Raw genomic sequence first — 115,343 nt, 5'->3', positions numbered from 1 at the left:
GTCGACCAGCCGTCCGACGAGGCCGCGCTTGCTCTGGTCGTGGACCGTCGGCGCGAGCCGCACGATGGACGAGCGCACGCCGCGCTCCGCGAGGGCGAGCGCTGCCAGGGCGCCGGCGTTCCGGGGGCTCGCCGACGCGGGCGGCGCGTCCTGCTCGGTCCCCACGGGCCCCCCGGTGGCGATGACCAGCGGCCGGTCCGATCCCTCAAGCGCATCGCCGAACGTTTCGATGGCGCGCAGTTCGGCGCGCGCCGCGGCCTCGTGCTGCGTGAAGTCGTGGTTGAACGCCAGGTGGATGACTCCCTCGGACTCGGCGGCCCCGGCGCGCAGGCTGTCGAGGTCCTCCACCGTGCCGCGGCGCACCTCGGCGCCGACGGCGGTCAGGGCAGCCGCCGAGGCATCCGAGCGGGCGAGACCGACGACCTGATGACCCGCGGCGATGAGATCGGGCACGAGGGCGGAACCGATGAACCCGGACGCGCCGGTGACGAAGACACGCATGGCGGTGCACTCCTTGGACAGAGGGATCAAGAACCAGCCCGATGGGGCGCTCGGACGGCGCCCGGCCGGTGATCCCACTCTGCGGCGACAGGGCACGGCAGGTCCATTGAATGTTTCGTAAGGGGCCATACGCCGCGTGTATCGCCATGCTCACGGCGGTCACGGCGGCGTTGACGGGCCGCGTGAGGGCTACGCTGGAACGGTGCCCGACTCGCCACCGCCTCCGACGATCTTCGATCTGCGGCTTGTGTGGTGCTTCACCGTCGTGGCCGAGTATCTGCACTTCGGCCGCGCCGCCGAAGCCCTCCACACCACCCAGCCGTCCCTGAGCCGGCAGATCCACCGCCTCGAAGAGCAACTGGGCGCCCGCCTGTTCGAGCGCACGCCCCAGGGCAACCACCTCACGCCGGCCGGCGAGGTCTTCCTGCCGCTGGCCACCGCGTTGCTGCGATCCGCCGACCAGGCCGCGGCACGCACCCGGGCAGCCGCCCGGCCCAGCCGTATCAACATCGGCTACACGCCGGGCATCATCGTCACTCCGGCCGTGCGCGAGCTACGCCACCGGCACCCCGACGCCGACGTGCGAACCCTGCACCTGGCCGGGGACGAACCCCGCCCGGCGCTGCTGGACCACCGCGTGGACGCTGTGGTCGCCCGGCTGCCGTTCCCGGACGACGGCCTGGACGTGACAAAGCTCTACGACGAGCCACGGGTACTGGTGGTGTCTCTGGACCACCGGCTGGCCGGCAAGGAATCGGTCACCCTGGACGACATCGCCGACGAGCCCCTGCCCCAAGTGCGGGGGGCCGACCCGCTCGTGAGCGCGTTCTGGCGCATCGACCCCCGGCCCGACGGACGCCCGGCACCCGACGGCCCCGTCGCCGAGACCGTCGAGGACAAGTTCGAACTCATCGCCGCCGGGCAGGCCGTCACCATCTCCACCCACGTCCACACCCACACCCTGCGCCCAGACCTCACCACGGTCCCCCTTGAGGGCGTCGAGCCCAGCCACGTCGTCCTGGCCACCCGCACCCACGAGCGCAACGGCCTCGTGACGGCGTTCCGCACCTACGCCCGAGCCCACCTCACGGGCGGCGACCCGGCCGACCCGGAGAGCGCCCCGCCATCATGGTCCGCGGAGTCACCGCACCCGTGACCCCATAAGTATCGATGTGGCGCATAGCCCCAATCCCGAGGACCGTTGGGCGGACATGCCCGCGGCACCGGCATCGAGCTTGGCGTCGATGCCGGTGGCGCGGGTGGGGAGTTTCACCAGGACGTGGTGAGACGCCCGGTTACGAGGCCCAGATGTCGTAGATCGGGATGGCGTTCGTGTCGTTGGCGGTCATGCGGGTCAGGCCGAGCGCATCCTCGACCGTCCGGGTCACGTTGTAGTGGTTGTAGTAGGTGTTCGACGTCGATCCCGCCGCCTTCAGCAGGTTCGGGGAGCCGACGAGGATCGTGGGAATGGGGTTGGCGGACGTCCAGTACCTGTCCTCGTCCCAGGTGATGATGAGCAGCGACTTCTGCGTTTTGAACGCCGGGGAGTTCAGGAGCGTCGGCAGGTTGTTCTTCATCCAGTTGTCACCGGCGCTCACGCACGTCTGGATGTTGGGGCTGCAGTTGTTGTGCATGGTGTTGTTGCTGTTGGGCACGAACCACACGTAATTGGGTGTGGTCGACGTGGACCTGAGGTCCGTCCAGAACTGCGAGATCGGCTTCAGATGGTTCTGGCAGTACGTGGTGTCGTTCCCCACGCCCTTGAAGTAGAGGAACGGCAGGTTGTCGGGGTCGTACGGGCCGTTGGGCGTGAGGTCGCAGCTGCTGCTCGTGCCCTCGATGTAGCCCTTCCACGTCTTGCCCGCATCCTCGGTGATCGAGCCGAGGTGCTTCGTGTTGGTGCCTCCGACGCTGTGCACGTAGGAGAGGTTGTTGCCTTGAATGCCCAGTTGGGCGGAGGCCAGTGCGACGTAGTTGGGGTCGCTCGGGTGCATGAGGCCGTGCGAGTTCGTGAGCGAGACGTTGGCGCAGGCGAGCTGGGACAGGTAGGGCGCGGGCGCCGTGCTGGGAGAGGCGCAGTTGGGCTTGTTGTTGCTTGTGCCGAAGATGTCGCTGGGCGCCTTGTTCTCCATCATGACCATGAAGACGTGGTCCAGCGCCGGAACCTTGCCTGCCGTCGCGGGGGGCGAACCGACGTAGAAGTGCACCGGCACGCTGTACAGATCGCCGAGCTTGGGGTCAGTGGCCAGGTCCGTGCTGTATCCGTCGTTGTACAGGTAGTAGGCCACATAGCCCCCGGACGCCAGGCCGCTCGTCGAGAGGGTCACCGCCCCCGAGGCGCCGGTCGCGTACTTCCACACGACGGAGCTACCTGATCCGGGCGTGTCATTCTCTTTGTAGATGCCGATCCAGTTGTTCTTGGGTCCCCACTGGTCCGGCACGCTGTACTTGGCTGTGACGGTTTCCCCGGCCGCGTAGCTGGACTTGTCCAGGCTCAGCGTAGGCCCCACCCAGAAGTGGCGGTTGGCCAGTTGGGAGTAGCCGTTGTTCCACAGGAGGTAGGCCACATACTCCCCCGGAACCAGGGTGGTGCCTGCTGCCTGATTGCTGTCCCCCTCGGTCGTGCCCGGGGCACCGCTGCCTGCGAAGGTCAGCGTCCCCGAGGAACTATTGGCATACGCCCACTTGACCGCGGTGGCCGATCCGGGAGCGTCACCCGCCTTGTAGATGCCCACCCAGTTGTTGTTGTTGGCTGTGGTGGTGTACGTGACGTTGATCGTGTTCCCTTGCATGTACGTCGTCTTGTCAAGGGTGATCGTGTCCGTAGCGGCCGAAGCCGAAGGTACAGCGACGAACGCTACGAGCAACGCCATCGGCGTGATCAACCAGCACAGAAGCCTGAACGGTCTGCGTCTACGGGAGCCAGCCATGTCTCCACTCCTCGTGGGGGGCCGCGTGCATGACGATAGGGGGATGTTGGCCCCAGGGTGGTTGGCTCACCAGGGCCTTGGGGGGCGCGGCCGGCCCTCGATTGCGGGCACGTCGCGCGTCTGTCACCGGTGCAAGGGGTGGAGCCAGTACGCGAATGTGGCGGTTTCCGCCGCCACGCCACTGCCGGCCTGGGTATCGGTCGGCCGTACTTTATTCCCCTGCCCAGACTGTTTCAATAGGTGCCCTCGAATTCGCATAGCGCAACGAAGTGTTAGGCGTGTCTTTACCCAGGTGATCTGGTTCGACGGCAGCCGCGCACCCCAACACGGCGCACGGCTTTGATCGTTCTGCCCGAAAGGGCGGCCGTGCGGGCGGTGGCCTCCTCGGGCGCTGGTCTCCTCGGGCGGTGGGTGCCGCCAGGATCGCTCTTGTGGCGCAGGCCCGCCGAACGCGCCTGCTCCCGCCGACGCCTGACGTCGCCTCAGAAGCGTTCGTCGCAGTCGACTGGCAGCCGGAGCGGGGGCTGTGATCCCGCCCCCCAGGGACCTCGCGGCATGAGTTACCTGTCCCCGCTTGGTCGGACAGCGCCCGTTCGTCGGACAGTTCGAGGCTCAGGATCGGATCGTTCTTCAGGATCCGCCGGCTCGTTCCACGCGTTCCGTTCCATCCATTGTCTTTCCGTTCAATTTCCGTTCCATTCAATGGCGTCGCAGGCAGGCACCCTGCGTCCGGGGCCCTCCATTGCATACGCCTACGCCACCCGTGAGGCTTTCCCGGCGTGCTGCATGAGAGGTGATGCCATCGTGTTCGCCCCGGCCCGGCTGGTCGGAACCCGCGGCAGTCTCCTGACTCCAGGGGCTCGACACAGCGGTTCCCGCACATCACGCTGATTGACCCACGGACGGCCCGCGCCAGGAAGTGACGCCGTTGTACCTCGCTGACAGTCGGAGTACTCCTCCACCGCCCAACCGCACCGGCTTTGGACGGCGGTCCGCCGTGCCCGGCACCGTGCTGGCGCTCGGGACCGTCAGCCTGGTCACCGATGTGTCGTCGGAGATGGTCACCGCCATCATGCCGCTGTACCTGGTGACCGGGCTCGGCCTGTCCCCGCTCGGCTTCGGCTTCCTGGACGGGATCTACAACGGGGCCAGCGCGCTGGTACGGCTGCTCGGCGGACGCCTCGGCGACCAGGGCGGAAACCGCCACAAGACCGTGGCCGCCGCGGGATACGGGCTGTCCGCCCTGTGCAAGCCACTGCTCCTGCTCGTCCATACCGGGCCGCTCATCGGTGCCGTGTTGGCGGTGGACCGCACCGGTAAGGGGCTGCGCACCGCCCCCAGGGACGCCATGATCTCGCTGGCAACCGAGCCCGCACAGCGGGGCCGGGCATTCGGTGCGCACAGGGCCATGGACACCACCGGGGCGCTGCTCGGACCCCTGGTCGCTTTCGCCCTGCTGTACCTGACGGTTGACGGCTACGACGCGGTGTTCGCGGTGAGCGGGTGCATTGCCGCACTGGGTGTGCTGATCCTGCTGCTCTTCGTCCCCGGGCACCGGGGGACAGTGCCCGGTGCTGCCCGGCCGTCCGGGCAAGAGCGCGGATGGCGGGCCGCGTTGGGGCTGCTGCGGTTGCGTGGACTGCGGCGTCTGACCGGCTGCGCGGCACTGCTGGGGCTGACCACAGTCAGCGACTCCTTCCTGTACTTGCTGATCCAGCGCCAACTCGGTCTTCCCGGGCATCTCCTGCCCCTGCTTCCGCTGGGCACTGCCGCAGCATTTCTGGTGCTCGCCGTGCCGCTGGGCGCGGCCGCCGACCGGATCGGCCGACGCCGGCTCTTTCTCATGGGCCATCTCCTGCTGCTCGTTGGGTACGGATTGCTGCTGGTGCCTCTCTCAGCCGGTTGGACGGGGGTCCTGCCGGTGCTCGTGTTGCACGGGGCGTTTTATGCCGCCACCGACGGCGTGCTGGCTGCGGCCGCGGCCGACATCCTCCCTCCGGCCCAGCGCGGCACGGGACTCGCCCTGGTCGGTACGGGCCAGGCGCTGGCCCGCTTCACCGGCTCACTCGTCTTCGGTGCTCTCTGGTCCGCCTGGGGCACCGGCATCGCACTTGCCACCGCCACGGGTGCGCTCGCTGTGTGCACAGCGGCCGCGATGGTCGTACTGCGCCTCAGCGGCAGCCGGGTGACGACGGAGAGCGCTTCGTGACGCCATTGCCGAGCCGCCCTGGCTTCTCCCGCACCCGACACCCCTGGGTGGGCCAACCCTGCGAATGGCCGGCTCGGCCCCATCGGAAAGGCAGTGCCTGATGACCCGCAAGAGCCGCCTTCTCACTTTGCTCACCGCCGTTCTCGTACTGGGTTCGGTCGCCGCCTTCGCCGTGCACCACGCCGCCGAACGGGCCGACCGCCGCAGTCGTCCGCAGCCGGGCGGACCGGCAGTCGCGGACGGCCGGGTGTCGCTGGCCGCGCCTGCAGGCGCGGGGCGGCGCATGATCTTCCGCAGTACGGCCTACGGCCCACACCGCGACGAACTCGCCTCGGTGCCTGCCGAACGGCCCGCCGCACAGCGCGCTACGTCGGGGGTGAAGTGCCTGCGCTTCTTCGCCGCGGGCGGCACCGGGATCTGTCTGCGGGGCGCCCAAGGGCCGCTGCAGAACAGCTACCGAGCGGTGGTCCTCGACGAGGGGCTGAACGAACGTCGCAGCTACCCACTGGCAGGGGTCCCCAGCCGGGCCCGGGTCTCGCCGTCAGGGCACCTGGTCGCATGGACGGTCTTCGTCAAGGGGCACTCGTACGGCGACACAGCCTTCTCCACGCGCACATCCATCCTGGACACCCGCACATGGAAGCTGCAGGACAACCTGGAGGAGTACGACCTGAAGGTGGACGGCCATGGGTACCGATCCCTCGATGTGAACGTCTGGGGCGTGACCTTCGCCGACGATGACCACTTCTACGCCACGGTGTCCACCCGCGGGCAGACCTATCTGGCGGCAGGCGACATCGCGGCGAAAACGCTGACCACTGTGCACAGCAATGTGGAATGCCCCTCGCTCTCTCCGGACGGCACCCGGATCGCCTACAAGAAGCGGGTGCCCGGCCTGCCGGCCGACTCGCCCTGGCGACTGTATGTGCTGGACCTGCGGACCATGGCCGAGACGGCAACGGCCGAACACAGCAACATCGACGACCAGGCGGTGTGGGCCGCCGACACAACCCTCGTCTATGCCAGGCCCGGGAAATTCGGGACGGACCTGTGGACCGTGCCCGCCGATGGCAGCGGGGCACCAAAACAGCTGGCGAGCGGGGCCTTGGCACCGGCTTTCATCGGTTGACCGCCGGAAGCCACCTGTTCACCGCCCGGCATCCGGGCCCGCCCCGATTCACCGGACCCACTACGGGTCGAGCTGATGGTAGGTGCCGGCCGAGGGTGCGTTCGAGCATCCCTTCAGTGAGCGGGCGGCAGGCGCAGCTCCGCCCACATCTGCTTTCCGGGGGCACCCGCGCGGGGTGCGACGCCAGTGGTGGGCGAGTTGGGAGACGAGGTAGAGGCCCCGACCCGATTCTGCGTCGGCGGGTGGGGTGGTGAGGTCTTCGGTAGCGGGGAGTCGCTCAGTTCGGGTGTCGGCGACCTCGACGCGCAGAGCGGTGGCGGTTGCGGTTGCGGTGAGGCGGAGGTGGAAGTCCCGGCCGGGGACGTGTCCGTGGCGCACGGCGTTCGCGATGAGCTCCGCGGCGATGAGGGTGAGCGTTTCGTTCGAGGTGGAGTCGTACGGATAGCCCCAGTCGTCGAGCCGGTGCGAGACGAGCCGACGGGCGAGGCGGGCACCGCGCGGGGTGGAGGTGAACTGCATCGAGAACTCGTCGCTGGGGGTGGGCTGTTGCTGGGGTGCCTCGTGAGGGGTAACTGCTCGGTTCATGCGGCAAACGCTCGCGGTGCGTGCGTACCGTTGACCAGGAGGGACGCGCTGACGGGCAGGGGCTGTACGCGTCCCGGGGCGGGATGTACGCGGCTGGGAGCGTGACCCGCTCGCGGCTGATGCGTTGGCCGCGAGGGGGTGCGATGGCGGGACGGTATTGGAGGTGCGGGCATGGAGGATCAGCGTTCGGGTCCCAAGCACCGAACTCACCCTCTCGTGCCATCAGCTGCCGTCAACCGCAACACAATCGCCGCCGTTCAGTGCCCGTCAGGCGGGGGCGACGGCCGGGCCCTGCCTCCGGAGCGTCGTCGTCCTTACGCCTGGGGCCAGAACCGGACGAGGTAGCGCTCGATGCCGTCGGCGGTGCCGGTCTCCGCGGACAGCCGCTCGGCTTCGTCCCGTCCCGCGCAGCACACCTGGACCTGCCAGGTGCCGCCCTTGTCGGACAGCGTGACGGTCTGGTCCGTACGCCCGAGGCTCATGGAGCAGACCGCCACTTCGCCGCTGGTCGACACGAACTCGGCCTCACCGTGCTCGTCCCACCGCGCCCAGTCCTCTTCGGGCGGGCGGCCGTCCCACACCTCGGCGGTCACGGCGGCGGTGTGCGTGTGCGCGGCGCTGAAGATGTCGACACGTCCGGGAAACGAGGTGAGAAACTGTCCGAACACGCTGTCGTCGGGATACGGCACAGGAAGATCGGCATCATCCGACTCCTGGAGACAGAAACTGTGATAGCCGACGTCGGCCCCGAATCGCAGCCGTCGGATCAGTTCCGCCACGCCAACTCCTCACCATGAGTGGCCATCTGGTCATCCGAGGAGATGGTAGCCGCGCCCCAGAGGTCGATGCCCGAGCCCTGCTCCGTGACGCAGCTCGCATGGCCGGCGTGACGCGAGGGCGGCGGTGTGCCTCGGGGTGTGGCCCGAGGGGACTGCCCGCACTACACCCCGAGAACGGGCCCGAAAGCCCGTGAGCCATCGGCTACGGACAGGACCAAAAGGGCCGTTCGTTCACGGCCCGCTCTCCACCCCGGTCCGCACACGAAACAGGCGCCCAGGCGGACTTCGTGCTCGCTCCTGGCGCCCGCTCGGAGGGAGGGTGTCGGGACTGGGCCGAGGGGTTCCGCAGCCTTTCACGACGGCCGACTCCACAGGAGACGACGCCTCGGCCTTGCTCCGTCACAAACGATCGGTCGAGTCGATGTGCTGCTGGAGCGTCTGAGCGATCTCAGCGACGCTTCCGTGTGGCGGGAGAACCCAATAGGCGTCGTCGCCGTTGTTCAGCGCCAATTCGCTCGTGAAATGGACCAGGTAGGGAGAGGGGACAATCGAGTCCCGCAACCAGGCAGCAAATTGTGCGGCCTCGGCTGCCGATGCTTGCATCACCATGACCGAGCCGATTTCCGGATAGGGGGTTGTCGCCAGCCCTTCCAGCCACACTCCGTCGCCCAGTGGTACTTCGAAGGACAGGGCGTCGGCCGACCGTGGTCCCAGGTCTCCACCCAAGGAGGTAGACGCTCCGGGGAAGGCTTCGGTGATCTTGGCTGCGAGGTCGTCGAGCTGCAGATGCCAGGCCGCAGCGTCGTTGACCGGCGGTGCGAAGCTGAACGTTGTCCTCAGCGCGTCTTGGTCCGTCATCGTGTCTCCGTACTTCTACGGCACGTAGCGTGCGGTGCCTGTTACTCCGCTCATGGCCATCATGCTCTGCCAGTAGGGAGCGGATCGCTGGTCGTTCGTGATGATCTCGAAGCCGCGTATCTCGTCGTTGCGTGGATCGGAGAGCGCTGCACGGTAGCGCGCCATTTCGTTCCCGTCCTTTACGTACATGCCGTCACGGTGCGGGTCGAACTTTACTTTTCCGTTCTCGTCGATCTTGGGCGGGGTCCCGAGGGTCTTGTCGACCTGGTCCAGGTCCCGGAAGGTCTTCTTGCAATCGGGTTCACGCACGTGTTTGGCCTCGATCGCGTATCCGTCCATGGGACGCATGCCGTCGACCATGAGGCCCCTGCCACTCGCTCCGGTTGCCGCGGCGGGCAGTGGCACCTCACGTTCCGGGTAGCCGGCCACACGCATCTGATAGGCGTTGTCCGGGTGGCTCGGGCCGCCGCCGCCGGCAAAGCCTCCGGGCGGCAGGGAGTTGACCCAGGTACGGAATGTGCTCTGTTCGCCAGGGGTAAGGATGCGGGTGGTGCCAGGGGCCGGTGGCAAGGGGTCGCGGTTGAGCGTCGGGTCGTACCCACTGCCCATAGGCACAATGCCAGGTGGCTGGCCAGTGTAGGCGGCAAGTCTCAGTGGCACGGGGATCGGTACACGAATCAGCGGGGGCAGGAAGGGTATGCCGGGCCCGCGAGGGTCGTCCGAGCCGTCGGGCAACTTGACGCGATTCTCCGACACGTCGAGGGCGTGAGCGATATCGCCGAGTTGGTGAATCCATGGATCTTCCAGCACGGCGGCATGGAGACCGCCGTCGTCTCCGTTCCCACCGAACCTCGGGGCATCCCACGGCATTTCGACGTGGAACAGGTCCAGCTTGTTCTGCTGGATCTGCTTCTTGGCGGCTTCGACGTGGTCGGCATACCGGTCGCACGCCTTGGCGAGCTGGTTGCATGCCGCTACCAGATTTGTCACGAGAGGCTCGTCCGGCTGGGCACGCTCGAGCGGGCATGTCCTACCCACGCACATGGTGAAGTAGGTACGGAAGGCATCCGCTGCCTCACCGGAGTGCGCCTTGTCGGCCGTCGATGCGAAGGCCTGGGCATCCTCGAGGAAGCGCAGCATCAGTTTTCCGGCGTGGCGCCACGAGCCGGCCACGTCCCGAATTTTCTCCGGCGACCCACGGAAGCGATCATTCGTTCCGTACTGTTCGAGACCGGATGTCTCACCGACCACCTCGGGCAATTCCCGGCCGAGCCCCAGGTAGTTCTCAGGACAGTCCGCCCCCGGATCCCCCATACCTGCCGTCAAGTCGATCTGTTTGCCCAGGATCGCTGACGCGATGCTGCTCTCTGTGGCCATGAACTCGCGTGCCGTGCGCATCAACCCTCTGCCGGACTCGCCCAACAGATAGGAACTGAAGCCCATCTGGTCGAGTGTGGTTGAGGCGGCGGACTTGTAGACCTTTGCGAAGTCGCGGCCCGCGTCGTCGTCTCCGGCCATCCCCTTCTGCCGATCCAGCTCGTGAGACAGCCCGATCGCGCGGCGGCCCGCTACACCGCCTGACAGTCAGCGCGTCACTGCTGGTCAACGCAGTGAACTACGCGGAAATGTTGGACGCATGAACCCGGCAACCACCCCGCCCGCGAGGCTTGTTAACGATCCCGCCACCACTCACGAGTTCACGATGCGGTTCACCTCGACGGCCCGCGGCGCACGGCTCGCCCGCCGGCTCGTCTCTCCGTCTCCACGAGTGGGGTCACCCGTACGACTCCACCGCCAACGAGACGGTCACGCTGATCGCAGCCGAGCTCGTCGCGAACGCCGTGCGTCACGGGCACGTACCCGGGCGGGACTTCCACCTCTGCCTCGCCGCGAGCCCGGCCGCTCTGCGCATCGACATCACCGAGACTCGCGCCGAGCAGCGGCCCTGTCGCGATCAGGCTCTCCCACTCAGGTCGCTGGAGCAGGAGTCGGGTCGCGGACTGCTCCTGGTCGACGCGCTCGCCGCCGACTGGGGCGTCACCCCGCGTACCGGCGCTCCCGGCGCTCCCGGCGCTCCCGGCAAGACGGGCTGGGCCGTGGTCGCCATCAGGAACTGAGCTACGCCTGATGCGTCAGTCCCGGAGTTCCGCGCGGCAGGACGCCCGCGCCGCATGCGTGTCGGCGGGCGTGGTCCGGACCTGCTCCACCGGCACGAGCAACTTCCGGTCGTGGTCCGCGTCCCAGACCACGACCGCGTCCTGTGTCGTGCCGAACGTGACGTAGGGGCGTCGCGGCTTCAGAATCCCGCCCTGTGTGTTCAGCTCTGTCTCAGGAACCGTCGGTGTCAAGCAGATCCACTCGGGCTCGACGCCAAAATATGATGGTGGCGTGCCTCCGCCCTGACGGGCGACAGCCTTGACCGCGTCTGCGGCGCGCTGAGGAGATTCCAGGCCCAGACTTCCCGCGTTGAGTGCCAACAGGAGGGCCACCACGGCGAAAACCACGGCGCTGAATCGTCCGCCGTGGCGTACCAGATGCCAATGCCGTGCGATGGCCCACGCCGAAGGAACGAGGAGCAGCGCACTCATCGGCGTCAGCAGCTTCAGCGCGGACGCCGCCTGCCAGATCCCCGACACATCCATTTCGCTCGTGCTCAGTCCGAGCTCGTCGCCGTACATCCAGTGCAACAGCCTGCCGGTAACAGCGAGAACCGGCACCAGCACGGCGACCACGGCCGGCCCCACCCAGGCGATGTGCGTGCTGCTCGTCCAGCTCCGGACAAGCAGACTCATACCGACAGCCACGGCCACGAACACGGGCAGCAACAGAGCCTGCGCGCGGGACAGGCCCGAAGCCTCGTCCAGCGACCAGCCAAGGAAGACGCCGACGACATACACGCCGAGCAGGGCGACGAGCAGCCGTCCGATCGTCTCGCCGCCTACCTGCTCCAGCCTTCCGCCGAGCCACCAGGCGATGCAGAAGGACGTCGCCGCACTGACGACCCAGAGCCAGAACACAGGGCCCTGCGTGCCCTTCGCGACCGCCGCCCCGCAGCCGGTGAGGACCACAAGACCCAGAATCTGCGTCAGTCGCCTGTCAAGATCTGCAGTTCTCCGTGCGACAGTCGGCCGTCCGTCCCGGCCGTCCAGTGGGCGTACAGCGACATCGGTACGCGGTGCGTCACGGTGCGGCCAGCCCGTACGTGCCAGGGCCAGGGCCTCTTCAGCCGACCCGAGGACCGTCTCACCGGTGTCGTACCGGCCTGTCCACTCGGTGAGACGCACGGCTCGGCGCCGCCATTGCCGCTGCCGTCGAGCCAGCCAGGTAGACGGCTCTTCGTCGGCTTCGGGCGGACGGTGATCGGTGGTGAGTACGCGCCACCGGGGCAACAGCTCCCTGTCTCTGTCCCATCGCACCGGCATCCGGGGATACATCTCGATCGCCGACACGTCCGCAAGGCGGGCCACCGCCCACTCGGCTTCTCTCTCGGCTCGCGGCGCCGCTCCCCCCACTCGAACCTCGACGGCATAGATTCGGGACAACGGGTCCTCGGTCAGGACTCCGGCCGTCCATCCCGCACCGCGCAGCCCTTCGTCGGTGAAGTCCCATTCTTCCCGGTTCCAAGCCTCCTCTGCGCCTCGCCATTCACCAGGACCGCCCCGCACCTCGACGAGCGTCCAGACCCGCTGCCCACTGCGCACAGGAACCTCCTTCCAGACAGTCGCTTTCGGGTGAGCAGAGGGCACCATACGTATGCCCGGCCACGTCTCGCCCGGCAATTCACTGCGAGCGTCGAACGACGGCCTGAAATCGGTGGGCGCGGTGCTGGGCCCCTTCCCCTCGTACGAGGTGACGCCCATGTCGTCGGCGGCGCGCCCCCAGGACAGGGGCCGCCGCGCGACTCCCCTCGGCCCGGCCGCTCAGCTTCACGGGACGCCAGAGCGCCTTGTGGTCCTCCGGCGTGGGGGCCGGGGTGGTGACGGGCACGGCGGCACTGGGCGCGGAGAGGTCCCCGGCGGAGTCGCTTGCGCGGACGGTGAAGATGTAGGCCGTCGACGGGGACAGCCGGTCGATGTCGACCATGTGCTTGCCGCCCGGCAGCGACGTGACCTTGGCGCCCTGGTGGAACACCTCATACCCAGTAACCGCCTTGTTGTCGGTTGCCTGCTCCCACATGACACGCAGGCCAACGCGGGGAGTGTGGGGGGACGTTGCACGATCAGACCTCCGCGACGGACAGCAATGGTCCAGACCTATACGCCACAGGCTGCGCCTGCCCACAAGCGGGGTGGACCGGACACGTCGCCCCGCGGCCTGCCCGGCGTACCTGGTGGGAGTCTGATGGCTTTCTTATGGCTTCTTGAAGAAGCCCTTTCTCGGGGTCTTTCGACGTTCGGACCGGCTTACGCTCTCGTCAACCCCCCACCGTGATCCCGGTGGGCGCGGCTGCGTCCGCCGGGATCTCGCCTGCTCAGCCGTCTTCCTTCCGAGGTGTTGCACGTATGGGTTCCCGACGAGCCGATGGCCCGAACTCCCGTTCTCACGCCCGCCCCAAGGGCGGGAAGCGGGCACGCAGCGTTGTGCTGGCCCTGGGCGTGATCACCGTCACCGCGGGTGTCGGCGTCACCCTCGCCACAGGCGGCGGGAACGACGGCAAGGCGGCCGGCCAGGTGGAGACGAACGCCGCCGGTGACGTCGCCGGGCAGGGCGAGGACAATGCAGCGGCGGGCAGCGCGTCGCCGATCGCATCGCCTTCGGGGAGCCCGAAGACGGTCGCCTCGACGAGCCCGTCCGCCTCCCTCCCGGCCTCCGCCAAGCCGAAGCGGACGGCGAGTCCCAAGACCGCGCCGAAGCCCACGGTCCAGGCCAGGAGCGGGAGCGGAACGGGTGGGTCCGGAGGTGCTGGCGGTTCAGCCTCGTCCTCCGGCGGTTCCGGTTCCGGCGCGGGGTCGGGGTCCTCGAACGGCGCCGAGGCTCAAGTCCTCACGCTCGTCAACAAAGAGCGCGCGTCCGCCGGTTGTTCGCCGCTCACGTCGAACGCGAAGCTGACCGAGGCCGCGGACGACTACAGCGACGTCATGGCCCGCAGTGGCGTGATGTCCCACACCGGACCCGACGGGTCCACGATGTCCGGCCGCGTCGACGCCGCCGGGTATCTCTGGTCCACGCTGGGCGAGAACATAGCCCGCGGGCAGTCCGATGCGGCCGCCGTCATGGACGCCTGGATGAACAGTCCCGGCCACCGCGCCAACATACTCAACTGCTCGTTCAAGGAGATAGGCATCGGCGTGCACTTCGGGGACGGCGGCCCCTGGTGGACGCAGAACTTCGGCGCAAGCCGGTAGGAGCTGGGAGGACCCGCTACCGCTCCTCGCCCGCCAGCCCGAACGACACCCGCACCCGAGCCCCGCCCATCGGCGCGCGGGTGATCTCCAGCTCCCCGCCCGCCACGCGGGCCGCCCGCGCCACGATGTCCAGGCCGAGGCCCGTGGAGCCGCCGACGCTGACGCCCCGGGTGAGCGCGGCGTCCGGGTCGGCAACGCCGGGACCCGCGTCCTCCACCATCAGCAGCACATGGCGGTCGGTGCGCTCCACGCGTACGGCGAAGGCGGTGCCCTGCGGAGTGTGCCGGAAGACGTTCCCGATCAGCGCGTCCACGACCGCGGCGAGGTCGTCCTCCGGGAACCGTACGGGCGTCGGGCGCGGCGTGAAAGAGCGTTCGTACAGCCGGTCCTGCTGGGTGGCGAGCACCGACCAGAAGTCGAGCCGCATCGCCACCACTTCGGTCACCTCGCTCGGACGGGCGGGCTTTGCCCCGTTAGCCGGGCCGGCGGCCAGCGGGGTGCGGGCGGCGGTGATGATCGAGTCCAGTTCGCCCTCCAGCTGCGTGACGGCCTCCGTGATCCGCCGGGCGCCCGGTGAACCGCCCAGCAGGTCCGCCTCCAGGTACAGCGCGGTCAGCGGGGTCCTGAGCCGGTGCGAGAGGTCGGCGACCATCTCCCGTTCGATGGCGAGCAGTTCCACGACCCGGTCGGCCATGGTGTTGAATGCAGCCCCTGCTTCCTGCAATTCCGGCGGACCGTCCGGTTCCACCCGTATGTCGAGGTTCCCCGATCCCAGGGCCAGCGAGGCACGCTTCAGGCTCCTGGTGGAGCGGACGACCCGGGCGCCCATTCGGTCGGCGACCAGCACCGAGCCACCCACCAGGCCGAGCGCGAGCAGCGACATGACGCCCCAGGAGGCCCCGACGCCCCGGGTCAGATCCCCGGCGGGTACGTAGGCCTCGACGACCGCCACCCGGTTCCGGTCCAGGACGACGGGCTGGAGATAGATCCATCCCTCGTCGGTGTCGAGCGCCAGCGTCTCCCGTTTGCCCACCGCGCGGTCCAGCGCCTCCGGCGGCGCATGCGGAGTGCCGACGAGCCGGCCGTCCGGGAGCCGTACGGCGAGCCGGTCGTCCGAGCCCACGCCCGCGACGGCCTGCTGTACATCGGCCGGCCTGGTGGTCAGGGCGAGTACCGGGGCGAGGGCGGCCGCACGCTGTTCGGCGGCGGTGGTCACCCGGTCCCGGGCCTGTTCGCGTACGAGCAGGGCGAGCGGGATGAGGAAGGACAGCGCGATCATCAGCGTCGCGGCGAGGGAGATCCCGGCGAGGGCACGTCTCATGACGGCGACGCGACCAGCTTGATCCCGATACCGCGCACCGTGTGCAGATAGCGCGGATGAGCGGCCTTTTCCCCCAGCTTCCTGCGCAGTGCCGAGAGGTGGACGTCGACCGTCTGGTCCTCGAGATACGGCTGCTGCCAGACCTCGGCGAGTATGCGCTGCCGGGATATGACCTGGTCGGCGTTGCGCGCGAGGTAGGCGAGCAGGTCGAACTCCCGCCGGGTCAGGGAGAGTTCGCCGCCGTCCAGGTGCACGGTTCGGGCCAGCGGGTCGATCCTGAGACCGGCGACCTGGAGGACCGGCTGCCGGTCGCCGTCGTCCGCGCCAGGCCCGGACCGCCGCAGTACGGCCGCGATCCGGGCGGCGAGCTGGCCGCCCGAGAAGGGCTTGACCATGTAGTCGTCGGCTCCGGCATTGAGGAGCCTGATGATCTCCGTGTCGTCGTCACGGGCCGTAGCGACGAGTACGGGTACGCGTGAGATGCCGCGGATCATCCGCAGCACGTCGAGACCATCCAGGTCGGGGAGTCCGAGGTCGAGTACGACGATGTCGGGCGGGCCCTGGGTGATCTGCCGCAGCGCCTCGAAACCCTGGTGAGCGGTCCTTACCGCGTACCCGTGTCCGGTGAGGACCTCGATCAGCGCGGCCCGGATGACTGGGTCGTCCTCGACGACAAGTACGGAGGCCATGAGCAGGCACGTTAGCGGGTCCGCCAAGATGGTGTCGTGTCCCGGTACCTGCGCTACGTGCTCATCTGGCTGTCCTGCACGGCGGCCAGCGTGACGGCCGTCATGATCACGGTCCATTTCGTGGTGGGCTCGACCAGGCCGACGGCGCCGGTCGCGCAGTCGGCGCCGAAGGATTTCGCCGCCGCCTCGCCGCGGGCCCCGGCGACTCCCAGCGCCTCCCCGAGCCCCGAGCCCACCCCGAGCCGGTCGACGCCCAGGCCGAAGCCGCCCAGGAAGACCGAGAGACCCCCCACAGCGTCGCCCGTGGCCCGCACGACTCCCCCGCCTTCACAGGAGCAGTCCGGGGCGAACTCGGGCGGCGAGGGCTGCGAGGAGGGCGGCTCGGGCGTGCACACCATCACGTCCCAGGGAGGGAAGGCCACCGTGCGCTACGGAAGCGGCGGGGTGTGCCTCATCTCGGCGGTGCCGAACCAGGGCTTCACGGCGAGCACCACACAGAGTGCGCCGGACACTCTGACGGTGACGTTCGCGGGCGACCGGCATCGCTCGGAAATCACGGCATCGACCGTTCCCTCGGACCGGGCCAGCGTGCGGGAGACGTCTTTCTGAGGGCGTCCCGATCTCACGCCGGAGCGCTTCCTCGGGCATCCGGGGAGCTGCCCGCCGGGCGGGTGGGTGCCATCGGCCAGATGCTGGAGACATGCGGCATCCACTGAAGGACAGGAAGTCCGCACACCACCGCGCACCTGGAACGGTCGGGGTGCACATGGACCCCACTCAGGCAGGGGGTCTCGTCTACGAGACGCTGTGCGCGATCTTCACCCCGGCCCTGCTCGGGGCCGGCCGGATCGTCTCGGACGACGGCCCCGCGGTGTCCACCCTGTCCTTCGACGTACGGAAGCAGCGCCTTCTCAGCGAGCCGGTGCTGCTCTCCGAAGCCGTCCCCGCGCTCGCCTACGGTCGCCCGAAGGACGTCGAGCGCCTCGTCCTCGGCCTCCGGGAGCACTTCACCGTGGAGGACAAGGGCTTCCGCAAGCTCGGCCACGGGGACCAGGAGCACCAGCTGGTGATCGGCCCGAAGCGGGGCAGCTGACAGCGGGCGATGAGTTTCGGCGGCGGGTCCGGTCTGCCTCTGTATGGACAACACACAAAACCCCTCCCCAGACCTCCACCCCGCCGCCCGCGCGGTGGCGCAGCTGATCGACGGCGTCGGCGACGAGCGGCTCGGGGATCCGACGCCGTGTCCCAAGTACGCCCTACGGGAGCTGCTGGGCCATCTCGTCGGGCTGTCCACCGCCTTCCGGGACGCCGCGCGGAAGGATCTCGGGCCGACGACCGGGACGGACCCGGGGTCCGTGCTGCCGGTCCTCGATGACGACTGGCGCACCGTGCTTCCGCAGCGGCTGGACGAGCTGGCGGAGGCCTGGCAGACACCGGGCGCGTGGGACGGCGACACGCAGGCGGGGGGTGTCACCTTCCCGGCGGCGATCGCCGGACGGGTCGCCATCAACGAACTCGTCGTCCACGGCTGGGATCTGGCCCGCGCCACCGGGCAGGAGTACGCGCCCGGCGAGGCGAGCCTTCAGGTCTCGTACGAGCTGATGAAGCCGGCCGGGGACGACCCGAGCGGGGACGGGATGTTCGGCCCTGTCGTGGAGGTGCCGGACAGTGCGGCTCTGCTCGACCAGGTCGTCGGGTTCAGCGGGCGTAGGCCCGACTGGCGGCCGGGGGACTGACCTGCCCTAGGCCTGGCCGGCGGACGGCGGACGGCGGCGACTCCGCGATACGACGTGGGGTCCAACACACTCAGTTACATTGTGCACAATTTAATTGCAGGCTACCTTTCTCGTGGGACGTACGCACCGGACAGGCGCGCACGACGCGGCAAAGGAGATCCCGCCATGGAATTCGTCAGGTACGAGACGTACACCCCCGTCGAACGACCCACCTATCAGCAGGAGCTGGACGAGGTGGTGCGCAATGTCGGCCGTCGCACCCGCGATTCCGTCGAGCGGCAGGGGGTCGGCCGCGCGGTCAGGACGGCGCACGGCAAGACGTACGGGCTGATGAAGGCCACGGTCACAGTGGGTGAGCTGCCGGAGTCCTACGCCCAGGGGATCTTCGCCCGGACCGGCGCGTACGACGCGGTCGTCCGCTACTCCAACGGGCTCGGGCATCTGCGGGCCGACTCTCTGCTGGGCGCGGCCTGCGGCATGGGCATAAAGATGTTCGGGGTGCCCGGAGAATCGCTGCTCTCCGACGAGGCCGAGGCGACGACCTTCGACCTCAACCTGATCAACAACAAGGTCTTCTTCGCCAATACCGCGTACGACTACATGGTCATCGAGGAGCTGTTCGGCGAGCTGCCGGACGCGCTGGTGAACCCCGCGCGGCGCAAGTCCTGGATGGGAGAGTTCCTCACCAGGCGCGGGACGCTCAGGACGTCGGACGAGTGGCTGTGGGACGAGCTGTTCGCCATGCTGTCGTTCACCCAGGTTCCTCGGCAGAACCTGCTCTCGTACGCGTACAACAGCATGGGCGCCTTCCGGTACGGCGACCACATCGCCAAGGTGCGGACGGTGCCCGTCTCGCCCGTCGCTCATCTCGCGGTCGATGTGCGCGCGGACGGCGAGGCCTTCCGCAACACGCTGGTGGCGGAGGCCGGTGAGCGGGACCACGGGTTCGAGTTGCAGGTGCAGCTCAACACCGATCTGACGCGGATGCCGGTGGACAACACATCGGTGGAGTGGCCCGAGCAGCTCTCGCCGTGGGTGACCGTCGCACATATCGCCATTCCGCGGCAGGACATCGGGGGCGAGGAAAACCTCGCCGCCGCGGACGGTACGTCGATCACCCCTTGGCGTACGCGCGAGGACCACCGGCCGATCGGCGAGATCCAGCGGGTGCGCGAGGAGGTCTACCGCCGCTCGTCCATCGAACGGCACCGCCTCAACGGACAGCCGCGCGTGGAGCCGGCGAGCAGCTCCGAGCTGCTGGACTGACGTCCTCGCTCAGCCGTCGCGGGGCCGTCCCAGGGCCGTCGCGGGGCTGCCGCAGGACTGTCCCAGGGCTCAACTTCCGCACGCGGAAGGGGTGTACGTCACTCCGGCACTCTGATAGGAAAGCTTCCTAACAGAACACCGGAACGACGAACACCCTATGGAGGCCAGGTGCCAGCCCCCCACATACGTTCGGCTCGACCGCTCAGATTCCTCCCCCGTGTGCTGCTCGGCCTGACGCTGGTCGCCGTACCGGCCACCGCCGTGGCAGCCTCGGCCTCCGAGCCCGCCGGACCGGAGACGGCCGCCGCCGCCCCCGCTCCGGCGGCCGTCGGGCTCGACGATCCGGCGAAGAAGGAAATCGCCATGAAGATCGTGTCCAGCGCGGAGAACTCCTCGCTGGACTGGAAGGCCCAGTACAAGTACATCGAGGACATCGGCGACGGTCGCGGCTACACCGCCGGGATCATCGGCTTCTGTTCCGGCACGCACGACATGCTGGAGCTGGTCGAGCTCTACACCGACCGCAAGCCCGGCAACGTACTCGCCAAGTACCTGCCCGCGCTGCGCGAGGTCGACGGCAGCGACTCGCACGCCGGTCTCGACCCGAACTACACCAAGGACTGGGTGAAGGCGGCCCAGGACTCCGAGTTCAAGAAGGCTCAGAACGACGAGCGCGACCGCGTCTACTTCAACCCGGCCGTCAAGCGGGGCAAGAGCGACGGCATCGGCGTGCTCGGCCAGTTCATCTACTACGACGCCATCGTGATGCACGGCGACGGCGGCGACAGCACCAGCTTCAGCAACATCCGCAAGAGGGCCCTCGCCAAGGCCAAGCCGCCGGCCCAGGGCGGCAACGAGAAGACCTATCTGAACGCCTTCCTCGACGCCCGGGTCTGGGCGATGAAGCAGGAGGAGGCGCACGAGGACACCAGCCGGGTCGACACGGCCCAGCGGGTCTTCGTCAAGAAGAACAACTTCAACCTGAACACGCCGCTGGACTGGAAGGTGTACGGCGACAGCTTCCACATCGACTGACGCCGCACACCCCGTAGTACGACCGAGGCGCGCACGGCACTGGCGGGTGCCGTACGCGCCTCGGTTGCTGCCTTCGCTCCTCGGTTGCTGCCTTCGCGCCCCGGTTGCTGCTCACGCGCCTCGGTTGCTGCCAGGCGGCCATGTCACACAGACGGCATCAGTGCACTGCGGCCTGGGCCGGAATCCCAGTCCCGTCCAGCAGTTGCTCCTCCTCCGAACCCGCCTTCTTCCCAAGGTGGTTGAAGGCCAGGTTGAGGACGATCGCCACGATGCAGCCCGTGGAGATGCCCGAGTCGAGCACGACCAGCGCGTCCTTCGGGAAGGCGTGGTAGAACTCCGGCGCGGCGATCGGGATCAGTCCGATGCCGACGGAGGCCGCGACGATCAGGGCGTTCTCGCCCTTCTCCAGGGCCGCCGAGGCCAGCGTCTGGATGCCGCTGGCTGCGACCGAGCCGAAGAGCACGATGCCCGCGCCGCCGAGTACCGGCAGCGGGACGAGCGCGATCACGGAGGCGGCGACCGGGCACAGGCCCAGCAGGATCAGGATGCCGCCGCCCGCTGCGACGACGAACCGGCTCCGTACCTTCGTCATCGCCACCAGGCCGATGTTCTGCGCGAAGGCGCTGCACATGAAGCCGTTGAAGAGCGGGCTGATGGCGCTGCCGAGGGTGTCGGCGCGCAGTCCGCCCTCGATGGTCCGCTCGTCCGCCGGCCGGTCGACGATCTTGCCGAGTGCGAGCATGTCGGCGGTGGACTCGGTCATGCAGACCAGCATCACGATGCACATCGAGACGATCGCGGCGATCTCGAACTGCGGGGCGCCGAAGTGGAACGGCGTGGGGAAGCCGACCAGATCGGCGTTCTTCATGGCGTCGAAACTGGTCATCCCCAGCGGTACGGCGATGACCGTGCCCGCGACAAGTCCGAGCAGGATGGCGATCTGCTGCAGGAAGCCGCGCAGAATCTTGCGCAGGGCGAGCACGATCACCAGGGTGAGGGCCGCCATGCCGATGTTCTTCATCGAACCGTAGTCGGAGGCCGTGGAGTTGCCGCCCTGCGACCAGTTGAAGGCCACCGGGAGCAGCGAGACACCGATCAAGGTGATGACGGTGCCGGTGACGACGGGCGGGAAGAAGCGGACCAGCTTCGAGAAGTACGGCGTGAGGACGAAGCCCAGCACGCTGGCGACGATGATCGCGCCGAAGATGACGGTGATGCCGTCCGCTCCCCGGTCCTTGCCGATGGCGATCATCGGAGTGACACCGGCGAACGAGACTCCGTTGACGAACGGGAGCCTGGCGCCGACCTTCCAGAAGCCGAGGGTCTGAAGGAGGGTGGCTATGCCGGCCGTGAAGAGGCTCGCGCCCATCAGGAAGGCGGTTTCCTTGGCGCTGAGGCCCACGGCGGGCCCCACGATCATGGGCGGGGCCACCACGCCGGCGTACATCGCGGCCACATGCTGAAGGCCGCTGGTGAACATCTTCAGAGGAGGCAGGGTCTCATCGACCGGGTGCGTCCCCTCCGGTACTTCGACTTCCGGTACTGCGACTGCATCTTTCGGAAACCTGGGCTGTGCGGCCACGGGTAGTTCCTCCGGTCGGGTACACGTCGGCGGTGACGTGGGTATCAGGGAGGTGGTGCGAATCGTGCAGCGGTGAGCCCGGCTTCTGGGGTGTGAAGACACGAGTCACCGTCCCGGGGGGTGCGGCACCGATTGCGGTGCCGCACCTCCCGGTGACGGCTGCCATGGACCCCGCTCGGGTCCATGGCCGCCGGTCGAGGGCCGTCCCCCTCGACCGGACTTCTTCTGGTCAGCCCTGGGCGGCGATCCGCGCCAGGCGCTGTGCCTCGTCCCGCGCGGAGCGGGCGATGGCGTCCTCGTCCACCGTGGTCAGGTGGTTGTCCTCGACGACGGTCTTGCCGTTGACGAGGGAGAGCGTGACGGGAGCTGCCGCGCCGAAGACGAGCGCGATCACCGGGTCGGCGATCGAGGAGTGTGCGAGCGTGTCCAGCTTCCACAGCACCAGGTCGGCGAGCTTGCCGGCCTCGATGGAGCCGATCTGGTCGGCACGGCCGAGGACCTGGGCGCCGCCGTACGTACCGAGGCGCAGCGCCTGGCGCGCATTGAGAGCGGCTTCGCGGTGGGGGCCGAGCCGGTTGATGAGGAGCGCGTTGCGCAGCTCGGTGTGCAGCTCGCCCGACTCGTTGGAGGCGGTGCCGTCGACGCCGAGGCCGACCGGCACGCCGGCCTTCAGCATGTCCGGGACGCGGGCGATACCGGCGGCCAGGCGGGCGTTGGACGACGGGCAGTGCGCGACGCCCGTGCCCGTACGGGCGAAGGCGGCGATGTCCGAGTCGTTCATATGGACGCAGTGGGCCATCCATACGTCCGAACCGAGCCAGCCGGTCGACTCGAAGTAGTCGGTCGGGCCCATCCCGAAGAGCTCCTTGCAGAACTCCTCCTCCTCGACGGTCTCCGAACCGTGGGTGTGCAGCCGCACGCCCTTGCGGCGGGCCAGCTCGGCGCCCTGACTGAGCAGGTCGGTGGAGACGGAGAAGGGGGAGCACGGCGCGACGGCGATCTGGGTCATCGCGTCGAAGGAGGCGTCGTGGTGCTTGTCGATGGTCGCCTCGGTGGCGGCGAGCGCGCCTTCGAGGGACTCGACGGCGAAGTCCGGCGGCAGGCCGCCGTCCGAGGTGCCACGGTCCATGGAGCCGCGGGCGAGGGTGAAGCGGACACCCATCTCGCTCGCCGCGCCGATGATCGCGCCGGACAGGTCGCCTGAGCCCTGCGGGTAGACGTAGTGGTGGTCCATCGCGGTGGTGACACCGCCGCGGGCCATCATGGCGAGGGAGCCCTGCGCGGCGGCGCGGGCCATCGGCTCGTCGAGACGCGCCCACGTCGGGTAGAGCGCCACCAGCCAGTTGAAGAGGTTGTGGTCGGTGGCCAGACCGCGGGTGATCCACTGGTAGAAGTGGTGGTGCGTGTTGACCAGGCCGGGGGTGACGAGGTGGCCGGTGCCGTCGATGCGGCGGACGACGTTCTCCAGGCCTGCGGGTGCGGTGCCCGCTCCCACGGACTCGATCCGGTTGTCCGCGACGACGACATAACCCGATGCGTACTCGGTGTCGTTAGCGTCCACGGTCGCGATGGCACAGTTCTCGATGACGATGCGCGAAGCCGCCATGGCGGTTCCTCGTTCTTCCACTCGGATGTACGGACCCGGGGGCCGAGCGGGGTGACGACCGAGTCCGTGCTGCACGTACGACCGCATCATCGCGGACCTTCGCGATCATCGCGGACCTGCGCGCAGGTGTTGCGCAGATGCCCCCGCTCACCTCCGGGCTCTCCGGAACGGGACTGCCGTCCCGGAGGGTGACGCCGGCGCGCGCGTCAGAGGTTGTCGAGGCTGTCGCCCTCGGGGGGCGACGGTCAGAGGTTGGTCATGTCGACCGGGATCTTCGGCTCGATGCCGTCCCGCAGGACGGTCGCCTCGATCAGGCCGTACGGCCGGTCGGCCGCGAAGTAGACCTCGTTGTCGTTCTTGAGCCCGAACGGCTCGAGGTCGACCAGGAAGTGGTGGTTGTTCGGCAGCGAGAAGCGGATCTCGTCGATCTCGCTCCGGCTGTTGATCACCCGCGAACCCATTTGGTACAGGGTCTGCTGCAGCGAGAGGGAGTACGTCTCGGCGAAGGCCTGCAGGATGTGCTTCCTGGCCTGATCGTACGACTTCTCCCAGTTGGGCATCCGGTTTCCGTCGCTGGTCCAGTTGTAACGCCAGGCGGCGGCGACGTCGGTGCACAGGATGCGGTCGTACGCCTCCTTCAGCGTCGTGTACTTGTCCTTGACGTAACCCCAGAACTCCGAGTTGGTGGAGTTCATGACGGTGAGGTCCTTGAGACCGGAGATGACCTCCCACGTCTCACCGTCGAAGGTGATCTGGGTGGTGCGCAGCTCCTGGCCCTTGCGGGCGAAGGAGTGGTTGACCTCGTCCGAGCCGATGAACTTGGAATTGGCGTCGGAGGTGGCGATCCGCTCCCAGGAGTACTCCTGGATGCGGATGCGCGCCCGGTGGATCGGCTCCTGCGTGGTCACGAAGTGACGGGCGAGGTGGATGCCGAACTGCTCGGCCGACTCGATGCCGTACTCCTTGGCGAACGCGTACACCGTGTTCTTGGTGGTGTCGGTCGGCAGGACGTTGGCGTTGGAGCCGGAGTAGTGGACGTCGTCCATGTCGCCGGAGAGGGCGACGGAGACGTTGAGGTCCTTGATGTGGTGGGTGTCGCCGTCCCGCGTGATCTTGACGACGCGGTTCTCTGCTTTGCCGTACTGGTTCTGGCCGAGAATCGTGGGCATGTCTGCTAGCTCCCTCGGTAAACGGAGTAGCCGAACGGGTTGAGCAGCAGCGGTACGTGAAAGTGCTCGCCCGGCCGGACGGCGAAAGTGATCGCCACCTCCGGGAAGAACGCACCGCTGTCCCTTACGCGGGGGGCGTCCTGCTGCGCCTCGGCTTGCTTCTTCGAACTGTGCTCATTCAAGAAGTACGTCTCGGTCTCGAAGTCGAGGCGTACGTGGGTGGTGCCCTCCGGCAGCGCCGGCAGGTCCTTGCAGCGCCCGTCCGCGTCGGTCGCGGAGCCGCCGAGCGCCACCCAGTCGCCGTCGAAGCCGCTACGGGCCGACAGCGAGATGGCGACACCCCCGGCGGGGCGTCCGACGCTGGTGTCCAGAATGTGCGTGGACACCGACGCGGTGGTCTCGGTACTCATCAGTCCTGGTCCTCTTCTGCGAGACGGGTCAGCCGGATGCGGTTGATCTTCCCGAGTTCGGTGCGCACGATCTCGCGCTCCTGCTCGGGCGAGTTCCCGATCCGGGTCCTCATCGCGTCGCGCATCTGCTCACCTGTGGAGCCGGTGGCGCAGATCAGAAAGACATGTCCGAACCGGTCCTGGTATGCCAGGTTCAGTTCGAGCATCTCGGCCTTGAGCTCCTCCGAGGCACCGGCCATGCCCCGCTGTTCGCGGGACGAGGTCGGGTCACCCGGCTTCGGCCGGCCGATCGGCGGGTGCCCCGCCATCGCCTCGGCCAGATCCTCGTCGCTCAGCTCGGCCATGGCGGCGTCGCTTGCGTCGAAGAGGGCTTCCACGGTGGCGTACGGGCGCTGGGCGAGAAGCTTGCTCCCCCACGCCGAACTGGCACACACCTCGTGCAGGGCGGCCAGCGCCGCACTGTCCTGTGAGGTGTTGAACCGGGCGAGGCCCGGTGTCGTCGGACTCGAAGTCACGGGAGCCTCCGTGGCTGTTTTTCGCTGTGCGTTGGACGGGCTGCGGACAGCTAACGCCCTCCGGCAACATTGCGTCAACACTTTGTTGAAAACTCGGCAACACGAAAGCCGTCGCCCGGACACCGGACGACGGCTCGCGACTGCGCGTGCTCAGCTGTCCTTGGCGGCGTTTTCCCTGTTCAGATAGTTGTAGACGGTGAAGCGGCTGACCCCCAGGGCGCCGGCCACCGTCTCCACGCCGTGCCGTACGGAGAAGGCGCCCCGCGCCTCCAGGGTCCGTACGACCAACTGCTTCGTCTTGCGGTCCAGCTCCGCCAGGGGCATGCCGTGCCGCCGCTCCATCGCGGCCAGAATGTGGTCCAGCGAGTCCGAGAGCTGCGGGAGCCGTACGGCGAGTACGTCCTCGCCCTCCCAGGCGAGCACCACATCGTCGGGGTCGGCCTGGTCCGGCCTGAGTATCTCCGCGCCCATCGCGTCGACCAGCGGCTTCACGGCGCTGACCAGGGGGTGGTCTCCGGGCTCGGTCACTTCTCCCCCTCCCCGATCACATTCACCTGCAACGAGACCCGCGTGGCACCGGCCTCCAGGGACCGGCGCAGCAGCGCGTCCACGGCTGTGAGCACCGCGTCCGCGCTGCCTTCCGCGGTGTTGCCGAACGGGCCTACGTCCACGGCGTCCAGCTCGGCCGCCTGGATGACCTCGCGGGCGACCACCGCGTGGGCGGGCGCCTCGTCAAGGTCGAAGGGTTCGGTGGTGAACTCCACCCGCAATCGCTCCATGCCCCCACGTTAGCCGCGCGCTCGCGCGCCGTCGTCGGCCCTCCCGGCACGGAAAAGGTACGACTCCCTGCGACGGACCTGCGCCGGTGCCGCGTAGAGCAGGTGAAGAAACGCCGCGCAACAGCCGCACTGGGAGGGGTCTGCATCATGACAGGACGCAAGCGCGGAGGTGTCAAGGCGACAGCGGTCGTTACGGCGGCCATGGCGGCACTGACCGCCTCGCAGGCCCCGGGACCGACGGCACGCGCCTCGGCTCCGGCGAAGACTCACCCGGCCCCGCCGGGTCCGAGCGTCTCCGGCGACACCCCTTACCGCACCGAGTTTCCGCCGCTGAGGACGCGCGGAGCGGCAGGCGGCACCGAAAGCGCGGAGGGCTCCGGCGGACCGGTCGGCGGCGCGTTGCCGGCCACCGTCCTGGCCGCGTACCTGCACGCCGAGGAGGGACTCGCGGACAGCAGGCCAGACTGCTGGCTGCGCTGGCAGCTGCTTGCCGCGATCGGCCAGGTCGAGTCCGGGCAGGCGCACGGCGGCCGGGTGACCGCGGACGGCACGACGCTCACACCGATCCTCGGCCCGCGGCTCGACGGCAACGGGTTCGCCGCCATCAGGGACACCGACAGCGGGGTGTACGACGGGGACGTCGCGTACGACCGTGCCGTCGGCCCGATGCAGTTCATCCCGTCAACCTGGGCCGCCTGGGGCTCCGACGGCAACGGCGACGGACACCGCGATCCGGGCAACATCTACGACGCGTCCCTCGCAGCGGGGCGCTATCTGTGCGCGGGCGGGCGGGATCTGTCCGACGCGGCGGACCTGGACCGCGCGATCCTCGGCTACAACCACTCCACTGCGTATGTGCGCACGGTCAGGGCATGGTTCGCGTACTACCTGGAAGGTCACCGGGTCGTGCCGGACAACGGTTCCGGACCGGCCGTCCGCCCGAAGCCGAAGCCGTCGGACACGTCTCGGCATCCGGTCTCCTCCGCAGCTCCTGCCCGCCCGGGCGACCGGGACGGCGGACCCAAGTCCTCCCCGACGCCCACCTCTTCACCCTCGCCTTCCAAGAGTGCGGGCGGCGGCGCGGAACCGGAAGCGCCGCTGCTTCCGGTCCCGAGCCCCATTGCCGGGCTGCCCGGCGTCGGTGCGTTGACCAGCAACGGAAAGGACTCGATGCGCGCCTCCCCCTCCACAACCCCCGCTACCGGGCGGTAATCTCCCCCGCGCCGGGCAAGCACCGTGTCCGGCCGGGGTGAGAGCGAAGGGGCCCTCATGACGACGGACACGCAAGGGGCGCACGAGCGGTGGCAGCGCGCGTGGGCCCACCGCGAGCAGCTTCTCAAGGTGGCCCGCCGCAGGTCCATGAGCCTGGAGGACGCCGAGGACGCCGTGCACGAGGCGATGCTGCGTGCTGCCGAGAACCCTCATCTGGACGAGGAACGGCTGGGCGCCTGGCTGACGACGGTGACGATGCGGCTGTGCGTGGACCGCTACCGGCAGGTCAACCGTGAGACCGAGGTGCGCAGCAGCCCCAGGCTGCTCGCACCGGTCCCGGTGCCGGTGGAGGAGGCGGTCTGCGACCGGGCCGAGGCGAAATGGCTGGCGCGCCGGAGCGGGGAGCTGCCGGCCCGCCAGGCCGAGGCGCTGTGGCTCAAGGCCGAGGATCTGGACGTGGACCAGGTCGCCACGAAGATGGGGCTGAGCTACCGGACGGTCGAGTCACTGCTGGCGCGGGCTCGCCGGACGCTGCGCAATTCGCTGGCCGGAACGCTGGGGCTGGCGCTGTGGCTGATCGGACGTGGCCGCCCGCGGGGCGGGAACGCGCAGGCGGTGGCGGTGGCTTCGACCGCGGCGACGCTGGCGGTCGCGGGCCTGATCCTGCCGTACGCCCATGACGGGGACGGGCCGCACCGATCGCGCCCGGCGGTCCCTGCCGTCTCGGAGTTCACGGACGTGCAATCGCCGACGGCGGGTGGCGTGGCGCCGGCCCCCGGCAGCAGCACGGATGCCGGTCAGGGTGCCGGCACGGCCGGGACGCAGCGGTACGGCGGCCCGGGGCTCATCGTGCCCCCGCTGCCTGCGCTGCCGGACCTGCCGCTACCCGCGCCCGACATGCCGGACATTCCCAATGTAACGGCTGTGCCGGCGGTCCCTGTCCCGGACCTGACCGCCGTGCCCGACCTCACGTCCGCACCGGACCTGCCCGCCGTACCGGATCTGCCCGCCGTACCCGACCTCACGTCCGCACCGGACCTGCCCGCCGTACCGGATCTGCCCGCCGTACCCGACCTGCCTGCGGCGTCGGAGCTGCCGTCCGTGCCCCTGCTGCGGCAGCCGCTCCCCACGGAGCCGGAGGCGAACGCATCCGTGCCGCAGGTGCTCCCGAACCGCTAAGCGGTGTCGGGGAAGTCCGGGTGGGTGAAGGTGGGGGCACCCCCGTGCCCGCAGGGCTACGGGGGAGGGTCGAGGGCCGAGTCTGGCAAGGCGGAGGAAGGAGTCCACGCGGAGCGTCGGCGACTGACGACAACGCAGCCAGGCGACAGCCATCGGCCCGCGACGCCGCCCGGACTTCCCCGGGGCCGCTTAGGCCCTGTTCCACCCTGATTCCGCCCTGATTCCGGGCTCGTAAAAAAATCTTCGCCTCGTCGCGACGGACGGGCCGCCCTTCCCCGTAGAGCAGATGTCAGAGCTGCTTTCACGGCGGAAGGGTGAACCGGATGGGTGTCGAGATCTGCGTGGAGGGGCTGACCAAGTCCTTCGGCCACCAGGTCATCTGGCAGGACGTCTCGCTGACGCTGCCGGCCGGGGAGGTCTCGGTGATGCTCGGCCCTTCGGGCACGGGCAAGTCGGTGTTCCTCAAGACGCTCGTCGGGCTGCTCAAGCCGGAACGCGGCTCGATCCGGATCGCGGGCACCGACATCACCCGGCTCCGCGAACACGACCTGTACGAGATACGGAAGCTGTTCGGCGTGCTGTTCCAGGACGGCGCGCTGTTCGGGTCGATGAATCTGTACGACAACATCGCCTTCCCGCTGCGTGAGCACACCCGTAAGCCCGAGAGCGGGATCAGACGGATCGTGCTCGAGAAGATGGACATGGTCGGGCTGATCGGCGCCGAGGAGAAGCTGCCCGGCGAGATATCCGGTGGTATGCGTAAACGGGCCGGGCTGGCGCGGGCCCTGGTGCTGGATCCGGAGATCATTCTGTTCGACGAACCCGACTCGGGTCTCGACCCCGTGCGGGTGGCGTACCTCAACCAGCTGATCGTCGATCTCAACGCGCAGATCGACGCGACCTTTCTCATCGTCACGCACGACATCGCCTCCGCCCGGCAGGTCCCGGACAACATCGGGCTGCTGTTCCGGCGCGAGCTGGTGCTGTTCGGCCCCCGCGAACAGCTGCTGACCAGCGACCAGCCGGTCGTACGGCAGTTCCTGAACGGCCGCATGCAGGGGCCGATCGGCATGGCGGAGGAGAAGGACGCCGCCCAGGTCGAGCAGGAGCTGGCGGGTCTCGACGACACAGCCGGTGCCGTCGTCACCCCGCGCCTGCTGCCGAGCCCGGGGATCGTCCGCCCGCCCCGCTGGGAGTCCATCGCCGAGCGGGAGGGGGCGCACGCATGAGCCTTTCTCCGACTGCGGGTCTGCGGCACACCGGGAGCCTCTTCGCGATGGCGCTGGACGTGCTGCGAACGCTGCCGCGACGACCCTTCCAGATGCGGGAGTTCATCCAGCAGGCCTGGTTCATCGCCAGCGTCACGATCCTCCCCACCGCGCTGGTCTCCATCCCCTTCGGCGCGGTCATCGCGCTGCAGATCGGCAGCCTGACCCGGCAGCTCGGCGCCCAGTCGTTCTCGGGCGCGGCCTCGGTGCTCGCGGTACTGCGGGAGGCCTCCCCAATCGTCACCGCACTGCTGATCGCCGGAGCGGGAGGCACGGCGATCTGCGCGGACCTCGGGGCGCGCAAGATCCGCGAGGAGATCGACGCGATGCAGGTGCTGGGCATCGACCCGATCCACCGGCTGGTCGTGCCGAGAGTGCTGGCCACGATGGTGGTGGCGGTGCTGCTCAACGGACTGGTGTCGGTCGTCGGTGTGGCCGGTGGCTACTTCTTCAACGTGATCCTGCAGAACGGCACGCCGGGCGCGTATCTCGCCTCCTTCACCACCCTCGCGCAGCTGTCGGATCTGTGGGCGGCCGAGCTGAAGGCCCTGGTGTTCGGCGCCATCGCCGCCATCGTCGCCTCGTACAAGGGCCTGACCGCCAAGGGCGGCCCGAAGGGCGTCGGCGACGCGGTGAACCAGTCGGTGGTGATCACCTTCATGTTGCTCTTCGTGACGAACTTCGTGATGACCGCGGTGTACTTCCAAATCGTTCCGCAGAGGGGCTGACCGTGGCGCTCATCAGTCGTTTCATGGGGCTTCCACTCCGCTCCCTGGAGGAGCTCGGCGCCCAGCTGTCCTTCTACGGGCGCTCGCTGGCCTGGACCGGCCGGACTCTGCGCCGCTACAAGAAGGAGATCCTGCGCCTGCTGGCCGAAGTGAGCTTCGGCCGCGGCGCGCTGGCGGTCGTCGGCGGCACCGTCGGCGTCATCGCCTTCCTGTCCTTCTTCACCGGCACCGAGGTCGGCCTGCAGGGGTACGCGGCCCTCAACCAGCTCGGCACGTCCAACTTCGTGGCGTTCCTCTCGGCGTACTTCAACACCCGTGAGATCGCCCCGCTGGTGGCCGGCCTCGCCCTGTCCGCGACGGTCGGGGCCGGGTTCACCGCCCAGCTCGGCGCGATGCGGATCAGCGAGGAGACCGACGCCCTTGAAGTGATGGGCGTTCCCTCGCTGCCGTTCCTGGTGACCACCCGGATGATCGCCGGTTTCGTCGCAGTGATCCCGCTGTACGTGGTCGGGCTGCTGTCCTCGTACTTCGCGGCGCGCACCATCACCACCGGCTACTACGGCCAGTCCGCGGGCACCTACGACCACTACTTCCAGCAGTATCTGCCGCCGGTCGACGTGCTGTGGTCCTTCGGCAAGGTGATCGTCTTCGCCGTCGTGATCATCCTGGTGCACTGCTACTACGGCTACTACGCGAGCGGCGGCCCGGCCGGCGTCGGGGTCGCGGTCGGCCGTGCCGTGCGAACGTCCATCGTCGCCATCAACCTTCTCGACTTCTTCCTCAGCCTGGCGATCTGGGGCGCCAGCACGACCGTACGGATTGCGGGGTAGCGCCGATGCGAATACCAGGACTCCTCCCGACGCGCGGCGCACAACTGCGGCTCTACGGAATCGTCTTCATCGCCTTCATCGCGCTCCTGCTGTCGCTGTCCGTCGCCGTGTACCGGCAGGCGTTCACCACCGTCGTACGGATCACGCTGGAGGCCGACACCCTGGGCAATCAGCTGGATCCGCGGGCCGACGTCAAACTGCGCGGTCTGCTGGTCGGCGAGGTGCGCGAGGTGCGGGCCGACGGCGAGAAGGCGACGCTCGGCATCGCGCTCAAGCCGGAGCACGTCTCCCGGATCCCGGCGGATGTGCATGCCCGGCTGCTGCCCAAGACGCTGTTCGGCGAGAAGTACGTCGACCTGGTGGCACCCCGCGAGCCGTCCGCCCGGCACATCCGCGCCGGGGACGTCATCACCCAGGACCGCACCAGCGTCGGCATCGAGGTGCAGCAGCTGATGAACGATCTGCTGCCGCTGCTGCGGACCGTGCGGCCGGCGGATCTCAACGCCACGCTGTCCGCGTTCTCCACCGCTCTCGAAGGCCGGGGTGACCGGATCGGCGCCAACCTCACGCGCCTGGAGCGCTATCTGAGGGAGCTCAATCCGCATCTGCCGTCCCTCAAGGAGGACATTTCACGGTTCGCCGACGTCGCCGAGGTGTACGGCGACGCGGCCCCCGATCTGATGCGCATCCTGCGGAACTCCGTCACCACGAGCCGCACCCTCGTCGAGCAGCAGGACCAGCTGGCCGCCGCGCTCACGACGACCGCCACCGCCGCCGGAACCGCCGACGCGTTCCTCGACGAGAACGGCGACCGGCTCATCACGCTCGGGCGGGTCTCCCGCCCCACGCTGGCGCTGTTCGCCCGCTACGCACCGGAGTACCCCTGTCTCCTCGACGGCCTGGTGAAGCAGGAGGCGGCGTCCGAAAAGGCCTTCAGAGGCGGGGAGATGCACATCACGCTCGAATTCGTCCGCCCACGATCCGCATACCGACCCGGCGAGGAACCGCGCTATGCAGAGCGCTCAGGACCCGACTGCAGAGGTCTGCCCCACCCCCATGTGCCCGCGCCGGACGTCAAGCTCGATGACGGTACGTCGCGGACGGGCCCGGGCGGTGCCCTGCCCGGCGGGACCCATGTGTCCTCCACGCGGGACGAGCAGCGCGCCATCGGCTCGCTGGTGGCCCCGGTCATGGGAGTCCCCGCCGACCAGGTGCCGGCCGTCGCCACACTGCTGTTCGGCCCGATGGCACGCGGAACGGCGGTGAGTGTCGCATGAGGGTGGGCCGAGCCACAGAGACCGCGGCGCCGCTGGTCAAGTTCCTTCTCTTCGCGGTGGTGACGGTGCTGGCGACGACGTTGCTCGCGGCGACGATCGTCAACATCTCCTTCACCTCGGAGCACACCTACCGCGCGGTGTTCAGCGATGTCACCAGCCTGGAGGAGGGCGACGACATCAGGGTGGCCGGCGTACGGGTCGGGGAGGTCCAGGAGGTCGGCATCAAGGACCGGACGCTGGCCGAGGTCACGTTCAGCGTCAGCGACGATCGCCCGCTGTTCACCACGACCGGCGCCGTCATCCGCTACCGGAGCCTGGTGGGGCAGCGGTACGTCGCGCTGACGGAAGGCGCCGGCAGCGGTGCGCGGCTGAAGCCCGGCGGCAGGATCCCCCTGTCCAGGACCCAGCCCGCACTCGATCTCAACGCGCTGCTCGGCGGGTTCAAGCCGCTGTTCGCGGCGCTGAGCCCGAAGGACGTCAACCAGCTCGCCACCGAGATCATCAAGACCCTGCAGGGCGAGGGCGGGACGGTCAACAGCCTGCTCGCCCACACGGCGTCGCTGACCACCACACTCGCCGGCCGCGACAAGCTGATCGGGTCCGTGATCGACAACCTCAACGAGGTGCTGACGACCGTGGACAAGCGCGGCGCCCGCTTCTCCGCCCTGCTCAAGCAGTTGCAGCGGGTGATATCCGGGCTGTCCGCGGACCGCAAGCCCATCGGCGCGTCGCTGGTGAACATCGGCGCCCTGACCGAGGCCACCTCGGGTCTGCTCGAGGACGCCCGTCCGCCGCTGCGGGACGACATCGCCGAGCTGACCGACCTCACCGGAACGCTGAACGACAACGAGAAGACGGTGGAGGGCGTGCTGAAGCGGCTGCCGAGCAAGCTCAACAAGCTGACGGGGACCGCCTCGTACGGCTCCTGGTTCAACTTCTATCTCTGTGACTTCGACGGCCGGATCGTGCTGCCGAAGACCGAACAGGTCATCACTCCCGAGCTCCATGTCGCCCGGGCGAGGTGCGCATGACTGCCTTCCGTGACCGTAATCCCGCGGTGATCGGGGCCGTCGGCATCGCCACGCTCGCGCTGCTGGCCGCAGCCGCGTTCAATGCCGACAGCCTCCCGGTGATCGGCAGCGGTGACACCTACAGCGCGGCCTTCTCCGAAGCGGGCGGACTGAAGCCCGGCGACGAGGTGAGAATCGCCGGGGTCAAGGTCGGCAAGGTCGACGAGGTCGATCTGGACGGGGACCACGTCAAGGTGACCTTCCGGGTCAAGGGCGACCCGGAGTTCGGCACCAGGACCGGCGCGGCCATCAGGATCAAAACGATCCTGGGCGCGAAGTACCTCGCGCTGCAGCCGAAGGGACGGGGACAGCTACGGCCGGGCAGCGAGATCCCGCTGAACCGGACGGTGGCCGCGTACGACGTCGTGGCGGCGTTCAGCGATCTGACCACGACCACCGAGAAGGTCGACACGGCGCGGCTGGCGACCGCCCTGGACACGATCTCCACCACCTTCGAGGACTCACCCTCCGAGGTCCGGGCGTCGATCAAGGGTCTCTCGAAGATCTCCCGGACGGTGGCCTCCCGCGACCAGGCTCTGCGGGAACTCCTCGACCACGCCAACGGAGTCACCGGGGTGCTCTCCGAGCGCTCCGCCGACTTCGGCGTACTGGTCAAGGACGGCGACAAGCTGTTCAAGGAGATCTACGGGCGGCGGGCGGCGATCCACGCGCTGCTCAAGAGCTCCGCCGCGCTCGGCATCCAGCTCTCCGGCCTGGTCGCGGACAACCGCAAGGAGATCGGCCCGGCGCTCAAGGGCCTGAACGCGGTGGTCACCATGCTCGAACGCAATCAGGCGAGCCTGGACCGGAGCGTCAAGCTGCTCGCGCCCTATGTGCGCGTCTTCACCAACACCCTCGGCAACGGCCGTTGGTTCGACAGCTACATCCAGAACATGGTCGCGCCCACTCCGGTGGCTCCGCGGACTGGAGGCTCACGATGAACGGCCGCTTCGCGCTGAAGGAGCGCCTGGTGCCGAAGGTGCGCTTCCTGCCGACGGGGCGCCTGGTGCCGATGGGGCGCTTCCTGCCGAAGCGACGACTCACGCGTCGCCTGGCGCTGGTCGTCGTGCTGGCGCTCGTCGCCGGAGCGACGGTCGTGTTCTGGCCGCCATCGTCCCCGGTCCGCGTCACGGCGTACTTCCCGCGCACCGTCGGCATCTACCCCGGCTCGGACGTACGGGTCCTCGGTGTCCGTGTCGGCGAGGTCAGGAAGATCACCCCGGAGGGGAAGCGGGTGCGGGTGGAGCTGGAGTACGAGTCCGGCCGCAGGATCCCGGCGGATGCCCGGGCCGCCATCATCAACTCCTCGGTCGTCAGCGACCGTTACGTCCAGCTGCTGCCGGTGTACCGGAGCGGCCCGGCCATGCGGGACGGCGCTGTCATCCCCGAGAGCCGCACGGCCGTACCGGTCGAACTGGACCGCGTCTTCGACAGTCTCCATACGACGGCCGAAGCGCTCGGGCCGCGCGGCGCCAACGCGGACGGTTCGCTGTCCCGGCTGCTCGGCGTGAGCGCGGACAACCTCCAGGGCCAGGGCGGGCAGTTGAACCAGGCGGTCGAGGACCTGTCGCTGGCGGTCACCACACTGTCCGACGGCCGGAAGGACCTGTTCGGCACCGTCCGTAATCTGCAGGTGTTCACCGCTGTGCTGGCGTCCGACGACAGCACGGTCCGGTCGTTCAACAACAGCCTCGCCAAGGTGGCCGGCCAGCTTGCCGGGGAGCGGGGGGACCTCGCGGCGGCGCTGCGGCATCTGGGCCTGGCGCTCCGTGACGTGGCCGACTTCGTGAAGAAGAACAAGAAGGCGCTGACAGCGGACGTCAAGGGCCTCAGCAAGGTCACCAAGGTGCTGGTCACCCAGCGCGCCGCACTCGCGGAGCTGCTCGAGGTCGCCCCCGCCGGGCTGTCGAATCTGCAGAACGCCTACAACCCGTCCTCCGGCACCCTGGACACCCGCAACAACCCGGACCTTTCACAGGATCCGGCCGCGCTGCTGTGCTCCCTGCTCAGGACGACCGGGGACGCCGGAGGAGAGAACCCCGACTGCGGCGAACTCACCAAGCTGTTCGACTCCCTGCCTGAACTGCCGTCGGCCAAGCCCGTGTCGGGCACGGGCTCTCTCGACAGGACACTCGGCGGAATCCTGGAGGCCCGAGCATGAGCGTACGGCGCACGGCCGGGGTGGCGGTGTGGACGGCTGTCGGTTCAGTGCTGCTCACCGGCTGCGAGTTCAACGGCCTGTACGACGTCCGGCTGCCCGGCGGCGCGGCCGCCGACGGCAACGCCTACCGGGTCACCGTCGAGTTCAGGGACGTCCTCGATCTGGTGCCGCAGTCGGCAGTGAAGGTCAACAACGTCACCGTGGGCGCGGTCGAGAAGGTGGAGCTGGTCGGCTGGCACGCCCGGGTACGGCTGCGGGTCGCCGACTCCGTGAAGCTGCCCGGCAACGCGATAGCCGATCTGCGGCAGACCAGCATGCTCGGCGAGAAGTACGTGGCGCTGGCGGCCCCCGCGGACACCGCGCCCGTCGGCAGGCTCTCCGACGGCGCCCGGATCCCGCTGTCCCGCAGCGGACGCAATCCGGAGATCGAGGAGGTGCTGTCCGCACTCTCGGCGCTGCTCAACGGCGGCGGAGTGGCCCAGCTCAAGACGATCACCACGGAGTTGAACAAGGCCCTGGAGGGCCGGGAGAACCGCGTCAAATCCCTGCTCGGCGAGCTGGACACCTTCCTCGGCGGCCTGGACGGCCAGCGCAAGGAGATCATCCGCGCGCTCCAGGGCATCAACCGGCTGGCCGCCCGGCTCGGCGCCGAGAAGAAGACGATCGCCCTGGCCGTCGACACCATGCCGCCGGCTCTGAAAGTGCTGGCCGACCAGCGCCGCAATCTGACCCGGATGCTCACCTCGCTCTCGAAGCTGGGAGTGACGGGCAGCAAGGTGGTCAATGCCTCACGGGACGACCTCGTCGCCAACCTGCGGAGTCTGCGGCCGATCCTGGAACAGCTGAACAAGGCGGGCAGCGATCTGCCCAACGCCCTGGAACTCCTGACGACGTATCCGTTCCCGCGCAATGTCTCGGACGCCATCAAGGGCGACTACGTCAATCTCAAGATCACCGCCGATCTCGATCTGGCGAGCGTCTACGGCAATCTCGCCGACAAGCCCCCAAAGCCCGGCGCCCCCGGAAAGCCCGGGCTCCCGGAGGTCCCCGGGGTTCCCGGCCTCCCGCTGCCCACGTCGCTGCCCAGCACGCCGGGGCTGCCGAAAAAGCCCGGCGCCCCCGCGGTGCCTTCGGACCCGTCGAAGCCTTCGGACGACGACGAGGTGCTGTGCCCGCCGGTGTGCACCAGCAGTTACGCCGTGTACGGGGGCGAGGACGGCGACCGCTACCCGCCCGGGGTCGATCTCGCCCTCGCCGAACTGATGCTGAAGGGGATGCAACCGTGATCACACGTACGGTCAAGGCCCAGTTGCTCGCCTTCGCCACTCTCACCGCCGTCGGCGTCTCGTACGTCGGCGCGCGGTACACCGGGCTGGGCGACAGCCTCTTCGACCGCTCCTACACCGTACGGGCCGACTTCGCCGCTTCCGGGGGCGTGTTCCCGGGCGCCGAAGTCACCTATCGCGGGGTGCCGGTGGGCCGCGTCGGCGAACTGCGGCTGACCGGTTCCGGCGGAGTGTCCGTCGCGCTGGACATCGAGAACGCGTCACGGATCCCGCAGGACAGCCTGGCGGTGGTGGCGAACCGCTCGGCGGTCGGCGAGCAGTACGTCGATCTGCAGCCGCGAGCCGCCGGCGGCCCCTATCTGCGGGACGGCAGCACGATCGCCCGCGGCGACACCCGGGTGCCGTTGCCCACCACGGATCTCATCCTCAGCCTGGACCGGCTGGTCAACTCCGTCGGCAAGGAGGACCTGCGGATCACGGTCGACGAGCTGGGCAAGGCCTTCGCCGGCACCGGTCCGCACCTGAGCCGGCTGGTGGATTCGGGCAACGAGCTCGTCGAGTCGGCGTCGGGCTCGCTGCCGCAGACGATCGCGCTGATCGAGGACTCACGGAGAGTCCTCAGGACACAGGCCGATCAGGGCTCGGCCATCACGTCGTTCTCCCGCGACCTGGCCGACCTCACCGCCGAACTGAAATCGAGCGACGGTGACATCCGCCGAGTCATCGGCTCCGGCGCCCCCGCGGCACAGGAGGTGAACTCGCTGCTGAAGGCCAACAGGCCCCATCTGCCGGTCCTCCTGGGCAATTTGATCAGCGGCGGCCAGATCACGGTGGCGCGGCTGCCCGGCGTCGAGCAGGCCCTGGTCACCTTTCCGGTGGTGGTCGCGGGCAGCTTCACCGTACTCCCGGGCGACGGCACCACCCACTTCGGCATGGTCGCGGGCGCCGACGATCCACCGCCGTGCCGACAGGGCTACGCGACGCAGCGGCGCGACCCCTCGGACACCAGCACACGGCCGGCGAACACCGGGGCGCACTGCGCGGCCCCGCGCGGCGGCGGCACCTCGGTCCGCGGCGCCCAGAACGTCCCTGGCGCCCCGGGATCCGCCGGTTCCGGCGGGGCGGACCCGGTCGCGTACGTCACCCCGTACGACCCGGAGACCGGCACCGCCACCGGCCCGGACGGAACGCCTGTCGAGATCGGCTCGACGGGCGGCGAACAGAGCGTGTTCGGAAAGGACTCGTGGCAATGGATGCTCGTCGGACCTCTGGCATGAGCGGGGGCCTCGTCGCGGGCGCGATACGCCCGCTGCGCCGCCTCGGCGTCAGGCTCATGGACGCTGCCCGCCGCGGCAGGGCGCTGCCCGCGTCACTCGCCGTGGCAACCGCCGTGACAACGGCCCTGTCCGTGTGGCTCAGCCTCCAGGTGTACGAACAGCGCGCGGAGGAACAGCGGCACCAGGACATCCTGGCCGCGGCCCGCCGGTCGGCGCTGAACTTCACCTCGCTCGACCACCGGCACTACGAGCGGGACAGCAAGAACGTCCTGAAGGGTGCCACCGGCGACTTCAAGCAACAGTTCGCGGCGCAGACCGCGGAACTGACGAAGCTGGTCGCCGCGAACAAGTCGGTGTCCGAGGGGCAGGTGCTCGAAGCGGGCATCACCCGTGCCGACGCACGCACCGCCCGCGTCCTGGTGGTGGCCGACAGCAAGGTGACCAACACCGCGGCCCCCCAGGGGCAGGCCCGCACCTACCGGTTGCAGCTCGATCTCGTGTACGAGCGCGGCCGCTGGATGACGTCCGATGTCGAGTTCGTCGGCTGACCGCGCGCCCGAGCACACACCAGTATCACCAGCACTGAGGAGCAAGACCGTGGCGAATCTGACTGGACGAGGCCCCGGCGTCACATCTCCCGGCCGCCGCTCGATGGCCGCGGCGGCCCGCGCGGCCGCCAAGCGCACGGCGACGGGCGTGGTGGAGCCTGAGAAGCCGCGACTGGAGGCACCGGACGACGCGAGCCAGGGGCGGCAGCCGGACGATCAGCAGGCCGGCCCTGTCCTGTACGCCGACGGCGCGGCGGGCGGCGCGGCGGGCGGCGCAGTGGGCGGCGCAGTGGGCGGCGCAGTGGGCGGCGCAGTGGGCGGCGCAGTGGGCGGACGGAGGCGAGGGGCGGTCAGTGCCGTGCTTGCCGTACTGGTCGCGGCCGGGCTGGTCGCGGTCGCGGTGTTCGGGTCGGCGTACCTGGACGGCCGGCAGGCGGACACGGCGCGGGTGCGGGCGCTCGCCGCCGCGCGGAAGGCGGCCCCGGTCGTCCTGAGTTACGACTACCGCCGTCTCGAGAAGGACTTCGCCGCGGCGCGCGGCCATCTCACCGGGTCCTTCCGGGACGAGTACCGCAGGACGACCACGGCGGTGGTGGCGCCGACCGCGAAGAAGTACCAGGGGGTGGTCAGGGCGACGGTGGTGAAGCCGCCGGGCGGCGGTCTGCCGGCGGCCTCGGTGGTGTCGGCCTCGCCGGACAGGGCAGTCGTGCTGCTCTTCGTCAACCAGGTCACCAGGAGCACCCAGATCACGGGAGACCGCGTCGACCTGAACCGGGTGCGGATGACCCTCGCGCTCACGTCCCAGGGCTGGAAGGTGAGCGCCGTCGACGCGCTGTAGCCCGCAGGAGCCCGCACCGCCCGCCGGACACCTCTGAGTGCCTCCCGAGCTGGGACGACAGAAGCCTGGACAGGTCTTCCGTCTCCCCGCCCGGGAGGCCGCTTTTTTGTTTCGGCACTTGACAGTCCTTCCCCACCCCAGGCAGTCTTCCATCAAGCAGAAACTGACTTCCGCAATACGGAAGGAGCGCATACTCCTCATGGCCTCCCTTTTTCGGGACAAGCGCGGCACGGACCAGCGCTTCGATGTAAACCTTTCGATCCTCTTCACGGAACTCCCGCTCCTTGAGCGCCCCGCGGCCGCGGCCGCGGCGGGCTTCACGGCGGTCGAGCTGTGGTGGCCCTGGGTCGAGACCCCCACCCCGCCGCAGGCCGAGCTCGACGCCCTCAAGCAGGCGCTCGACGAGGCCGGCACCCAGCTGGTGGGACTGAACTTCTACGCCGGGCAGCTGCCGGGCCCCGACCGCGGCGCACTCTCCGTGCCCGGCGAGGAGTCCGACCGCTTCCGCGCCAACATCGACGTGGCCGCGGACTTCGCCGCATCGGTGGGCTGCAAGGCGCTCAACGCGCTGTACGGCAACCGCGTCGAGGGCGTCGACCCGCAGGTCCAGGACACCCTCGCCCTGGAGAACCTGGTGCTGGCCGCCCGCGCGGCCGACCGGGTCGGCGCGATCCTGCTGATCGAGACCCTCAACAAGCCGGAGTCCCCGCTCTACCCGCTGGTGAGCGCCCCGTCGGCGATCGAGGTCGTCGACAAGGTCAACGCGGCGACGGGCGTTGGCAACGCCAAGTTCCTCCTCGACCTCTACCACCTGTCGATGAACGGCGAGGACCTCAACGAGGTCATCGCCGCCTACGCCGACAGGACCGGCCACGTCCAGATCGCGGACAACCCGGGCCGTGGCGCGCCGGGCACCGGCGACCTCGACTTCGTCGACCTGCTCGGCCGCCTGAGGAAGGCCGGTTACGACGGCTGGACCGGCCTCGAGTACAAGGCCGGCGACCGCCCGAGCGCGGGCAGCTTCGAGTGGCTCCCCCAGCCGCTGCGTGCGGCCAACTGACTTTACGTACAAGAGTTTTGAGAGAGGCACCCTCATGAGCACCCTCCCCAAGATCGCGTGGATCGGCCTCGGCATCATGGGTTCCCCCATGTCCGAGAACCTGCTGAAGGCGGGCTACGACGTCACGGGCTTCACGCTGGAGCAGGACAAGCTGGACCGCCTGGCCGCGGCCGGCGGCAAGGCCGCCTCCTCGATCGCCGCGGCCGTCGCGGACGCCGATGTCGTCATCACGATGGTGCCCGCCTCCCCGCAGGTCGAGGCGATCGCGTACGGCGCCGACGGCATCCTGGAGAACGCCAAGTCCGGCGCCCTGCTGATCGACATGTCCTCGATCACCCCGCAGACCTCGGTCGACCTCGCCAAGAGGGCCAAGGACAAGGGCATCCGCGTGCTGGACGCCCCGGTGTCCGGCGGCGAGGCCGGCGCCATCGAGGCCGTGCTGTCCATCATGGTCGGCGGCGAGCAGGCCGACTTCGACAGCGCCAAGCCGATCCTCGATGCCCTGGGCAGGACCATCGTGCTGTGCGGCCCGCACGGCTCGGGCCAGACGGTGAAGGCCGCCAACCAGCTGATCGTCGCGGTCAACATCCAGGCCTGTGCCGAGGCCGTGGTCTTCCTGGAGAAGTCCGGCGTGGACCTGGCCGCCGCGCTCGACGTCCTGGGCGGCGGTCTGGCCGGCTCGACCGTGCTGACCCGCAAGAAGGACAACTTCCTCAACCGCGACTTCGCTCCGGGCTTCCGGATCGACCTGCACCACAAGGACATGGGCATCGTCACCGACGCCGCCCGCAATGTCGGCGCCGCGCTGCCCGTCGGCGCGGTCGTCGCCCAGCTGATCGCCTCCCTGCGCGCGCAGGGCGACGGCGGCCTGGACCACTCCGCCCTGCTGCGCTCCGTCGAGCGCCTCTCCGGCCAGCAGGTCTGAGTACCCGAGGCTCACCGCCTCACCCCCTGAACTCCGGGCCGCGGCAGCGCTGACACCTGTCCTGTCGCGCCCAGGCGCTGCCGCTGCCCGGAACCATACACTTCGATTTCAACAAACTGTTGACGATACGTTCCCTGCGAAATTACGCTCCAGGAGCCGTCAGCAGCTCCAGTACGGAAGGTCAACCCGCCACCATGACGCAGCGTGTGCTTACGACCGAGTCAGGCGCCCCGGTCGCCGACAACCAGAACTCCGCCACCGCCGGCGTCGGTGGCCCGATCCTTCTCCAGGACCAGCACCTGCTGGAGAAGCTCGCGCGCTTCAACCGCGAGCGCATCCCGGAGCGCGTCGTGCACGCCCGCGGCAGCGGCGCGTACGGCTACTTCGAGGTGACCGACGACGTCACCGGCTTCACCAAGGCGGACTTCCTCGGCGAGGTCGGCAAGCGCACGGAGACGTTCATCCGCTTCTCGACCGTCGCCGACTCGCTCGGCGGCGCGGACGCGGTCCGCGACCCGCGCGGCTTCGCGCTGAAGTTCTACACCGAAGAGGGCAACTACGACCTCGTCGGCAACAACACCCCGGTGTTCTTCATCAAGGACCCGGTCAAGTTCCCCGACTTCATCCACTCCCAGAAGCGCGACCCGTTCACGGGCAAGCAGGAGCCGGACAACGTCTGGGACTTCTGGGCGCACGCCCCCGAGGCGACGCACCAGGTGACCTGGCTGATGGGCGACCGCGGCATCCCCGCCTCGTACCGCCACATGAACGGCTACGGCTCGCACACCTACCAGTGGACGAACGCCGCCGGCGAGGCCTTCTTCGTCAAGTACCACTTCAAGACGAACCAGGGTGTCCGCTCGCTGTCGAGCGAGCAGGCCGCCGAGCTCGCGGGCAAGGACGGCAACAGCCACCAGACGGACCTGCTGCAGGCCATCGAGCGCGGCGTGAACCCGTCCTGGACCCTGTACGTCCAGGTCATGCCGGCCGCCGAGGCCGCGGAGTACCGCTTCAACCCGTTCGACCTCACCAAGGTGTGGCCGCACAGCGACTACCCGCTGCAGCGCGTCGGCCGTCTGGTCCTGGACCGGAACCCCGACAACGTCTTCGCCGAGGTCGAGCAGGCCGCGTTCTCGCCGAACAACTTCGTTCCGGGTATCGGTCCTTCGCCGGACAAGATGCTCCAGGGCCGGCTGTTCGCCTACGCGGACGCGCACCGCTACCGCCTGGGTGTCAACCACACACAGCTCGCGGTGAACGCGCCGAAGGCGACGGTCGCGGACAACTACGGCCGCGACGGCCTGATGGCGACGCGCAACGGCCGCCGCGCCGACAAGAACTACGAGCCCAACTCGTACGCGGGTCCCGCACAGACGGACGCGGCGCTGTCGGCTCCGCTGGCCGTCCAGGGCTGGACCGGCACCCACGAGGCGCCGGCGCACGTCAAGGACGACGACTTCTTCCAGGCGGGCGAGCTCTACCGGCTGATGTCGGACGAGGAGAAGTCCCGCCTCATCGCCAACATCGCCGGCGGCCTCTCGCAGGTCAACCGCGACGATGTGATCGAGAAGAACCTGGCCCACTTCCACGCCGCGGACGCCGACTACGGCAAGCGCGTCGAGGAAGCGGTCCGCGCGCTGCGCGAGGACTGAGCGGGCGGGTAAACACCCGAGCTGCGCCCAGGGTTTGACGGGAGGTCAGATCTCTGGGCGCGAGCCCGCACCGCGGACCCGGATGAGGGGTGGTCACGCGGAGCGGGCGGAGGCGAGGACCGCAGCGGCAGGTGATGCCAGTGCGGTGGTCAAGGTCTCCGGACTCTCTTTCTGACCTGAAGGAAGGGAACTCCGGGGAGCAATTACCGCCGCTGCGGTCCCAGCCCGAAGCTTGTGCCCCACACCCCATGCACCCCGCCCGGCGGCGCGAATGTCCTGTCGCGCCAGCCTCGTGCCGTCGGGCGGTAACAACTGCACAGCCAGAGCGCCGAGTACGGACGGTCCCGTACTCGGCGCTCGCTTGTGTGCGCGGCCGCACGCGCCGGGCCCAAGCCTGGGGCGCTGCACGGGGACCCCTGCGCCTCAAACGCCTGCGAGGCTGGAGGATCCAGCCCGTCCGGCGATTGAGGACACGGCCGAAGGCCGTACGGGGGTCCAGGGGGCGAAGCCCCGTGGTTCCGGGAAGGGGCGGATAGGGGAACACCCCCCGCGCAGCGGTCAGGACGACGAGCACTCCGGGGCGAGCGCCGCCCGGCCCCCGTGGGGCGACGACGCCTCCGCGACAGTCTGCGGCCAGCGGAACGGCCTCCGCCCCGGAGCAAGTCCGGGGCGGAGGCCGAGCGCTGCTACAGGACGTCAGACGAGGGGCTTGATCGCCGTCGGAGCGTGACCCGGCTCCGTGGCGAGCTCCTCCCACTCGTTCACGCCGTCGATCTGCACACCCATCGAGATGTTGGTGACCCGCTCCAGGATCGCCTCGACGACGACCGGGACGCGGAACTCCGCGGCCAGCTTCTTGGCCTCCTCGAAGGCCGGGAGCAGCTGGTCGGGTTCGGTGACGCGGATCGCCTTGCAGCCCAGGCCCTCGACGACCTTGACGTGGTCGACGCCGTAGACGCCCAGCTCCGGGGAGTTGATGTTCTCGAACTCCAGGTTGACCTGGAAGTTGATGTCGAGGTTGCGCTGCGCCTGGCGGATCAGGCCCAGGTACGCGTTGTTCACCAGGACATGGACGTACGGAATCCTGTGCTGCGCGCCGACCGCCAGTTCTTCGAGCATGAACTGGAAGTCGTAGTCGCCCGACAGCGCGACGACCGTGCCGTCGGGGTCGGCGGTGGCGACACCCAGCGCGGCCGGGATGGTCCAGCCGAGCGGGCCGGCCTGGCCGCAGTTGATCCAGTGGCGCGGCTTGTAGACGTGCAGCATCTGCGCGCCGGCGATCTGGGAGAGGCCGATGGTGGTGACGTAGCGCGTCTCCGGGCCGAAGGCCTTGTTCATCTCCTCGTACACGCGCTGCGGCTTCATCGGCACGTTGTCGAAGTGCGTGCGGCGGTGCAGCGTGGCTTTGCGCTCCTGCGCGGAGGCGGCCCATTCGCCACGGTCCGGCAGCCTGCCCGCGGCCTTGAGCTCCTTCGCCACCTCGACGAAGAGCTCGAGCGCGGCCTTGGCGTCCGATGCGATGCCGTAGTCCGGGGCGAAGATCTTGCCGATCTGGGTGGGCTCGATGTCGACGTGGACGAACGTGCGGCCCTTGGTGTAGACGTCCAGGCCGCCGGTGTGGCGGTTGGCCCAGCGGTTGCCGATGCCCAGGACGAAGTCCGACTCGAGGAAGGTCGCGTTGCCGTAGCGGTGCGAGGTCTGCAGACCGACCATGCCGGCGTTCAGCTCGTGGTCGTCGGCGATGATGCCCCAGCCCATCAGGGTCGGGACGACCGGGATGCCGGTCAGCTCGGCGAACTCCACCAGCAGCTCGCAGGCGTCGGCGTTGATGATGCCGCCGCCCGCGACGAGCAGCGGCCGCTCGGACTCGTTCAGCATCGAGATGGCCTTCTCGACCTGCGCGCGGGTCGCGAACGGCTTGTAGACCGGCAGCGGCTCGTACGTATCCGGATCGAACTCGATCTCGGTCAGCTGGACGTCGATCGGCAGGTCGATGAGGACCGGTCCGGGACGGCCCGAGCGCATCAGGTGGAAGGCTTGCTGGAAGACGCCGGGGACCTGCGCGGCCTCCAGGACCGTGGTCGCCGCCTTGGTGACCGGCTTGGCGATCGAGGCGATGTCGACGGCCTGGAAGTCCTCCTTGTGGATCACCGCGGTCGGCGCCTGGCCGGTGATGCAGAGGATCGGGATCGAGTCACCGATGGCGGAGTAGAGCCCGGTGATCATGTCCGTGCCGGCCGGACCCGACGTACCGATGCAGACACCGATGTTGCCGGGATTGGTGCGGGTGTAGCCCTCGGCCATGTGGGAGGCGCCCTCGACATGGCGGGCGAGCGTGTGGTCGATGCCGCCGCCGGCCTGGAGGGCCTTGTAGAAGGGGTTGATCGCCGCGCCCGGCACACCGAACGCGTGCGTGACGCCTTCGCGCTTGAGGATCTCAACTGCCGCTCGGGCAGCGGTCATACGAGGCATGGGGTGCTCCTGCTTCGGCCAGGCGGACTCGGGCTCTTTCGCGTCACTCGAGAGCATCGATTTCCGTAATGCGGAAGTTTAGTTCTGCTATACGGAAGTAATCTAGGACGCCTGCGGAGCGACGTCAAGGGATGGCCGAAGTCCCTCCCCAAGGCCTTGCGCTTGGTGGACGATGGACCGGAGCACAAGGGGAAGGGGGACCGCGATGGCCGAGACCGTGCCGGTGCGCTGTCCGGCCTGCCGCCGCGACCACCTGTACGCGCCGCAGATCTATCCCTGCGCGTGCGGCGCCCCGCTCGCCCCGCCGATGCTGCGCGGTGCCTCCCCGCAACCGATAACGCACCGCACCTGGACGGACGACTGGGTGACGGTCCGCTGCCAGGAGTGCGCGCGCCAGGACCAGTGGCCACAGCCGGAGCTGGGCTGCCCCTGCGGCACGGTGCTGCGCATCCCGGTCCGCCCGGTGAGCGCGGCCGTCCCCACTCCGCCGGCCTCGTCCGGGCCGGGCTCGCTCCTACGCCCCGCACACATACCGTTCCCGCGTACGGCCACGGTGCCGCGGCCCTCGTTCCGGCCGGTCACCATCCGCACCGCGCGGGACGCGGTGACCGCGGCGGCCCGCTATCTCACCTGGCTGGGATTCAGCGATGTCGTCCAGCCGGAGGTCAGTCCCTCGTCGGGGATAGACCTGCGCGGGCCCGGCCTGGTCGCCCAGGTCGACCCGTCCACGCACCCCGCGACCCTGCGCGACGTCGAATGCCTCTGGCTGAACGGTCTGAACACCTCGGCGGCGAGCGTCTTCTTCTCCCTCGCGGGCTACGCGGAGGACGCCCGCGCCCGCGCCGACCGCCTCGGCATCCCGCTCTTCGTCATGGACCTCACGGGCAGCCCTCAGCCGGTCAACGCCCCGGCGGACGAATTGATCTCCACCGGCGTATAGGGGCATGGAGCGCTTCAAAGCTCAGACAATGCTCTGAACCTGCCCCCGCGCGCTGCTGGTCACCCCGATGACCGCGCCCAACACCCCGCTCCAGTTTGCGGTTTCGGCCGTCCCGGTGGCCGTGGTCCTGATGTCCGTCGCGCTGTACGGGGATACGGCGCTGCGGCGGCACGTCGCCCACTTCGCGAGGGACGGCGGGCTGCTCGGACGCGGCAGCAGGGACACCGGCTTCCACGTGCACCACGACGCGACGGGCGGTGGAGCGAGCTGTGGTGCCTGAAACGGCTGGGCCATACTCCCCGTATGCGTATCCGACCGGCCGCACTCGCCGAACTCCCCCTGCTCCAGGACATCGAGAGGGCGGCCGGAGAGCCCTTCCGCGCGCTCGGCATGGCGGCGGTCGCCGACGACGATCCCCCGCCGCTCGATGTCCTGGACCGCTACCGGCGGCGGGGCCGCGCGTGGGTGTCGGCCGACGGAGCGGGCCGCCCGCTCGCGTATCTGATCTCCGACGAGATCGACGGCGCGGCCCACATCGAACAGGTCTCGGTCCACCCGGACGCCGCCCGCCGGGGCCTGGGCAGCGCGCTGATCGACCACCTCGCGGCGTGCGGCGTCGCGGACGGTCTGACGGCTCTGACGCTGACGACGTTCACGGACGTGCCGTGGAACGCGCCGTACTACGCCCGACTGGGGTTCCGCGCGCTGGGCGAGGACGAACTGACCGAAGGGCTGCGGGAGATCAGACGGGCGGAGGCGCGGCACGGCCTGGACCACTGGCCCCGGGTATGCATGCGGCGCGAGCTCGGGTAGGCGGTGCGGTGCCCGTCGGGGGGCGGGTGCGCGGTGGTGCCGTCGGGTACGCGGCGACGGCCCGCTCCAGGTCGCCGCCGATGGTGTCGCCGAGCAGCGCGGCCGTGCCCGTGCCGTGCGCGCATGAGAGCGCCGTCATCGCAGATCACCCTCGTCGTACTCGGCGGCCGAACCCTCGGCCGTACGCTCGCGCAGCTCGACCCGGCGGATCTTCCCCGAGACGGTCTTCGGCAGCTCCGCGAATTCGAGGCGGCGGATGCGCTTGTACGGGGCGAGGACGGCGCGCGAGTGCTCGAAGAGCAGCTTCGCCGTGTCGGGGCCCGCCTCCCAGCCCTCCGCCAGCACGATGTACGCCTTCGGCACCGCGAGCCGCAGCGGGTCGGGCGCCGGGACGACCGCCGCCTCCGCCACCGCCTCGTGCTCGAGCAGCGCGCTCTCCAGCTCGAACGGCGAGATCTTGTAGTCGGAGGCCTTGAAGACGTCGTCGGAGCGCCCGACGTAGGTGATGTACCCGTCGGCGTCGCGCGCGCCGATGTCACCGGTGCGGTAGAAGCCGCCCGCCATCGCCTCGGCCGTACGCTCCGGGTCGCCGTGGTACCCGGTCATCAGGCCCACCGGGTGACGGGACAGGTCGAGCGAGATCTCCCCCTCCGGCGCGCCCGGCTCGCCGGTCACCGGGTCGAGGAGCTCCACCTGGTAGCCGGGGCTCGGCCGGCCCATCGATCCGGCCTTGAGCAGCTGGCCGGGGCTGTTGGCGACCTGCACGGCGGTCTCGGTCTGCCCGAACCCGTCCCGGATGGTCACCCCCCACTCCCGCCGCACGGTCTCGATGACCTCCGGGTTGAGCGGCTCCCCGGCCGCGACGACCTCGCGCGGGGGCGTACGCAGCCGGCCGAGGTCCGACTGGATGAGCATCCGCCACACGGTGGGCGGGGCGCAGAAGCTGGTCACTCCCGCGCGGTCCATCTCCGCCATCAGCTGGCCCGCGTCGAAGCGGGTGTAGTTGTGGATGAAGACGGTCGCCTCGGCGTTCCAGGGCGCGAAGAGATTGGACCAGGCGTGCTTGGCCCAGCCGGGCGAGGAGATGTTCAGATGCACATCGCCGGGCTTGAGCCCGATCCAGTACATCGTCGCCAAGTGGCCGACGGGGTACGAGACATGGGTGTGCTCGACCAGCTTGGGGCGGGCGGTCGTGCCGGAGGTGAAGTAGAGCATCAGCGGGTCGCCGGCGAGGGTGACCCCGTCGGGCTCGAAGCTCTCCGGGCTCTCGTACACCCCGTCGTACGACAGCCAGCCGGTGCCGCCGCCCCCGACGACGATCCTGGTGTAGCCGCCGGGCACCTCGTCGAACTTCGACATGTCCTCGGCGCGCACGATCACATGGCGCACCCGGCCACGCTCGATTCGGTCGCGCAGGTCCCCGGGGCCGAGCAGCGGGGTCGCGGGGATCAGCACGGCCCGCAGCTTCATCGCGGCGAGTGCGGTCTCCCAGAGCTCGGCCTGGTTGCCGAGCATGACGAGGATGCGGTCGCCGGCGCCGACGCCCTGGGCGCGCAGCCAGTTGGCCGCCCGGTTGGAGCGTGCGGACATCTGGGCGAAGGAGATGCCGGGGCGCGGACCGTCGTCCTCGACGATCTGCAGCGCCGTCCGGTCGTTGCCCTCGGCGATGACGTCGAACCAGTCCAACGCCCAGTTGAAGCGCTCGAACCGCGGCCAGGCGAACCCCTCGTACGCCGTCGCGTAGTCCTCCCGGTGCTGCAGCAGGAAGTCCCGTGCCGCCCGGAACCTCTCCGTCGAGCTGCCTGACGTCATATGTCCTCCTCATCGCGGGACCGGCTACTGACATCGTGTAGTCAGAGACCCAGGTCTCACTACCCCCGCACGGGGGTCCCGGCGCGCCGGGCGGGCCTGCTTTCGTGGGCGCGTGGCCGCGCGGACCACCGTCCTGGACCAGGAGACGCTTCCACGGCCCTGGCCGCGCGGCCGGAGGGTCGGGTTCAATGACGGGATGGTGTCGACAGACCGCTTGCTCGCATTCGCCGCGATGTCCCTTCTGATCATTTCGATCCCGGGCCCGAGCGTGCTGTTCATCATCGGCCGGGCACTCGCCCACGGCCGCCGGACGGCGCTGGCGACCGTCCTGGGCAATGTCATCGGCTCGTACCTGCTGGTCGTGATCGTCGCGCTGGGCATCGGGGCGGTGGTCGAGCGCTCGCTGGTGGTCTTCATGGCGGTGAAGCTGGCGGGCGCGGCGTATCTGGTCTACCTGGGCGTGCAGGCCTTCCGCCATCGCAAGGAGATGAAGGCCTCGTCGCTCGCGGCCCCGGCGGACGCGGCTCGCGGTGACGTGCGTACGGTCGTGGACGGCGCTCTGGTAGGGGTCACGAATCCGAAGGGGATCGTCTTCTTCGCGGCCGTACTGCCGCAGTTCGTCGACCACACCGCGGGCCGTCTGCCCGCCCAGATGCTGCTGCTCGGCCTGGTACCGATCGCGATCGGCCTGGTCACGGACACGCTCTGGGGGCTGGGCGCGTCGGCGGCCCGCAGCTGGTTCGCCCGCTCGGAGCGGCGGCTGTCGCTGGTGGGCGGCGCCGGCGGATTCGCGATGATCGGGCTGGGTGTGACCGTGGCGGCGACGGGCCGCGCGGAGTAGAGCCGTCCTTGTGACGTGCGCCTGAACTCCCCCCGCTGAACCTCCGCGTCCGGCACCAGCGCTAGGGACGCGTCAAATAGCGGCCCCGCACGATCAGCGGCACGTCATGGATCCGCTGCCCCGCCTCCGCACGGGCATAGCTTCGAGTGGTCAGGAAAAACGCTCGACTCCCCTGCGGAGGACACCATGGAGACCCTCACCCGTGAGGACGCGGATCCCGCGGACCCCGACGAACGCCGCCCGGCAGGGCCGCTGTACGTGCCGGTTCGGCTCGGCTCTGCCGGAGGACACCAACTGCGCTTCATGCGCACACCGCTCGGCGTACGCACCGCCGTCGGATTCACCAGCCGGGAGCAGCTCGTGGCCGTGCTCGGTGAACGACAGCCGTGGATCAGGCTCGCCGAGCCCGCGCTGCGTACGCTCGCCGAACCGATCGGGGTCACCACCGTGACGGTGGACCCCCAGCTCACCGCTCCCGCGCCGGCGGTCGCCTCCCTGCCTGCCTCCGGACCGGTACCCGCGTCCGCGCAGCCGTGCGCGCGCCGGCCCGAAGGGGATCCGGACGCCGTCGGGGTGCTCCGGGTGACCGGGGCCGCGGCCTTCGTCTGGTCCGCGGTCACCGCGATTCACGCTTTTCTCGACTGATGCCTGGAGGTGTACGGATGACCGCAGTACCCGGAGTTCCGGTTCAGGCCCCGGGTTCGGACCCGGTTCCGGACCCACTTCCGGACCCACTTCCGGACCCACTTCCGGACCCACTTCCGGACCCGGTTCCGGCGATACCGGAACTCGCTGCTCCCTCGGTGTGGCCCGCGTCCGCCGTCTCCGCGCCCGGCGGTGATGTCGCGGTGGCCGGTGTCTCGCTCACCGAGCTCGCCGATCGGTACGGCACGCCCGTCTACGTACTCGACGAGGACGAGGTCCGGTCCCGGGCGCGGGCCTGGCGGCGCGCCCTGCCCGACGCCGAAGTGGTGTACGCCGGCAAAGCCTTCCTGTCCCGGGCCGTCGTCGACTGGATGGACGAGGAAGGCCTCGGCCTCGACGTCTGCTCCGCGGGCGAGCTGGAACTCGCCGCGACCCGCGGCTTCCCCGCCGAGCGGATCGTGATGCACGGCAACGCCAAGTCGCCGCAGGACCTGCGCACCGCGCTACGGCTCGGCGTGGGCCGGATCGTCATCGACTCGGACTGTGAGATTGCCCGGCTGGCGGCCCAGGTGACGGGGCCCCAGGCCCAGCAGGTGATGGTGCGCGTGCTGCCCGGTATCGAGGCGGGCGGCCACAAGAAGATCCGGACAGGCGCGGAGGGCCAGAAGTTCGGCCTCTCCATCGCGGGCGGCGACGCGGAGGACGCGGTGGCCCGCATCCTCGGCCAGCCGCGGCTCGAACTGACCGGCCTGCACAGCCACTTGGGCTCGCAGATCGCCTCCCCGGAGCCGTACGCGCAGAACGTGCGGCGCGTCATCGCCTTCATGGCGCGCATCCGCGACCGCTATGGCGTCACCCTGCCCGAGCTCGACCTGGGCGGCGGCTTCGCCGTGGCGTATCTGCCCGGGGACCCGGCACCGGCACCGGCCGCGTACGGACGGCGGATCAACGACGAACTGGTGCGCGCCTGCGCGGAGTCCGACTTCCCACTGCCCCGGCTCACCGTCGAGCCCGGCCGCTCGATCATGGCTCCGGCAGGGATCGCCCTCTACCGAGTGCTGTCGGTGAAGCGCGGCGGCGGCCAGGTCTTCGTGGCCGTGGACGGCGGGATGAGCGACAACCCGCGGCCCGCGCTGTACGGGGCGCGCTACACCGTCCGTATGGTCGGGCGCTCGTCGACCGCCCCGATGCGTACGACGACGGTGGTCGGCCGGCACTGCGAGGCGGGCGATGTGCTCGCGGAGTCGGTGGAGCTGCCGGAGGACGTACGGCCCGGGGACATCCTGGCCGTGCCGGCGTCCGGTGCGTACCACGTGTCGATGGCGTCGGGGTACAACCTGACGGGCCGGCCGCCGGTGGTGGCGGTGTCGCAGGGGCGGTCGCGGACGCTGATCCGGCGCGAGACGTTCGACGACCACCGCAGGCGCGACATCGGCCTGTAGTGCCATTGGCTGCTATTCGCTGAATGTCCCGAAGCGGATGTCGTGCGTGGTGGCCGAGGACATGGTGGTGAGTATCCGCTCGCCCTCCTCGGCCACCGCTTCGCGCTGTGTACGGGTCAGCTTGCCGAAGGCCTGCACGGTCAAGAGCGCGCTCCCCTGGCTCCCCTGGCTCCCCTGGCTCCCCTGGCTCCCCTTGCTCCCCTTGCTCCCCTTGCTCTCCTCGAGCCACCAGATGCCGGACAGCCGGCCGTCGACCATGAGGACACTGAACGACTGATTGCCCTTCCAGGAGCGCGACGTGTACTCCTCGGTCACGAACCGGCTGCGGTCGGCGTGCGAGAGCAGCAGGTTGTCGTACTCGGGGAGGAAACGGGGCGGCGCGGGGGTGTCGGCGTCGGGGCGAGGAGCGTCCGGGAGATCGAAGAGCTCGACACCCTGCTCGTCCTGGAAGACGGCCAGCCGTGGCCGCAGCCGCTCGAAGACCTCCCGCATCCGGGTCAGCCCGGACCAGGTCTGCATGTCCTTGACCGAGGCGGGTCCGAAGGCCGCGAGATAGCGGAGCACCGTGCCGTCGGGCGCGGGGACCGGCTCGGACTCCCTGCCGAACCAGTGCTCGGCGGTGGTCAGCGTGACCTGGCCACTCCTGCCCCACAGCCCGCGCGGGGTGACCTGCACCAGCGGCAGTACGCAGCGGGCGGCGACGGACAGCGCGAACGGGTCGCCGTCCGGCCACTCCTTCAGCAGAGCCTCGCGCAGCTCCTTCATGGTCCGGGGCTGCTCCTCGACCAGCTCCCGGCTGATGGCGCCGAGCCGGCCGAGATCGACCCCGGCCAGACCGTTGCGGAACTGCTTGAGCTCCCGGTCGCGCGCCGCCTGGACCAGAGGGCGCAGGGTCAGGCAGTCGTCGGCGGAGTGCGTGTGGATGGTGGAGCGCATGGTGACCAGGCGGGCGACCTCGCGGGATGCCATCAGGGCCGAGAGATCCTCCGGGTCGAAGCCATCCAGACGGGCGGCGAGCGCGAAGTACGGGGGCTTCACGTTCTGCGCCTGGAGTCCGACGAGGTGCTCGACGGCGCCCTTGGCGGACATCGCGGACTTGGGTGCGCGGCGCAGCAGGAGCTGACGGTCCAGGGTGGCGCGGTTCAGGGCGCGGTTGCCGAGCACGGGGTTCGTCGTCTTCGAGGCCATGTGCCACACGCTACTCAGGCTTGCGGACAGCTTCCGTCCGCAATGGCGGTACGACTGGTCGCCGCCCCGTCATGCCGGGGCATTTCGACCCGGATATCCTGCTCCGGGGCTGTGTGGGCACGGCTCCGTACAGGCAGACAGCGCTCGGCGCAGATGGCGCCGTCGAGGTGGGAGGTGAGACTCAAGGATGTCGATGTCCCCGAGGAGGCCCCAGTGGCGCCGCCGCCCCCCGCCTCCCGCGAGCCCCGCCGCCACCGGCCCGCCGGCCCCGAGCCGCCCGCTCCCACCCCCGTACTCAAGGCCCAGGGCAGCGTCGTCCAGGCCGCGCTCTACCGCGACGGCCGCCGCGTCTCGACCCCCGACTCGCTCGCCGAGACCTTCCGCCAGCTGCGCGAGTACCCGGACGGCATGGCGTGGATCGGCCTGCACCGCCCGACGGAGGCCGAACTCCTCTCGCTGGCCGCGGAGTTCGACCTCCATGAACTCGCCGTCGAGGACGCCCTGGAGGCCCACCAGCGCCCGAAGCTGGAGCGGTACGGCGACACCCTGTTCGTGGTCCTGCGCGCCGCCCGCTATCTCGACGCCCAGGAGGAGGTCGACTTCGGCGAGCTGCATGTCTTCGTCGGCAAGGACTTCCTGATCACCGTCCGCCACGGCGCGGCCCCGGACCTGTCCGCGGTACGCCGGCGGATGGAGGAGACCCCCGAACTCCTCGCGCTCGGCCCCGAGGCCGCGCTGTACGCGATCCTGGACGCCGTCGTCGACGGCTACGCCCCGGTGGTGGCGGGCGTGCAGAACGACATCGACGAGATCGAGACGGAGGTGTTCGGCGGCGACCCCTCGGTGTCCCGCCGTATCTACGAACTCTCCCGCGAAATGGTCGAGTTCCAGCGCGCCACCCGCCCCTTGGTCGGCATGCTGCACGGTCTGATCTCGGGCTTCGCGAAGTACGGCACGGACGAGGAACTCCAGCGCTATCTGCGCGACGTGGCCGACCATGTCACGCACACCAGCGAGCGGGTGGACGGCTTCCGACAGGCGCTGGCGGACATCCTGACGGTCAATGCGACGCTGGTGACGCAGCAGCAGAACGCGGAGATGCGGGCGCTGGCGGAGGCGGGCTTCGAGCAGAACGAGGAGATCAAGAAAATCTCGTCCTGGGCGGCCATTCTGTTTGCACCCACGCTAGTGGGAACGATTTACGGAATGAACTTCGAGACGATGCCGGAATTGAAGTGGGCGGCGGGGTATCCGTTCGCGATCCTACTGATGGCGGTAGTTTGCATCAGTTTGTACTTCATCTTCAAGCGCCGCGACTGGCTGTAGCCAGCAACCCGTTCCACTTGATCAACTTGGCTCTAGCAAAGGCCCTGTAGTGCCCTCTACCGGCCCCTGGGGAGAATCTGGGGAGAAAGCGCAGCTCGGCGTGACAGGGCGGCGCCCACACCCGGCACCGCCCATGTCGGCGAACACGGCCACCTTCACGAGCTCGCGGCTGCGCTGCGTAACGGAAGCATTGCGCTGGCTTTGCCCGCACCACCGAGCGCTGGCTTGTGGCACTCCGGCTCGCGGCCTTCACCTGCTCCGGCCTCGCCCTCCGACACAGTGCGGTTCTACCGCCTCGGCCGGGGCGCGCTCGAACGGGACATCCTGCTCGCCCTGTACGACGTCGTCGCTCCCGGGAACCACGGTTGGCCGCACTACTTCGAGCCCGCCCTCCACCAGCGGACCGTATTGACGAACGTCGTCGAAGACTCCACCGGCAACGCACTCTTCCGGCGTCTGCGCACCGTGGACATCGCGGCCGACGGACCGCCGTTACGGCCGTGATCGGCCTGCAGGCGTTCAACTCGATCCCGGCCGGACAGCGGGCCGCCCACCGCGTCACCGACCCCGTCCAGGCTCTGCGCGAGCTGATTCTCGCGCACCACCACGAGGTCGACTCCTGGGTCCTCCTCAGCCACTCCGGCTTCGAGCAGGACCTCCAGCTCGCCGAGGCATGCCCCTGCCTCGACGTGGTCTTCGCCGGCCACTGCCACAGCGAACACACCGGACCCGAACGGGTCGGCGGCACCATCGTGATCAAAGGCCAGGAACTCGCCGTCGGATACGCAGTCGCCAACCGCTCCCCCGAAGGCTGGGTCGGACGGACCGCCCGCTTCCCTGACACCTCGGAGTCCGTCCTGCCGACCGAGCTCGACTCCGTCCGTGAACAGATCGCCTCCATCGACGCACAACTGGCCGAGCCGCTGGGTCGTCTCGTCGCGCCCTATCGGAACAAGCCTCTCGACCGCCACGCCCTGCTCCACGAACTGGCCGACCGGTTGCGCAGCGGGCTGGGCAGCGAGGCGGTCGTCCTCAACGAGACCGCCGTGCGCACGACGCTGCTCGGCGAAGTCCTCACCAACGGGGATCTACTCGTCATCGAGCCGTTCGACAACAAGCTGGTCGAGGCCCAGGTCGCGCCGGCCTTCCGGAATGACCCCGCTGCCCTGCTCACTCACCTCACCGAGCGGGCAGGACTCCTGATCACCTCCCCCGATCCGCTCCCCGGCGGACTGACGAGCGTGCTGACCACCGACTACCTCGCTGACACCTGTCTCGGCAGCCGAGCCCACCCCGCCGGCCTCAGCCTCGGCTCGGCGATCACGAGCATCCTGACCAACGGAGACGACCGGTGATCCTCACCGGACCCGAGATCACCTCCGCCTCGAAGGACGGACGGCTGCGCATCTCCCCCTTCATGCCGACCCAGGTCAACCCGAACAGCTACAACGTCCGCCTCGGCGGGACCCTGCTCACCTACACCGACCAGGTACTCGACACCTACCGCCCGAACCCCACCGCCCCACAGAGATCGGCAACGACGGCCACGTCCTGCAGCCCGGCGAGCTGTACCTCGGCCACACCTTGGCACGGCCTCAAGTACCGCACCAGCGAGGGCATCGAGACGTCCCGCCTCTACGAGGAGAACCCCGGAGGCCGCCGGTGAACCGCGTCGTCGCCACCGCTCTCGACCTGCCGTTCCCCAGCCCCGGCGGAAGCGCCGAACTCTTCCTCGACCTCTACGCCGGCACCCAGCCCGCCATCCCTGCCCGCGCCTTCATGCTCGCCCCGACGGCCTGCAACCCCATGCCCCGGCCGGCATCGACCTGCTGCACGCATCCGGCAATGCCTCGGGGCCCCGCGTTCAGCCGGTACGTCACGAACCTGCGCCACGCCATGGCGGCCGCCATCGACCCGCGCCGGATCAGCGTGCTGCACCTGCACCACCTGGCCTTCGGGCCACCCCGCCCTCCTGCGGGCCCTACCCGCCCACCCCCGGATCGCCTTCGTCCACGGCACCGACCTCCTGCACGCCGAGAAGCACACCACGCAGCTACGCGTTCTCCGCGAGACCGCCTCCGCTGCCGACGCGATCGTCGTCCCCACCGGAGCCATGGCCGACCGCCTGCTCAAGCTCGCCCCCAAGACGGACAGGCGCAAGATCGAGAAGATCCCCTGGGGCATCCCCGATCGCCTCCTCACCAGCCCACCGCCCCGGCCCGCCCGACGTCCCACCAGCCACCTGCGGATCCTCTTCGCAGGCCGCCTCAGTTCCGAGAAAGGCCTCGAACCCCTCCTCCAAGCCGTCTCGGCCACCCGCTCGGTCGAACTGAGCATCGCCGCCCCGCGCGCCCAGTTCCTCGACCTCGCCCCGGTCGTCCGCCAGCTCGGCGTCCACGTCCGCTACCTCGGCTGGTTCCGCCGCCCCCAACTGTGGAAGGCCTTCGCCGACCACGACGTACTCGCCGTGCCCTCCACCACCCTGGAGGCCATGGGCCTCGTCGCCCTCGAAGCCCAGGCCTGCGGACTCCCCGTCCTCTACCAACCCGTTCCCGGACTCAGCGAAGCCCTCTCCGGCACCGGCCTGGCCACCGACTTCACCAACCCCACCACCGCCGCCCACAACCTCCACCGCCTGCGCACCACCCCCGGCCTCCTGGAGATGCTCCGGGCATCCGGCCGCACCAACGCCGCCCGCTTCCCCCTCAGCTCCACCGCCACGGCCATCACCGCCCTCGGCCGGCAGCTCGCCTGACACCACCCGTGGCGCAGTCGGCACCGCCCGGGCCGCGTCACTAACCTGGCCAGCGGACGACCCGCGGCCCACGGCGATCGGGAGACCATGACCCACACCACCGACCGGATCGAAGACCTCCTCCAAACCGGCGTCCGCGACGAGGTCTACCCCGGCGCGGTGTGGGCGGTCGGGAACGCCGACGGCATCCAGGCCAGCGGAGCCGTCGGCCTCCTAGCCACCCGGACGAGCCGATGCGGCTGGACACCGTCTTCGACGTGGCCAGCCTCACCAAGATCCTCGCCGTCTGGTCCACGATCGGCACCCTGATCGAAGAGGGAAAACTCCAGCTCCACACACCGCTCGGCACCTTCTGGGACGAAGTCGCAGGCCACCCCCTCGCCCAGGCCACGGCCCACCACCTACTCACCCACACCGCCGGCCTGCCGCTGCGCGCCAACCTGAGGAACCTCTACGGCACCGACCCCCAGGACATCCGCGCCGGCGTCCTCCACGAGGCCCTCCACCGCCCGCCCGGCGAAGCCGTCGAGTACACGGACCGAGCCGCCCTCGTCCTCGACGACCTCGCCCTCTTCCTCCGCCACATGCTCGCCCCCACCCAGTCCGCCTTCGGCCCGACCTGGATCAGGGAGTCCCTCCGCATCCACACGGGCGGCATCACCCCCGCCCGCGGCATCTTCTGGCACCCCGCGCCCGGCACCGACCCCGACCCCGACCAGGACATCTGGGTCCACTGCGGCTTCACCGGCACGGGGATGTGGATCAGCCCCGCCCAAGGCCGCTGGGCCGCTCTCCTCACCAACAAGCTCCGCTTCAACCGCGACCGCGAACCCCTGACCGAGATTCGCAACGACTTTCGGGGGGCAGCCTTCGCCCCTGAGCACACCCAGGGAACATAGAGGGAAGCTCTCTCGTCCAGGCGTTGCAGCGCGACGGCATTTGGATGCTGCGCGAGAGCGAGACCGTCCACCACCGGCTAGAAGTGCGGCTGGACCTCGGCAGTCAATTGCGGGTGCAGGTGCTGGAGCCATTTCGTCAGGGAGAGCCCGGCGGCGTCGACTCTTCCGGTGCTATCGACACACAGGTGTCGCGCCCACCGCAGGCCGGGATCGACCTGTTCATGGACGGGCTGGGACGGACAGAACTTCGCCAATGGGTCGACACCTCACACAACGAGGAGCCCCGACTCTATGGCCCGAACAACCGCAAGAGTCCGATTTGGGCAGTTGAGCTTGGCCAAAATGATGCCGACCATGCGTTTAACTCCATGCTCAGAGATACTCAGCGATCCAGCGACTTGTCGGTTACTTTGCCCCTCGGCAATCAGGCGCAGCACCTGGTGTTCACGTGCCGTCAGAGCAATCATCGACGCGCGCTTCGAGGTGGCGTCATCACCGGCCTGGTCGGGTGCCGTGACGGATCGTCGCGCCAGAGTCGCCGACACATGAAATCGTCCAGTCTCCACGTCGACGATCGCTTCGCGCAGGGTCTCGGGACGGAGATCCGCCCAGTCCAGGAAACCGTTGGCATGATCGACCCAGGATTGCTCAACAACGTCTGCCGAATCCACCAGGACCAGTACATGTATGTTGTGTATGCGCAGCTTTTCAGCGATCTCGGCAGGTACAGGCTCCAAAGCATTGCTGGATGAAATGATCAGCTGACCGTTGCGGAATGTCGAGATATCTTCGATATCCGCGCTGAATTGCACTGTCAACCGAATGTCGAGTGAACGAAGCATTCCCTCGATACTGTATCGACGAATATCGTCTTGGATTATCAACATGATCTGGAGATTGAAATCGAGGGTGCCGGTCGGCACCGCGATCCCAGTTTGCAACGGGAATCGTCCAACCCGCGGGGAAGCTCGGGTGTCACGTATATCACCACTGCTCGAGCTCGGCTGCCACGTCAACCTGTCGTTCACGCTACCCATATAAGCGATCCCCCATTTTCCCACCTTAATATCTCGAGAGTCCGACCCCTGCAGGTGAAAGGCCCGACTCAGATAGATGAGCATGGCACCGAGTTGTGGGGACTGTCCACCCCGGACTAAGACCTGTCCCGTAATCCCACAAGTGGCGCGCCACCACCACAGGTCGGGGCCGGACAGCCTGTGGAACTGATCGAGTGCTTGGCCGTCGTCGTCGATGGTCATGGCCTTGTACTGGTCGTCAGAGCTCTCGCACCTCGGCTTCAGTACGATGCCTGCACAACCTCGCCCTCGCCGGATAGACGAGCAGATCCCGCGACGGCCGAGCCGAGGTATTTCGGACATCATTTACGGGACGAGCCTCAGCCTCGATCTTTCGCCGGCTCGCCGAAATTTCCCATTTATCCCGTGTGGCTCCGACGTGAAGGGCGGGCCTCCTTCGATGCCGGCGATTACCGCACCTGACCAGCGTTTCCCATCGAAGGAGGCCCCTTTCCCACGTTGGCATGTGTGGAAGATGTGGAAATCAGCGCCCTGCGGGCGCTGGGCTGGACGATCTCGCAGATCGCCCGGTATACCGGTGACAGGAAGACCATTCGTGCCTATGCGACTGGGGGAGCGGACCCCTGGCGTACGGAAACGGCATCTGCCGGATCCGCACGAACCGTTCGTCGGGTACGTGACTATCCGACAGCCGTCGATACATGTCGTGTGAGTACGACTACTTCGCCACCGTGAAGTAGTCGGCCGGTCAAGGGCATTGAGCGCGTTCCACCGCTGCGGCAATGGCGCGGTGGGGCCACGAACGGTGAGGCGGCGAAGGCCTGTCCCGTAACTGCTGGTCAGGCGTGAGATGATCTTGCGGTGGCTGGTGTGATCACGGCGTCGGAGCCGTCCTGGATAGCCCCGTTCACGGGGCTGAGCCCGCGCTGCTTCGGAAAGCTGGTGACCGTGCTGCGGCGTGAGGGTGCGGACGCGGTCCGCAAGGGCCGGCCGTGGAGCCTTCCGCTGGAGGACCGTGCACTGCTGGTCGCGGCGTACTGGCGCACCAACCTGACCATGCGCCAGATCGCGCCGCTGTTCGGGGTGTCCAAGTCGGCCGCGGACCGCATCATCGACCACCTCGGGCCGATGCTCGCGCTCCAGCCCCGCAAACGGTTCGCCAAGGACACCGTGCTCATCGTGGACGGCACCCTGGTCCCCGCCCGCGACCACACCACCGCCGCCCGGTCGAAGAACTGCCGGTCCTCCACCAGCCACCAGGTCGTCATCGACGCCGACACCCGCCTGGTCATCGTGGTCGGTCGGCCCCACGCCGGAAACCGCGACGACTGCAAGGCATCGGAGGAATCCGGCGCCGAAGCCGCTGTCGGCACGACCATGACCATCGCCGACGGCGGCTACCCGAGCACCGGACTCGTCCTGCCGCACCGCCGGCGCAAAGGCGAAGAACTGCCCGACCCGAAGCAGACCCGCAACGAGTCCCACAAGCAGGCACCCGCCCGCGCCGTCCACGTCTTCGCCCGCATGAAGACCTGGAAGATCCTCCGCGACTGCCGCCTCAACGGCGACGGAGTCCACCACGCCATGCTCGGCATCGCCCTCATGCACAACCTCGCCCTCGCCGGATAAGCGACCGCATCCGACCACGACCGCCCGGCCCCCGGCGACTCAGACATCTTTTACGGGACAAGCTGAGCAGCCCCGTGCGCGCGGGCCGGAGTCTGTACCGCGCCGAGTGCGCCCGCGGCGACGACGCGGGCGCCGAGTCTTCAGGCGGGCTGGACGGTGATGGTGCAGAGGCGCTTGGTGGCCCGGGTCAGGGCTACGTACAAGTCCCTTTCCCCACCGGGGCGGGTCGTGATGATTTCCTCGGGGTTCATGACGACGACCCCGTCGAATTCCAGGCCGCGTGCTTCGGACGCCGGCACGATGCGTGCGTGGTGAGCGATGCCCTGGGCCGTCAGCTCGCTTACCCTGGTGTCCGCGCAGATCACTCCCAGAAGCTCGCCCGGGTACGCGGTGCTCTGGGCGCGGAGTTCCTGAACGACGGCGGTGACCAACCCGTCCGGAGGTGTGGTCACGGCGCGAGGGCTCTCACCGCTTCGCAGTGACCGTGTGGGCTTCTGGTCCGGAGCGATCCGCATGAGCAGGTCCCGGACGCTCTCCAGGATCTCCTGCGTGGTGCGGTAGCTGACGGTCAGGTTGTGCAGTTTGAACCGCGGTCCGACGTGGGGGCTCAGTGCTTCCTTCCAGTCGCGTGCTGTCGCGACCGGGCCTGCCTGGGCGAAGTCACCCACCAGCGTCATCGCCCTTGCCGGGCAGCGGCGGACGATCATCCGCCACTGCATCGCGGTCAGTTCCTGCGCCTCGTCGACGACGACGTGCCCGTACGTCCGCTCGGGGAGGCCGTCGACCAGGCTCGCCGCCTCGTCCAGCAACGGCACATCGGCAGCGGTCCACGGGTCGTCCGGACCACGCAGCAGGAGGGACCGCTCCTGCGCGGTAAGGCGGGGCAGGCGCTCGGCGAGAGCGCCGGCGTTCGTCAGGAGCGCCTGCACGAGGTCACCGGGTGCCAGCCGCGGCCACAACACCTCGACCGCTCGGTCGACGCCGGCGTCGTCGAGGAGATCGGCTCGGATGGCGTCCAAGTCCAGCTCGTGGACCGGACCCGGGTCGGCCGCACCTTCGGCACGGCGCTGGGCGGCTCCCGTGAACCGGTCGAGGTTGATGCCCGTCATCCTTTCGGCATCGGCGTCGATCTGTTCCAGGAGGTCGCCCATGTCTCGTTGCATCGCGTCGGTGACGGCGTCGACCAAGAGCTCCCTGAACACCTGGCGCGCGGGGTTGTGCCCCGATACGGCTGCCACGGCGGCGTCGCGGGCCGCGGCGACTTCCTCGCCGGAGAGGTGAACCAGTTCCTGTCCGACCCGCACGGTGAAGTCACCGGCGGGGGCTTGGTGGACGCGCAGCAAACCGGCCAAGGCGTCCGCGAGGTCGGAGCTGCCCTTGAGGCGCGCCGTATCGAACGGGTCCACCGTGTCCGTGGACACTCCGGCCAGTTCCCGGCAGGTCGCCAGAACGACGTCGTTCTCTCCGAGCGAGGGAAGGACCTGGGAGATGTAGTCGAGGAACCGGGCGTTCGGGCCCACCACCAGGACACCCTCCTCCGCGGCGCGCGGGAACGCGTACAGGACATAGGCCGCCCGGTGCAGGGCGACCACCGTCTTGCCGGTGCCGGGCCCGCCCTGCACAACGGTCACCCCGCGGTGGGCGGAGCGGACGATCTCGTCCTGCTCGGCCTGCAGCGTCGCGACGGCCGCGTGCATCCTGCCCGTGCGCCGTGCCGACAGAGCCTCGGTCAACGGGCCGTCCCCCACAACGTCCTCGTCGGTCGGGGCGGTCCCGTCCAGCAGTTCGTCGCTCACCGAGATGACCGTGCGCTCCTCGAGGCGCAGGTGCCGGCGCCGCCGCAGGTCCATCGGGTAGACCGGTGTCGCCTCGTAGAAGGGCCGCGCCGCGTTCGCGCGCCAGTCCACGAGCAGAGGCAGGTCATCCTCCTCCGTATGCAGTCCGATCCGCCCGATGCGCAGGGCCGTGCCATCTGTCCAGTCGATGCGCCCGAAGACCAGCCCCTTTTCGGCGCCCTCCAGCCGACCGATTTCCTTGGCCAGACGCTCGGCGGCGATTTCTCTCTCGTATACCTCACCGGCACTTTCCGCCGGGGCCTTCAGTACACCCGCTCGGTGTACTCGCGCCTCGGAAATCCGGTCGGCGAGCAACTCATACAAAGAGGACACATAGTACCGCTCCGATTCAACCGCACGCACAGCGGAATCATTCTTTTTTGACAACAGAGGGCTCCTTGGTGAAGTTTGCCGCTGCTGCCAAGCGGACCGCCCGGCCCACGGCAGGCAGCTGGAGATCATCGCTAATTGCGCTCCCGATGCCCGCCTGCCTTATGGGCGAGCCCGCCCCTCGAGCTCACTGCCAGGGGGAATCTGGTCACCCCTCACGCGGTGGATCGAGGCTCGGAGCTGCGGGCCTCTTCGTAGTCCGGCTCCGCTGTCGGACTCTTCTTCTTTCCGGCAGCAGGCAAGGTAATCAGCAGCACAACTACTCCGAGGAGTGCGATAGCCGCGATCCAGCCTGCGCCGACGTGCATAGCATGGATAAACGCATTGTCAGCAGCCTGAGCAAGAGTGGGCCGGTGCATGGTGGTGGCGACGTGGCGGGCCTGTTCGGCGGAAACTCGCGCCTGATCCTGCACCGGACCGGGTACACCCTCCAGCGAAGGTTCGATCGCCCGTCGGTACATGATCGACATGATCGTGCCGCCTACTGCGATTCCGATCACACTGCCGGTTTGTCGCACGGTGTTGGTGACGGCCGATCCTGCACCGGCCTGTTCCAACGGCAGGTCGCTGATCAATGCGGCCGTAACGGGGCCGATCACCATGCCGATCGAGAGACCCTGTATCAACAACAGGATCTCGATCCAGACGAGTGGAGTCTGGAGTCCGAGGAACCCGTACCCGCCCATGGTCAGCGCAGCCACGGTGAGCGCCGGCACGGTGACAAGGCGGAGCGGCAGGCGGCGAACCAGGCGCGAGGCAAGAGGCGCCCCCGCGAGCGCGCCGGCCGCGGTCGGGATATTGGCCAAACCCGCCTTCGTCGGCGAAAATCCGAGCGCGCCTTGCAGGTAGAACGCGTTGTAGAAGGTGATGGCGGCCACACCGAAGAGCAGCAATCCGAGCGCCACATTGCCGCCACTGAATGTGCGTTGCGCGAACAGTCGCGGGTTAAAGCTGGGCGCCTTGACACGCAGTTCGACAAGCACGAAAACGGCCAGCAGAATCAGACCGACAACGATCGGCGCCCAGACGTCGGTACGAGTCCACACCGCCACCTGCCCCGCCCGGATCAGCCCGTAGGCCAACGCCACGAGGCCACTGATCGACAGCAACATTCCTGCGGGGTCCATTGGTCGCAGAATGGGGCTGCGGAAATTCGGAACCAGCACAGCGAGCCCGACCAACGCCAATGCCGCGACCGGGACATTGATCAGAAAGACCGAGCCCCACCAGAAATGATCGAGTAGGAACCCTGCCAGTACCGGGCCGGCAGCCATTCCGACACCGGCCGACGTCGAGAAAATGCCGATCGCGGCAGCCCGCGCGGGGCCGGTGAAAGTCCACATAAGGATGGCCATCATGGCGGGCGTGATCAACGCGCTGCCCACCCCCATCACAGCTCGAGCTGCAATCAGCTGGCCCGCATCGCTTGCGTACGCCGCCCACAGCGAGGACCCGGCAAAGATCACCAATCCACTGGAAAACACAGTCCGGTGACCGAACCGATCTCCCAATGCCCCTGCAGTGAACATCAATGTGGCGAAGGCCAGAGTGTACGAACCGGTCGCCCATTGCAGCTGACCGGGATTGGCCCCCAGTCCACGGACCGGGTCTGCAAGGGTCTCCAGCGCAGTACTCAGGACGGTATTGTCCAGCCAAATCAGCAGCGAACACAGCATAAGAATGGCAAGAATCAACTGCCGCCTGGGCTTCGGCAACGTTGGAGGCGCGGTCATGAACACCTTCGGATATCGATTGGCAGGAACTTGAACGACTGGACCATAAACAAACCCCACGACGCTGTCAAGCTTAGAATTTCTCATTAAGACTGTTGCGGCCGAACGGAATATATGCCCTCTGCCGGATTTGCGGACCGAATACTTTTGTGCCTCTGGCGGATTTGCGAGTAAGCGGATTTCATGGCCTCCAGTGAGCTGTCGCACCGCGTCCTGCGACCCCAGCTCGGTGTGGTTGACGCCGCGGTGATCGCCGACTCGCGCCAGGGACCAGCCGGGGTTGTAGAGGCGGCAGTCCGGTGCGCTTCCGGACGCCGTCGAGGATCTCGTCCAGGCCGTCGGCGGAGAGCCGCCGGCCACGGGTCGGCCCACGCAACACCACGAACAGCCGGTCGTGCCCCGCGGGCGGACGCTCGCGGTCCAGGTAGTCACCGACCGCACTGAAGAACTGCGCAGAGACGGGTATCAGGCGCTGCTACCCGCCCTTGCCCTCGCTGATGAAGAGCCGACGCTCACCCGGTGAGAGGTCGCACGGGCGCAGACTGAGGACTTCGCAGCGGCGCAGTCCGCCCAGCAGCATCGCCAGGACCATGGCCCGGTCCCGCGCGGTGTTCAGCGCGCCGAGGACCAATTCGACCTCGCCCGGTCCGAGGGCCCGCGGGGAGAGTTCGGGGTATGCGCAGGAGGGAGTGGTGCCCCGCGATTGCCGCTGCGGCGGAGACGCCGGCGAGTCGGCGCTTGACGGTCCGGGCCGAGAGACCCCTTCACCGTCTTCGAGCCGGACAGCCTTGAGTCCTCGCCTGGGCTTCTTCTGCGCGGTGATGACCGCGCAGATGTCCGCGGACGACGTCGGCCGGCTCCTTGAGCACCACCGAAAGGAACACCTTCAGGTCGTAGGCGGTGGCCAGCAGGGTGTTCGGCCGACAGCGTGCCGCCACAAAAATCGGCGGCCCTCCCGGAGTGATCCCGGCCGCCTCCGCCGGCGCGGGCTACTTCCTGATCGTCTTGCGGTCCACCCCGACTGATTCACAAGGAAGATCCAAAAGTCTTGCAAACCATCTGAAACAGGGAATATTAGGCTAGTTCGAGCGTGGCCAGCGGCATGATCGACGCTCAGCGCCCCGCTGCGGAGTCGTGACCACAGGGGTGGGGAATTGGCTGACGCCGATCATGCCGATCGTGGGGAATTACCCCCTGACCATCGACACGGGGTCGTGCCCCAAGTAGCGGCGGACCGCGTGAACGTCGTCGAATGCTCGGCGCAGGCGCCCGAGCACGCCGCGCGGGCGGCCGGGCTTGTCCAGGGGTGTCATGTGTCCTCGTTCCTCGAATCTGACGGTTCGGATATCAATGGCCGCTGAGCGAATCAAGCCAGCGCCGGAGGTGCGCGGCGGTCTCTGCCGCCTGTTCCTCGATGATCGAGAAGTGATCTGACTCGACGCGCTCGATCGGTCCACGGTGTTGCCAGTCGGGGACGGGGTCGACGTCTCCGAAGCTGCTCAGCGTCACAGTGGCCCGCAGATTCAGCGTCGGCGCGGCGATCGGCTTGGCCTCGCGCTCGGGATATATCCGCACATAGCCGCCCAAGGCGACCAGGCCGTGGTCGTCGACGGGGGTCAGTGCGTTGTCCCGGGACAGGATCTGCCCCAGCGCGTCGGTGAGCACGAGGCGCTTGAGTTCGAGGTCTTCCGGGGAGTAGGTGTCGATCATCGCGACGCCCGCGAGCTCGACGCCGTCGTCTTCGAGCCGCCGGGCGACCGCATGGGCGAGCGCACCACCGATCGAATAGCCGATGAGCGCCACCGGGCCTCGCTCGAGTTCCGACGCGACGGCCGCGGCGAGGCTCTCGATCGCCGCCGCCCATGTCGCCGGCAGGTCGTCGCTTGCGTGCATGCCGGGCAGCCGCAACGCACTGACCTGCCGCTCGCCGCCCAGTTCGCGGGCCAGGCGGGCGAACTGGTGTGGGCCCGATCCCGGCAGGAACGAGGGGATGCAGATCAGTGCTGGTGCCGCGGCGCCGCGCGCCAGGAGCTGCGCAGCCGGGCGCTGTGCGGCGGCCTCGTCGGCGGGGTACGTGGTCATCAGAGCCGAGCTCGCGATCAGCAGGGGCATCGCCCCTGCCAGCTCACCGCGTCGATGCGCCGCCGACACCAGGTCGGTGATCGTGCCGCGCACGCCGGCAGGTGCCTGCTCGACCACGCCGGTGTCGGATTCCTCGATCAGCGATCGCACCAGTTTCGCCACATCGGTGGCGGTCGGGTGGTCGAAGATCAGCGTCGATGGCAGCGTCAGCCCGGTCAGCTGTGCGAGCCGGTTCCGGAATTCGATGGCCCCGAGGGAGTCGAAACCGAGCTCGGTGAACGGCGCGTGCGGGTCGATCGCGTCGCCGGACAGGTGGCCGAGGACCGCCGCGGCGACGTTGCGCACCTCTCGCACGATCACACCGTCGCGGTCGGCGTCGGGCAGTGCGGCCAGCTGCCGCGCCAGGCTGACATCGGCACTCGCGGCGGCCGGGGGAATCCGGATCATGCCGCGCAGTACCGCGGGTAGTGTGCCGCCGCGCGCCAGGGCGGTGAGCGCCGCCGTGTCCAGCAGTGCCGTGGTCGGTGTCGCCCGGTCGGTCGCGAGTGCGTTGTCGAACAGCGCCATCCCGGACTCCGGGTCGATCGGGATCAGGCCCAGCCTGGCCCGGATCTGGCGGGCGTACTGCTCAGCGCCGTCCCCGGCGAGTATCCCTGCCATGCCGACGGTCCACAGTCCCCAGGCCAGCGAGTGTGCGGGCAGGCCCGCGCTGCGCCGCACGCGTGCCAGCGCGTCCAGCACGCTGTTCGCGGCGGCGTAGTTGCCCTGTCCTTGTCCGCCGAGCAACGGCGCCGCGGACGAGAACAGCACGAACGCCGACAGATCCAGGTCCCGGGTCAGCTCGTGCAGGTGCAGTGCCGCATCGACTTTCGGTGCAAGCACCCGTGTCGTCTGCGTGGTGGTGAGGGTGTCGAGCGTGCCGTCGTCCAGGACGCCCGCCGCATGGATGACGGCGGTCAGCGGGGCGTCGGTGTCGATGTCGGCCAGCAGGGCGTGGACCGCGGTGCGTTCGGTGACGTCGCACGCCACGACCCGGACGTGGGCACCGAGGTCGGTCAGCTCGGCGACCAGTTCGGCGGCGCCGTCCGCGGCGGCACCGCGCCGCGATGCCAGCAGCAGCCGTCGTGCGCCGCGCGCTGCGACCAGATGCCGGGCGACGATCGCGCCGATGCCGCCGGTGCCGCCGGTGATGAGCACCGTGCCGTGGTCGAACGACAGTGGCACGCCCGGTTCGCTGGCGGGCAGCGGCTGCAATCGCGGTGCCAGGAGCCGACCCTCGCGAACGGCCATGTGCGGTTCGTCCTGGGCCAGGGCGTCGGCGAGCGACGTGATCGGCAGGGCGTCGCTGTCGTGGTCGATGAGCAGGAACCGGCCCGGGTGCTCGGACTGTGCGCTGCGCACCAGGCCCGCCACGGCGGCTCCGACCAGATCGGGTTCCTCGCCGGGCAGTCCGGCGGCCGTGCGCGTCACGATCGCGAGCCGGCCGGGGTGTTCGCCGCCTATCCAGCCCTGCAACAGTGCGAGCGTCGTCAGCACGCCGGCGTGTATGTCCGCCGCGCCAGCACCGGTCCCGCGGGGCGCCGACCATACCACCGTGTCGGGAACATCCTGCAGCACAGCGAGTTCCGCGAGATCGACACAGCATGTCGGGGGCTCAGGGGCCTCGACGGTCGCCGGGTCGCCGAGCACGACGATGCGCCCGGTGTCCGCCTTGGAGACGGCAGGCACGGCGACCCACTCGAGGTCGAACAACGGTGCCGCGCCGCGCAGCTGGGCCAGCGCCTGCCGCTCCATCGGGCGGGCCCGCACCGACTCCATGCTCAGCACGAGGGCACCGGTCGCGTCGACCGCTTCCACGCGCAAGGTGTTCGGTGCGATGCGGGCGATGCGGACGCGCAAGGCACCCACGCCGGACTGTGCAAGCTGGACACCGTCGAAGGCGAAAGGCAGTGGCACCCGGCCGTCGGGCCCGTCCTCGGCGAGATGGCCGACAGCCGCGTGGAATACGGCGTCCAGCAGTGCCGGATGCAGTCCGAAGGCGGTGGCGCGCGCTGCGGTGTCGGTGTCGAGCGCCAGGTCGGCGAACACTTCCTCCCCGCGCGACCACGCGGCGCGAACACCCTGGAACACCGGGCCGTACCCGAAGCCGAGGCCGCCGAGCGCGCGGTACACCTGCTGCCCGTTGACCGGATCACCCGCAACCGGAGGCCACACCTCGGACCAGCCCGGCGCCGCGGTCGGCGCGGCGGGCGTGAGCAGGCCACGGGCATGCAGCACCCATGCGTCGGCGGCGCGGGCGTGGATGGCCACGGTCCGGTGCCCATCGGCGTCGGGTTCGCCCACAGCGAGCTGAATATCCGCGGCACCATCGGTCGTGAGAATCAGCGGCGCCGCGAGCACCAGTTCCGCCAGGCGCGGCACGCCGAGCCGGGCACCAGCGGCCAGAGCCAGTTCCACGAATCCCGTACCTGGCATCAAGATCGTGCCGAAGACGGCGTGGTCGGCGAGCCATGGGTGCGTGCGCAGCGAGAGCCTGCCGGTGAACAGCCACTCGTCCTTGCCGGCGAGCTGCACTTGGGCGTGCAGCAGCGGATGGTCGGCGGAGTCGGCACCGGCGAGCGGCGCAGCGGCCTCCGCGGGCAGCAGCCAGAATCGTTCGTGCTGGAAGGGATAGGTGGGCAACGCGATCCGTGCCTGCGGTCGAGCTCCGAAGTAGGCCGCCCACCGCACCGGCCGGCCCGCACAGTGCGCGGTTGCCAGCGCGGTGACCAGCTGCTCGGGTTCGGCGACTGTGCGACGGGATCCCGCGACCACCGATGCACGCGCTGCGAGGTCTGTCGCCAGAGTGGCGCGGGTCATGGTCGTCAGCACCGCGTCCGGGCCCAGCTCGACGAACAGGCTCACACCCGAATCGAGCAGTGACTGCACCGCCGGGGCGAAGCGCACCGCCTCGCGCACCTGCCGTACCCAATACTCGGGCGTACCCACCGAATCGCCGGCGAATGCGCCGGAAACCGTGGAGCACAAAGGTATTCGTGGCTCGTGATACGTCAGGCCCGCGGCGATCTCCGCGAACTCGGTCAGCATCGGATCCATCAAGGCGGAGTGGAACGCGTGGCTCACCCGCAGCCTGCTGGTCTTGACGCCCTCGGCCACCAACCTCGACTCGAGCGCCGATACCGCCTCGGTGTTTCCGGAGAAGACCACCGCATCGGGAGCGTTCACAGCGGCCAGCGAGACCGCGGCGACTGCCGGATCGGCATGACCCGCCGCCAGCAGCTCCACGGCTCGCCCCTCCGGAACCGCGGCGGCCAGCATGCTCCCACCTGTCGGCAGCGCCCCCATCAATCGACCCCGGGCCGCAACGAGGGTGCACGCATCCGACAACGACCACACACCGGCCACATAGGCCGCGGCCAGCTCGCCGATCGAGTGCCCGGCCACCACATCCGGCGTCACGCCCAGCGACTCGACAAGGCGATACATCGCCACCTCGAACGCGAACAACGCGGGCTGGGTGTACTCGGTGCGGTCCAGCAGAGTCTCGGCAGTCGCGCCGCTCGCAGCGGCCGGCGCGTCGAGCTCACTCGCTTCCTGCCCGATGCCGGTGCGCTGCGCGCCGAACATCACATCCCGCAGCGAATGCCCCAGGTGTGCATCGAATTCCGCGCACACGTCGTCGAGCGCGGCCGCGAAAGCCGGAAACGCCCGGTACAGCCCAGCGCCCATCCCGATCCGCTGCGCGCCCTGACCGGTGAACAGGAACGCTGTTGTGCCTGTCTGACCAGCGCCGTTGGCGATGCCCGGTCCCGGCTCGTCGGCTGCCAGGCGCGCCAAGGCCGCCAGCAGCGTCTCCCGGTCCGAGCCCACGACGGCAGCGCGCTGCTCGAGCCGCGCGCGGTGCAACGCCAGCGTCACCGCGACGTCGGTCACGTCGAGCTCCGGACGTGCGCGCAACGCGTCGTGCAGACGGCGCGCTTGGGTCCGCAGCGCGGCAGTCGTCCGCGCGGACAGCAGCAACGGCATGGCCGCCGGGCGCGGTAGATCGACCGGCCGCGGCGGGACCGCAGGCGCCTCTTCGAGGATCACGTGCGCGTTGGTCCCGCTGATCCCGAACGACGACACTCCCGCCCGGCGCGGACGCTCCCCGACCGGCCACGGCTCGGCCTCGGTCAGGATCCGTACCGCGCCCGCCGACCACTCCACGTGCGGCGACGGCGCGTCAACATGCAAGGTGGGCGGCAACGTCTCGTGCCGCAGCGCCTGCACCATCTTGATCACACCGCCGACACCGGCAGCCGCCTGCGCGTGCCCGATGTTCGACTTCAACGACCCGATCCGCAGCGGCTCGGCGCGATCCTGTCCGTAGGCGTTGATCAGCGCCTGCGCCTCGATCGGGTCACCCAGCGTGGTGCCGGTGCCGTGCGCCTCCACCGCGTCCACCTCGGCCGCGGCCACCCCTGCGTTGACCAGTGCCTGCGCGATCACCCGCTCCTGGGACGGACCATTCGGTGCGGTCAAGCCGTTGCTCGCACCGTCCTGATTGATTGCGCTACCGCGGATCACGGCCAGCACCGGGCGCCCGTTGCGCTGCGCGTCGGACAACCGCTCGAGGGCGAGCACGCCGACGCCCTCGGACCACGAGACACCGTCCGCAGCACTCGAGAACGCCTTGCTGCGCCCATCCGGTGACAGCGCCCGCTGCCGGGAGAACTCCACGAACAGCAGCGGAGTCGACATGACCGTCACCCCGCTGGCCAGGACCAGCGACGTCTCCCCGGCGCGCAATGCCTGCACCGCCAGATGCAAGGCCACCAGCGACGACGAACATGCCGTGTCCACGGTCACCGCGGGTCCTTCCAGACCGAGGGCATAGGACACCCGGCCGGAGACGACGCTGCCGGCCGATCCGGTCGCCAGATAGCCTTCCGCGGCACCGTCGGCGGCCTCGCGCGCGTTGTAGCCGTAGTCCTGGTACATGACGCCCGCATACACCCCGGTATCGCTGCCCCGCAGTGAGGTCGGATCGATACCGGCATCTTCGAGCGCTTCCCAGGACGCCTCGAGCAGCAACCGCTGCTGCGGGTCCATCGCCGCTGCCTCACGGGGTCCGATTCCGAAGAAGGCGGCATCGAAATCACCTGCGGCATGCAGGAATCCGCCTTCTCGGGTGTAGATCTTGCCAGGTTGGCCGGGGTCGGTGTCGTACAGGTGGTCGAGGTCCCAGCCGCGGTCGCCCGGGATCGGGGTGATCGCGTCGACGCGCCCGGCGATCAGTTCCCAGAGCTGGTCAGGATTCTCGACGCCGCCGGGATACCGGCAGCTCATGCCGACGATCGCGATCGGCTCGTCGGCCCTGGCCTTGGCCCTGGTCGAGGCGGGACGCGGTCGCGTCGGCGCCGAACCGTCGACCCGGGTACGCAGGAAGCCCGCAACAGCGGCGGCGGTTGGATAGTCGAACACCAGCGTGGCCGGAAGCTGAACACCTGTGGCGGCGGTCACCCGGTTGCGGAACTCGACTCCGGCGAGCGAGTCGAAGCCCAGTGCTGTGAACGGTGTTTCGGGGTCGATGGCGTCGGCCGACTCGTGGCCGAGGACCGCGGCGGCGATCGCGCGGACCTCATTGCGGATCAGCGCCTCCCACTGATCGGCGGGAGCGTCGAGCAACCGCTGGCGCAACGGGCTGTCGGCGATCCGGCCGCGCGACGGTACATGAATCAGGCCGCGCAGCACCGCAGGCAGCGTGCCGAGCCGGCCCAGCGCGGTGAGGGCGGGTGTGTCGAGCAGTGCGGTCATCAGCATCGGTTCGCCGGTGGTCAACGCATCGTCGAACATCTGCATGCCAGTGTCCGGCTCGATCGGGGACAAACCGAGACGCGTGCGGATCTGACGCACCAGATGTTCGGCACCCGGGTCGTTCAATGCCTCGGCCATGCCGCGCTTCCACAGCCCCCAGGCCAGCGAATGCGCGGGCAGGCCGGCGCTGCGGCGCGCCTGGGCGAGCGCATCCAGCGCCGCGTTCGCGGCCGCGTAGTTGCCCTGGCCCTGCCCACCGAGCAGCGGCCCGGCGGAGGAGAACAGCACGAACGCCGACAGGTCCATGTCGCGGGTGAGCTCGTGCAGATGCCAGGCGGCATCGACCTTCGGGGCGAGCACCCGATCCACCTGCTCGGCGGTCAAGCTTTCGATGGTGCCGTCGTCGACCACGCCCGCCGTGTGCACGACAGCGGTCACCGATTCGTGCGCCGGTACGGATTCCAGCAGCGCCGCGACCGCGGCGTGATCGCTGACATCGCAGGCGGCGACGCGTACGGCGGCGCCCAGCGCGGTCAGCTCGGTGACCAGCTCCGCCACGCCCGGCGCTGCGAGGCCGCGGCGGGAGGCGAGCAGCAGTCTGCGCACCCCGTGCCGGGTGACCAGGTGGCGTGCGGTGACGGCGCCCAATCCGCCTGCGCCGCCGGTGATCAGGGCCGTGCCATCACCGAAGGGCTTGCCGGTCGATTCGACGGTGGTCGTACGAATCAGCCGCGGTGCCACCGTGGCGCCGTCGCGGATCGCGAGCTGTGGTTCGTCCGTGGCGACTGCGGCGGCGATCCGCTGGTGCAGGTCCGCGAGGTCGTTGTCGTCGAGGTCGAGGTCGACCTGCACGATGCGCCCCGGATTCTCCGATTGCGCACTGCGTACCAGGCCGCGGACGGCCGCTGCCGCGGGGTCCGGCGTCTCACCGGGCAGACCTGCTCCATTGCGGGTCAGCACGATCAGCGTCGAGTCGGCGCAGCCCGGTTCGGCGAGCCAGTCGCGCAGCACCGCGAGGGCGTTGTGCACGGCGGTGCGGATGGTCGCGGGGACGTCGTCGCCGTCCGCCGACGCCGTTTCGGGCGACCAAACGGCAGCCGCGCCCGTGTGGCCCCCGCCTGTCGCGAACGCCGCGACATCCCCGAACGTCTCGGCGCAACCTGCGACGGGTCGACCCAGTGCGACCAGTTGCTGGTCCGACACCGCAGGTGCCGTCACCGGCGTCCAGTCGAGAGCGTAGAGCGGGCTGCGGGCACCGGCGAGAGCGCGCGCGTCCGCGGGGCGGGCGAGCACGGCGTCGATCGACAGCACCGCGGCGCCGGTGGCGTCGCAGGCGTCGATGCGCACCTTCTCGGGACCCGAACGGATGATGCGGGCGCGGACCGCGGTGGCGCCGGGCCGGAACACACGGACGCCGCCAAAGGAGAACGGAAGCGGCAGCCTGCCGTCGGGCAGGTCGTCGGCGAGTGCATCGATGGCAGCGTGGAAGATCGCGTCCAGTAGCGCCGGATGCACCCTGAAGCCCGCCGCCCGGCCCGCTGTCGTCTCGTCCAGGGTCACCTCGGCGAACACGTCGTCATCACTGGTCCAGGCGGCGCGCACGCCTTGGAAATTCGGGCCGTAGCCGAATCCCAGGTCGGCGAGCCGGTCGTACAGACGCGTTCCGTCGATCGGGGTGCCGTCGGCCGGCGGCCAGTCGGGGTCGATCCAGGCCGGCGTCACGCCGTCGGCGGGGGCGAGGGTGCCGGTGGCGTGCAGCGTCCAGTCCGGCTCGCCCGGGTTGGATTGCGCGGTGCCGGTGACGGCACGCGAGTGGATCGACAGGCCTCGACGGCCGGTGTGGTCGGGCTCGGTCACCGACACCTGCACGTCCACGGCAGCGGCACCGTCGAACAGCAGCGGCGTCGACAGGACAAGTTCGTCCACGACGGGCAGTTCCAGGCTGCTACCCACGGCCAGCGCGAGATCCACGAACCCGGTGCCGGGCAGAAGCACCGCTCCGAAGGCCGTGTGGTCGGCGATCCACGGCTGGTCGGTGGTGGAAAGCCTGCCGCTGAACAGCCATTCGTCGCGACCTGCAAGCGGCGCGGCGACGCGCAGCATCGGATGATCGAGCGCGGCGAGACCGGCGCGGCCCATGTCACCGAGCGCACCGTCGTCGGCCTGCACCCAGTAACGGCGATGCTGGAACGCGTAGACAGGCAGGTCGAGGTGGGCGACCGGCCTTCCTGGTGACAGCGGCGCCCAGTCGACGGCAACGCCCGAGCAATGGGCGGCGGCGAGCAACCGCAGGAACTGGTCGACCTCATCGACGCCGCGCCGTGACGCCGCCGCGATCAGCGAGCGGGACGCCACCTCGTCGACCAGTGTCTGGCGGGTCAGCGCCGCCAGCACCGCATCCGGACCCACCTCGACGAACCGGCGCACGCCGGCGTCGACGAGTGACTGCACCGCCGGGGCGAACCGCACGGCCTCGCGCACCTGCCGCACCCAATACTGCGGCGTCAGCAGTTCGGGACCGATCGGCGCACCGGACACCGTGGAGCAGACACCAATGCGAGGCGCCTGATACGCCACCGATCTGGCGACCTGCTCGTACTCGGCAAGCATCGGCTCCATCAACGCCGAATGGAAGGCGTGACTGACCGTCAGCTGGGTCGTCTTCACACCCTCGTCCGCCAGCCGATCCTCCAGTGCGACGATCGCCGCCGTCTCGCCCGAGAACACCGTCGCCGCAGGCGCATTCACGGCCGCCAACGAGACCGTCCCGGCCGCGAGCAGTTCCAGCGCCCGCTCCTCCGACACCGCGGCGGCGAGCATCGCTCCATCGGTCGGCAGCGCGCCCATCAATCGACCACGGGCGGCAACGAGCCGACACGCGTCGGCCAGCGACCACACCTCGGCCACATAGGCCGCGGCCAGCTCACCGATCGAATGCCCGACCACCACATCCGGGGTCACGCCGAACGACTCCAAAAGGCGATACAGCGCCACCTCGAACGCGAACAGCGCAGGCTGCGTGAATTCCGTCCGGTCAAGCAGGGCCAGGCGCTCGGTGTCGCCGACGCTGTTCCCGGCACCACCGGTCCCGCCGAACATGACCTCGCGCAGCGATACCCCTAGCAGGGCATCGAATTCCGCGCACACCTCGTCGAGGGCAGCGGCGAACACGGGGAACGCGGCAGCCAACCCTGCGCCCATACCGACACGTTGCGCGCCCTGACCGGTGAACAGGAAGGCCGTCTCGCCGGTGGTGGCGCCACCTGACACAACATGCGGGGATGCCGAACCCGCGGCCAGGGCCGTGAGGCCGGCGAGCAGACCGGCCCGGTCGGCGCCGAGCACCGCGCCGCGCCGACCCAGCTGAGCGCGCGCAGCGGTCAGGACGGCAGCGACATCGGCGTCATCCACCTCGGGGTGGTCGGCGAGCCAGGCCAGCAGCCGGCTCGCCTGTGCCCGTAGCGCGGTCTCCGACTTGGCCGAAAGCAACCAGGGTACCGGCAGCGTCGCCGGGCCCGACTCCGACTGCTGTACATCCGGTCCTGTCACCGGATCGACAGCAAGGTCGCGCGGCGCCTCTTCGAGGATCACGTGAGCGTTGGTCCCGCTGATCCCGAAGGACGACACACCCGTCCGACGCGGACGATCAAGCTCCGGCCACTGCTGAGCCTGCGTCAGCAGTTTCACCGTGCCCGCCGACCAATCGACCTCGGGGGTCGGCTCGTCCACGTGCAAAGTCGAGGGCATGACCCCCTTGCGCATCGCCATAACCATCTTGATCACGCCCGCGACACCCGCCGCGGCCTGCGTGTGACCAATATTCGACTTGACAGAACCCAACCACAACGGGTTGTCGTCCCCACGGGCCTGGCCATACGCAGACACCAGCGCCTGCGCCTCGATCGGATCACCCAGCCGCGTACCCGTACCGTGCGCCTCCACGACATCCACCTCGGACGCCGACAGCCGCGCGTTGGCCAACGCAGCCCGAATGACCCGCTCCTGCGCAGGCCCATTCGGCGCAGTCAGCTGGCTGCTCGCACCGTCCTGATTCACCGCGGAACCACGAAGCACCGCCAGCACCCGATGCCCGCTGCGCTCCGCGTCCGACAGCCGCTCCAACACCAGCAGACCCACACCCTCGGCCCAACCCGTGCCATCCGCCGACGACGAGAACGCCTTGCACCGCCCATCCGGCGACAACCCACGCTGCCGAGAGAACTCCACGAACGTGCCCGGTGTCGCCATCACCGTCACACCACCGGCAAGCGCCATCGAACACTCACCCTGACGCAGCGACTGAGCGGCAAGATGAAGCGCGACCAGCGAGGACGAACACGCGGTATCGACCGTCACCGCCGGCCCCTCCAACCCGAAGGTGTAGGCCAGACGACCCGACGCGACGCTGCCCGCGCTTCCGGTCAGCAGGTAGCCCTCGAAGCCCTCGGGCGCATCGGGGATCCGGGAGCCGTAGTCGTCGTACATGACGCCCGCGTACACCCCGGTACGGGTGCCCTTCAGTGCCGCCGGGGCGATGCCTGCGTGCTCGAAAGCCTCCCAACCCGTCTCCAGCAGCAACCGCTGCTGGGGATCCATCGCCGCTGCCTCGCGAGGACTGATGCCGAAGAACTCGGCGTCAAACCGGTCCGCCTCGTACAGGAAGCCGCCTTCGCGGGTGTACGAGGTCCCGAGGTGGTCGGGGTCTGGGTGGTACAGGTTTTCCAGGTCCCAGCCGCGGCCCTCCGGGAAGGGACCGACCGCGTCACGTTCGGCGCTCAGCAGCTCCCACAGGTCGTCCGGGGAGGCGATACCGCCCGGGAGTCGGCATGCCATGCCCACGATCGCGATCGGCTCGTGTGCGCGCTCCTCCAGATCCTGCACACGCTGACGGCTCTCCCGCAGGTCGACCGTTGCCCGCTTGAGGTAGTCGCGAAGTTTCTGCTCGTTGTTCATGTCTACCTGCCGAGTTCGTTGTCAAGTGCTGCGAAGAGTTCGTCGTCGGTTGCCAGGTCGAGGTCGGCGCCGTCGGGGCCGCCGTCCACCGTCCGAAGCAGGCCGCGCAGTCGCGCGGCGTACGTTCCTGCCGGTCCGTCGCCGTCCGACGGGCCGGCGGCCGAGAGAGCGGCCTCAAGTGCGTCCAGGGCTGCCTGGACCGGGTCTGCCACTTCGCCGACCAGCTCGCCCCGCAGGTATTCGGCGACGGCTCGGGTGGTCGGGTGGTCGAAGGCGAGCGTGCTGGGCAACCGCAGTTCGGTGATGGTGTTCAGCCTGTTGCGCAGTTCGACCGCGGTGAGGGAGTCGAAGCCCAGGTCCAGCAGTCCGCGCTGGACGTCGATCGTCCGCGGGGCCGGGTGGGCCAGGACGATGCCGACCTGTTCCCTGACGAGGTCGAGCAGCAGCAGCTGCTGCTCTTCCCCGTCCAGGCCCGTGAGCCGCTGCGCCAGCGGGATCTCCGCCGGAGCGGAGGTACGCCGGCCGGCTCGGCGCTCTGTGCGCACCAGGCCCCGGTACAGCTCGGGCAGTGCGTCCCCGAGGCTCCGCAGTACCGCGAGGTCGAGTGCCACCGGAGCGAGCACCGGTCGGATCCCCGCCTCGCCGTCGGCTTGTGGCGCCCTGGCTCCGGCCAGGGCCGTGTCGAGGGCGGCGAGTGCCCGGTCGGTCGGCATCGGCAGGATCCCGTTGCGTGCGAGCCTGGTCCGGTCGGCACGGTCGAGGTTGCTCGCCATCCCGTCCTGCCACATACCCCAGGCGAGGGACACGGCGGGCAGGCCCTCGGCGCGCCGGTGTTCGGCGAGCGCGTCCAGGAAGGTGTTGCCGGCGGCGTAGTTGGCCTGTCCGGCGTTGCCCACCAGGCCGGCGACGGACGAGAAGAGGACGAAGTCCGTCAGCTCCAGTCCGGCGGTCAGCTCGTGCAGGTTCCAGGCGGCTTCCACCTTCGGCCGCAGGACCCGGGAGAGGCTCTCCGGGCTCATGGCCTCCAGCGTGGCGTCCTCGACGACTCCGGCCGCGTGCACGACCGCGGTGAGCGGGTGCTCGTCCGGGATCGAGGCGAGCAGCCCGGCCAGCGCGTCGGGGTCGGCCGCGTCGCACGTCGCGACCCGTACGTCCGCGCCGAGCGCCGTCAGTTCGGCGACCAGGTCCTGCGCCCCACCTCGCCGACTGGTGAGCAGCAGGCGACGGGCGCCGCGGCCGGTCACCAGGTGCCGGGCGACCTGGGCTCCGAGTGCGCCCGTGCCGCCGGTGATCAGCACCGTACGCTCCGGGTCGAACGCGTCGTCGATGTCCGGGGTCCGGACCGGGTACGGGACCTTGGCGAGCCGGGTCACGTAAGCCTGTCCCTCGTGCAGTTCGAGCTGCGGTCGGGGATCGGCCAGGGCCGCGGCCAGCAGCTCGCGGCCGGCCGGCAGGCTGTCCGTGATCACGTGCTGGAAACGTCCCGGGTGTTCCGACTCGGCGGTCCGCATCAGCCCGGAGAGTGCGCTGTGCGCCAGTTCCCCGGTGCTGACCACGGCGAGCCGCGCTCCGGCCGGCGCGTCGGTGGCGAGCCACTGCCGCAGTACCGCCAGCACCTCCTCCGTGACCCGGCCGGTCTCCTGCGCAGTGGCTGGGCGTACCGGAAGGACGACCACGTCGGGTGCGGCCGCGCCGTCCGCCGTCGAGGCGGCCAGGTCGGCGAGGTCGGCGTGGTGCTCGGCGACGAGTCCGAGGTCGGCCTCGCCGAGGACCACGATGGTCGTGTCGCCACCGGTGGGGAGTTCCACACCGGCCCGCTCCACCGCGTACACGTGCTGGTCGGAGGGGCGGGTCAGCGCGGTCCCCGCCGGCAGGGCCCGCAGGGCGAGCGATGCGACGGTGGCGACGGGCGCGCCCGTCTCGTCGGCGATGCTGACCGCGACCGTTCCGTCCGGGCCGGCCGACAGCTTGACCCGCAGGATGCCGGTCGGGGACCCGGTCAGCTGGACGCCGCCGAAGGAGAAGGGCAGCCGTAGTTCGGCCGACTCCTCCAGGAGCAGCGCGTGCAGTGCGGCGTCGAACAGTGCCGGGTGCAGGGCGAATCCATCAGGGTCGACGGACAGCCGTACCTCGGCGTAGAGGTCCTCGCCCGAGCGCCATGCCGCCTGGAGGCCCTGGAAGGCGGGGCCGTAGCCGTAGCCCTGGTCGGCGAGGCGGTCGTACAGGTCCTCGACCGGCTGGGCTTCGGCGCCGGCCGGAGGCCAGGACGCGAGGTCGGGTTCGGGGCCGCCGGGAACGGCGTTCACCACGGTTCCGGTGGCGTGCCGGTCCCAGACGTCGCCTTCATGGTCCCCGCGCGAGTGGACGGCGACGGGCCTGCGGCCGTCTCCGTCGGGGCCGCCGACGGTGATCTGGAGCTGGAGCGCACCCTCGTCGGGAAGGACCAGGGGTGCCTGGAGGGCGAGTTCCTCCAGCCGCTCGCAGCCGAGCGCGGCGCCCGCGTGGAGCGCGAGCTCCACCAGGGCCGTGCCCGGGACCAGCAGGGTGCCGGCGACGGCGTGGTCGGCGAACCAGGGGTGGCTGCGGGCCGAGATCCGGCCGGTGAACAGGACACCGTCGGAGTCGGCGAGCGGAACCGCGGCCCCGAGCAGCGGGTGCCGTGCGGAGTCGAGTCCGGCCGAGGTGACGTCGCCGCCGCCGGGACCCTCCGTGAGCCAGTAGCGCCGGCGCTGGAAAGGGTAGGTCGGCAGGTCCGCGGCCGGTCCGGCGTTCTCGCCGAACAGTGCGCGCCAGTCCACCGGCACGCCCCGTACGTGGGCGTGGGCCAGGGCGGTGACGGCGGTGTGCGGCTCGTGGCGCCCGCCGCGCAGCACCGGGACCAGGAGCGATCCCGCGTCGAGGAAGTCCTGCCCCATCGCGCTGAGCACGCCGTCCGGGCCGAGCTCCAGGAAGGTCCGTACGCCTTCGGCCTCCAGGGCGCGTGCCGCGTCCAGGAAGCGCACGGGCCGGCGGACGTGCCGGACCCAGTACTCGGGCGTGGTCAGTTCCTCGGCGCCGACCGGCCGCCCGGTCAGGGTGGAGACGACGGGGATGGTGGGCGCGGCGAACGTGAGCCCCTTCGCGACCGTTTGGAATTCGTCCAGCATCGCGTCCATGTGCGGGGAGTGGAAGGCGTGGCTGACGCGCAGTCGCTTGGTCTTGCGTCCCTGGGCGGAGAGTTCGGCTCCGATGGCCTCGACGGCTTCCGCGTCGCCCGAGAGCACCACGGAGGTGGGGCCGTTGACGGCGGCGATGCCCAGCAGGTCCTCCCGTCCGGCGAGCAGCGGCAGCACCTCCTGCTCCTCGGCCTGCACGGCGAGCATCGCGCCGCCGCCGGGCAGTGCCTGCATCAGCCGGCCGCGGGCCGCGACGAGCTGCGCCGCGTCCGCCAGCGAGAGGACGCCGGCGACGTGCGCGGCGGCCAGCTCACCGATGGAGTGGCCCGCGAGGAAGTCCGGCCGTACTCCCCAGCCTTCGAGGAGCCGGAAGAGCGCGACCTCGGTTGCGAACAGGGTGGCCTGCGTGAAGCCGGTCTGGTCCAGCGGCGCCGGGTCCTCACCGAAGAGGACGTCGAGCAGCGGCGTTTCCAGCCATTGGCCGAGCTCTTCGCATGCGGCGTCCAGGGCCTCGGCGTAGCCGGGGTAGGCGGTGTACAGCTCCCGGCCCATGCCGAGTCGCTGGCTGCCCTGACCGGTGAAGAGGAAGGCCGTACGGCCTTCCACGGGTGTACCCCGCACGGTCAGTGCCGCAAGTCCGTCGACCGCTTCGGTGGCGGTGGAGGCCACCACCACGGCGCGGTGCGGCAGTCCGGCCCGTCCGACGGCCAGGGTCCGGCCCATCGATGCCAGGTCCTGCTGCCCGGTGTCGGCGAGGGCCGCGCCCACCTGGTCGGCCTGCGCCAGCAGGGCCGCGTCGTTGTGCGCGGACAGCAGCAGCGGCACGACCGGCATCGGCTCGGCCGGCGGGACCATCCCCTCGGTCGGCGGCTGCTCCACGATGACGTGGGCATTGGTACCACTGATGCCGAAGGAGGACACGCCTGCCCGGCGCGGCCGCTCGGACTCGGGCCACGGCACCGCCTCGGTGAGCAGTTCCACCTCACCGGCGGACCAGTCCACGTGCGGGCTGGGCTCGTCGATGTGGAGGCTCTTGGGGAGCACCCCGTGCTGCATCGCCATGACCATCTTGATGACGCCGGCCACACCGGCGGCGGCCTGGGAGTGTCCGATGTTGGACTTCAGGGAGCCCATCAGGAGGGGCGACGGGCGCTCCTGCCCGTAGGTGGCGAGTACGGCCTGGGCCTCGATCGGGTCGCCCAGCGTGGTGCCGGTGCCGTGGGCCTCCAGCGCGTCGACGTCCGCGGTGGTCAGGCCCGCGTTGGTCAGGGCTTGGCGGATCACCCGCTCCTGGGAGGGGCCGTTGGGGGCGGTGAGGCCGTTGCTCGCACCATCCTGGTTGACGGCGGTTCCGCGGATCACGCCGAGGATCCGGCGGCCGTTGCGCTGGGCGTCGGAGAGCCGCTCCAGCAGGAGGATTCCTGCGCCTTCGGCCCAGGCCGCCCCGTCCGCCTGCGCGGAGAAGGACTTGCACCGGCCGTCCGGTGCCAGGCCGCGCTGCCGGCTGAACTCGACGAACAGGGTGGGCGCGGCCAGTACGGTCACACCGCCGGCCAGGGCCAGCCCGCATTCGCCGTTCCGCAGCGCCTGCGCGGCGAGGTGGATGGAGACGAGCGAGGAGGAGCAGGCGGTGTCGACGGTGATCGCCGGTCCCTGCAGGCCGAAGGTGTAGGCGACGCGGCCGGAGGCGACACTGACCGTGCTGCCGACCGACAGGTAGCCCTCCAGGGCCTCGGGGGCGTCCTTCAGGCGTGCCGCGTAGTCGTTGGCCATGACACCGGCGAACACACCGGTCTGGCTGCCCTTGAGAGAGGTCGGGGCGATGCCCGCGCGCTCGAAGGCCTCCCAGCAGATTTCCAGCAGCAGGCGCTGCTGCGGGTCGATGGCGGTGGCCTCCCGGGCGCTCACCCCGAAGAGCTCGGGGTCGAACTGCGGAGCCTCGTAGAGGAATCCGCCGTGCCGGGTGTACGAGGTGCCCACGTGGTCGGGGTCCGTGTCGTACAGGCCGTCCAGGTCCCAGCCGCGGTCGTTCGGGAACGGGCCGATGGCGTCCCGCTCGTCGGACAGCAGCGCCCACAGCTCCTCCGGGGAGCTGACCTCGCCCGGGTAGCGGCAGGCCATCGCGACGATCGCGATCGGCTCGTCGGAGGCGCCGACGACCGGTTCGGCCACGGCCACCGCGGCGGCCGGGCCGAGCAGTTCGGTCCGCAGGAAGCCGGCCAGCTCGACCGTGTTCGGGTAGTCGAATACCAGCGTCGCGGGCAGCTTCAGACCTGCGGCCGCGTTCAGCCGGTTGCGCAGTTCCACTGCCTTGAGCGAGTCGAACCCCAGCTCGTTGAAGACCCGGTCGGGCGCGACCTGGTCGGCGTCGGTGTACCCCAGTACGGAGGCCACCACGCCGCGGACCAGTTCCAGCAGCGCGCGCTCCTGGTCCTGGAGGGCCAGGGGCGCCAGGCGTTCCTGGAGGGAGTTCCTGCCCGCCTGCTCGCCGACGGCGGCGCGCCGCGCCGGGCGCACCAGGCCGTGGTAGAGCGCGGGCAGGGTGCCGTCCTCGCTCTGTGCCCGCAGTCCGGTGTAGTCCAGCAGCGCCGGAACGAGCACCGGCCGACGGGCCGCGAGGGCCGCGTCGAACAGCGCCAGCCCCTGCTCGCTGCCGATGGGGGCGATGCCGCCCCGGGACATGCGGGCGAGGTCGGCGTCGGTCAGGTGACCGGTCATCCCGCTGCCCTCGGCCCACAGGCCCCAGGCCAGCGACGTACCGGGCAGGCCCAGGGCCTGGCGGTGGTGCGCGAGGGCGTCCAGATAAGTGTTGGCCGCAGCGTAGTTGGCCTGTCCTGCGGTGCCGACCGTACCGGCGAGCGAGGAGAACAGGACGAACGCGTCCAGTTCCAGGTCGGCCGTCAGCTCGTGCAGGTGCCGGGCGGCATCGACCTTGGGGCGCAGTACGGTGTCGAGCTGCTCGGCCGTGAGGGCGTGCAGCGTGCCGTCGTCGAGGACGCCGGCGGTGTGCAGGACCGCGGTGAGCGGGTGCTCCGAGGGGATCGCGTCCAGCATCTCGGCGACCGCCATGCGGTCGGCCGTGTCACAGGCGACCACGGACACGTCGGCTCCGTGGAGCATGAGTTCGGCCTCCAGCTCCAGCATGCCCGCCGCGTCCCGGCCGCGGCGGCTCGCCAGCAGCAGGTGCCGTACGCCGTGTTCGGCGACGAGGTGGCGGGCGAACAGCTGGCCCAGGGTGCCGGTGGCGCCCGTGATGAGCACGGTGCCCTCGGGGTTCAGGGCGGGCACGGTGTCGCCCGTCGTGGGCGACTTGACCAGTCGCGGTACGAGCAGTGCCCCGTCCCGCAGGCTCACCTGCGCGTCCGGTACGGCCAGCGCACGGCCGAGCTCGGCCTCGGAGAGGTCCCAGTCCGTCAGGTCCAGCAGGCCGAACCGGTCGGGGTTCTCGGCCATGGCGGTACGCACCAGCCCCCAGACGGGAGCCGAGCCGAGTCCGGCCTCCGTGCGGGCGGTGGTCGCGTCACGGGTCACGAAGACCAGGCGCGAGTCGGCGAACCGCTCCTCGGCGAGCCACTCCTGGGCCAGCCTCAGGGCCCGGTGCGCCACGGCGCCGGGGCCGTCCTCGCCGGGGAAGGGGACCACGACGAGCGGCGGGGTTCCGACCATGCCGGCGAGGTCCGAATAGCTGCCCAGAGGGGCGGGCAGCCCCCGCCAGCCGCTGTCGGAGTCGTCGAGGACGGCCCATCCGGCGGTCGGGGCGCTTTCCGGGGCGGTCGTCCACTCCACCTGGAGCAGCGGCTGGCGGGGGGTGCCCGAGCCGGCCAGCTGCGCGGGGTCCACGGCCCGCAGGCTGAGCGTCTTCACCGACGCGATCGGCGCACCGCTCGCGTCGGCGAGGGACAGGGCGGCACCCGAGCCTTCCGGAGTGATCCGTACGCGCAGCACGCTGGCGTTCACCGCGTGCAGCCGAACGCCGGTCCAGGCGAACGGCAGCGCCAGGCGGCCGTCCTCCGCGAGCGCCAGCGGGTGCAGGGCGGCGTCGAGGAGGGCCGGGTGGATCCCGAACTCGCCCAGGGGGACGTCCTTCGGGAGCGCGACCTCGGCGAACATCTCCTGGCCGGCGCGCCACAGCGCCCGCAGGCCCTGGAAGGTGGGTCCGTACTGGAAGCCCCGCTCGGCGAGCGTGTCGTACGCCGCCGTCAGGTCGACCGGCTCGGCGCCGGCCGGGGGCCAGGCGGTGTCGGCCGGTACGCCCGCACGTCCTTCCGCGTGACCCAGTACGCCGGTGGCGTGCAGGGTCCACGGGTGGATCGCGGCGTCGTCGGACTCGGGCTCCGGGCGGGAGTGGACCGACAGCGCGCGCCGGCCCTCCTCGTCCGGAGCGTCGACCACGACCTGGAGCTGTACTCCGCCGCGGCCGGCCAGCACCAGCGGTGCCTGGAGGGTCAGCTCGTCGAGCTGGTCGAGGCCCGTGTGGTCACCCGCCCGGATGGCGAGGTCCACGAAGGCGGTACCGGGGAGCAGCACGGTGCCGGCCACGGCGTGGTCCGCCAGCCAGGGCTGCGTGTTCAGGGCGATCCTGCTGCTCAGGACCAGCTTGTCCTCGTCGGCCATCCAGAGCGCGGCGCCGATGAGCGGGTGCCGCTCGGCGGCCATGCCGAGCCCGCCCGCGTCCCCGGCCGGCGCCGGGCCCTCCAGCCAGTGGCGCCGGCGCTGGAAGGGGTAGGTCGGCAGGTCGACGACCGCGCCGGGTCCGCCGACCACGGCAGCCCAGTCGAGCGGGGCGCCCGAGACGTGGGCCTGCGCCGCGGAGGCGAGGAAGTCGTCGAGTCCACCCTCGTCACGGTGGAGCGAGGGCACAGTGACGGCGCTGTCGTACGACGTGTCGTCGATCGTCTCCTGGAGCGCGATGGTCAGCACCGGGTGGGCGCTGGCCTCGATGAAGACGCGGTGGCCCTGGTCGAGCAGGGTCCGGGTGGCCTCCTCCAGCTGGACGGTCTGGCGGAGGTTGCGGAACCAGTACGAGCCGTCGAGCTCCGTGCCGTCCAGCGGCTGCCCGGTGACGGTGGAGAGGAAGGGCACCTTGACGGCGCGCGGGGTGAGCGAGGAAAGGGCCTCGAGAAGCTCGTCCCGCAGGCTTTCGACGTGCGCGGAGTGGGAGGCGTAGTCGACCGGGATGCGCTTGGCGCGCATCTTGTTGTCCTTGCAGTAGGCGACCATCTCCTCAAGAGCGGTCACCTCTCCGGCGACCACCACGGAACGCGGGCCGTTGTGTGCGGCGATGTCGATGGCGCCGTCCCAACGGGTGATGAGCTCGCGAACCTCGTCGGCCGGCAGAGCTACCGACACCATCCCGCCCGTACCGGCCAGCTTCACGATCGCCCGGCTACGCAACGCCACGACCTTCGCCGCGTCGTCCAGCGACAGCGCCCCCGACACCGCGGCCGCCGCGATCTCGCCCTGCGAGTGACCGATCACCGCATCCGGCTCGATGCCCACCGAACGCCACAACGCGGCCAGGGACACCATCACCGCCCACAGCGCCGGCTGCACCACCTCCACCCGATCAAAACCGGGCGCCCCCTCCACACCGCGCAGCACATCCAGCAGCGACCAGTCCGTGAACGGCGCCAACGCCCGCTCACACTCCACCAGCCGGGCGGCGAACACCGCGGAGGAGTCGAGGAGTTCCAGAGCCATGCCCTGCCACTGCGAACCCTGACCCGGGAACACGAACACCGTCTTACCCGAGCCCGTGACCGCACCCTGCACCAGGTTCGCCGCGGACCCACCCGAGGCCAGCGCCTCAAGACCCGCCAACAGCTCATCCCGGCCGGCGCCCGAAACCGTAGCCCGGAATGGGAGGTGCGGGACCCGGGTCGCGAGAGCCGAAGCCACCCGCGCCGAATCGGCGGTCTCCGAGGCCAGCAGCTCACGCACCTGGCCGGCACGCGCCGCCAGGGCCGCCTCGCTCTTCGCCGAGACCACCAGCGGAAGCCCCGCCACCACCGGCTCACCGGCCACGACCGGCTCCGGGCCCTGCTCCAGGACCACATGCGCGTTCGTACCACTGATACCGAACGAGGACACGGCCGCGCGACGCGGACGCGCCACCTCCGGCCAGGCCCGACGCTCGGTGACCAGCTCCACCGCACCCGTCGACCAGTCGACGTGCGGCGTCGGCTCGTCCACGTGCAGCGTCGCCGGAAGCTCCCCGTTACGCATCGCCATCAGCATCTTGATGATGCCCGCGACACCCGCGGCAGCCTGCGTGTGACCGATGTTCGACTTGATCGATCCCAGACGCAGCGGCTCTTCGCGGTCCTGGCCGTAGGTGGCCAGCAGCGCGTTGGCCTCGATCGGGTCACCGAGCCGGGTACCGGTGCCGTGCGCCTCGACCGCGTCCACCTCGTGCGGAGCGAGGCGGGCGTTGGCGAGGGCCTGGCGGATGACGCGTTCCTGCGAGGGCCCGTTGGGGGCGGTGAGGCCGTTGCTCGCACCGTCCTGGTTGACCGCGGAACCACGGATCACACCAAGGATGTTGTGCCCGAGCCGCTGAGCGTCCGACAGACGCTCCAGCACCAGCATGCCCACGCCCTCGGACCAACCCGTACCGTCCGCCGAGGCCGCGAACGACTTGCAGGTCCCGTCCGGCGACAGACCACGCTGACGCGAGAACTCGACAAAGGTCGTCGGCGTGGACATCACGGTGACACCGCCGGCGAGTGCCATCGAGCACTCGCCCTGGCGCAGCGCCTGAGCGGCCAGGTGCACCGCTACCAGCGACGAGGAACACGCCGTGTCCAGCGTCACCGCCGGCCCCTCAAGACCGAACGTGTAAGCCACCCGACCCGACAGGACACTCCCGATCGTGCCCGTCAGCAAATGCCCCTCGAAGCCCTCCGGAGCACTCCCCAGCCGCGACCCGTAGTCGTTGTACATCACACCCGCGTAGACACCGGTCGAGGAACCGCGCAGCGAGGCGGGGTCGATTCCCGCACGCTCCAGCGCCTCCCACACGACCTCAAGCAGCACACGCTGCTGTGGGTCGGTCGCGATCGCCTCACGCGGACTCAGGCTGAAGAACTCGGCATCGAACTCGGCGGCCTCGTAGAGGAATCCGCCCTTGCGCGTGTACGACTTGCCGATCTTCTCGGGGTCCGGGTCGAAGAGGCCTTCCACGTCCCAGCCGCGGTCGGACGGGAACTCGTCGATCGCGTCCCGGCCCTCCGCCACGAGCCGCCACAGGTCCTCCGGCGAGGAGACCCCGCCCGGGTAGCGGCACCCCATACCGACCACGGCGATCGGCTCGTCCAGTCCCGGGGCGTGGGCGGCCACCGACGGGACGACGGCCATTGTGGTCGCGTCGAGCCGGTCCAGCAGGAAGTCCGCCACCGCCTGGGGCGACGGGTGGTCGAACACGAGGGTGGTGGGCAGTCGCAGACCGGTCACCGAGTTGAGCCGGTTGCGCAATTCGACACCCGTGAGGGAGTCGAAGCCGATGTCCATGAAGGCCTTGGCCGGGTCGATGTCGGCGTTGGCCCCGTGCCCGAGAACCAGCCCCACGGTCTCCCGTACGGTCTGGAGTACGGCCTGCGCCCGCTCCTGCGCGGCCAGCGCGAGCAGCCGCTGGACCCACGACGAGTCGGCGCCGCGGGCGGCGCCGGCCGCCTGCCGGCGGCGGACGCGGACCAGGCCGGCGAACAGCTCGGGGAGCGCGTTCTCCTCGGCCCGGGCGCGCAGGGCGCCCAGGTCGAGTTCGGCGGGGACCAGCAGCGGCTCCGCCGAGGCGAGCGCCGCGTCGAACAGATCGAGACCCAGTTCCGGGGTCAGCGGGACGATTCCGCTCCGCTTCCACCGCGCGACGTCGGCGCCGGCGAGGGTTCCGGCCATGCCGTCGGCGCTGTCCCACAGGCTCCACGCGAGGGAGGTGGCGGGCAGGTTCTGGGCGCGGCGGTGCTGCGCGAGGGCGTCGAGGAAGGTGTTCGCGGCCGCGTAGTTGGCCTGGCCGGCGTTGCCCATGAGACCCGCGATGGACGAGAACATGACGAACGAGGCGAGGCCGAGGGACTCGGTGAGGCGGTGGAGGTTCCAGGCCGCGTCCACCTTCGGACGCATCACCCGCTCCAGATGACCGGCCGACAGCGACGCGACCGTCGCATCGTCCAAGACACCCGCCGTATGCACCACGGCAGTCAGCGGACGCTCGACCGCGACCCCATCCAACAGACCCGCCAGCGCGTCGAAGTCCGACACGTCAGACGCCGCCACCCGAGCCCGCGCACCCAACTCCGCCAGCTCCGCCACGAACTCGGCAGCACCCGGAGTCTCACCACCACGACGCGACACCAACAGCAGGTGCCGCGCTCCGTGATGCGTCACCAACCGACGCGCCACCAGACGGCCCAACGTACCCAGAGCACCGGTCACCAGGACCGTACCCTCCGGATCCAGACCCTCCACCACACCCGCCACGACACCCGCAGCACGCGCCAGACGCGGCACGAACAACCCGCCGCCCCGCACCGCCACCTCAGGCTCACCCGAAGCCAACACGGCAGGCAGCAGCTCCAGACCACCCTCATCCAAGTGGGCGAGGACCAGTCGGTCGGGCTGCTCGGTCTGCGCAGTACGCATCAGGCCCACGAGCGGGGCCGTGTGCAGCGCACTGTCCGGGACGACGAGGACGAGGCGGCTCTCCGCGAACTGCGGGGCGGCCAGCCATTCCCGCACCGCCTCCAGCCCTCGCGCCGCCGTGGCGTGGGTCTGGTCGAGTACATCACCGGTGGTGCCGACGACGAGCTCCTGCTCGCCGATCACCACGAACTCCGGTACGGCAGATCCCGCGTCGACCGCAGCGCTGAGCGCGGCGAGGTCGGCGTAGGGCGCCTCGCCCAGCCGGACCCACCGCTGGTCGGCGACCGGCTCGGCCGCCGGGACGGCCTCCCAGGTCACCCGGTACAGGGACTCCACGGCCGGGCCGGCAACGGCGAGCTGATCGCGGGCGATCGGCCGCAGGGCGACCGACTCGATCGCCGCCACCGGAGCGCCGGCGCCGTCGGCGAGGGCGAGACGGGCCGTGTCCTGGCCGGTACGGGTCCATCGGACGCGCAGCACCGTGGCACCGACCGCGTGCAGCACGAAGCCCGAGAACGAGAACGGCAGAAGGATCGTGCTGTCGTCCTGCGCCGAGGCCGCGGCCTCCAGCACGAGCGGGTGCAGAACCGCGTCGAGGAGGGCGGGGTGCACACCGAAGCACGCGGCTTCGGTGTGGAGCTGGTCGGGCAGGGCGACCTCGGCGAACAGGTCGTCACCGGCGCGCCAGGCGGCGCGCAGACCGTGGAAGGCCGGCCCGTAGCCGTAGCCCAAGTCGTCGAGGCGGTCGTAGACGCCGTCCAGCGGGATGGGGGTGCCATCGGCCGGGGGCCACTGGTCCAGGGAAACGCCCGGCGAGGGGACGGAGGACGTGAGCAGGCCGGCCGCGTGGGCGGTCCACTGCTCTTCGCCGGTCCGCGAGTACACGGTGAACTGACGATCGCCGCGCGCGTCGGCCCGGTCGACGGTCAGCCGCAGCTGAGCGCCCGTCTTCTCCGAGAGGATCAGGGGTGCCTGGAGGGTGAGTTCCTCGACGGTGGCGTGACCCAGCTGCTCGGCCGCGGTGCCCGCGAGCTCCAGGAACACCGTCCCCGGAACCAGGACCGTCCCACCCATCGCGTGATCAGCCAGCCACGGATGCGAAGACAACGACACCGAAGCCGAGAACTGCACCGCATCACCATCGGGCTCCGTGATCACCGCAGCCAACAACGGATGATCCACAGCCGTCAGGCCCAGACCCGCCGCATCACCGGAACGCGGCGCATTCAACCAGAAACGCTCACGCTGGAACGCATACGTCGGCATCTCCACCACACCGGAACCCGGCAGGAACCCCTCCCAGTCCACACCCACACCATGTGCGTGCACAGCGCCCAGGGCGGCGAGGAGGGAATGCTTCTCGGCACGGTCCTTGCGCAGCACCGGAACCACGACGATGCCCTCGGTGTCGGCCAGGCACTCGCCCGTCAGACCCGCAAGCGTCCCGTCGGGCCCCAGCTCCACGAACGCCGTCACACCAAGACCGGCCAGCGTGGCGATGCCGTCGGCGAAACGGACCGCCGAACGGGCCTGAACAGCCCAGTACTCGGCAGTGAACCCCTCAACCACCTCACCGGTGACATTCGAAACGACCGGGATCCGGGGAGCCGAGTAGGTCAGAGTCCGGGCGATCTCGGTGAGCTCCGCCAGCATTCCGTCCAGGTGCGCGGAGTGGAAAGCATGGCTCACCTTCAGCCGCGTCGCCTTCACACCCTCCCCGCGAGCCAGCTCCAGGACTTCGAGCACTGCTGTCTCGTCACCCGAAATCACGGTGCTGGCAGGGCTGTTGAACCCGGCCACATCCACACCGGAACGACCCTCAAGCCACCCGGCAACGTGCGCTTCACCCGCGTTCAGGGCAACCATCGCCCCACCCTCGGCAACACCCTCCATCAGACGCGCCCGCGCACACACCAAACGCGCAGCGTCCTCAAGAGACAGCACACCCGCCACATGGGCCGCCGCCAGCTCACCCACCGAATGACCCACCAGATAATCCGGGGTCACCCCGTAATGAGACAGCAGACGGAACAGGGCCACCTCGACCGCGAACAACGCCGGCTGAGTGAACACTGTCCGCTGAAGCAGCTCCGACTCACCCTCGATCACCCCGGCGAGCGAACGGTCCAAGTGGACATCCAACGCCCCGACAACCTCGTCGAACGCAGCCGCGAACACCGGCTCCGCCGCATACAGCTCACGGCCCATACCCACACGCTGACTACCCTGCCCGGAGAACAGGAACGCCACCGAACCCGCCGAGACGGCCTCGCCCGGGGTCAGCGCCCGCAGCGCGTCCAGGAGTTCCTCACGGGTCTCCCCCACGACCACCGCACGGTGATCGAAACGAGCACGCGATACGGCCAGCGAACGGCCCACAGCCACGACGTCCAGCTCCGGCCGCTCCTCCAGGAACGACACCAGCCGATCCGCCTGCTCCGACAGAGCAGCCCCCGACTTGCCCGACACCACCCACGGCACCGGACCCGACACCGACAGCTCCTCCACCGGAGCTTCGATCTCCGTGACCTGCTCGACGATGAGGTGTGCGTTGGTACCGCTGATGCCGAAGGACGAGATGCCCGCCCGGCGCGGACGGTCGAGCTCCGGCCACTCCTGGGCCTGCGTCAACAGCTCCACCGCGCCGGCCGACCAATCGACGTGCGAGGTCGGCTCGTCCACGTGCAGCGTCGCCGGGAGAACCCCGTTACGCATGGCCGTGATCATCTTGATCACGCCCGCGACACCCGCCGCGGCCTGCGTGTGACCGATGTTCGACTTCAGCGAGCCGAGTCGAAGCGGCTCTTCGCGGTCCTGGCCGTAGGTGGCCAGCAGCGCCTGCGCCTCGATCGGGTCGCCGAGCTTGGTGCCCGTGCCGTGCGCCTCCACCGCGTCCACCTCGGACGCCGACAGGCGGGCGTTGGCCAGCGCGGCGCGGATGACCCGCTCCTGCGAAGGCCCGTTCGGGGCCGTCAGACCGTTGCTCGCACCATCCTGGTTCACGGCGGAACCACGGATCACCGCGAGCACCTGGTGCCCGTTGCGCTCCGCGTCCGACAGCCGCTCCAGCACCAGCAGACCCACACCCTCGGCCCAGCCCGTACCGTCCGCCGACGAGGAGAACGCCTTGCAACGCCCGTCCGGCGACAGCCCGCGCTGCCGGGAGAACTCCACGAACATGCCGGGCGTGGCCATGACGGACACACCGCCGGCGATGGCCACGGAGGACTCGCCCTGGCGCAGCGACTGCGCGGCGAGGTGAAGCGCGACGAGCGAGGACGAGCAGGCGGTGTCGACCGTCACCGCCGGGCCCTCCAGCCCGAAGGTGTAGGCCAGCCGGCCCGAGGCCACACTGGCGGTGTTGCCCGTCAGCAGGTAGCCGTCGTATCCGCCGGACGGCTCGTGCAGCCGCGGCCCGTACTCCTGTGCCGTCGCGCCCACGTACACACCGGTGCGGGTGCCGCGCAGCGCGGCGGGGTCGATGCCCGCCTGCTCGAAGGCCTCCCAGGCCGTCTCCAGCAGCAGCCGCTGCTGGGGCTCCATCGCCGCCGCCTCGCGGGGACTGATGCCGAAGAACTCGGCATCGAACCGGTCCGCATCGTGCAGGAAGCCACCTTGGGTGGCGTAGGTCTTGCCGGGGCTGTCCGAATCGGGGGCGAAGAGCGAATCAAGGTCCCAGCCTCGGTTGGTCGGGAATCCGTCGACCGCATCGACCTCGCTGCTCACCAAACGCCACAGGTCCTCCGGAGAGGCGACCCCTCCCGGCAGCCGACATGCCATGCCCACGATCGCGATCGGCTCGTCAAGGGCTAGAGCCTCGTACGCATCGTCATCCTGGCCCTGGCCCTGGTCCAGGCCGAGGAGCTGACCACCGAGGTGTTCGGCGAGTATGGCCGGGGTCGGGTAGTTGAAAAGGAGGCCGGAGGGCAGCGAGAGCCCGGTGGCCCTGTTCAGCGCGTTCCGAAGCTCGACGGCCGAGACGGAGTCGAAGCCCAGATCCTTAAAGGTCGTGTCGATGTCCACGTCGCGCGCCGATCCGTGGCCGAGCACTGCTGCCACGTGCGCACGCACCAGCTCCAGCTCATCGCCTCGCGGCGCGGACCGCTTCGGACCGCGCCGCCTTGCCGCAACGGTCGGGACCTGGACCGGCCCGATCGCCGAACCATCCAGCCAGAAACGTTGACGCTGGAAGGCATACGTGGGCAGATCCACCACACCCGAACCCGGCAGGAACCGCTCCCACTCCACCCCCACACCGTTGACGTGCGCCTCTGCGACCGAGGCCAGGAAACGATCCCGTCCACCGTCGTCGCGCCGCAGCGATCCGACAACAACAGTGCCGCCGACGCCGGCCTCGTCGGCCGTGTCACTGAGGGCCGAGGTAAGCACCGGGTGGGCACTGACCTCGATGAAGACGCGATGCCCGTCGTCAAGCAGAGCACGGGTGGCCTCTTCCAACTGGACGGTCTGGCGGAGGTTGCGGAACCAGTACCCGCCGTCGAGCTCCTCACCGTTCAGCGGCTGCCCGGTGACAGTGGAGAAGAACCTGATGTCACCGGTACGCGGCGTGACGCCGGCCAACAGCTCCCGCAGCTCATCCTCCAGCAAGTCAACGTGGGCGGAGTGAGAGGCGTAGTCGACCGGAACGGTGCGGGCACGGTATCCCTTGACCTCACTTTGAGCGACGAGGTCGGCCAGGGCCTCCGGGTCGCCGGAGACGACCGTGCTCACGGGGCCGTTGTGTGCGGCGATATCGATCGCGCCGCCCCAATGGGCGATGAGCTCGCGAACCTCGTCGGCCGGCAGAGCTACCGACACCATCCCGCCCGTACCGGCCAGCTTCACGATCGCCCGGCTACGCAACGCCACGACCTTCGCCGCGTCGTCCAGCGACAGCGCCCCCGACACCGCGGCCGCCGCGATCTCGCCCTGCGAGTGACCGATCACCGCATCCGGCTCGATGCCCACCGAACGCCACAACGCGGCCAGGGACACCATCACCGCCCACAGCGCCGGCTGCACCACCTCCACCCGATCAAAACCGGGCGCCCCCTCCACACCGCGCAGCACATCCAGCAGCGACCAGTCCGTGAACGGCGCCAACGCCCGCTCACACTCCACCAGCCGGGCGGCGAACACCGCGGAGGAGTCGAGGAGTTCCAGAGCCATGCCCTGCCACTGCGAACCCTGACCCGGGAACACGAACACCGTCTTACCCGCACCACCCGGCACCGCACGACCCGACACCACACCAGCCGCAGGCACACCCGCAGCCAACGCCCGAACACCCGCCAGAAGCTCCTCGCGAGTCTCCCCCACAACCACCGCACGATGATCGAAACGAGCACGCGACACCACAAGCGAACGACCCACCGCCGCGACATCCAGCCCCGGACGCTCCTCCAGGAACGACACCAGCCGCCCCGCCTGACCAGCCACAGCCTCAGCCGACTTACCCGACACCACCCACGGCACCACACCCGAGCCGGACTCAGCGCCAGGCAACTCCTCCTCCGCCGCCAACTCGGTGCGCCAGTCCGAAAGCACGACGTGGCAGTTCGTACCGCCCACACCGAACGAGCTGACACCTGCGTAGAGCGGCTCGTCCGGCCGCGGCCATGGCTCGAGGCTTCGCTGTACGGCGACCTTCAACTCGTCGAACGGAATGTCTGGGTTGGGGGCTTCGAAGTTCAGGCTCGGCACGAGCTCGCGGTTACGGATGCAGAGCGCCGCTTTCAGCAAGCCGACGATGCCGGCGGCACCCTCAAGGTGTCCGACGTTGGTCTTCACCGATCCGACCCGCAGCTCAGCTCCGTCCACGCGGCCGTCACCGAGCACCGCGCCCAGAGCCGACGCTTCGACCGGGTCGCCCACCTTGGTACCCGTGCCGTGCAATTCGACGTACTGCACCTGCTCCGCGGACACCTTGGCACGCTCGTACGCCTGCCGCAGGACATCCTGCTGGCCAGCCGGACTCGGTACGGTGAGACCCTCGGTCGTCCCGTCGTTGTTCATCGCGCTGCCGTGCAGCACGCAGTAGACCGGGTCGCCGTCTGCTACGGCGGCGTGCAGCGGCTTGAGCACCACGAACGCGCCGCCCTCACCGCGTACATATCCATTCGCCCTGGCGTCGAAAGTGAAGCTGAGACCGTCTGGTGAAAGTGCGCCGAACCGCTCCGCGCCGATGGTGCTGTCCGGCACCAAATTGAGGTTGACACCGCCGGCGATGGCCATGGCGGACTCGCCGCGGCGCAGGCTCTCGACTGCCAGGTGCACAGCGACCAGCGAGGAGGACTGGCCGGTGTCCACGGCCGCACTCGGTCCGTGCAGACCCAGGGTGTAGGAGATCCGGTTGGCAACGACGCCGCGGTTGAGACCGGTCAGGGTGTGGCGGGTGATGGCTTCGACCCCGTGCTGACGCGTGAGGGCAGCATAATCGTCGGCGATAACCCCGACGAAGACACCGGTCCGACTATCGGCAAGATCGGACGGGAGGATCCTGGCGTCCTCCAGTGCCTCCCAGGCGAGCTCAAGCATCAGCCGCTGCTGCGGATCCATCGACGACGCCTCACTCGGACTGATGCCGAAGAAGCCTGCATCAAAGCCGCTGACGTCCTCGAGATAGCCCCCCGGCCGAGAGAGCAGTTCGGGGCGGCCTGCTGGGGGCGCGCCAATCGCACTGCGGCCGTCGCGCAGCAGTTGCCACAGTTGCGCGGGGTTCTCCGCATGCGGCAGTCGGCAGGACATACCGACGATGGCGATCGCCTCGGTCGATGCCGACGTGTCCGCTTGGATTTCAGCCATGGTCGAGTCGCCCTACCTATTTGTTACGTACGATGCTTGAGCGGAGGCGCAGCACCCGCAGCCGCACTGCGGGTGCTGCACCCATGTGATTCTGTGGCGGCCGGTCAGCCGCATAGTGACGAGCCGGCGGTCGACTCGTATTTCGAGACGAGCATCCGCTTGAGAACCTTTCCGCTGGACCCCATCGGGAGAGCGTCGGTGAACTCGACTCGACGAGGGTACTTATATGCGGCGAGGCGCTGTTTGCCCCATTCAATGATCTCTTCATCCGATCCAGAGGTCACGCCCTCCGGGCGGGCAGGCACGACAATCGCCCAGACCTCCTCACCAAGCACAGGGTGCGGAACACCGATAACTGCCACCTGCGCCACGGCCGAATGCCCGAGGAGGATTTCCTCGATTTCGCGCGGATAGACGTTGTAGCCACCACGCAGAATCAAGTCCTTCTTACGGCCCACGACCGAAAGGTAGCCGTCGCCATCCAGCCTGCCGAGATCGCCGGTAAGGAACCAGTCGTCGATCAGAACCTCGGCGGTGATATCTGGGCGACCGAGATATCCGGCCATGACGTTCGGACCGCGCACCACGATCTCGCCCACCTCACCGGCGGGCAGGAGATCTATCCTGTCGGAATTCGGCCGAGCTATACCGACCGTGATGCCAGTGATCGGAACACCGACTGTTCCGGATCGAAAAGTCAGGCCGGGATAGTGATAGGCAACGCTACAAGAGGTCTCGGTCATCCCGTACCCCTCGTACACAGGACATCCGAACGCGCTTCGGACATCCTCGAGGGTCTTGACCGGAAGCGCGGATCCCCCGCTGTACACGCGGTCGAGCCGAGGAACCTGCTCTCCCTGGGCCACCGCATCGAGCAACTTGAAATACATTGTCGGCACACCCATGAAAACCGTGCACCGGTGTTTCGTCATCAGCGCGAGGGCCTCCCGCCCGGAGAACCTCGGCATCATGACGATGGATATACCGGCGCGGAAGCCCGTCAGCATGCCACAAATCTGACCGAAGCCGTGGCTCAGCGGCAAGCACCCGAGCAATACGTCGTCACTCCGGAACGCATACGGAGTGGTGACCATCCTCTCGACGTTGTACAGAATATTCCGGTGGGTGAGCATCACCCCTTTCGGCTCACCCGTCGTACCGGACGTGTAGAACACGACCGCCACATCGTCGGGTTCCCGCACTGCGGAATCGTCGATCGGCGCTGTTTCCTGTGCCGCGTTCTCCAGGTCGACAGTGCCCGCGGGGCCCGGGCCGACAGTGAGGAGCACCGTGCCGAGCGGCTCCGCCTCCTTGCTCGCCCGGGCGAGCAAGGAGGCGGAGCACACCAGAAAATGGGCGTCGGCATCGGTCAGGACGTGATCGATCTCCGACGCGGTCGACATGACATTCAGCGGGATCGCGACGGCGCCGGCCGCCAGCACGCCGAAGTACACAGCGGGAAACTGCGGGGTGTCGACCAGGAGCATGGCGACCCGGTCTCCTGGCCGTACCCCGTTGGCTCGCAGCACGGAGGCGTAGCGGCGCGCCTGTTCCCACAGCCACCCGTAGGTGAAATGCTCGGACTCGTAGATCACGGCCGAGTGGTTGGGTCGCTGCGCCGCCGTGTCGGCCAGCACGCCGGCAACTGACATGGTCATTACGGCAGCAGTCCGTCTTTCGCGGCGGTGCGGGCGCCGCCACCGCAGAGCTCGGACGTGAACCAGTCTCGGGCACTCGCGGTCGGGATGTTCAATTCCTTCCAGATTCCATGAAGTGCGTGGGCGAAGTTCTCGACATCGTTCTGATCGTGCACGGCAGACGGAGCGATGCGCAGGATCTCCTCGCCCGCGGGCACGCTGGGGGCATTAATGGACTGGACGTAGATCCCGTGCCGCTCGAACAGCAGCTGGGACGCCCGCTTGCACATATCGTCATCACCGACGAAGGCCGCAACGATATGGGAGTCCGTCGAAATGAACGGGATGTCGGCCGCGATCAGAAGGCTGTGCAGAAGCCGCGCATTCTCCGAGAGAAGCTTTCGCTCGACATCGGAGGACCGCAGGTACTGAACCGACGCCAGCGAACCGGCCGCGACCGCCGGCGGCAGCGAGGTGGTGAAGACGAACGAGCGCGAATAGGTCCGCACCGCGTCCACGAGGGCAGCCGGTCCCGCAATGTAGCCGCCGACCGTTCCGTAACCCTTTGCCAAGGTACCCATCACGACGGTGAACCGATCGGCTATGCCTTCCCGCGCAGCGATGCCGGCGCCCTGCGGGCCGTACATACCGACCGCGTGGACCTCGTCGATGAAGGTCGTGGCACCGTACTTGTCCGCAATGTCGGCAATCTCGGCGAGCGGTGCAACGTTGCCCGACATGGAATAGACCGATTCCACGACGATAAGCTTCGGGCGGTCGGCGGGAGCGGCCGCGATCAATTCTTCCAGGTGGGCGACGTCGTTGTGCCTGAAGACGTGCTTCTGCGCACCGCTGTGCCGGAGACCGTCGATGATCGAGGCGTGGTTCTTCGCATCGGAAAATACGACGGCATCCTTCGGCAGCCCCGCCAGCACGGAGAGCGATCCCTCGTTGGCTGTGTATCCCGATGTGAAAAGGAGAGCGGATTCCTTGCCGTGCAGATCCGCCAGCTCATTTTCGAGAAGGACGTGATAATGGTTGGTTCCACCGATATTCCGGGAACCTCCGGAGCCTACGCCATGAGTATCGATCGCGGCGTGCATGGCCGCGATGACCTGGCGATTCTGGCCCATTCCCAAATAGTCGTTGCTGCACCAGACACTTACTTCCGAATCCACCCCATCACGCCGCGCACTGGCCATGGGGTAATGACCGGAACGACGGCCGATCTCCAGGAACTCGCGCTTGCTTTCAGCAAGATCGTCAGCGGTGTTCCCACTCAGGTATGATGCCAGGTGAACGTTCATTCACTCGCCTTCTCGACATAGCGGTTGGATTGGCCTGCGAACCGAAAGGTCTACGCTAGGAACATTGCGACTTCAGGAGCACCTTGTCGGGCTTGCCGTTGCTATTCATCGGCAGAGCGCTCAAGACATGTATCTTCTCGGGCACGTGAATCGGGGACAGCGCCTCAGCAATTCTCGCGCGGATATCTTCTACTTCGACCACCTCAGCCGGATCGCATTCGATTGCGGCGTGGATATGGTCGCTTCCATCCTCGTCCCGCACGCCGTAGACGGCGGCGTGCCGGACGCCTGGGTGGGAAAGAATTTCTGCCTCGAGAACTATTGGATGAACCTTGACGCCGCCGACCTTGATGACGTGGGCCACCCGACCCAAGAGAGTCAAATAGCCTCGCTCGTCGAGACAGCCGATATCTCCGGTGAAATACCAGCCGTCACGAAGAACTTGTACAGTCAATTCCGGGTTGCCGTTATAGCCATCCATCATCTGAGGCGAGCGGACACGAACCTCGCCGATTTCCCCCGCCGCCAACTGCGCGCCCGAATTCGAGTTGCAGACGACGACCTCCACCTCAGGGAAGGGCCGGCCGACAGTGGCCGCGAGTTCCGGATCGCCGTGCTCCTGAGGCGTCAGGATCGTGATCCGACCGCTCTCACTCGTGGCATACCCCTGCGCCAGAGCAGGGCCGAAAATCCGAAAAGCCTGTGCAATTCTAGCGGGCGCCGCGGGGCTGCCGCCGTAGACAATCCGCTTCAGCGAAGACAGGCCCGCAGCTTCCAAAGCGTCTCTGTCGCGGATTCCTCGCTCGAGCAGATGGTCGAGGACTTGGAACACGTGATTTGTCGCCATGAACGTCCACGAGACCCCCTTCTCCGCGGAGACGGTGTCCACGAATTTCTCGGCATCGAAGGTCTCATGGAGATAGAGCGCTCCGCCCAAGGCGAAGACTGCGTCTGCCATCGCGGCAACGCCATGACTCAGAGGGGTCGACACCAGGATCGACGCACAGTCGTATTCACGACCAACCTCCATCCATGCACGCATGGTGGCTTCCCATGCGCGGCCCCCCAACCGGATGCCCTTGGGCCGTCCCGTGCTGCCACTCGTGAAGCCGATGAAGGCTAGCGCATCCGGCTCCCATGACACGGCGTCCGGGGTATCGGCAACATCGACCCGGCCGACCTCATTGCGTTCCCCATGTTGACGTCGCGTTACAGGGATCCCACTACCATCAGCGAGCTCTGTCGCGCGCTCCGAATTTTCGGCATCGGCATAGACGGTCACGGTTTCGGTGTCGCGCAAGATTTGGATCTGGTGATCCAGCGGAAGGACCGTTGCCCTGGTACCAGGATTAGTGGTTCGCACATAGCACACGGCGCCGCCGAGCAGATGTGTCGCGTACCGCACGGTGAGCATCTCAGGGCTGTTGGGTGCGACCAGAATCGCTACCACATCCCCCTTACCCACTCCGCGATTGCGCAGCGCAAGGAACGTTTCAGTCACGGACCGAATCAGGTCACCACCGGAGAAGGCTTCGCAACGCCAATGAACGACATCGCGATCCGGCGCGGCTGCGAGCAGTGACAGGATCTCCGAGACATAACTTTGACTTGCACTCCACCAATGCTGGGGCAGGCTCATGGCATCTTCCTTTTATTTCACCAACAGCGATGTCATCCGATTGGGCGATTCAATCTTCGTCACGCAATCGAAGTAAGCGGTAGATCGTTCGACCAGCTATAACGGAGGGCCGGAAGGCACCCCGATCTGGGTAGCCGTTCGGCGCACGCGCCGCGGGAGACGCCACCGGCGGCGGAAGAGGTGTCGCCGTTCGCGGGGGCGGGGGACGCTCCGGGGACCGTGCGGGTCCATCAGACCGTGCCGAGGATCGGCCTTGCGGCCGAGACCGCGAAGACCGAGGGGGCACGCGCGAAGCTGAAGCGTCTGGTCGAACGGGGCCGGCTGGACGAGGCCTCGCCCTGAACCTCGCTCCATCGCGTGCACTCTGATCACGGGTGTCGGGCGGGTTCAGGGCGGTCTTTCGAGTGCGGGCAGCACGGTGTGCCGGGTGGCCGTCCGGTGCGGGTTCTCCGATGTCTTTCGGGTCGTGGGCGGGTAGGGCGGTCGCGGGGGTCAGCTGAGCATGCGCTGCCCGGTCGCAGTCCACAGGTCGGTGAAGTCGTCGGCCCGGCGCCGGCGTTCGGGCAGGCAGCACGCCGCGTCGGAGGCCAGGAACGCCACGACGTCCGCCACCTCCCCCAGCGTTCCCGTCCGCCCCTCCGGAGGCGTACGGCCGTCGATCGCGTCCCGGACGGTGGGCATCTGCAGGCCGAACGAGATCATCGGCGTATCGATCGGGCCGGGGGCCACGGCGTTGACGCGGATCCCGATGCCGATGGCGGAGAGGATGCGCTGCCACTCGTCCGGCGCCAGGTCGAGCAGGAGCGCGCCGCCCCGATGCCGGCCGCGTTGACCAGGACGTCCGGCGTCCGCGGCAGTGCGGCGAACGCCGCCTCCACCGCGTTGTGGTCCGTGGTGTCCACCGGATTGTCCGGGTGCGCGAGATCCAGCACGACGACCTCCGCCCCGTCCGCGCGGAAGCGCTCTGCACAGGCGAGTCCGATGCCGGAGCTGCCACCCGTGACCACAACCAACTGCCGCTCGCCGGGCTGCTGCGCCGCGTCGTCAGACCAACTCCCTGATGGAATCAGCTCCTTGCAGGAGTAACGACCTCGTGCATGGTTGGCGGTGCGGCGCAGGGGCTTGCTCCCTGATCATGTTCGCGTGGTGGGGAACGGGACTCGTGCAGCGGTGATCAACAATCGGAGGATCACGGGACTGGTCTTCATCGACCGGCTCCTGGCCACGCTCGTCCACCTTCGCCACGGCGCGACTCACGACGTGCTGGCCTGCTGGGTCGGTGTTGACCGCTCCACGATCACCCGGGCGATCGGCGAGGTGCGGCCGCTGCTCGCAACCCGCGGCTGCACCATCGCGGCCGGCATCCGGGTCCGCAGGCTGGGCCTGGTCAAGCACCTGACTGGTGGCCCGGCCGTGGAGATCCTTGCCGACGCCGCCTACCAGGGCCTGGCCGCCCAGACCGGCGGCCGCGTGGTGACACCACCGCATCGCAAGTTCAAGAAGAACCCACCGGACTGGTACGAGGAGATCTACGAGCGCCGGCGCAAGGCGCATTCCTCACGCCGTATCCGGGTCGAGCATGGCATCGCACACCTCAGGAACTGGCGGGCACTCGCCCGTCACCACGGCCGCCGCGACCACATGAGCGCCACGGTCCAAGCCATCGCCGGGCTGCTTTCACGCCAGCAGACCGCCACCCGCAGGCCCGGTCAGCCAAGGTGACCTCCGGCACTGACCGGCACCTTTCGACACGTCACCGGCCAGCCAGGAACCAGTTCGTCAGGCACGACCACCGCCTTCGGTACGGCGATGGCGGAGACCACAAGATTTCGCCGAGCCAGCCAACGGCCCTTCAGAAGACCGGACTCTCCCCTGTTCTGGGGCCGGGAAGGGATGATGCGTGCCGTGAAGGAGGCTGCCGCGGCGTCCACTTCGATGTCGGCGTCCTCGAAATCCAGTCGGCGCCCCGTGGCCGGATACCAGGCCTTGTAGACCGCTTCCTTCATGCTGAACAGCAGGCGGTCCCAGCACACGCCGGGTTCGGTCGCCCGGAGTCTGCGCAGCCGCGCGATTTCACCGGGCAGGGCAATGCTCTCCAACACGCCTGCGGGCAGCGGCTGATCGGGTTCCGCGTCGATCCCCATCATGGCGACATCGGACGTCAGGGCCAGGGCCGCGACGCGATAGCCGGTGCAGTGCGAAATGCTGCCCGTCACGGATTCCGGCCAGCGCGGCGCTCCGTGCCGGCCGGGCAGCAGGGGCCCGGGTGGCAGGCCGAGCTGGGCGAGGCAGCGTCGCGCGCACAGCCGTGCCGTGGCGAACTCACGCCGCCGACTGTCCACGGAGTTCGCGACGACCCTGGCCTCCTCCGGATACAGCTCGGCCGGTGCGGAGTCGTCGTACGCCTCGGCCACCACGACGTTCGGCGGCAGTATCTCTTCGATCACGGAGTTCTCGTCTCGGGCAGCACACGACGGGGGGCGTCGCGCAGGTGGCCGGGGCGGCGCCACTCGCGCGGATAGCCGACGAACACCTCCTCGAAGCACACGCCGTCGTGCCAGGTCGTCCGGGGGATGTGCAGATAGCCGTACACCACCGACCGGGCGCGGAACCGGCGGTGCCAGTCGGCCGTCCGCACGGTGCCGCACCACTGCGCGAACTCAGGGTGATACAGGATCCGGGTCGGATGGCGCACCAGCGGATAGTGGTTGACCAGCACCGTGGGCAGGTCGGGGTCGCACGCGGCGAGGCGCTGTTCGCTCTCCCGCACCCGGGCGTCGCACCAGGCCTCGCGGCTGGGATAGGGGTCCGGGTGGAGAAGGAACTCGTCCGTGCACACCACTCCCTTCTCGTACGCCTTCTCCAGCGCTGCTTCCTTGGTCACGGCGGTCGGCGTACGGAAGCTGTAGTCGTAGAGCACGAACAGCGGCGCCACCGTCACCGGGCCGCCCGCCCCGTCCCACACTGCGTAGGGGTCCTCCGGGGTGAGGATGTCCATCCCCCTGCACAGGTCCACCAGGTAGCGGTATCTCTCCTCGCCCCGGAGCTGCACCGGGTCCTCGCGGGGCGTCCACAGCTCATGGTTGCCCGGCGCCCCGCCGACCTTCGCGAAGTGGTCGCGCAGCGTGCTCAGAGCCCACTCGATGTCCTCGGTCAGCTCCCCGACATCACCGGCGACCAGCAGCCAGTCGTCGTCCGCCGTCGGCCGCAGGTTCTCCACGATCTTCCGGTTCTCCGGATGGCTGACGTGCAGATCGCTGATGCCGAGCAGGTTCGCCGGGGCCATCCGTCACCGGTCCGACGCGGGCGGGCCGGTCAGCGACAGCTCCGTGATGCCGGCCGAGATCGCCTCCATCACCGCCGTCGCATGGGAGTTGAGGTAGAAGTGGCCGCCCTCGTACACCTTGAGTTCGAAGCCGCCGACCGTGTGCTCGCTCCAGGCCTTCGCCTCGTCGAGCGTCACCTGGGGGTCGTCGTCGCCGGTGAGGGCGACGACGGGGCAGTCCAGCGGAGGGCCCGGAACGTGGCGGTACGACTCCACCGCCTTGTAGTCGCTCCTGACGGCCGGGAGGATCACCCGCAGCATGTCCGGGTCACCCAGGATCTGGGAGTCGGTCCCGCTGAGCTTCTTGAGCTCGTCGATCAGGCCGTTGTCGTCGCGCTGGTGCACGTTCCCGTCCCGCGTACGCGACGGGGCGCGCCCGCCGGAGACGAAGAGGCGCAGGGGCTTGATCTCCTTGCGCTCCAGGCGCCTGGCGACCTCGTACGCCACCATGGCGCCCATGCTGTGGCCGAAGAGGGCCAGCGGCTTGGTGTCCAGGGACAGCAGCTCCTCGACCACGCGGTCGGCCAGCTCGCCGATGTCACTGACACACGGTTCGCTGTGCCGGTCCTGCCGGCCCGGGTACTGGACCGACAGCACCTCGATCGACCGTGACAGCGTGCGGGAGACAGGAAAGTAGAAGGTGGCCGAGCCTCCCGCGTGCGGGAAGCAGACGAGCCGGACACCGGCATCCGGCGCCGGGTGGAATCGGCGCAGCCACGCTCCGTCGTGCCTGGTGTTACCTGTCATGGTTCCTGGACGTCCCCTCTGTCTTGCGGTCTTGCCGTCTCTGTCCTGCGGTTCTGTGTTCTTGCCGGGTCACATCGGCGGGTTGCCGTGTTTGCGCGAAGGCAGCCGGGCGTCCTTCGTGCGCAGTGCCTCGAGTACCTCGAGTGCCTCAAGTGCCCGGATCAGTACGCGCCTTGTCCCGGCGGGGTCGATCACGTCGTGCACGAGTCCGCGTTCGGCGGCGTAATAGGGATGCATCAGCTCCTGCTGGTACTCCTTGATCCGCTGGGCCCGCACGGCCTCGGGGTCGTCCGCCGCAGCGATCTCCCGGCGGAACACCACGTTCGCCGGGCCTTCCGCGCCGATGGAACGCGAGTCCGTGACGATGCAGGAACCGCCGTACGCTTTGCGGAGAATCAGCTGGATCCGGAGGACTTTAGCATGGCAGTAGATTCCATGATCGGCAATGAGAACGGGAGCCGCCCCTGCCAGTTGGCTTCCGACCGGGTTGGTATGCGTGCGGGAGTGTCCGCACCGATGGCAGGCCGGGGGTCGACAGTTTCGGTGGTCCCGGGCCCTCTTGGTCCGCGTCCTTGACAGGCGCGGCTCAGTAGCGCCCGGCTCCGTCAGTGATCGTTGTCGCCGGTTTCGGGTGGCGGCGCGAGAGCGAGCAGGGCCTCGACGAGGGCGGCGCGGTCGGGGGCTGCCTCGAAGTGGTCGTGGTCGATGGCCTCGACGTGTTCGATGGCCCGTCGGGCTAGCTGGACGCCTTCGGCGGTGACGCGTAGTCGTTTGATCCGGGTGTCGTGCGGGTCCTGCTCGCGGGTGATGAGCTCTTTGTTCTCCAGAGCGCGGGCGGCCTGGGATGCGATCATGGCGTCCATCCCGGTGTGCTCGGCGAGTTGGCACCGGCTGGGGGTCCTGCCGTGGCGGCCGAGCCAGCAGGTGCCGGCGAGCACGACGAATTGAGGATGGGTGAGGGCGAGCGGTCGCAGGGCGGTCGCGACGGCGCGCTGCCATTTCATGGTGACGCGCCAGAGCAGGAACCCGGTGCGGCTTCCCCAGGGCCCCTGCTCGTGTTCGGCGGTGCTGGTCACCCGGCCTGCCCGGCGGCCTTCGCCTGGGCCTGGACGGCCTCGGGGAAGTCCTTGGTGATCTGCGGGCCGAGTTCGGGGCCCATCTTCTGTGCGGCGGGAACCTTCGATCTCCAGCCGGTGCGTGATCCGGCTGCCGCCGTCCGGCAGGGCGGCCTGGCGGTGGACGAAGCTCAGGGTGACCGCGCCGGGGATGACCGTCTCGTCGGTGAAGCCCTCGCCCGGCTCGCCCTGCCTCTGCCACCTCGGTCGCAGCACCACTACGGCTCGCGCGCGGTCCCGTCCGGAGTACCCGGCGTCCATGTACCGCCCCCTGCACTCAGGCCATCCCCCTGCCACAGAACGGTCACCACAGGCTGGACCGCGGCACCGTCGCCTCCCTCAGCCGTCCCACCGTCCAGGCCCCCGCCGCCCACGCAGCGAAGACCGAAACACCCGTGGCTGACGGAAGGATTTCGCAGCGAACCAACTGGTCGCGCGTGCATGACCGCAGCACCGAAGCCCCCTCCCAAGCGGGACGGTGCTGGGGAGAATCTGGGGAGTCTGAGCGCCGCTGGGGAGCGCGTGGGGAGAACCGGCTACGTAAGGCCGTACGAACTTGAAAGGGCCAGAAAGATGCGTCCACCAAGGTCAGAGGCCTAAAGCCCACGAAAGCCCGGTTCAGGGGCACGTGGACGAAGAGTTCAAGAAAATCCCGTCCTGGGCAGCCATTCTGTTTGCACCCACGCTAGTGGGAACGATTTACGGAATGAACTTCGCCCAGATGCCGGAACTGCGCTGGGCGTTCGGCTACCCCTTCGCCGTCGCCCTCATGGCCATTGTTTGTGTGAGTTTGTACTTCATCTTCAAGCGTCGCGACTGGCTATAGGCCGCCACCCTCTGACACTATCAATGTCATCCCCTTTGCGATCACACACTTTTTTCCATAGCGTTCTATGCCCGCTGGGGAGTGGCTGGGGAGAATCAGCGCTCTGTGATCTCTTCTCCCTTCCGAACGGCAACCGCTGGATCCGTCACCTGTACGGAGCCGTTGAATCTACTGCGGCGCCAACACCCTGCCTTCACCACCGGCTACAGCCCTCTGTCGGCGCCGTCGGGTTCCAGTCGAGGGGCAGTGGTCGTACCGTGACGAACGCTGGCTCCAGTTGGACCGTCTCGTACATCTCGGCGGACGTCGTGATCGCGGTCATCATCTCCAGGACGTGCCGGGCCAGTTCGCCAGTTGTCCGGTGTGCTTCGTCGCCGCGGATGGCCCGTGCCATGTCGAGTACGCCAAGGCCGCGCCCAGCCGTGCTGCCCACGACCGGCAGTTCCCGCCAGTCCTTGTCCTCGAACCCGCGTACCAGCAAGGGGTCCGTGGAAGGCGTTCGGGTCCGGCAGGGACAGCGTGCCCTCCGTGCCGGTGATCTCGATCATCGTGCGCGGCACCGAGGCGAAGCTGAACGTGGAGGATGTTCTTGCTGACCGTGATGCCCAGTTGACGGGCCAGCCCCAACCAGCACTGGCCCGCCTGGAGCAACGGCGAACACCACGACAGCTGGATCAGCAACTGGGTCGGCGTCACCAACATGTTCACCGCCTACGGCACCGACCACCCCCGCCTGCGCAAGCGCGCGACGGACCGGGGCCGTGTGCTGCGCCGCGCACCTCGCCCGGATCACGAGATGATCAAGCACCGTGACCTGCTCTTCACAGCTTCCACGGCCTGTGAAACTCTCCGCTCGGCACCGCGGTGTCCGCGCCGCGAGGGCTACTCGGCGGCGGCCGCGCCACGCCGGCGCATGATCCGGCGCCCGCCCGAGCCCGACACAGAGAGCTGCCGTCCGGTCACCCGCACCTGACGGAACCAAAACCCTGGTTCTGGCGAGCAGTCAGGATGCGCTGGGCACTTCGGCGGGATCGTCCGAGACCGTGGGCTTGACCGCCCGGCCCGCTGCCCGAGTGAGGCCTTTTCGGGCGATGCAGGCATGTTCCAAAAGCTCTTTGACACTGGGACGTTGCAGATGTCCGCGAACTGTCACGGCGTTGCCGTGGGTCGAGGAGCCGCCTTTCGCGGGGCGGTTCGCGTGCGCATGATGATCACGCATCCGACCACGGGGCAAGCGGCATGGGCCGTCGGCCCCTCTTCCAATGAAACGGGGACATCACTATGGCGTCCGCTCTCAGGGCCAAGTCCTTTCTCGTCGCCGCTGCGTTCCTTGCGGGGACCACGCTGCTGACTGCCTGCCAGGACGACACCACCGGTCAGGGCTCTTCGTCGAAGACCGCTGCTCCCGCGGCGTCGGCGAAGGTGCCGGCGGGGTCGAAGGGGGTCAGCGGGACTTTCGCCGGCGGCACGGTGGAGTATCTGGCGCCGGGCAAGTACATCGTGAACGCCAACGGCAAGGAGCAGCAGTTCCTCACCGCCGAGGACACCAAGGTCTACGGCGCGGGCACCATCTGCGGGAAGTACAACCCGGCCGCCAACACCCCCTGCACGGTCGATGACCTGGAGAAGGTGCTCAAGAAGGGGTCCATAGCCGCAGACGTGGTTATGAAGGGCGGCGTTGCCACCGCGGTTACCGAGCGTGCTGCACCCGACGAGGGTGACCCGGTCGACGACAGCAAGGACGGCTCCGGCGCCCCGGGCGGTGGCGAGGACGAGGGGACGATTGACGGCATCAACAAGGGCAAGGGCGTCAACGGCACCTGGTTGGGCAAGGTGTCGTACCTGGCGCCGGGCAAGTTCACCGTGTCGGACATGAAAGGAACCGAGCAGCAGTTCTTCCTGGCGAACGGCACCGAGATCTGGGGATACGGCGTCATCTGCGGTGACGACAACACCGGCGAAGGCGGACAGGGGGGCACCGAATGCACCGAGGAAGAACTGGAGAAGGCCGCCAAGGGTTCCGGCCTGACCGCCAAGGTCGTCATCCTCAACGGCACCGCCACCACGATCACCGAAGACCACTGACACCGCGGACGCGAGTACACGCAGCGCGGCCGGACCGCGCTGCGCCCGCATGGCGCACAGCCGGCGTGGCATCGCACCGGGGCGTGGCCCCCCTCCCTGCCGCGCGCGGCTGCTGCTGAGGCCTCGCGTTCTCCCCTACGTTGTCCGGATTGAGCTGGGGCGGGGAAATACCCCTTTACGATGCGCGGATGCAGAAGATCCGAGTTGCCGAGGTGCTGGCGGCCCTCTCCCTGACCACCGATGTCGCTGCGGGGATGTCATTCGAAAAGGGCCTGCGTATGTGCGCGGTCGCCACGACATTCGCCGACGCCGTACTCGGAGTCGACTCGGTCACCCGCCGGGTGGTCTTCGAAGCAGCCTTGCTGCGCTCGGTCGGATGCACCTCGTTCGCACCGGAACTCGCGGAAGTCTTCGGTGACGATATCGCTTTCCAGACTGCCTTGAAGCGCCTGGACCACGGCGACGAGGCAGTGTTCGCAACACAGATGCGCACCTTCGGCGACTGGGCCGGAGATGACCGACCGCGCTTGGCGCAGACCTTCATCGACGTCTTCCCCACCATGGGAGTCGAGGCAATGCGCAGCGGGTGCGAAACCAGTCGCGCCCTTGGCACCGGGCTGGGTCTGCTACCGGACTCAGTGGCGGCACTGGACGATGTCTACGAACGATGGGATGGACGCGGCATCCCCGACGGCTGCCGCGGAACGCAGCTGTCGCAGGCCGCACGAATCGTGCACGTCGCCGAACAAGCGGTACTCGCCCATGACCTGGGCGGCGCACCGGCCGCGGTGGCCGAGGTCCGTCGGCGCAGCGGCGGCCATCTCGACCCGGACCTGGCCCGGGCCTTCGTCGCCGACGCGTCGGTCGCACTCGCGCCGCTGGAACAACCGAACGCTCTCGCCGCAGTTCTCGACCTCGAGCCGGTGCCGCACGTCACCGTGCCGTTCGCTTCGCTTCCACAGCTGTGCGCGGTGCTCGCCCGAGTGGTTGATCTCAAGAGCCGGTGGCTGCTCGGACACAGTGAGCACGTCGCCACTCTGGCCGCGGACGCCGGCGCGCTTGCGGGACTGGATCCGGCCGCGGTCGCCGAGTTGCGCTGTGCCGCTCTGGTGCACGACCTCGGCAGGGTCGGGATTCCGACCAATATCTGGGACCGCCCGAGCCAACTGGGAATAGCCGAGGTCGAGATGGTCCGGATGCATACCTACTGGACCCACCGGATCCTGGAGAGAATACCCGCCCTCGCGTCGCTGGCCCCGATCGCATCCGCGCATCATGAGCGGGTGGAGGGCGGTGGCTACCACCGTGGAGATCCTTCCGGAAGTCTTCCCTTCGCCGCCCGCATCCTCGCTGCGGCGGATGTTTTCGCCGCCCTCACCGAACCGCGCGCCCACCGTGAGGCGTTCACCGTGCAAGCCGCAGCGGATGTGCTGGTGCACGAGGCCGACACCGGAGGTCTCGATCGGGAGGCGTGCGCGGCCGTCCTCGGGGCGGCGGGGCTCCCGAGGCCCCGCCGAGTGCTGCCGGCGGGTCTCACCGAACGGGAAACAGAGGTGCTCTGCCTGGCGGCCCGGGGCATGAGCAACCGGCAGATCGGCGAACGGCTGTCGATCTCGAGCCGGACCGTGGGGCACCACTTGGCTCACATCTACGACAAGACCGGTCGACGCAGCAGAGCCGGTGTGGCGGTGTTCGCCATGGAGCACCGACTGCTGCCCTGACCCACCCACTCCCGGCCGGACGGCGTTCACAGCCGTTCTCCCGACGGCACGCTTCCCCCTACGCTGCTCGTTCCGCGACGTCCGTCCGTGGTTCACCGCCGCCACTCCGACGAACAGGCGCCGCCAAGCGCTCGGACGCCCGCATCGAACCCCGCTGTGCGCTGATAGGCCGATTGACCGATGCCGCCACAGCCCACCCGGATGTTCATTGGTCGTAGCTCCCCGGCCGTGCACGGCCGGGGAGACACGAGCAGGACACGGAGCGCAGGCACCGTTCCTGATGCTCGGCCGCACCGGGCCTGTCGTCGCTCAAACCGTCGGCGGCCGACCGTACAAGGAACCAAGGATGGGACTACAGATGACCGCCAGAGTGACGATGGGCTCGCAGGACACCCGGGCGTCGAGGAACCAGGGGGTGGTGGCCCAGATGTACGCCGATCTGAGCCGTGGGGACGGTGAAGCGGTCCTCAGCACGCTGAGTGAAACAATCGAGTGGGTTGTCGCCGCCGGGTTGCCCTACGGCGGAACCTACCGCGGCCGTGAGGCAGTGCTGGTCAACGTGTTCGCCCGGTTCGACACGCAGTGGGACGACTTCGCCGTTGACCCGGCAGAGCTCGTTGCCGTCGAGGACGTGGTGATCGCCCTGGGGCACTATCAGGGGCGGGGCCGTGAGACGGGTAAGGCGATGAAGGCACGTTTCGCGCATGCGTGGCGCTTCGAGGACGGTGTGCCGGTCTCGTTCGAGACCATCGCGGACACGGGCATCATGGTCGCCGCCATGTCATAGACCGATCACGGCAGGGCTTCTGCGCACCTGGTTGTGCCCGCCGCCGGGGACCGGCGGCGGGCGTGTGCGTGCGTCATCCGGCACACCCTGGCCGCGGCTCTCGGCACACCTGCGCACCGTGTGGAAGGCCTACGGCCCACTGTCCGAAGATCTCCGGCGTGCCCGGTGGTCACTGAACCCCGAGCGGGCCGCTCACACCCGGATGACCTGAGGGCCCAGCAGCGAATAGCGCTGGGCCTCCGTGGCGGACAGCGAGGTATCGGTGATGATGGCTTCGAGCTCCCGCACCTCGGCGAACCGGCAGAAACTCACCGCGCCGAACTTGGTGTGGATCCCGACGAGTATCCGGCGCCGGGCCGACTTCACGGCCTGCGCCTTGACCTGGCCGACCGCCGGATCGGGCGTGGTCAGCCCATGCTCACGGGAGATGCCGTTCGCACCCACGTACGCCAGGTCGATCACGAAGCCGGCCAGCATTTCTTTCGCCCATTGATCCACCGTGGCCATTGTCGTGCCCCGAACTCGACCGCCCAGCAGCAGTACCTGCGCGTGGTCGCGCTCGGCCATGACGGCTGCGGTGGTGAGGGATGTGGTGACGATGGTCAGCCGCCGGTCCTGCGGCAGCGCCTGCGCGATCAGTTGTGGGGTGAAGCCCTCGTCGATGAAGACGGTCACGGCTTCCCCGAGCAGTTCGGCCGCCGCCGCCGCAATCCGGGTCTTCTGCGGTACATGCCGGGTGGCACGAGTGGCCAGGGTCGTCTCGAATCCGGCGCTCTCGACAGGGTGGGCGCCACCATGCGTACGCCGCACCAGACCGAGAGCCGCCAGTACCCGCAGGTCGCGGCGCACGGTCTCCGGGGAGACGGACAAGTCCGCCGCCAGGGTGGCGACGTCCACCGATCCGTCCCGACGCGCGACCATCAGAGCTTCTCGTCGGCGTTTGTCGGCGTTCAGGGTCTTCCCCTCCCCCGTCCTGTGGACGGCACGGTCGCTGGTCGCGAGCCATCCGTAGGTCCTCGGCAGGCCGCATTGGTGTCTTCTGGTGGCTGAACAAGGTGCGGGTGGCTCACGCCCCAGAGGCACTCGTGAGCCAACGAGCCAACGAGCCAACGAGCTGACGAGCTGACGATCGGGCGAGTTGCAGTACCGATGTTGTCCGAGCGCTGCTGTGACGGCATCGGTCAACCGGCCTATGGCGAGGCACTGTCGGCCACATTCCCGCCGATGCCCCAGCCGTCCGGTGACCTCCTCGATCAGGACCGAGGTCGTTGCGCGCGCGTTCTCCGTAGGGGAGACGCACTGCCGCGTTCTGGATGGACGAACCGGTCGAGAAGCTGCCGGTGGGCATCGACCGGCTGCGGCAGGACCGGATCCTCGAATAAGCCCTCGCCGGCGGTGCCGATCCGCTGCACCTCGCGCACGTCTTCTCCCTCGGCGCCAAGACCAGCCTCCGCTATACGTCCGCCGTCGCCACCTCGGCCGCCGAAGACGATTCGCGCTGTCCCTGAACCAGCAGTCGGGCGAGCTGCGGCCGGGCTGGACCGCCCGATTGCACTGGGTACTCCTTCAGGCTGGTGTCATGCGGCGTGCTCGTGATCGGTGACGACTTCGTGGATGACGTGTCGTGCGATGGCTGCCATGACCGGGTTCGTGTCTCGGTAGTAACGCAGTTCGTCGAGCGCGATCGACAGAGCCCAGCCGCGGCCTCGCGCCCAGGCCGCGTCATCGACCTCCAGAGCGGCGCGGAAGACTCCGCGCGCGTCGGCCGGCAGCAGGTACCACGCCGCAATCAGGTCGACGGCGGGATCGCTCACGCCCAGGCACCCGAAGTCGATGACGGCGCTGAGCCGCCCACGGACGATCAGCAGATTTCCCGGTTGCAGGTCCGCGTGGACCCAGACCGCCGGGCCGGGCCGCGCGGGAGCCTGCAGGGCTGCGTCCCAGGCGGCGGTCGCCGCGTCGGTGTCGACGATTCCGTGCAGTTCCTCGATCGCGTGGCGCGTCGCGGCGTCTCGCATCGCCAAGCGCTCGCTGCGGTAGGAGGGAGGCCCGTCCGCGGGATCGATCCGGTGCAACGCGGCGACGAACTCCGCCAGGTCCCTTGCGAGCAATCCGGGTTCCGCGATGCGCTCGACAGCCGGATTCTCGCCCTCGAGCCAGCGGTAGACGGACCAGTGCCAGGGATAGCCCTCAGCAGGCCTTCCCTTGCCCAGCGGTACGGGAATGGCAACGGGAAGCCGCGGGGCAAGCCGCGGCAGCCACTGGTGCTCCTTCTCCACATCGTTGGCGGCCCCCGCGATGCGGGGGAGCCGCACGACCATGTCCTCGCCGAGCCGATACATGGCATTGGATGTGCCGGCGGAGTCGACCAGAGTGACGGAAAGGCCCGCCCACTGCGGAAACTGCGCAGTGATCAGCCGACGCACGAGAGATACGTCGATGTCCAACTCCTCAGCGTGCATCTTGCGAGCGCGCATGAGGCACCCTCCAGTACTGGGGCGATTCCACCACGCGACAGTCGACACGCCTGCGTGAAGGTAACTGGACCGCCGATGGTCGCCGGCCGACGGCAATATGAACGCTCCGGGACATCGCCAGTCAACTCATTTAGGGCAACCGTGGGTTCATGCCGAGCACCCTTCAGAGTGTGATTCCCCGTCCCCGCCTTTGGTGAAGCACAGTCGAGGCTTCGACCACGCCGTCGTTTCAAGTCCTCGCCGCCGGCCGCACTGCTGCCGTTCACCACCCGTGGGCACGAACCAGGCATGTACTGCTGCCTCTCCGCTCCCCACGACTTCCTGCGATCCGCCGCAACCCTCGCACCCGCCCTGCTCCGGGCCCTCCACCTTGGCGCCCATCGCAGTACGGCACCCGCACGCCACCTCGGCGATCCCGACGCCGTATCTGCCGTCAATCTGGAACTGGTCACTCTCACCGAGGACCGGGCCGTCATCACCTGGTACACGGGCGTGCCCGGCAGCGACGACGGGCTCGGCCGCATGCTCCCCGCCGTGACCGAGGGCGAAGTCGTCTACGGAACCCACCCCGCCCGGCTGAACCGCACCGCGGCCGAAGGCCGCCACACCGCCTACCACTGAGGGGCCTCGCGTTTTCCGGACAGGTGTCTGACCGTCTATTTCACGCGGCGATTCGCAACTTCTCGTATTCGGCGTGGACTTCGCGTGGAGGGCGGTAACCCACCGCCGAGTGGAGGC

The 115,343-nt window shown here is 69.1% G+C and carries 84 protein-coding genes and 5 pseudogenes (2 of these 89 cut by a window edge); 47 read left to right on the top strand and 42 right to left on the bottom strand.

Annotation, left to right across the window (positions count from 1 at the left end):
• Positions 1 to 501, bottom strand: partial view of an SDR family oxidoreductase gene (locus tag SLUN_RS32005; protein ID WP_108153422.1) — the 5' portion only. The gene continues 372 nt to the left of window position 1, outside the view; only the first 501 of its 873 coding nucleotides appear in the window; the start codon lies at positions 499 to 501; the stop codon falls past the left edge of the window.
• 202 nt (positions 502 to 703) lie between these two features.
• On the opposite strand from SLUN_RS32005, the gene SLUN_RS32000 reads away from it, so the two are divergent.
• A complete protein-coding gene (locus SLUN_RS32000; protein ID WP_108153421.1) occupies positions 704 to 1,657 on the top strand; it encodes a LysR family transcriptional regulator in 954 nt (317 codons plus the stop codon).
• A 139-nt stretch (positions 1,658 to 1,796) separates the two neighbouring features.
• Here the strand turns inward: SLUN_RS32000 and SLUN_RS31995 are convergent, their stop codons facing one another.
• Entirely contained in the window at positions 1,797 to 3,374 is a 1,578-nt protein-coding gene (locus SLUN_RS31995; RefSeq protein ID WP_159100365.1) for an alkaline phosphatase family protein, read from the bottom strand.
• Positions 3,375 to 4,359: 985 nt separating this feature from the next.
• On the opposite strand from SLUN_RS31995, the gene SLUN_RS31990 reads away from it, so the two are divergent.
• Both SLUN_RS31990 and SLUN_RS31985 read left to right on the top strand, forming a co-directional pair.
• Entirely contained in the window at positions 4,360 to 5,640 is a 1,281-nt protein-coding gene (locus SLUN_RS31990) for an MFS transporter (protein ID WP_254709837.1), read from the top strand.
• A 100-nt stretch (positions 5,641 to 5,740) separates the two neighbouring features.
• Positions 5,741 to 6,769 carry a TolB family protein gene (locus SLUN_RS31985; protein WP_108153419.1) on the top strand — a complete coding sequence of 343 codons (1,029 nt, stop codon included), beginning with the start codon at positions 5,741 to 5,743 and terminating at the stop codon, positions 6,767 to 6,769.
• A 60-nt stretch (positions 6,770 to 6,829) separates the two neighbouring features.
• On the opposite strand, the gene SLUN_RS31980 is transcribed toward SLUN_RS31985, so the two are convergent.
• From SLUN_RS31980 to SLUN_RS31965, 4 genes are all read right to left on the bottom strand, one after another.
• A complete protein-coding gene (locus SLUN_RS31980; protein ID WP_254709838.1) occupies positions 6,830 to 7,354 on the bottom strand; it encodes an ATP-binding protein in 525 nt (174 codons plus the stop codon).
• A gap of 314 nt (positions 7,355 to 7,668) precedes the next feature.
• A complete protein-coding gene (locus SLUN_RS31975) occupies positions 7,669 to 8,133 on the bottom strand; it encodes a hypothetical protein (RefSeq protein ID WP_108153418.1) in 465 nt (154 codons plus the stop codon).
• Between the two features lie 399 nt (positions 8,134 to 8,532).
• Positions 8,533 to 8,991, bottom strand: a complete 459-nt coding sequence (locus tag SLUN_RS31970) for a hypothetical protein (protein ID WP_108153417.1) — start codon at positions 8,989 to 8,991, stop codon at positions 8,533 to 8,535.
• A gap of 15 nt (positions 8,992 to 9,006) precedes the next feature.
• On the bottom strand, positions 9,007 to 10,509 hold the full coding sequence (locus SLUN_RS31965; RefSeq protein WP_108153416.1) for a restriction endonuclease fold toxin-2 domain-containing protein: 1,503 nt from the start codon (positions 10,507 to 10,509) through the stop codon (positions 9,007 to 9,009).
• Positions 10,510 to 10,832: 323 nt separating this feature from the next.
• On the opposite strand from SLUN_RS31965, the gene SLUN_RS31960 reads away from it, so the two are divergent.
• On the top strand, positions 10,833 to 11,108 hold the full coding sequence (locus SLUN_RS31960; protein ID WP_306610723.1) for an ATP-binding protein: 276 nt from the start codon (positions 10,833 to 10,835) through the stop codon (positions 11,106 to 11,108).
• Positions 11,109 to 11,123: 15 nt separating this feature from the next.
• Here the strand turns inward: SLUN_RS31960 and SLUN_RS39660 are convergent, their stop codons facing one another.
• On the bottom strand, positions 11,124 to 12,692 hold the full coding sequence (locus tag SLUN_RS39660) for a hypothetical protein (protein ID WP_159100364.1): 1,569 nt from the start codon (positions 12,690 to 12,692) through the stop codon (positions 11,124 to 11,126).
• Between the two features lie 79 nt (positions 12,693 to 12,771).
• Positions 12,772 to 13,167, bottom strand: a complete 396-nt coding sequence (locus SLUN_RS31950; RefSeq protein WP_159100363.1) for a fibronectin type III domain-containing protein — start codon at positions 13,165 to 13,167, stop codon at positions 12,772 to 12,774.
• A gap of 326 nt (positions 13,168 to 13,493) precedes the next feature.
• Here SLUN_RS31950 and SLUN_RS31945 point away from each other — a divergent pair, with 326 nt between their 5' ends.
• Positions 13,494 to 14,336 (top strand): CAP domain-containing protein, encoded by an 843-nt coding sequence (locus SLUN_RS31945; RefSeq protein ID WP_108153413.1) that lies wholly within the window; start codon positions 13,494 to 13,496, stop codon positions 14,334 to 14,336.
• 16 nt (positions 14,337 to 14,352) lie between these two features.
• Here SLUN_RS31945 and SLUN_RS31940 read toward each other — a convergent pair whose 3' ends face one another.
• From SLUN_RS31940 to SLUN_RS31930, 3 genes are read right to left on the bottom strand one after another with little or no spacing between them, the layout of a single operon-like run.
• Positions 14,353 to 15,657 carry a sensor histidine kinase gene (locus SLUN_RS31940; RefSeq protein WP_108153412.1) on the bottom strand — a complete coding sequence of 435 codons (1,305 nt, stop codon included), beginning with the start codon at positions 15,655 to 15,657 and terminating at the stop codon, positions 14,353 to 14,355.
• Positions 15,654 to 16,346 carry a response regulator transcription factor gene (locus tag SLUN_RS31935; protein ID WP_170146628.1) on the bottom strand — a complete coding sequence of 231 codons (693 nt, stop codon included), beginning with the start codon at positions 16,344 to 16,346 and terminating at the stop codon, positions 15,654 to 15,656. Before SLUN_RS31935 ends, SLUN_RS31940 begins: the two co-directional genes overlap by 4 nt.
• A 53-nt stretch (positions 16,347 to 16,399) precedes the next feature.
• Positions 16,400 to 16,660 (bottom strand): hypothetical protein, encoded by a 261-nt coding sequence (locus SLUN_RS31930; RefSeq protein ID WP_159100362.1) that lies wholly within the window; start codon positions 16,658 to 16,660, stop codon positions 16,400 to 16,402.
• On the opposite strand from SLUN_RS31930, the gene SLUN_RS31925 reads away from it, so the two are divergent.
• The 5 genes from SLUN_RS31925 to SLUN_RS31905 all read left to right on the top strand — a co-directional run bounded on the left by SLUN_RS31925 (position 16,650) and on the right by SLUN_RS31905 (position 20,383).
• On the top strand, positions 16,650 to 16,955 hold the full coding sequence (locus SLUN_RS31925; protein ID WP_254709839.1) for a hypothetical protein: 306 nt from the start codon (positions 16,650 to 16,652) through the stop codon (positions 16,953 to 16,955). The genes SLUN_RS31930 and SLUN_RS31925 overlap by 11 nt on opposite strands.
• Before the next feature lie 91 nt (positions 16,956 to 17,046).
• Entirely contained in the window at positions 17,047 to 17,439 is a 393-nt protein-coding gene (locus SLUN_RS31920; protein ID WP_159100361.1) for a hypothetical protein, read from the top strand.
• A gap of 43 nt (positions 17,440 to 17,482) precedes the next feature.
• Positions 17,483 to 18,082 carry a TIGR03086 family metal-binding protein gene (locus SLUN_RS31915; protein WP_108153408.1) on the top strand — a complete coding sequence of 200 codons (600 nt, stop codon included), beginning with the start codon at positions 17,483 to 17,485 and terminating at the stop codon, positions 18,080 to 18,082.
• Between the two features lie 165 nt (positions 18,083 to 18,247).
• Positions 18,248 to 19,348, top strand: a complete 1,101-nt coding sequence (locus SLUN_RS31910; RefSeq protein WP_108153407.1) for a catalase family protein — start codon at positions 18,248 to 18,250, stop codon at positions 19,346 to 19,348.
• A gap of 168 nt (positions 19,349 to 19,516) precedes the next feature.
• Positions 19,517 to 20,383, top strand: coding sequence for a chitosanase (locus SLUN_RS31905; RefSeq protein ID WP_257153835.1), 867 nt, complete (start codon positions 19,517 to 19,519; stop codon positions 20,381 to 20,383).
• Positions 20,384 to 20,540: 157 nt separating this feature from the next.
• Here SLUN_RS31905 and SLUN_RS31900 read toward each other — a convergent pair whose 3' ends face one another.
• The 7 genes from SLUN_RS31900 to SLUN_RS31870 all read right to left on the bottom strand — a co-directional run bounded on the left by SLUN_RS31900 (position 20,541) and on the right by SLUN_RS31870 (position 26,444).
• Positions 20,541 to 21,965: a nucleobase:cation symporter-2 family protein gene (locus SLUN_RS31900; protein WP_108153406.1), complete on the bottom strand. Its 1,425-nt coding sequence runs from the start codon at positions 21,963 to 21,965 to the stop codon at positions 20,541 to 20,543.
• 229 nt (positions 21,966 to 22,194) lie between these two features.
• Positions 22,195 to 23,571: an 8-oxoguanine deaminase gene (locus SLUN_RS31895; protein ID WP_108153405.1), complete on the bottom strand. Its 1,377-nt coding sequence runs from the start codon at positions 23,569 to 23,571 to the stop codon at positions 22,195 to 22,197.
• A 245-nt stretch (positions 23,572 to 23,816) separates the two neighbouring features.
• Complete coding sequence (pucL, locus tag SLUN_RS31890) at positions 23,817 to 24,740, bottom strand: factor-independent urate hydroxylase (protein ID WP_108153404.1); 924 nt, start codon at positions 24,738 to 24,740, stop codon at positions 23,817 to 23,819.
• Between the two features lie 5 nt (positions 24,741 to 24,745).
• Positions 24,746 to 25,150 carry a hydroxyisourate hydrolase gene (uraH, locus tag SLUN_RS31885; RefSeq protein WP_108153403.1) on the bottom strand — a complete coding sequence of 135 codons (405 nt, stop codon included), beginning with the start codon at positions 25,148 to 25,150 and terminating at the stop codon, positions 24,746 to 24,748.
• The gene (gene uraD / locus SLUN_RS31880) at positions 25,150 to 25,665 is read right to left on the bottom strand and encodes a 2-oxo-4-hydroxy-4-carboxy-5-ureidoimidazoline decarboxylase (RefSeq protein WP_170146627.1); all 516 of its coding nucleotides are present in this window, start codon (positions 25,663 to 25,665) and stop codon (positions 25,150 to 25,152) included. The genes uraH and uraD overlap by 1 nt, the downstream gene beginning before the upstream one ends.
• 150 nt (positions 25,666 to 25,815) lie before the next feature.
• Positions 25,816 to 26,193, bottom strand: a complete 378-nt coding sequence (locus SLUN_RS31875; RefSeq protein WP_108153401.1) for a helix-turn-helix domain-containing protein — start codon at positions 26,191 to 26,193, stop codon at positions 25,816 to 25,818.
• On the bottom strand, positions 26,190 to 26,444 hold the full coding sequence (locus SLUN_RS31870; protein ID WP_108153400.1) for a thiamine-binding protein: 255 nt from the start codon (positions 26,442 to 26,444) through the stop codon (positions 26,190 to 26,192). Before SLUN_RS31870 ends, SLUN_RS31875 begins: the two co-directional genes overlap by 4 nt.
• Before the next feature lie 147 nt (positions 26,445 to 26,591).
• On the opposite strand from SLUN_RS31870, the gene SLUN_RS31865 reads away from it, so the two are divergent.
• From SLUN_RS31865 to SLUN_RS31785, 16 genes are all read left to right on the top strand, one after another.
• The gene (locus SLUN_RS31865; protein WP_108153399.1) at positions 26,592 to 27,656 is read left to right on the top strand and encodes a lytic transglycosylase domain-containing protein; all 1,065 of its coding nucleotides are present in this window, start codon (positions 26,592 to 26,594) and stop codon (positions 27,654 to 27,656) included.
• A gap of 57 nt (positions 27,657 to 27,713) precedes the next feature.
• Positions 27,714 to 28,835 carry an RNA polymerase sigma factor gene (locus SLUN_RS31860; RefSeq protein ID WP_108153398.1) on the top strand — a complete coding sequence of 374 codons (1,122 nt, stop codon included), beginning with the start codon at positions 27,714 to 27,716 and terminating at the stop codon, positions 28,833 to 28,835.
• 323 nt (positions 28,836 to 29,158) lie between these two features.
• Entirely contained in the window at positions 29,159 to 30,064 is a 906-nt protein-coding gene (locus SLUN_RS31855; RefSeq protein WP_108153397.1) for an ABC transporter ATP-binding protein, read from the top strand.
• The gene (locus tag SLUN_RS31850) at positions 30,061 to 30,831 is read left to right on the top strand and encodes an MlaE family ABC transporter permease (protein WP_108153396.1); all 771 of its coding nucleotides are present in this window, start codon (positions 30,061 to 30,063) and stop codon (positions 30,829 to 30,831) included. Before SLUN_RS31855 ends, SLUN_RS31850 begins: the two co-directional genes overlap by 4 nt.
• Positions 30,832 to 30,854: 23 nt before the next feature.
• Positions 30,855 to 31,661, top strand: coding sequence for an MlaE family ABC transporter permease (locus tag SLUN_RS31845; RefSeq protein ID WP_108153395.1), 807 nt, complete (start codon positions 30,855 to 30,857; stop codon positions 31,659 to 31,661).
• Positions 31,662 to 31,666: 5 nt separating this feature from the next.
• Positions 31,667 to 32,938: an MCE family protein gene (locus SLUN_RS31840; protein WP_108153394.1), complete on the top strand. Its 1,272-nt coding sequence runs from the start codon at positions 31,667 to 31,669 to the stop codon at positions 32,936 to 32,938.
• The gene (locus SLUN_RS31835; RefSeq protein ID WP_108153393.1) at positions 32,935 to 33,969 is read left to right on the top strand and encodes an MCE family protein; all 1,035 of its coding nucleotides are present in this window, start codon (positions 32,935 to 32,937) and stop codon (positions 33,967 to 33,969) included. Before SLUN_RS31840 ends, SLUN_RS31835 begins: the two co-directional genes overlap by 4 nt.
• Positions 33,966 to 34,949 carry an MCE family protein gene (locus SLUN_RS31830; protein WP_108153392.1) on the top strand — a complete coding sequence of 328 codons (984 nt, stop codon included), beginning with the start codon at positions 33,966 to 33,968 and terminating at the stop codon, positions 34,947 to 34,949. The genes SLUN_RS31835 and SLUN_RS31830 overlap by 4 nt, the downstream gene beginning before the upstream one ends.
• Positions 34,950 to 35,020: 71 nt before the next feature.
• Positions 35,021 to 36,169: an MCE family protein gene (locus SLUN_RS31825; protein WP_175313121.1), complete on the top strand. Its 1,149-nt coding sequence runs from the start codon at positions 35,021 to 35,023 to the stop codon at positions 36,167 to 36,169.
• Entirely contained in the window at positions 36,166 to 37,455 is a 1,290-nt protein-coding gene (locus SLUN_RS31820) for an MCE family protein (protein WP_108153391.1), read from the top strand. The genes SLUN_RS31825 and SLUN_RS31820 overlap by 4 nt, the downstream gene beginning before the upstream one ends.
• Entirely contained in the window at positions 37,452 to 38,732 is a 1,281-nt protein-coding gene (locus tag SLUN_RS31815) for an MCE family protein (protein WP_108153390.1), read from the top strand. Before SLUN_RS31820 ends, SLUN_RS31815 begins: the two co-directional genes overlap by 4 nt.
• Positions 38,729 to 39,280, top strand: coding sequence for an Rv1363c family protein (locus SLUN_RS31810; protein WP_108153389.1), 552 nt, complete (start codon positions 38,729 to 38,731; stop codon positions 39,278 to 39,280). Before SLUN_RS31815 ends, SLUN_RS31810 begins: the two co-directional genes overlap by 4 nt.
• Positions 39,281 to 39,329: 49 nt before the next feature.
• Positions 39,330 to 40,118, top strand: a complete 789-nt coding sequence (locus SLUN_RS39655; RefSeq protein WP_159100360.1) for a hypothetical protein — start codon at positions 39,330 to 39,332, stop codon at positions 40,116 to 40,118.
• A gap of 199 nt (positions 40,119 to 40,317) precedes the next feature.
• The gene (locus SLUN_RS31795) at positions 40,318 to 41,178 is read left to right on the top strand and encodes a TIM barrel protein (RefSeq protein ID WP_108153387.1); all 861 of its coding nucleotides are present in this window, start codon (positions 40,318 to 40,320) and stop codon (positions 41,176 to 41,178) included.
• Between the two features lie 34 nt (positions 41,179 to 41,212).
• Positions 41,213 to 42,103, top strand: a complete 891-nt coding sequence (locus SLUN_RS31790; protein WP_108153386.1) for a 2-hydroxy-3-oxopropionate reductase — start codon at positions 41,213 to 41,215, stop codon at positions 42,101 to 42,103.
• Between the two features lie 194 nt (positions 42,104 to 42,297).
• Positions 42,298 to 43,755 (top strand): catalase, encoded by a 1,458-nt coding sequence (locus SLUN_RS31785; protein ID WP_108153385.1) that lies wholly within the window; start codon positions 42,298 to 42,300, stop codon positions 43,753 to 43,755.
• A gap of 696 nt (positions 43,756 to 44,451) precedes the next feature.
• Here the strand turns inward: SLUN_RS31785 and gcl are convergent.
• Positions 44,452 to 46,227, bottom strand: a complete 1,776-nt coding sequence (gene gcl, locus SLUN_RS31780) for a glyoxylate carboligase (RefSeq protein WP_175256791.1) — start codon at positions 46,225 to 46,227, stop codon at positions 44,452 to 44,454.
• 205 nt (positions 46,228 to 46,432) lie between these two features.
• Here gcl and SLUN_RS31775 point away from each other — a divergent pair, with 205 nt between their 5' ends.
• From SLUN_RS31775 to SLUN_RS31765, 3 genes are all read left to right on the top strand, one after another.
• Positions 46,433 to 47,167: a hypothetical protein gene (locus SLUN_RS31775; protein ID WP_108153383.1), complete on the top strand. Its 735-nt coding sequence runs from the start codon at positions 46,433 to 46,435 to the stop codon at positions 47,165 to 47,167.
• Positions 47,168 to 47,234: 67 nt separating this feature from the next.
• Positions 47,235 to 47,447 carry a hypothetical protein gene (locus SLUN_RS31770; RefSeq protein WP_108153382.1) on the top strand — a complete coding sequence of 71 codons (213 nt, stop codon included), beginning with the start codon at positions 47,235 to 47,237 and terminating at the stop codon, positions 47,445 to 47,447.
• Positions 47,448 to 47,470: 23 nt separating this feature from the next.
• Positions 47,471 to 47,980, top strand: a complete 510-nt coding sequence (locus SLUN_RS31765) for a GNAT family N-acetyltransferase (protein WP_108153381.1) — start codon at positions 47,471 to 47,473, stop codon at positions 47,978 to 47,980.
• A 135-nt stretch (positions 47,981 to 48,115) separates the two neighbouring features.
• Here SLUN_RS31765 and SLUN_RS31755 read toward each other — a convergent pair whose 3' ends face one another.
• Positions 48,116 to 49,792, bottom strand: a complete 1,677-nt coding sequence (locus tag SLUN_RS31755) for an AMP-binding protein (protein ID WP_108153379.1) — start codon at positions 49,790 to 49,792, stop codon at positions 48,116 to 48,118.
• A 196-nt stretch (positions 49,793 to 49,988) separates the two neighbouring features.
• On the opposite strand from SLUN_RS31755, the gene SLUN_RS31750 reads away from it, so the two are divergent.
• The 3 genes from SLUN_RS31750 (at position 49,989) to lysA (ending at position 52,720) form a co-directional block, all read left to right on the top strand.
• Positions 49,989 to 50,633: a LysE family translocator gene (locus SLUN_RS31750; protein WP_108153378.1), complete on the top strand. Its 645-nt coding sequence runs from the start codon at positions 49,989 to 49,991 to the stop codon at positions 50,631 to 50,633.
• 186 nt (positions 50,634 to 50,819) lie between these two features.
• Positions 50,820 to 51,278: an SAV_915 family protein gene (locus tag SLUN_RS31745; RefSeq protein ID WP_108153377.1), complete on the top strand. Its 459-nt coding sequence runs from the start codon at positions 50,820 to 50,822 to the stop codon at positions 51,276 to 51,278.
• Between the two features lie 158 nt (positions 51,279 to 51,436).
• The gene (lysA, locus tag SLUN_RS31740; RefSeq protein ID WP_371413879.1) at positions 51,437 to 52,720 is read left to right on the top strand and encodes a diaminopimelate decarboxylase; all 1,284 of its coding nucleotides are present in this window, start codon (positions 51,437 to 51,439) and stop codon (positions 52,718 to 52,720) included.
• A gap of 12 nt (positions 52,721 to 52,732) precedes the next feature.
• Here the strand turns inward: lysA and SLUN_RS31735 are convergent, their stop codons facing one another.
• Positions 52,733 to 53,908, bottom strand: coding sequence for a winged helix DNA-binding domain-containing protein (locus tag SLUN_RS31735; protein ID WP_108153375.1), 1,176 nt, complete (start codon positions 53,906 to 53,908; stop codon positions 52,733 to 52,735).
• Between the two features lie 174 nt (positions 53,909 to 54,082).
• Here SLUN_RS31735 and SLUN_RS31730 point away from each other — a divergent pair, with 174 nt between their 5' ends.
• The 6 genes and pseudogenes from SLUN_RS31730 to SLUN_RS31705 all read left to right on the top strand — a co-directional run bounded on the left by SLUN_RS31730 (position 54,083) and on the right by SLUN_RS31705 (position 58,888).
• Entirely contained in the window at positions 54,083 to 55,234 is a 1,152-nt protein-coding gene (locus SLUN_RS31730; RefSeq protein ID WP_257153834.1) for a magnesium and cobalt transport protein CorA, read from the top strand.
• A gap of 279 nt (positions 55,235 to 55,513) precedes the next feature.
• Positions 55,514 to 55,738: a hypothetical protein gene (locus SLUN_RS42135; RefSeq protein ID WP_175314458.1), complete on the top strand. Its 225-nt coding sequence runs from the start codon at positions 55,514 to 55,516 to the stop codon at positions 55,736 to 55,738.
• Positions 55,735 to 56,589 carry a bifunctional UDP-sugar hydrolase/5'-nucleotidase gene (locus tag SLUN_RS31725; RefSeq protein WP_175314459.1) on the top strand — a complete coding sequence of 285 codons (855 nt, stop codon included), beginning with the start codon at positions 55,735 to 55,737 and terminating at the stop codon, positions 56,587 to 56,589. The genes SLUN_RS42135 and SLUN_RS31725 overlap by 4 nt, the downstream gene beginning before the upstream one ends.
• Positions 56,586 to 56,821: pseudogene (locus SLUN_RS31720) on the top strand (dCTP deaminase); the annotation flags it as partial. The gene SLUN_RS31725 and the pseudogene SLUN_RS31720, both read left to right, overlap by 4 nt.
• A gap of 75 nt (positions 56,822 to 56,896) precedes the next feature.
• A pseudogene (locus tag SLUN_RS31710) lies at positions 56,897 to 57,989 on the top strand (glycosyltransferase family 4 protein).
• A gap of 87 nt (positions 57,990 to 58,076) precedes the next feature.
• Positions 58,077 to 58,888, top strand: a pseudogene (locus SLUN_RS31705) (serine hydrolase domain-containing protein).
• Positions 58,889 to 59,154: 266 nt separating this feature from the next.
• On the opposite strand, the gene SLUN_RS31700 reads toward SLUN_RS31705, so the two are convergent.
• Positions 59,155 to 60,147 (bottom strand): helix-turn-helix transcriptional regulator, encoded by a 993-nt coding sequence (locus SLUN_RS31700; protein WP_108155051.1) that lies wholly within the window; start codon positions 60,145 to 60,147, stop codon positions 59,155 to 59,157.
• A gap of 639 nt (positions 60,148 to 60,786) precedes the next feature.
• Between SLUN_RS31700 and SLUN_RS31690 the strand changes: the two genes are divergently transcribed.
• On the top strand, positions 60,787 to 61,554 hold the full coding sequence (locus SLUN_RS31690) for a transposase family protein (protein ID WP_108153374.1): 768 nt from the start codon (positions 60,787 to 60,789) through the stop codon (positions 61,552 to 61,554).
• Between the two features lie 140 nt (positions 61,555 to 61,694).
• Here SLUN_RS31690 and SLUN_RS31685 read toward each other — a convergent pair whose 3' ends face one another.
• The 9 genes from SLUN_RS31685 to SLUN_RS31650 form a co-directional block, all read right to left on the bottom strand.
• The gene (locus tag SLUN_RS31685) at positions 61,695 to 63,722 is read right to left on the bottom strand and encodes a HelD family protein (protein WP_108155050.1); all 2,028 of its coding nucleotides are present in this window, start codon (positions 63,720 to 63,722) and stop codon (positions 61,695 to 61,697) included.
• A 212-nt stretch (positions 63,723 to 63,934) separates the two neighbouring features.
• Positions 63,935 to 65,512, bottom strand: a complete 1,578-nt coding sequence (locus SLUN_RS31680; protein WP_108153373.1) for an MFS transporter — start codon at positions 65,510 to 65,512, stop codon at positions 63,935 to 63,937.
• A 475-nt stretch (positions 65,513 to 65,987) separates the two neighbouring features.
• A complete protein-coding gene (locus tag SLUN_RS41670) occupies positions 65,988 to 66,143 on the bottom strand; it encodes a hypothetical protein (protein ID WP_254709989.1) in 156 nt (51 codons plus the stop codon).
• A 556-nt stretch (positions 66,144 to 66,699) separates the two neighbouring features.
• Positions 66,700 to 66,825 carry a hypothetical protein gene (locus SLUN_RS41665; protein WP_257153833.1) on the bottom strand — a complete coding sequence of 42 codons (126 nt, stop codon included), beginning with the start codon at positions 66,823 to 66,825 and terminating at the stop codon, positions 66,700 to 66,702.
• Between the two features lie 34 nt (positions 66,826 to 66,859).
• A complete protein-coding gene (locus SLUN_RS31670; protein ID WP_108153372.1) occupies positions 66,860 to 78,343 on the bottom strand; it encodes a type I polyketide synthase in 11,484 nt (3,827 codons plus the stop codon).
• A 2-nt stretch (positions 78,344 to 78,345) separates the two neighbouring features.
• Entirely contained in the window at positions 78,346 to 96,939 is an 18,594-nt protein-coding gene (locus tag SLUN_RS31665) for a type I polyketide synthase (RefSeq protein ID WP_108153371.1), read from the bottom strand.
• Between the two features lie 104 nt (positions 96,940 to 97,043).
• Positions 97,044 to 98,591, bottom strand: a complete 1,548-nt coding sequence (locus SLUN_RS31660; RefSeq protein WP_306610722.1) for a long-chain-fatty-acid--CoA ligase — start codon at positions 98,589 to 98,591, stop codon at positions 97,044 to 97,046.
• Between the two features lie 5 nt (positions 98,592 to 98,596).
• Positions 98,597 to 99,883 (bottom strand): 5-aminolevulinate synthase, encoded by a 1,287-nt coding sequence (gene hemA, locus SLUN_RS31655; protein WP_108153369.1) that lies wholly within the window; start codon positions 99,881 to 99,883, stop codon positions 98,597 to 98,599.
• Positions 99,884 to 99,938: 55 nt separating this feature from the next.
• On the bottom strand, positions 99,939 to 101,522 hold the full coding sequence (locus SLUN_RS31650; RefSeq protein ID WP_108153368.1) for a class I adenylate-forming enzyme family protein: 1,584 nt from the start codon (positions 101,520 to 101,522) through the stop codon (positions 99,939 to 99,941).
• A 219-nt stretch (positions 101,523 to 101,741) separates the two neighbouring features.
• Between SLUN_RS31650 and SLUN_RS41660 the strand changes: the two genes are divergently transcribed.
• Positions 101,742 to 101,864: a hypothetical protein gene (locus SLUN_RS41660; protein WP_257153832.1), complete on the top strand. Its 123-nt coding sequence runs from the start codon at positions 101,742 to 101,744 to the stop codon at positions 101,862 to 101,864.
• A gap of 150 nt (positions 101,865 to 102,014) precedes the next feature.
• Here the strand turns inward: SLUN_RS41660 and SLUN_RS31645 are convergent, their stop codons facing one another.
• Together SLUN_RS31645 and SLUN_RS31640 are read right to left on the bottom strand one after the other, a co-directional pair.
• Complete coding sequence (locus SLUN_RS31645; protein ID WP_108155049.1) at positions 102,015 to 102,224, bottom strand: hypothetical protein; 210 nt, start codon at positions 102,222 to 102,224, stop codon at positions 102,015 to 102,017.
• Positions 102,221 to 102,505, bottom strand: coding sequence for a hypothetical protein (locus SLUN_RS31640; protein ID WP_257153949.1), 285 nt, complete (start codon positions 102,503 to 102,505; stop codon positions 102,221 to 102,223). The genes SLUN_RS31645 and SLUN_RS31640 overlap by 4 nt, the downstream gene beginning before the upstream one ends.
• Between SLUN_RS31640 and SLUN_RS41655 the strand changes: the two genes are divergently transcribed.
• Together SLUN_RS41655 and SLUN_RS31635 are read left to right on the top strand one after the other, a co-directional pair.
• Complete coding sequence (locus SLUN_RS41655) at positions 102,437 to 102,583, top strand: hypothetical protein (RefSeq protein WP_257153968.1); 147 nt, start codon at positions 102,437 to 102,439, stop codon at positions 102,581 to 102,583. The two genes, SLUN_RS31640 and SLUN_RS41655, sit on opposite strands and share 69 nt — an antisense overlap.
• Before the next feature lie 109 nt (positions 102,584 to 102,692).
• Entirely contained in the window at positions 102,693 to 103,244 is a 552-nt protein-coding gene (locus tag SLUN_RS31635; protein WP_257153831.1) for a transposase family protein, read from the top strand.
• Here SLUN_RS31635 and SLUN_RS31630 read toward each other — a convergent pair.
• The 5 genes and pseudogenes from SLUN_RS31630 to SLUN_RS41650 all read right to left on the bottom strand — a co-directional run bounded on the left by SLUN_RS31630 (position 103,232) and on the right by SLUN_RS41650 (position 106,970).
• Positions 103,232 to 103,939: a 4'-phosphopantetheinyl transferase family protein gene (locus SLUN_RS31630; protein WP_306610721.1), complete on the bottom strand. Its 708-nt coding sequence runs from the start codon at positions 103,937 to 103,939 to the stop codon at positions 103,232 to 103,234. The genes SLUN_RS31635 and SLUN_RS31630 overlap by 13 nt on opposite strands.
• 26 nt (positions 103,940 to 103,965) lie before the next feature.
• Complete coding sequence (locus SLUN_RS31625) at positions 103,966 to 104,808, bottom strand: metallophosphoesterase family protein (RefSeq protein ID WP_108153364.1); 843 nt, start codon at positions 104,806 to 104,808, stop codon at positions 103,966 to 103,968.
• A 3-nt stretch (positions 104,809 to 104,811) separates the two neighbouring features.
• The gene (locus SLUN_RS31620; RefSeq protein ID WP_108153363.1) at positions 104,812 to 105,594 is read right to left on the bottom strand and encodes a thioesterase II family protein; all 783 of its coding nucleotides are present in this window, start codon (positions 105,592 to 105,594) and stop codon (positions 104,812 to 104,814) included.
• Between the two features lie 69 nt (positions 105,595 to 105,663).
• A pseudogene (locus SLUN_RS31615) lies at positions 105,664 to 106,023 on the bottom strand (carboxyl transferase domain-containing protein); the annotation flags it as partial.
• Between the two features lie 176 nt (positions 106,024 to 106,199).
• A complete protein-coding gene (locus tag SLUN_RS41650) occupies positions 106,200 to 106,970 on the bottom strand; it encodes a MarR family winged helix-turn-helix transcriptional regulator (RefSeq protein WP_254710187.1) in 771 nt (256 codons plus the stop codon).
• A 370-nt stretch (positions 106,971 to 107,340) separates the two neighbouring features.
• On the opposite strand from SLUN_RS41650, the pseudogene SLUN_RS31600 reads away from it, so the two are divergent.
• Positions 107,341 to 107,535, top strand: a pseudogene (locus SLUN_RS31600) (CorA family divalent cation transporter); the annotation flags it as partial.
• 193 nt (positions 107,536 to 107,728) lie between these two features.
• On the opposite strand, the gene SLUN_RS31595 reads toward SLUN_RS31600, so the two are convergent.
• Positions 107,729 to 108,016 (bottom strand): hypothetical protein, encoded by a 288-nt coding sequence (locus tag SLUN_RS31595; protein ID WP_108153361.1) that lies wholly within the window; start codon positions 108,014 to 108,016, stop codon positions 107,729 to 107,731.
• A gap of 800 nt (positions 108,017 to 108,816) precedes the next feature.
• Here SLUN_RS31595 and SLUN_RS31585 point away from each other — a divergent pair.
• The 3 genes from SLUN_RS31585 to SLUN_RS31575 all read left to right on the top strand — a co-directional run bounded on the left by SLUN_RS31585 (position 108,817) and on the right by SLUN_RS31575 (position 112,128).
• Positions 108,817 to 109,620, top strand: coding sequence for a hypothetical protein (locus SLUN_RS31585; RefSeq protein WP_108153360.1), 804 nt, complete (start codon positions 108,817 to 108,819; stop codon positions 109,618 to 109,620).
• 188 nt (positions 109,621 to 109,808) lie between these two features.
• Positions 109,809 to 111,341 (top strand): HD domain-containing phosphohydrolase, encoded by a 1,533-nt coding sequence (locus SLUN_RS42130; RefSeq protein WP_108153359.1) that lies wholly within the window; start codon positions 109,809 to 109,811, stop codon positions 111,339 to 111,341.
• A gap of 358 nt (positions 111,342 to 111,699) precedes the next feature.
• Entirely contained in the window at positions 111,700 to 112,128 is a 429-nt protein-coding gene (locus SLUN_RS31575) for a nuclear transport factor 2 family protein (RefSeq protein ID WP_159100357.1), read from the top strand.
• Positions 112,129 to 112,320: 192 nt separating this feature from the next.
• Here the strand turns inward: SLUN_RS31575 and SLUN_RS31570 are convergent, their stop codons facing one another.
• Both SLUN_RS31570 and SLUN_RS31565 read right to left on the bottom strand, forming a co-directional pair.
• Positions 112,321 to 113,049, bottom strand: coding sequence for a DeoR/GlpR family DNA-binding transcription regulator (locus SLUN_RS31570; RefSeq protein WP_108153357.1), 729 nt, complete (start codon positions 113,047 to 113,049; stop codon positions 112,321 to 112,323).
• A 656-nt stretch (positions 113,050 to 113,705) separates the two neighbouring features.
• The gene (locus tag SLUN_RS31565) at positions 113,706 to 114,605 is read right to left on the bottom strand and encodes an aminoglycoside phosphotransferase family protein (RefSeq protein ID WP_175313903.1); all 900 of its coding nucleotides are present in this window, start codon (positions 114,603 to 114,605) and stop codon (positions 113,706 to 113,708) included.
• Positions 114,606 to 114,893: 288 nt separating this feature from the next.
• On the opposite strand from SLUN_RS31565, the gene SLUN_RS31560 reads away from it, so the two are divergent.
• Positions 114,894 to 115,226, top strand: a complete 333-nt coding sequence (locus SLUN_RS31560; protein WP_175313905.1) for a hypothetical protein — start codon at positions 114,894 to 114,896, stop codon at positions 115,224 to 115,226.
• A gap of 40 nt (positions 115,227 to 115,266) precedes the next feature.
• Here the strand turns inward: SLUN_RS31560 and SLUN_RS31555 are convergent.
• The gene (locus SLUN_RS31555; RefSeq protein ID WP_108153356.1) for an IS3 family transposase occupies positions 115,267 to 115,343 on the bottom strand; it runs 1,104 nt beyond the window's last position. Within the gene, positions 115,267 to 115,343 belong to an annotated coding region that runs on past the window's edge; the region does not span the whole gene.

It is taken from the genome of Streptomyces lunaelactis (assembly GCF_003054555.1).
GTDB lineage: Bacteria > Actinomycetota > Actinomycetes > Streptomycetales > Streptomycetaceae > Streptomyces > Streptomyces lunaelactis.
Note: the sequence above shows the minus strand (reverse complement) of the source record. Positions and strands in the feature narration are given on the sequence as shown.

Excerpts from the sequence above, each read along its gene's own strand:
- SLUN_RS31995 (WP_159100365.1), bottom strand. The coding sequence starts at position 3,374 with ATGGCGTTGCTCGTAGCGTTCGTCGCTGTACCTTCGGCTTCGGCCGCT.
- SLUN_RS31985 (WP_108153419.1), top strand. The coding sequence starts at position 5,741 with ATGACCCGCAAGAGCCGCCTTCTCACTTTGCTCACCGCCGTTCTCGTA.
- SLUN_RS31980 (WP_254709838.1), bottom strand. The coding sequence starts at position 7,354 with ATGAACCGAGCAGTTACCCCTCACGAGGCACCCCAGCAACAGCCCACC.
- SLUN_RS31970 (WP_108153417.1), bottom strand. The coding sequence starts at position 8,991 with ATGACGGACCAAGACGCGCTGAGGACAACGTTCAGCTTCGCACCGCCG.
- SLUN_RS31965 (WP_108153416.1), bottom strand. The coding sequence starts at position 10,509 with ATGGCCGGAGACGACGACGCGGGCCGCGACTTCGCAAAGGTCTACAAG.
- SLUN_RS31950 (WP_159100363.1), bottom strand. The coding sequence starts at position 13,167 with ATGTGGGAGCAGGCAACCGACAACAAGGCGGTTACTGGGTATGAGGTG.
- SLUN_RS31945 (WP_108153413.1), top strand. The coding sequence starts at position 13,494 with ATGGGTTCCCGACGAGCCGATGGCCCGAACTCCCGTTCTCACGCCCGC.
- SLUN_RS31940 (WP_108153412.1), bottom strand. The coding sequence starts at position 15,657 with ATGAGACGTGCCCTCGCCGGGATCTCCCTCGCCGCGACGCTGATGATC.
- SLUN_RS31935 (WP_170146628.1), bottom strand. The coding sequence starts at position 16,346 with ATGGCCTCCGTACTTGTCGTCGAGGACGACCCAGTCATCCGGGCCGCG.
- SLUN_RS31920 (WP_159100361.1), top strand. The coding sequence starts at position 17,047 with ATGCGGCATCCACTGAAGGACAGGAAGTCCGCACACCACCGCGCACCT.
- SLUN_RS31915 (WP_108153408.1), top strand. The coding sequence starts at position 17,483 with ATGGACAACACACAAAACCCCTCCCCAGACCTCCACCCCGCCGCCCGC.
- SLUN_RS31910 (WP_108153407.1), top strand. The coding sequence starts at position 18,248 with ATGGAATTCGTCAGGTACGAGACGTACACCCCCGTCGAACGACCCACC.
- SLUN_RS31895 (WP_108153405.1), bottom strand. The coding sequence starts at position 23,571 with ATGGCGGCTTCGCGCATCGTCATCGAGAACTGTGCCATCGCGACCGTG.
- pucL (WP_108153404.1), bottom strand. The coding sequence starts at position 24,740 with ATGCCCACGATTCTCGGCCAGAACCAGTACGGCAAAGCAGAGAACCGC.
- uraH (WP_108153403.1), bottom strand. The coding sequence starts at position 25,150 with ATGAGTACCGAGACCACCGCGTCGGTGTCCACGCACATTCTGGACACC.
- SLUN_RS31870 (WP_108153400.1), bottom strand. The coding sequence starts at position 26,444 with ATGGAGCGATTGCGGGTGGAGTTCACCACCGAACCCTTCGACCTTGAC.
- SLUN_RS31865 (WP_108153399.1), top strand. The coding sequence starts at position 26,592 with ATGACAGGACGCAAGCGCGGAGGTGTCAAGGCGACAGCGGTCGTTACG.
- SLUN_RS31860 (WP_108153398.1), top strand. The coding sequence starts at position 27,714 with ATGACGACGGACACGCAAGGGGCGCACGAGCGGTGGCAGCGCGCGTGG.
- SLUN_RS31855 (WP_108153397.1), top strand. The coding sequence starts at position 29,159 with ATGGGTGTCGAGATCTGCGTGGAGGGGCTGACCAAGTCCTTCGGCCAC.
- SLUN_RS31850 (WP_108153396.1), top strand. The coding sequence starts at position 30,061 with ATGAGCCTTTCTCCGACTGCGGGTCTGCGGCACACCGGGAGCCTCTTC.
- SLUN_RS31845 (WP_108153395.1), top strand. The coding sequence starts at position 30,855 with ATGGGGCTTCCACTCCGCTCCCTGGAGGAGCTCGGCGCCCAGCTGTCC.
- SLUN_RS31840 (WP_108153394.1), top strand. The coding sequence starts at position 31,667 with ATGCGAATACCAGGACTCCTCCCGACGCGCGGCGCACAACTGCGGCTC.
- SLUN_RS31835 (WP_108153393.1), top strand. The coding sequence starts at position 32,935 with ATGAGGGTGGGCCGAGCCACAGAGACCGCGGCGCCGCTGGTCAAGTTC.
- SLUN_RS31830 (WP_108153392.1), top strand. The coding sequence starts at position 33,966 with ATGACTGCCTTCCGTGACCGTAATCCCGCGGTGATCGGGGCCGTCGGC.
- SLUN_RS31825 (WP_175313121.1), top strand. The coding sequence starts at position 35,021 with ATGGGGCGCTTCCTGCCGAAGCGACGACTCACGCGTCGCCTGGCGCTG.
- SLUN_RS31820 (WP_108153391.1), top strand. The coding sequence starts at position 36,166 with ATGAGCGTACGGCGCACGGCCGGGGTGGCGGTGTGGACGGCTGTCGGT.
- SLUN_RS31810 (WP_108153389.1), top strand. The coding sequence starts at position 38,729 with ATGAGCGGGGGCCTCGTCGCGGGCGCGATACGCCCGCTGCGCCGCCTC.
- SLUN_RS31795 (WP_108153387.1), top strand. The coding sequence starts at position 40,318 with ATGGCCTCCCTTTTTCGGGACAAGCGCGGCACGGACCAGCGCTTCGAT.
- SLUN_RS31790 (WP_108153386.1), top strand. The coding sequence starts at position 41,213 with ATGAGCACCCTCCCCAAGATCGCGTGGATCGGCCTCGGCATCATGGGT.
- SLUN_RS31785 (WP_108153385.1), top strand. The coding sequence starts at position 42,298 with ATGACGCAGCGTGTGCTTACGACCGAGTCAGGCGCCCCGGTCGCCGAC.
- gcl (WP_175256791.1), bottom strand. The coding sequence starts at position 46,227 with ATGCCTCGTATGACCGCTGCCCGAGCGGCAGTTGAGATCCTCAAGCGC.
- SLUN_RS31775 (WP_108153383.1), top strand. The coding sequence starts at position 46,433 with ATGGCCGAGACCGTGCCGGTGCGCTGTCCGGCCTGCCGCCGCGACCAC.
- SLUN_RS31770 (WP_108153382.1), top strand. The coding sequence starts at position 47,235 with ATGACCGCGCCCAACACCCCGCTCCAGTTTGCGGTTTCGGCCGTCCCG.
- SLUN_RS31765 (WP_108153381.1), top strand. The coding sequence starts at position 47,471 with ATGCGTATCCGACCGGCCGCACTCGCCGAACTCCCCCTGCTCCAGGAC.
- SLUN_RS31755 (WP_108153379.1), bottom strand. The coding sequence starts at position 49,792 with ATGACGTCAGGCAGCTCGACGGAGAGGTTCCGGGCGGCACGGGACTTC.
- SLUN_RS31750 (WP_108153378.1), top strand. The coding sequence starts at position 49,989 with ATGGTGTCGACAGACCGCTTGCTCGCATTCGCCGCGATGTCCCTTCTG.
- SLUN_RS31745 (WP_108153377.1), top strand. The coding sequence starts at position 50,820 with ATGGAGACCCTCACCCGTGAGGACGCGGATCCCGCGGACCCCGACGAA.
- SLUN_RS31735 (WP_108153375.1), bottom strand. The coding sequence starts at position 53,908 with ATGGCCTCGAAGACGACGAACCCCGTGCTCGGCAACCGCGCCCTGAAC.
- SLUN_RS31700 (WP_108155051.1), bottom strand. The coding sequence starts at position 60,147 with ATGACCATCGACGACGACGGCCAAGCACTCGATCAGTTCCACAGGCTG.
- SLUN_RS31680 (WP_108153373.1), bottom strand. The coding sequence starts at position 65,512 with ATGACCGCGCCTCCAACGTTGCCGAAGCCCAGGCGGCAGTTGATTCTT.
- SLUN_RS41665 (WP_257153833.1), bottom strand. The coding sequence starts at position 66,825 with ATGACACCCCTGGACAAGCCCGGCCGCCCGCGCGGCGTGCTCGGGCGC.
- SLUN_RS31670 (WP_108153372.1), bottom strand. The coding sequence starts at position 78,343 with ATGAACAACGAGCAGAAACTTCGCGACTACCTCAAGCGGGCAACGGTC.
- SLUN_RS31665 (WP_108153371.1), bottom strand. The coding sequence starts at position 96,939 with ATGGCTGAAATCCAAGCGGACACGTCGGCATCGACCGAGGCGATCGCC.
- SLUN_RS31660 (WP_306610722.1), bottom strand. The coding sequence starts at position 98,591 with ATGTCAGTTGCCGGCGTGCTGGCCGACACGGCGGCGCAGCGACCCAAC.
- hemA (WP_108153369.1), bottom strand. The coding sequence starts at position 99,883 with ATGAACGTTCACCTGGCATCATACCTGAGTGGGAACACCGCTGACGAT.
- SLUN_RS31650 (WP_108153368.1), bottom strand. The coding sequence starts at position 101,522 with ATGAGCCTGCCCCAGCATTGGTGGAGTGCAAGTCAAAGTTATGTCTCG.
- SLUN_RS31645 (WP_108155049.1), bottom strand. The coding sequence starts at position 102,224 with ATGATCTCGTTCGGCCTGCAGATGCCCACCGTCCGGGACGCGATCGAC.
- SLUN_RS31625 (WP_108153364.1), bottom strand. The coding sequence starts at position 104,808 with ATGGCCCCGGCGAACCTGCTCGGCATCAGCGATCTGCACGTCAGCCAT.
- SLUN_RS31620 (WP_108153363.1), bottom strand. The coding sequence starts at position 105,594 with ATGACAGGTAACACCAGGCACGACGGAGCGTGGCTGCGCCGATTCCAC.
- SLUN_RS41650 (WP_254710187.1), bottom strand. The coding sequence starts at position 106,970 with ATGGACGCCGGGTACTCCGGACGGGACCGCGCGCGAGCCGTAGTGGTG.
- SLUN_RS31585 (WP_108153360.1), top strand. The coding sequence starts at position 108,817 with ATGGCGTCCGCTCTCAGGGCCAAGTCCTTTCTCGTCGCCGCTGCGTTC.
- SLUN_RS42130 (WP_108153359.1), top strand. The coding sequence starts at position 109,809 with ATGCAGAAGATCCGAGTTGCCGAGGTGCTGGCGGCCCTCTCCCTGACC.
- SLUN_RS31575 (WP_159100357.1), top strand. The coding sequence starts at position 111,700 with ATGACCGCCAGAGTGACGATGGGCTCGCAGGACACCCGGGCGTCGAGG.
- SLUN_RS31570 (WP_108153357.1), bottom strand. The coding sequence starts at position 113,049 with ATGGTCGCGCGTCGGGACGGATCGGTGGACGTCGCCACCCTGGCGGCG.
- SLUN_RS31565 (WP_175313903.1), bottom strand. The coding sequence starts at position 114,605 with ATGCGCGCTCGCAAGATGCACGCTGAGGAGTTGGACATCGACGTATCT.
- SLUN_RS31560 (WP_175313905.1), top strand. The coding sequence starts at position 114,894 with ATGTACTGCTGCCTCTCCGCTCCCCACGACTTCCTGCGATCCGCCGCA.